Genomic DNA, 115,343 nt, shown 5'->3' on the forward strand with positions numbered 1-115,343 from the left:
AGAGCTTGAAAGGTTACTAGTTTGTCCAGGAATACCTACGCCAGCGCCCCAACCCCAATCTTTGGCAGTAGCAGGATCTGAAGCAATGGTTAATACGCCAGTGGCGTCATCTACGCCAGCCCAAGCGGTAGCAGGGCTGTCCCAACCATAGGCAACAGCACCTTCGTATAAGGCGGTATTCAATACTACAAACTCTCCCTCTTCAGGTGGGGTAACAACGGGAGCGTATGGAGGAGGTAAAATGGTTGCCATTAAAGTATCAAAGTCACCACCAAAGCTAGCTGTAAACGACGATACATCACCACGGGTTAAACCAGCGCTGTTTAAGGCATCTACTTTATCCCAGGCCAAGTACTTAACGTTGCCATCTATATCAATTAATCCAAAGTGTTTCTCTGAGTGGCCAGGGTTACTTTCATCACCCTTCCACGGCTCATCAAAAGCTTGGAAGAAAAACAGCGACGCTCCAAATTCGTTAGTAAAAGTACGCATTGCATCGTAAAAAGCTTTTTGCTTGTACTCATCAGCAGCTTGAGTGCCACCAGCGCCAAAGTTTTCATTGGAAACTGTAGACCAGCCCGTTTCACCAATATGGATTTGCTTGCTCGAATCAATACCATTTATGAAGGTTTGCGCCACTGTGATTTGCGATAAGGTATGCTGGTAAGCTTTTTCCATTGCTGAATCAACTTGCTCTTGCACGCTCAGGTCTTGCTCGCTAGCTGGCACTTTCCAATCGGCAGAAAAAGTAGGGTCGTAAAGCGTGTCGTGGTGAGCATAGGTATGTAAAGACACATAGTCTACTGCTTCAATCAATGCGATAAGATCTGCTTGTTCGCCAATATTGGCGCTATCGTCGATACCTGCCCATACCGCGTGGTTATCAGAGCTGGTAATCCAAATATTGGTTACCGATGGATTCTCTGATTTCCATTGCTGTAAGTCGTTAACGTGACCAAGGATAATACCAGGCACCACATGGTATTCAGCCCAATTAACCATTGCTTCATTACCTACCGCAATCACCTTAATGATTTCAGGGTAAGCTAAAGCAAGCTCTTTGGCTTTAGCCATTTCTAAAGCGTTTTCAGGGTTCTCTTGGTCGTGAATCACTTGCTGATCGGTCCATGAGTTTAGGGCATCAATCCATACCCCTAACTGCACGTACATTTCAAAATTTTCGTCGTCGGCCATTAGCTCTGCAATGGCTTGTAATAAATTCTCAGTATTGCTTTTACCGTCAAGACCAATGAAGCCTTGGGTATTGTAGGTGCGGAGCACTTTTATACCCATGGCCGATAAGATTTGCATGTCTTCTTTATGCATATCAACCGTAGGTACATTAGCACCAGATTCTCTTACCGTTGAGCGCCAAGCACCATATGAAATGGCCAAGTAATCTGGGTTACCCAAAATAACATCGCCGTTTTTGGCGGTTGGATAAGCACCATTAGGGCTAGGCTGCGGAGCTAGCTCGGTACCAGTACCTGGGCCAGTGCCGGGGTCTCCCGACTCACTGATTGGCTCATCGGCACACGCCACCATAAATACCGACATGGCAGCCAGTAAAATTGATTTCAAACTACATATTTTCATCTTTTTCCACCAGTTAAATTGCAACAATTAACCTTGTATTTCCTTGTGTTTGAGAATTCATTAAGCGCATTCTCAGTAACGCCTTAAAGCGAAGCCACTGATCACAGTGACTTCACTACGTTAAGTTACGGTTGAGCACTAAAACTGATGTTATCGAAGTACATGACTGTATCAGCAGGGCGAACCTCTACGATGGGGTCATCAAAGTCTGGGAATACAACAACTTCAATCATATTTCCTTGGGCAGCTGCGGCGGCAAACTCTGGGTGCTGACTAAAGTCAAAAGTGAGTTCTTCCCATTCGCCTACCTTTGTATTGGTGGCAATCATTTCTGCTCCCCATTGATTAGCGGCAGCAAGCTTGAGTCGTACAGCGCTGATTTTGTCTTTAAAGACCATTATTTTCACAGTACTGTTACTAGTATTCAGTTCAAAACCTTCTACTGATCTAGTCACTGTACCAGCCCATGGAGCACCAGCAGCACGCGCAGTGATTTTTGCGACGGTAGCAGAGCCGTTAAGCCCTGAGGTATCAGGATTAGCAACAAATTCAAGTACAGGGTTATCATCATTCTCAAACACTTCCCAACTCAGTGTCTTCGTTTCAAAATCTATCCCCTCATCAATGGTTACGGTGTTGTCATCACCAGCGATTGGTGCTTCTGTACCGCCAGTTGAAGACACTTGAACATTGTCGACTAAATATTTAGAACCTATGCCAGTTCCCCATGCTGGGAACATCATCACAACATCAATAGCACTTGGATCTAGGCCTGCAGTTTGTAATTCGTTTAAGTTAAAACTGTAGTGCTTCCAGGTATCTAGCTCCGGTAGCTCCGCAAGGCTCAATTCCGCAAAGTTAGTTCCGCCGTTTGATTCAATTTTGAACTTCCAATCAGTAGCACCACCTTCGGCAGTCAATTTCAAATCAAAAGAGATAGACCCACCGTTTGCCCAAGCACTCGCATCAATAGGAGTGCCATCGGTAGCACCGTGGTCGGCACGACTACTAAAGCCATTAACCTGCTCTCCAACTACCTCAAACTCTGTTGCTGCGCCATAGGTATCATCGCTGTCGGTGACCACTGGAGGGGTGGTTCCGCCACAACAATCCCATGCTATCCAGCTTGGATTTGCTGCATCGCTAAAGATAACCACCGACTCACCCGTTGGAGGGTCTACTGGGTCTACCGGGTCTACTGGGTCTACTGGGTCAGTAGTGTCTTCTTGCTCTACAAAGGTCACGTCATCCCAGTAGAAAACTTTATCTTCACTGGCGTCCACTAAGAAATCGAAGAAGATTGATTTTTTATTAAAAGTAAATTCTGGGTTAAGTTGCTGGGTACCTTCTGCAACATTGGTGAAGTCAAAGCTAAGTTTTTCCCAAGCCTCTGCGACCGTGGTGTAGACACGAACCTCAGCAGTTTGAGTATCGTCATCTGCATTTTCTACTTTAAACAGTACAGGTACACCAGATTCTGGTGAGTACACCCAAACACTAATGATGCTTCGTTCTTGAGTAATAGCTAGGGTAGATGTATCGCCCAGTGTGGTGCCAGCCCAATCTTCAGCAGCCGCGGCTTTGGTAGTTTGAATTACGGTGGCGCTAGTGCTGTAGACGGTTATATCATTTAACGCAGGATTAGCCGCTGATAACTCAGTTACGGCGCCGCCAAAATCCGTCATTGGTAGGTCGAGTGATAGTTTTGTACCGGTGTCAGCCTCTGGGTTAGTTGGCTCCACAGGGTCTACGGGATCGGTAGTATTACCATCCGCCACAAACTCCACGTTGTCTACACGATATAAGGCCCCCTCACCTTCCCCCCAAGCTGGGTAGATTAAGATGTTATCAATGCTGCTTAGGTCTAGGCCTTGGGTCGCTAAGTCGGCTAGGTTCACACTAACGTGTTGCCAAGTATCTAACACCGGGGCGGTGATCATTATTTCTACTTCTTCACCACCAGCGTCATTTTGAATACCGCCATTACTTTCTAATTTTACCGCCCAGTTAACATCGCCTGGACTGGCGGTCATTTTGAGGTCAAATTCCAAAGTACCAGTGCTTTCCATCGAACTCGCATCCAGAGCCCCACGCTCACTGTCGCGAACAAAACCTAAAACAGCAGGCTGAGCGTTAACAGCAAACTCGGTCACCATACCGTAGTCACTAAGCTCTATTGGGTTAGTCGGCGTTGTACCACCACAACAGTCCCAAGCTGGCCAATAAGGGTTTAACGCATCATTAAATACCTGTAGGTCGTTACCGACGGGATCAGTAGGTTCTACTGGATCGGTAGGTTCTACTGGGTTCGCAGGTGTTTCGTTATTCACCACTTCATCTGCACAACCACTTAAGGCGATAGCCAAGGCAGCAGCTAATACCGCGTTGGCTAGTTTGAATTTGTTGCTTGTCACTCTCATTCCATGTGTCCCTTATAGTTATTAACGTCTTGTATTAACTAAAAAACTGTTATTTGGGGCGAGCCCTCAAAAAAGAAAGCGCTTACTTTATTTAGCTAAAAAAATGACTTTTCCATTAGCCATTTTTGTTTCACCTAGTCTTGTAAACAGACGCCCATCGTCCAGCACAGTAACAAAATAACAACAAAAATCGGAACCTGTACAGACAAATAGGCTGGTCAGATATAAAAAATAGAGCGGCGTCACGAAAGTAAGCGTTTTCTAAATAACCGCCCAAGAAAAGCCTTTCAACCAACCGGTGGCAACCAAATAAGAGAAGCTGAATATTAAAAAAAGTAAGTAAAGCCCCTTAATATCGGTAAATAAAACCAAATAACCCAAAAAAACCAAACATAATTGTGACGAAGGTAGAAATTCACGCTGACTTCAATTGCTCAGCGTCACCGGTTCCATTACCGTTAGAAAAGAAAGCGCTTTCTTTCGGGTTTTACCTTAAGTTGTGTAAGCGATTTTGGAATCTAACTATAGGGTGCGAACCTCAAGCACCAATAAATAAGGATTATCTAATGCAGAGTAAAACAGTTTTATCTTCTATCGTATGCGGCTTGTTGCTGTCATCGGGAAGTGTGTTGGCAGAAGACATCAAGCAAGGTGGAACCTTAACCGTGCCAATTATCGGTACTGGTTTTGTAGAGAACTTTAACCCATACACCTCAAAAGATTTATTCCACGGTGTCATGTTCGAACCGCTTATGATCTTTAACAACATGACTGGAAAAACCGAATGGCGTTTAGCTAAATCTGCTGAATACTCAGATGATTTGAAATCAATTGTACTTACTTTGCGTGAAGGCCTTACTTGGTCAGATGGTAGCCCACTAACAGCTAAAGATGTGGCTTACAGCTTCACCATGACAAAAGAAACCAGTGCTTTTGATCAACGTGGTATTTGGACAGATGGCAATTTAACCAGTGTTGAGGTAAAAGACGACACTACCGTGGTATTCAATCTAAACGAAGCTGACTCAACCTTTATTTGGAACTTAGAGAAATACCACATTGTTCCAGAAGCGATTTGGAGCAAAGCTAAAGATCTCACCACCTTTACTAACCCGAACCCTATCGGTAGTGGCCCAATGACCACGGTGAAGTACGTAAAAACTCAGCAAATTGAATTATGTCGTAACCCTAATTACTACCTAGCAGGTTTACCGCATCTAGATTGCATTACTTACCGTTCTTACAACGATAACTCTCAGATCCAACCGGCATTGATGAAAGGTGAGATTGATTGGGGCTCAAACTTCATTGCTGATATCGACAATACCTTTGTTGCCGCAAACCCAGAAGATCATCATTACTGGTACCCAGCCAATGATGCCATTCACCTTTACGTAAACACTAAAGAAGAACCATTTAGTCACTTAGACGTGCGTAAAGCGTTATCAATGGCATTAGATCGTGCCGAGATTGTTGATATTGCAGCCTATGGCTACCCTACTGCCAACTTTAATGTAGGGGGTATCGGTGAGTTATACGGCCCATTTATTGATAGTGAAGTGACAGCCAAATACCAAGATATTACTCAATACAACCCAGAAAAAGCGAATCAGTTACTCGATGCCGCTGGTTATAAAGATACCAATGGTGATGGTTTCCGTCAGATGAAAGACGGCAAACGCATTGAGTTTGACATTGAAGTAGTAAATGGTTGGACCGATTGGATTCAAGTCGTTCAAATGGTGACAGAGTATTACGAAGAAGTGGGCATTAAAGCTAACGTTAAAACGGTTGATTGGGCCGTTTATGATTCAGCGCTAAAAGATGCAACTTACAAAATGTCTATCAACTGGTCTTTGGTTGCTACTCACCCTATTCTGGCTTACCAAGAATACTTCTCAACCTCGCGAATTGGTAAAACATGGCACGCAGGGCATGGTATCCACACGCCTGAAATTGATGCCTTAATTGACAGCTTCGGTGATACTAACGATGCGGCAGCACAAGCCAAAATAATCAAAGAGTTACAGGTATTTACTGCGGAAAATCTTCCGTTTATCCCACTGTTTTCTAACCCAACTTGGTTCCAATACAACAGTTCTAAAATTGTTGGTTGGCCAAATGCCGAAAACCCTTATGTACAACCCGTATGGTATGACGGTGGTAAACGTATATTGGTGCTAAATAACCTTCACCTTAAGTAACAAACCGTAAAGAGCCACTTTGTGGCTCTTTAATCTTTGGAAGAAATTATGAGTTTTTTATTACGCCGACTGGGCTTTTATTTTACCGCTTTTCTCATCGCTATCTCCTTTAACTTCTTATTACCGAGGTTAATGCCAGGAAGATCCAGTTGACGCACTATTTGCTGCAGCTCAAGGAAGAATGGACCCCGCCCAAATGGACGCGGTTCGAGAAATGTACGGTTTCATGGATGGCTCTGTATTTGAACAATACCTTGCCTATCTGAAAAGTGTTTTCACCTTAGACTTGGGGCCGTCTGTATTGATGTTCCCGGTAAGCGTGACAGAAGTCATTGCCATGGCTCTGCCTTGGACAATGTTCTTAGCGCTAGGCTCACTAATCGTTGCACTGATCATTGGTGTATCAATTGGTACTTATGCCTCTTATCGACGAGAAGGCCTATTTGGCCAGATTTTTCCACCAGTGTTAGCCTTTATCAGTAACTTCCCTTATATCGTTACTGCACTATTACTGTTCTACTTTTTTGGCTTAAAAATGGAGCTGTTGCCGCTTGCATATACCTACGACCCAACCTTAGACCCAGCTTTTAGCTTAGAGTTTATCGGTAGTGTACTCAAACATGCCATTTTGCCGATGGGTTCTATGGTCGTTGTAGGCATCGCCACTTGGGTATTCAACATGCGTAATGCGATGATTAATATCTTAGGTGAAGACTACGTCACCATGGGAGAGGCCAAAGGCTTAAGTAGCTTTAGGGTTATGTACCGTTACGCCGGTCGTAATGCAATTTTACCCGTAGCAACCGCGATTGCGATGGCCATTGGCTTTTCGTTTGCAGGTTCAATCATGACTGAAGTGGTATTTAACTACCAAGGTTTAGGTAACATTTTGCTAAAAGGCATCGTTGCTCGTGACTACCCGCTTATTCAAGCTATTTTGCTCATCTTGGTTACCGCGGTGCTAACCGCTAATTTCATCGCCGACCTCTTATATGTTTGGCTAGATCCACGAATTTCTAAGTAGGCTCACTATGGAACACTTAACTACTTCAGCCAAGTTTAAACAGTTTTTTGTTAAAGCTCGCGCATTTTTTCATGGTAACCCACCGGCAATTATCGGCGGCTTACTGGTTAGTATTATTTTAATTGGTGCACTATTTGCGCCGGTGATTGCATCGCATGATCCACAAAAACGTGTTTCTCGACCACATGTTGCACCCAACGCAGAACACATTATGGGTACCACCCGTAACGGCCGAGACGTATTTAGCCAAGTACTGTATGGCGCAAGAAAATCACTCACTGTAGCCATTACCGCTGGCATCATTGCCATGACTATTGCGGTGGCCGTGGGCGTAAGCTCTGGTTACTTAGGTGGCAAGGTAGATGAATGGTTAAACTTCGTCACTAACGTGTTTTTGGTTTTTCCGCAGCTTCCCTTGTTGATTGTGTTAGCGGCTTTTCTGGGGCAAGTGGGGTCATTGGTGATTACTGTGCTGTTAGGGGTAACATCCTGGCCATGGGGCGCCAGGGTAATTCGCGCACAAACCTTAGCAATACGTAATAAAGAATTCATCATTTCTGCTGAAGTCATGGGCGAATCAAAAATACGCATTATCTTAGTAGAGATTTTGCCAAATCTGGTATCGATTGTATTTGGTGGCTTCTTAGGTACGGTTATTTACGCCATGGGTTCTGAAGCAGGATTAGGCATTCTAGGCTTAGGTGACGCTACCGAAGTGAGTTGGGGTTCAATGCTGTATTGGGCGCAAGTATCTTCATCACTCTATACCGGAGCATGGTGGGAAATGTTAGTCCCAGCAATCGCATTGGCTATCACTGGCGGTGCATTAGCACTCATTAACATGTCTATTGACCAAGTCAGTAACCCGAAACTGAAAACCGGACCACACCTTAAAGTGTGGAAGAAACTTCAAAAAGCTGCAGATCAACGCCGAGGTTTAGCATGAGCCAGCCACTATTAGAAATTAACAACTTAAGCGTTGATTACGTATCACCCAACGGTATTGCTCGCGCGGTAAACAATGTGAGCCTTAGCATCGCACCGGGCGAAACCGTAGGGATAGCCGGCGAATCGGGCTGTGGTAAAAGTACCCTCGCCTTCGCGATTTCTCGTTTGCACAAAGCACCCGCGCTGATCCCTGAAGGTGAAATACTTTATAAGGGGCGTGATGTACTGAAAATGTCTGACAAAGAGTTACGTGCTTTTCGTTGGAATGATGTCTCGATTGTATTTCAGAGTGCGATGAATTCGCTCAACCCTGTTATTACCATTGGTGAGCAGTTAATTGACGTCATTCTTGCTCATAAAGATGTGAGCAAGAAACAAGCGGTAGCTAAAGCAAAAGAGCTATTAGGCATTGTCGGTATTCATGGCGATCGCATGACAAGCTTCCCTCACCAATTAAGTGGCGGCATGCGTCAACGCGTCGTGATTGCTATTGCGCTCGCGCTTGAGCCCAAGCTGATTATCATGGATGAGCCAACCACCGCTCTAGACGTGGTAGTAGAGCGAGAAATTTTAAATGAGTTGTACGATCTAAAAGAAAAATTTGGATTCTCAATTTTGTTTATTAGCCATGATTTAAGCCTTATGGGCGAGATTGCAGACCGCATTGGCGTCATGTACGCAGGTAACCTGATTGAACTCGGCGATGCGAAAACTGTATTTACCCAACCGACCCACCCCTACACCAAAGGTTTAGTGTCATCGTTCCCAACTATTCATGGCCCTAAAGAGCGTTTGTATGGCATTCCGGGAGATCCGGTTAACTTACTCAAATTGCCCACTGGCTGTAATTTCCAAGAGCGTTGTAAAAGCTGCATAGACGTTTGTAAAACCAATGAGCCGATCCTTCGTGCTCAAGCCAATAATACCCACGCGGCTTGCCACATACTGGAGATATAGAGATGAGTTCAAACACTCCTAAAGAAGCCGTTTTATCGGTTAGAAACTTAATTAAAGATTTCCCTATGGGCCACTCTTCAAGTAAAGATAACTTGATGAGAGCGGTCAATGATGTGTCATTTGATCTATGTAAAGGTGAGGCCTTAGCCATTGTGGGTGAATCAGGCTCAGGTAAGAGTACTGGCGCCCGAGTGCTTACGCGTATTTACGAAAAAAATGGCGGCGACATCATCTTTAAAGGACAACCCTTAGATGAGTTTGTAAAACAACACGGTAGCCTAGAATACGCTAGACAAGTGCAAATGATTTTCCAAGACCCATTTGGCTCTCTTAACCCAGTGCACTCTATCTACCATCATATTGCCCGCCCATTGCAGATTCATAAGCGCGCAGATAAAAATACAGTCACAAAGTTAGTTCATGAACTCCTTGATTTGGTCGGCCTTTCACCAGTAGTAGAAACTGCGGCTAAATATCCTCATGAGCTAAGTGGCGGACAACGACAACGTGTCGCCATCGCCAGAGCATTAGCGGTAGACCCTGAGGTAATTTTGGCTGATGAGCCAATCTCTATGCTAGATGTATCGGTCCGTTTAGGTATTTTGAACCTGATGGCCGATTTAAAAGACAAACATGGCATTTCTTTCATGTACATCACTCATGATATTGCGACAGCGCGCTACTTTGCGGAAAAAACTGCTGTGATGTATGTAGGCCACATGGTGGAATGGGGCAACAGTGATAAGGTAACGCAAACTCCGCAACACCCTTATACCAAACTGTTACTTTCAGCTGTGCCTGAAGCGACTAAAAGCGGTCGTCGTGAACTTGGAGCTAAAAAAGGAGACATCCCTATGTGGCACCCCACTTCAGTAGGTTGTCCGTTTGCCGCTCGTTGCCCTCAAGCGCAAGAGCGATGCAGCACTAGCTTCCCAGAAGTCACACAACTTGCTGACGACCATTTCATTCGTTGTTTTAACATTTAACGTAGATAAGTTTTTTTAGCAGCTTACAAGTAAGCGCTTACATAGGTTTAAAAATTATGATTGTAGAGAACATGGACACACAAACAAAAGAAGTAACAGGGACGTTTGTTTCTATTGATGGAGATAAATACTATCAAATAAAAAATGTTGATCAGATGAATCCATTTTTTATCAGTGTGGTATCAGCCAGTGACCACTGGCTATTTATCTCTTCTACAGGTTGTTTGTCGGCAGGCAGGATCCGCCCCGAAAACGCTTTGTTTCCCTATAAGTCGGTAGATTATATTCACGAAAGCGCTGAAAATACGGGCAGCAAAACCATTGTTAAAATCACCGACGATAGCGGCTGTCAATTCTGGGAACCGTTTAACCTACAGCATAACAGCCTTTACCAATTACGCCGCAACATCTACAAAAATGTGGCTGGCGATAAAATCATCTTTGAAGAGCTAAACTTTGATTTAGGCCTAAGTTTTAAATATCAGTGGAGCACCAGTGATAAATTTGGTTTTATCCGCAGCGCAACCATCAGCAATACCACAGCCAATACACGTAACATTGAATTAATCGACGGTTTGCAAAACCTGCTACCTGCCAATACTCCGTTTGCGATTATGCAAGGCAGCAGTGCCCTACTTGACGCCTATAAATGGAATGAGCGCCCAGCTGACTCTAGTTTAGCGACATTTAGCTTATACGCTAAACTTAGCGACCGCGCTGAGCCTGCTGAGTCACTGTTAGCCACCAGCGTTTTCTCTATCAGTGAACACGACCAATCAATTTTACTTTCTAGTAAACAAGTTAATGCCTTCCGTAAGGGCCAAGCGATTGAAAACGAAGAGCTGACTCGCGGTTTACGTGGCGCTTATTTTGTTCACAAAATCTGTCAACTGGAGCCAGGTCAGCAAGAAAACTGGACAATTGTTGCCGATATTGATCAGTCACACAGTGATTTAGCCCAATTGAAACAGCTGATAGCTAAGCCACAACAGCTTACCGCTGAGCTTGAGCAATCAGTGGAAGATAATCACCAAGAGTTGATTAAATTAATGGCTGGTAGCGATGCCTACCAAAAAACGGCTGAAGATGAGACGTCGGTTCACCATTATGCCAATGTGTTATTTAATAACATGCGTGGTGGTGTTGTGGTTGACCAGTACTGGGTAGATACCAGTGATTTTATCCGTACATTAAAAGGTGCCAATACCCAAGTTGCGCTGCAACAAGAGGCGTTTTTAGAGCGATTACCTGAGCAGATTAACTATGACCAATTGTTGATGTTGGCCGCCAAACAAAACGACCCTCAGCTGTTGCGCCTTTGCCATGAATATTTGCCACTAACCTTTGGCCGTCGCCATGGTGACCCAAGCCGTCCATGGAACCACTTTGAAATTAAATTAAAAGACGAAAATGGTGACCGCTTGCTGTCTTACCAAGGCAACTGGCGCGACATTTTCCAAAACTGGGAAGCACTAGGTCTGAGCTACCCGAGTTTCATTAAGTCGTTTATCTCTAAGTTTGTTAATGCCTCAACGATTGATGGTTACAACCCTTACCGTATCACCAAAGCGGGGGTTGATTGGGAACTACTTGAAGATGACGATATCTGGAGCAACATTGGTTACTGGGGTGATCACCAGATCATCTACCTACTGAAATTTTTAGAGTTATCTAAAAAATATCAACCCACTGAACTTAATGAACTATTAAGCAGCAGCATCTTTAGTTATGCCAACGTACCTTATGAAATTGAAGGCGCTGACAAGCTATTTGCCGACGCCAAAAACACCGTCGTATTTAACGATAATAAACAAAGCATTATTGAAGCTAGAGAAAGCCTCATCGGCAGTGATGCCCGCTTAGTCTTAGATAAAGACCAAGAGGTCTATTTAGTTAATCTAAGCGAAAAGCTGTTGGTACCACTACTCGCTAAACTGGGCAACTTAGTCTTAGATGGTGGTATCTGGTTGAATACCCAAAGACCTGAATGGAACGATGCGAACAACGCCATTGTGGGTACCGGCCTGTCAATGGTGACGCTGTATTACATGCGTCGTTACGTTAGTTTCATGCAACAACTATTTACCGATCAACAAGGCCAACTAGATTTATCGTTGGAAGTGGCAGAATGGTTAAAAGCGACCTCTTCAATTCTGACCGAAGCCAGTCAGTTAGCTAAGTCTGGTGTAGTAGATAGCCAAAGCCGCAATAAAGTACTGAGACAACTTACCCAAGCGGCTGCTACATATCGCGCCAAAGTATACGCTAATGGGTTTGCCGGCAAAGTAAGTATCGACGCTGTAGAGCTCCAACAGATGCTTACAGCAAGCTTAACTGTCATCGATCAAAGCATTGCAACCAACCTACGTAAAGACGGTTTATATAATGCTTATAACATTATTAACTATTCAGAAAGCACTGTAGATGTAGATTTACTCTACCCAATGCTTGAAGGCCAAGTCGCGGTGTTATCAGCGGGTGTATTAACCCCTGAAGAAGCAGTACAGCTACTAGAAAAACTCTATGGCAGTGAAATGTTCCGGGCAGATCAAAATACCTTCATGCTTTACCCTGACAGAGATTTGTCTAAATTTGCGGATAAAAACTCTATCAGCAAAACCCGTGTAGAAGGCAATGCCTTGCTCAATGCTATGGTAGCTAAGGGCGACCGTCGAGTAATAGAAATGGATATAGATGGCCTATATCACTTCAATCAAAACTTCGACAACGCGGGTCCGCTTTCTGAGGTATTGGCATCGATAAAACAAGAATACAAAGGTGTTGATAAAGCCTGCTGGGATGATGTGTTAGCCTGCTATGAAGAAGTATTTAATCACCAAGCATTTACTGGTCGTTCGGGTACCATGTTTGGTTATGAAGGTTTAGGCTCCATCTATTGGCACATGGTGTCGAAACTGTTGCTGGCCGTTCAAGAAAACTACTTTAGTGCCAGAGAGATTGATCCAAACTCTGCGGCTACCCAGCAATTAGCGGAATACTACTACCGCGTACGTGAAGGAATTGGTTTCAACAAAACACCACAAGTTTATGGTGCCTTCCCAACCGACCCATACTCGCATACGCCTAAGCAAGCTGGTGCTCAGCAACCAGGCATGACCGGCCAAGTGAAAGAAGAGATTCTTACCCGCTTTGGTGAGTTAGGTTTATTGGTTGATAAGGGTGAAATATCGATTCAGCCCTCACTTCTGCGCAATAGAGAGTTCTTAAGCGAAGCCGACAGCTATCAGTTTATCGGTCTTGACGGCGAGACTCAGTCGATTGAGTTGGCCGCGGGCAGTTTGGCATTTACTTATTGCCAAATCCCATTCATTTACCAACTTGAGGCTGATGATACCGCTAAGATCGAAATAACCACGAGCGATAACGCACTAATCACTGTGAATACCCTGGCGCTTAACGCCGAGTTAAGCCGTGATATCTTTGAGCGTAACGGTAAATTGAAGCAGATTGTAGTGTCAATTCCTAACAACCTGCTATTAGATTAAAGCAGGAGAAGATAGTGAATAGTCACCTTTTAGAGGTGTCTGAATTTAACGCGGCGGGATACTCTCCCGTCGTTGATTTTCAGACCTGGCGGGTTGCTCTACTTAACTATATCGACGAGCTAGAAACAGAGCAAATAGACAACTTTCAATGTCATTTAGAGACTGACGAAGTATTTGTGTTGTTAGAAGGCAAGTGCATTCTATTCTGCGCTGAAGTCAGTAATGATGACATTGCAGAAATTGTTGCTTATGACATGCTTCCGAATAAAATCTACACCATCAAACAAGGTGTTTATCACACCCATACTTTAAGCCTTGATGCCAAAGTATTGATTGTAGAAAACCGTGATACAGATGAGCATAACTCCCCCAAAATCTTAGTAGGTGAAGAAATTCAATCTCGGTTAAGCCAGTTTAAAACTGAACTATGGCGAAGTTAGCGTATCGCTAGCGCGACACAAAAAAGGCTTAGTTATTAACTAAGCCTTTTCTTTTACCGGTGATTTTTTAAGGATTTATTGGCTTCACAGAGTCTCGAACAATCAACTTCGGCTCTAATCTACCGGCAATCGGATATTTTTGATCGTTCATCAGAGCAATCACTCCGTGGGCGGCATCATTGCTCATTTTTTCAATCGGAAAGCTTACCGTGGTCAGCCTAGGGCGGATATGTTGGCTATAGGTATCGTTATCAAAACCGACAATTGAAATATCTTCGCCCACTGTCAGCTTCATATCGCTAGCCACGTTGTATACCGCTAAGGCTATGTTATCGTTTTGACAGAAAATGGCGGTGAAACCACTGTCTCTTGCCATTAGTCTATGAACAGTTTCATGATTACCTTCGTGATCAAACCGACCTTCAATCACTAAGTTCGTATCATAAGGGATGCCATACTCAGCTAAGGCATTTCGATAGCCTTGCAAGCGGTCACGGCTTTCCACTTTGCTCATTTGGCCAGTAATACAGGCCACTTTAACATGGCCGTTTTCAATTAAATGCTTGGTGGCCAAATAGCCGCCTAACTCGTTATCGATCCAAATACAGTGGTCGGCGAGCTCTGGGATATTCCGATTAAGGATAATTGACGCAGGGGTATCCTCAGTAATCTTAATCAGTTCATTATCAGAAAGCTTATCTGCGTGAATAATTAGCCCATCCACTTTTTTTGAGGACAAAAACTCGATGGAATCTACTTCTTTAGTTTTCGATTCTTGGCCACTCGCAACAATGAGGTGTAGTTTTTGCTCGCGAATAATATTCTCGGTGTTATACATCAATGGGCCAAAATACGGACCATCTAAGCTTCCCACTAACATACCGATACTATTCGAACGATTAGACGCCAAAGCCTGAGCAAAGGTATTAGGTTTATAGCCTAGTTGCTCAATGGCATCAAACACCTTAACTCGGTTCTTTTCTTTAACTGAGGAATGCCCGTTAATAGCTCTTGATACTGTAGCCTGAGAGACTTTAGCCAACTCAGAAACTTCCTTGATTGTAATCAACTCACTTACCTTACTGTTTCTATCAAACTCTACTGAACGAAAACCTAGATGACAGACATTCACTGACTTTAGCAAATGCTCTGAACGCCAACCCTTTTGTGTATTATTATAATACTAACAATAATCGACTTCTTACGAAAAAATCATCTTATTACAAAGCCAACATTGTTTTTGCGATAATAGCACAGCTTTTTAGCATTAATTCATTTTGCCATATATCACATCGCAAACCACGTGGTCACTGCCCTCCACTTAATAAAATGGTTAGCTTATAGCCACCCTCACAAAGAAAGCGCTTGCTAAAATACAGGGTAAAAACCCGTCGGTAAATCATTTTAAAGCGAATAAAACGATAACGTAAGCACGCTATACAAATCCGTAATGCTGACCTACGGTTTCAAGGCTGGTGTGAGTTGAATCGCAAATGCTAACAACAATTGACGTGATTAAAGCGGTAATATTCAAAGACTCCTTGATAAGTGCTATAAAAGAAAGCGCTTACAAAATAATTTCGCATTATAGGGAAGATAGATGATGAAAAATTGGTCAAAACCGCTGATGACCATTACCGCATTAGCAGTGACAGCGACAATGAGCGGTTGTGGTTCAACGCCTGCAGATAGTGGCGAACACCAACTGGTTATTACAAAAGAAGCATTGGTACTCACAGCCGAGCCGGTAGAGCCAAGTGATTCATGGAAACTCATCTGGAGTGATGAATTTGATGGTGACGAGATTGACACCAGAAAATGGGGTTGGGAGCAGAACTGTTGGGGCGGCGGTAATAACGAGCAACAGTGTTACACCAAACGCAAAGCAAACTCGTTTGTAGAAGACGGTAAACTGCACATTGTCGCCAAAAGAGGTAACTTTACTGGGCCAGACAATCCTGATGGTAAGAAGGGTTTAAATAAAACCTTGCCTTATACCTCTGCCCGTTTACGTACCTTAAACAAAGGTGATTGGAAATACGGTCGCTTTGAAGTAAGAGCAAAGCTACCTGAAGGACAGGGAACATGGCCAGCCATTTGGATGCTACCTACTGATTGGGTATATGGTGGTTGGGCAGCATCGGGGGAAATTGACATTATGGAAGCGGTTAACCTAAAAACCTCTTCTGATGAAAAAGGTTCAATTGGTCAACCTGAAAGCCGAGTTCATGGCACCTTACACTTTGGTAAAAAGTGGCCTGATAACGCCCACACAGGCCAAGGCGCCAAACTACCTAACGGCATTAACCCAGCCGATGACTACCACACCTACGCCATTGAATGGGAAGAAGGCGAGATACGCTGGTATGTCGACAATATTCATTTTGCCACTCAGAAAGATAATGGTTGGTATAGTCAATACGAAAAAGACGGGGAGTTAATCACTGCTACTGAACCCGGCGCGCCGTTTAACCAAAAATTTCACTTACTTCTAAACCTAGCGGTAGGCGGAAACTGGGCGGCTAAAGCCAATGAACACGGGATTGATGAATCGGTGTTCCCGCAAGCCTTGTCAGTTGACTATGTGCGCGTATATCGCTGTAGAGTGGACCGCTGGAAAGGTAAAGGTTGTGCGTCAGTGTCAGAAGATGCGGTGTTAGTGCCTGGTGTAGAGCCTCCTGCTATTTTAGCTGCGGATGATAGTTATGCCGATGGCCCGCTATTGGATATCTATACCGATAACCTAAATAGCAACCTAGCCTTTGAAAGCTACAATCCGGTTGATGCGGTTGAATACGCGGAAGTTGAAGAAGCAGGTCGCGGCAAAGTTATTCAAGTCACGAAGCAAGATGGGGCTGGTAACATCTATTTCCGCGCGCCAAAGACCGATTTAACACATTGGTTAGAGACCGGCCATTTAGTGCTAGACGTGAAAGTAGAGAGCCAAGCAAGCGCCGCCGAACTGCTAGTTAAATTGGATAGTGGCTGGCCGAACACCAGTGATTACACCGTAGAGTTACCTCCTGTTGGTAGCTGGGGTGAAGTGAAAATTAGTATTGCTGACATCCTAGCTGGCGGTAATCGCTTTGCTGGAGGCGCTGCCAATATCGCAGAAATTAGAAACTTGTTGGTATTTGAACAGTCGCCTAACACTGTAATAAAGCTAGATAACATTCGTTTCGAAAAGTAGCGAATTTGGTGTTAAATAGGGGGTGAACAGCCCCTCTACATAAGGGTTAAGCAGATAAGTGCTTAGCCCTTTTTTTAGGCTATTCCCCATCGCTCCAACCCATCATTCCACCCCTTCAAGCTAGATTCACAGCGTTAGTTTCAGCCCCCTTAAATCAATACCTTTGATAAGGCTACACATCACTGACCTAGACCTAAAGCAAGCTCAAGTCATTACGTTCACAGGACGCTAAGCACTGAGTCGTTTGAACTATCGCTATCTGATCGCTAAGACATCGAGGGCACTAGCTTTGCTAATGGGCGGCCTCTGTAGTTGAAACGCCCTCAAAGGGAGTCTGGGCCTATCTAGCTGGAAAGAAAAAAGCATCCGTAGATGCTTTTGTTAATCAATATCTAGAACTCGAAGAGAGCGTCATCAGTTCAGGTTTCTGGCCTACTGTTATTTAAGGTGCTACCTTCAACTCATCCCAGTAGAACACTTTTGGTCCGACATCTTCACCGCGTACACCAAAATTAAAAAACACCGTCACTTTGTTATAGTTCCAACGGCTATTCAGGCTAGGATTCGCTGTAGAGAAATCGAAGTTCAACCGCTCCCATTGGTTAGCGCTGCGTGTTTTAACTTCTACCTCAGCGAAGTGCTGTCCTTCTTTGCTATCAGCAATTTTAAGCCTTACCGGGACACCAGCCTCAGAAGAATATACCCAAAGGCTTAACGTAGGTTTATCACCCTTCATCACCAAGGGACTGGCAAAACCATCGACCCCGCCAACCGTTGTACCGGCCCATATTGCGGCATTTTCTGACTTAACGGTGGCGGCAACACGCCCTTTTTGGCCTTTAGGGTCATCAATGATCTCGGTTTGATTACCGCCAAAATCCACTAACTGATAATTAGCCTCTACTTTATCAAAATTGATTGGCATATCGGCTTCAGGGTACTCAAAGCGAATATTATCCAATTTAAAGGTCATCTTGCCGGTGGGTTCTATCACAAATAAATTTGTCACTTGCGTCATATCAACAAACTTACCCGACACCAAGCTATTACCATTTGCCACGAGATCAGCAACGTTCACTCTAATCTGGGCCCATTCACCTTTTTTAGGTAAATTTACCTTAAAGTCACTAGCATCAGGCCAACCACTGTCCATTTTCACCAACAGTGCCGCACTTTTATCCATAGATTGAATGTTTAAATCAAATATCAGCTCTCCACCTTTTAACCAGTGGCTCATATTGGTCGGTGGCGCGGTAAAATAGACATTGCCCGCCTTACCTGATTTACTGATCTTCACAACCTTACCGCGGCCAAGCTCATCAAGCTCTTGATAGATAATATTATTTTCTGGGTCATAACTGTTGGCGGTAAGACGACCGTCTAAACTGTCTTCAAATAACCCAAATACCGGGCCGGTTGCAAAACTACGGTCGGCTACCGATAACTCTGGAGCAAGGTAACCCTCGACCAACGCCGCATCATTAGAAATAGTGGCACAGCCCCTACCCGTTGAACGATCCACTGAACATTGATACACCCTGACATAATCAATACTTAGATTTTGCGGGAAAACAGAACTGTCGACTCCTGTATCGTTGGTATTTTCCGCCCAAGAACCTCCTACCGCTAAGTTAAGTAGTAAGTGGAAATTTTCATCAAAGGGCGCTGCGCCTTTACCATTAATCAACACACCATTCTCTTTGAATTGGCTGTACCACTCGTCTTGACGCTGTGTTGCATAGTGCAGATTATCTACGTACCAGCGGATCTCGCCTTCCTCCCACTCGATAGCATAGGTATGAAAGTTGTCTGCGGGGTTTTTCCCGTAAGGTAAGCTGTAGGCTTGGCCGGAGCGCACATTTTCGGGGAAAGCTCGGCCGTAATGTAACCCACCATAAACGCGCGATTCTCGTTGGGTGCTGGGTGCATCTTGCAGGTCAGTTTTAGTTTTTAGATTTACCGCTTCTACAATGTCAATTTCCCCCGACGCAGGCCATTTACCGTAAACCGAGTTTGAGGGTAGCATCCAAATTGTCGACCAAGTGCCCTGCCCTTGCGGCATTTTAGCGCGGACTTCAAATCGTCCGTACTTCCAATCAACTTTGCCTTTGGTGTGTAGCTTGGCGGAGGTAAATGGAAGGGTCTTCTTCACACGTTTATCACCGCCGGGTAAAGAAGCGCCGCTATAGTTTCCGCGTTTGGCCGCTATATGCAGTGCGCCATTTTCAATAAAGGCATTGGCTTTTCTCTTTGTATAACATTGCTGTTCATTGTTCCCTCCTCCCCAGCAATGTTCTTCAAAGCTCCATTTAGCAACATCTATGTCGGCCGCATTAAATTCATCACTCCAAACCAATTGCCATAGCGCGTTAGGTCGACCAGTGGGATCAGTAGCATCGACACTCACTGCGGCTGGGGGAGCATCGGTTGAGCCACAAGCATTAAGCAATAAAACTAGACATGGTGCAGCCACCACTAAAAGTTGTTTAACTCTCATTATTTGTCATCCTTGTCACAGTTATTTTGAAAGCGCTTTCTTTTATACCATTGGTGGTTTAGGCTTAAAACCTTAGCGTGGACAGTTAATGATATTGACCTCACAAATGGGATTAAACTCACACATAGCAGCAACTTAGAGAGATAAAAACAATCAAACAAAAGCCTCTAATGACGAAGTAAATGTCGATGCATTAGCGTTTCTAAGCACACATAAATAGAAAGCGCTTACTAAACTAATGTTATGGAAACAGAATTAACTATTTGAAGCAGATTGATTAAATGAACTCAAAGCCAATGCAGCTATGTTCAAACGTTTAGATGATTTCGACGATTGATTGTTTGGATTTATAGGCGAAAGTGGCTTTGCCATCATATTGAAAGGGAATATGTATGAAAAGGACCTCTACTTACTTGTTATTGTTGTGCTGCTTAAGTGGCATCAGCAAAGCTGCCAATGTGAATACTCACTGCGGCTCATTAAAATGTAATCCAGGCGATCGCTCAAGTTCGGCGACCATGAGCATTCACTTTAAGCCATTAGGCAATAAGAAGGATAATTGGGGTTTACATATTTGGCCTAGTAATGACACCAATGCCTCGCAAAACACACCAGCCAAAGCTGATTTCAGGCTTCGTCAGGCGACTAGCTTAACGTCTTTGTTAACCCCTAGCGCTACCGATGCCTTTGGCCTTACGTTTACTATCCCACTTAGGCGCAATGCTAAACAGTTCTCTTACGTGCTAAGCGATGGAAAAAAATTTCATGCCGATGTCAAAGAATGGAAGTGGGTCAAAGATAAACAAGGCTTAGAAATATGGGTGATTGAAAACGACCCAGCCATTTATACCAGCCAACCTTCGGTAGCCATTGTTCAAGCGGCGCTAACTCACTTTAACAAAACCTCTACAGTTAGTCGCTCCGCCAAATCAGAAGAGCCAGTAAAAGCCACCGCTAAAGCCACCAATAAAGCGAAATCGACCAACACCTCAAACGCTTTGATCAGTGGTCAATTAAAACAGCTGGAACAACAACTGGTTAATCGAACCAATAGTATCTCGGCTCTACAATCTAGTTTAAATTCAGCCCAGAAAACCACACGACAACTTAATAGCCAGCTGAGCAATAAGCATAAAGAGTATTTAGCCCTAGCAGAGCGAAATGAAAAAATTAGGCAAGACAGTAGCAACCTTACCCAATCTAACAAGAACTTGAGTAATCAGATCAATAAGCAATTCACCAGCGAAGATAAGCAACGATTACAAACCCGCAATAATGAACTGGAAGAACACATTATCCGCTTGGCAGCGCAAATTGCAGGACTGAAAAAAACACTCACGAATACTCCAGCAGGCCCCGAGCGAAATAAACAAATCCAGCAGCAACTCGACAGCCTTGTAGAGCAACGCGAGCAATTACGCGCAGAAGGGAATAAGCTTAGTGCACAAATTTTAGCGTTGGTTCAGCAACCTATTGAACAGCAGCCCTTCAGCTTAAAGCTACTACCTGTATGGGCGCTTGTAGCAATAGTCGTCATTTTGATATGCCTAATTATTGGCCTATTTATACTGACGAACCGACACTACCGAACATTAAAACTGTCAATGACTGAAGCCCTAAAAAAGAAACAACAAGAGCTAGAACAAGAGAAAAACTACGCCAGCACTGCTAATGCAAAACTAAGAAAAGTATTACATGGCCAAGTAAAAGAATCGAGTTGGTCAGACAACACAACATCCATAGGTATTCATAAAGAAACCGTTTAGTCGATAACGAGGTGGCTAATTCCTCGTGCTTGGGCTCAACGAGTCCAACACCGCTGTAGATAAGGTTTGCCCATTCAAACCTTATCTATCATTTTGGCTAACGCCGCTCTGCCCTTTACTCGCCTTAGCTTATTGGCGCGAAGGCTAGAAATTCACTTATTCTGGTCTATTATTTAACCATGACAGAGATAACAGAACCGAGCCAAACCAATAAAGCTCGTCGCTCATAGGCCGATACACTTCTATGCCTCAGTCAAGGCTAAGGTTAACCACTAATGGCTAGTGACAGCTTCATTTTAAGCCCAATAAGGTAATCTAGACATCGAGAGTAATACACTAAAGCACCGTATCCAGCGAGATGCCGCTAACCTGCTTTATGGCAATGCTTTGTCAGGGATCTTAATCTCTATTATTGCCTCTAGTTTTCTAGTGTTCGCCTTTAGTTCGCCTGAAATAGCACAATTTAAACACGCGTGGTGGCTATTGATGACCAGCCTATTGCTGATTAGGCTACTCGATTTATGGTGGTGGACAAGCCAGCAAAAAAACACCCTGTTCAATGGCCGCAAAGCGATTGCTCGCTTTATCACCGGCGCTAATATCACCGCCGTAATGTGGTCGTTATATGTGCTGTTCATTGTGAGCAATGAATTTACCAGTGATATTGATTTAAGTACCCATATCATCATCATTTCCGCCATGGCAGGAGGATCCGCAACGGTATTGGCTGGACACAAACATACCGCCATGTTTTATGCTTTTATTTTACTCGCGCCTCCTTCAACAGCGCTATTACTCTCCGGTGAGCACAACAAACAAATGCTTGGGATTCTGGGTCTACTGTTCAGCATTGTTATGCTGGTCATAGCTAAGAAAAACGCCCTATTTACCGAACAAGCCATGCTCCTAAAAAATGAAAATGCCGTGTTGGTTCACCAAATGGAAGAGCAAGTAGAGCAACGCACCAATACTATTTATGAATTATCAAATCTAGACCCCTTAACTAACTTATTTAATCGCACTGCTTTTTTAAGACACTTAAGACAAGAGCTAACCCAGTCGCAAAAAGCCCATCAGCAACTCGCAGTGTTGTTTATAGACTTAGATGGTTTTAAAAAAATAAATGACGCGATTGGCCACGATACAGGTGACCAAGTATTAAAAAACACCGCGGATCGCCTGCAACAGCAATGCGCCAATCCAAAGCTATTATGTCGCTGGGGAGGCGACGAATTCCTAATCGCGTTAAACAACACCAATCAATCATCCGCCATTACCTATGCGAAGAAAATCATCGAAAACTTATCTACTGCCTATTCTTTCGAAAACAATCGCCTATCAGTGGGAGCAACCGTAGGCATTGCCTTTTATCCCGAGCATGCTGATAACGAACATAGTTTAATTAGGCTTGCTGATACCGCAATGTATGCTCAAAAAAAACGAATCCCTTGCTCTGTGGGGGTATTTTCAGAGCAACTAGAAAAACAAATACACCGAGAATTGCGACTCAAGGATGGGCTAAGCCAAGCCATAAATAAGCAACAGTTTAGTTTAGTCTTTCAGCCTATATTGCGTTCGTCAGATAAAAGCATTGTCGCCTTTGAGGCCCTATTACGCTGGCAGCTTGAGCAAGAGTTTATTCCTCCTGACGAGTTCATTAGCATAGCCGAACAATACGGTTTAATTAGGCAAATTGGGGCCTGGGTGCTGCAACAAGCCTGCGAGGTAGCGAGTCGCTGGCCAGCTGAGCAAAAGCTGGCAGTATGTGTCAACGTATCGGTAATTCAACTCGAGGACTCTGACTTCATTGATATCGTCGCTGCCGCGCTGATACAGAGTCAACTGCCTGCAGAACAACTGCATATTGAGATTACCGAATCAGTATTTACCTCAGATACGGCCTTATTATCCACGCAGATTAGAGCGCTGCAAAAGAAAGGGATTACGGTATCAATCGATGATTTTGGTACGGGTTATTCATCATTATCCTTGATGCAAGATCTGGCCGTAAACATTGTCAAGATTGACCGCTCTTTTGTTGACCGCATTGATACCAATGGCTACGCAATCATCAATGCCGTTATGAATATCGCCGATTCACTGAAATATGAAGTAGTGGCCGAAGGCATTGAAACTAAAGAGCAAATGCATACATTAACGGATTTAGGTGTCGACTACTTACAAGGCTACTATTTTTCCAAACCTTTAAGTATTGAACATACCAAACAGTTCATAGCGCAAGCAGAAGCTTGCCCTGTTACCAATAAAAAAAGCCAACAGCTTTAACACTCGCTCTCCTTTGAGCGTGCCGCTATAAACGATTATCTGTTATTGCAGCGCTTAAACTTGATGAGTAGTAATCTGCTGCTTACTTAGGACCGTAGCGCTGATCATAACCGCCACAGACTTAGACGTAGGGGTATCACTATAATCACCCTTGCTAGCCAGTGGCACCAAAGGATTAGCTTCTGGAAAATAGGCCGCTGCATTACCCCTCGGTATATCGTAACTCACCAACTTAAAGGCCAATACTTTACGCTCAATGTCATCTGGCCATAAGGTTTCAATATCCACTAGGTCGCCATCATTAAAGCCAAGTTCACTAATATCTTGTGGATTTAACAGCAAAATTTTACGTTCGTTATAGATCCCACGATAACGGTCTTCAAAGCCGTAAATAGTCGTATTATATTGATCATGAGAGCGCAATGTTTGCAGCACAAATATACGATTATCCGTTAATGCTCTTACCGAAGCGCTGACAATGTCTTCAGGTAAAGAGCATGTGGTTATTAAGGCTTTGCCAATAGCAGTATTCCATTGTCGGTTGCGAGCACTGTTGCCAAGGTAAAATCCACCTGGTTGTTCTATACGTTGGTTAAACTGCTGAAAGCCGGGAATCGTTTTTTCTATCAAATCTCTAATTCGAGCGTAATCGTCCACCACGGATAACCAGTCTATTGGCGATTGTCCTAAGGTGGCATGCGCGATGCCCGCCACAATGGCCGGCTCTGAGCGCATATGCTCTGTATTTTCATCTACAACTCCCGCAGAGCCATGCACCATTGAAAAAGAATCTTCCACGGTGACTTGCTGGGGCCCGCTCAATTGACTGTCGACATCAGTTCGACCCAAGCAGGGCAAGATCAGCGCTTGTTTTCCCGGAGTCACATGGGTTCTATTTAGCTTAGTAGCAATACTAACCGTGAGCTCACAGTTAGCTAGGGCCTGCTCACTCAATTGGGTATCTGGGGCCGCAGCAACCAGATTCCCCCCGAGACCAATAAACACCTTACTACGCCCATTTAACATGGCTTCAATGGCTTGAACCACGTTATGTCCCGGTTTATGTGGCGGCGTAAAGCCAAATACTTGTTCAATGCTTTGTAAAAAGGCCGCATTAGGTTTCTCGTTGATTCCCATAGTACGATCACCTTGAACATTAGAATGCCCCCTTACCGGACAAACCCCCGCGCCTTGTCTACCGATTTGCCCAAATAATAACTGCAGGTTGGTCATCTCGTGGATCGTGGCCACAGAATGTTTGTGCTGAGTAATCCCCATTGCCCAAGCAATGATCACTCTGTCAGACTGTTGATAAAGATCTGCCGCCGCCTCAATTTGCACTTGGCTTAAACCTGATTGCTCAACAATTTTACCCCAAGGTGTTTGTTCTACCTCTACCAGGTAAGTCTCTAAGCCTTGGGTGTGTTTGTCGATAAATGCCATATCAAATACCGCTTGCCCTTGTAACTGGGCTTGCTGATGTCTCGACAATAACACCTTTACCATCCCACGCACGGCAGCCATATCGCCACCCAGTTTGGGCGTGAAATAATGACTAGTCGTAGGACTAGAGCCTCCACTCAACATTTCTACCGGCTTTTGCGGGTTAGCAAAGCGCTCTAAACCACGCTCCTTTAAATTGTTGAACGCCACCACTTTTGCCCCTCGGTGCGTAGCATGAGCCAGCGTTTCTAACATTCTAGGGTGATTAGTGCCGGGGTTTTGACCGAACAAAAATATTGCATCAGCAAGCTCAAAATCTTCAATAGTCACGGTACCTTTACCAATACCAATGCTGGAGATTAAGGCATGGCCACTGGCTTCATGACACATGTTCGAACAATCGGGGAAGTTATTGGTACCGAAGCGACGAGCGAATAATTGGTATAAAAATGCCGCTTCGTTACTGGCTCGGCCTGAGGTATAGAATTCTGCTTGGTTGGGGCTGTCGAGCTGATGTAAATGCTGAGCAATTAACGCAAAAGCCTGATCCCAAGAAATGGCTTGATAATGATCGCTTTGTTGATTGTAGACGACGGGTTCAGCCAAGCGCCCTTGATACTCTAGAAAGTAGTCACTTTGTTTCGCTAACCAACTGACCGAATGCTCGGCGAAAAAATCTGCGTTAACACGCTTAGATGACGCTTCCCAATTAACCGCCTTCGCGCCGTTTTCACAAAAACGAAAGGTAGCCCGTTGGCCTTTTTCACCCCACGCACAACCGGGGCAGTCAAAGCCATGGTCTTGATTAGTTTTCAATAAACGTTTTACATTCTTGGCAACATTTTCACTTTTAACTAAATGTTTAGCGGTACTTGCTAACGCACCCCAGCCACCAGCGGCTCCAGTATAAGGTTTATGACTCATTAACTATTCCTTTTGGTGTTACGGATCCGCCACGGGGCGTGATAAACATTAAATTGTTCGGCTTTGGTAAAGCCGATTAAGCTTATGTCGAACTGCTTAGCGACCGCTATAGCAAGGCTTGAAGGCGCGCCCACCGCGACCACTACTGGGATATTGGCCTGCACTGCCTTTTGCATTAATTCAAAACTGACTCTGCCAGTTAACACTAATATTGTCTGACACGCTGTAATATTTTTTAACAACAACTGCCCAAGTACTTTATCCACGGCATTGTGCCTACCGATATCCTCTTCTATAGACAACCATTGGCCTGCTGAATATAAACCCGCTCCATGCACCGCCCCCGTTTCTGGATAAAGTACTTGTTGAGCCCTTAATAAATTAGGAAGTTGGTACACCCGTTTTTCGTCAAGCCAACCACTCGCTTTATCGATATTTGCTTGATGACGAAGCGCTAACGCTTTGACACTGCTTTTACCACATAAGCCACAGCTAGAATAACTGGCAAAATTACGCTGCAATTGGCTCCAATCTAATTCCACTCCCTTGGCCAATTTTATCTCTATGTGGTTGTGCGCAAACATTGAATCATCATCAGCAACAGCTTGATATTGAATATCATCAACATCAGAGATGGCACTAATAATATTTTGGCTAAACAGAAAGCCGAGAGTAAGTGCCAAGTCTTGTCCAGGGGTGCGCATGGTTAAACTCAACTCGCGCTGCTGATAGGCTTGCAAGGTCGAGCTGAACCAAGCAATCGACAACTGCAGCGGTTCTTCAATTGCCAGTGAATCGTTGTCTAATTCTTTAGAACCTAAGGTCGCCGCTGAAAATTTACACACCGCTAATCGAGAATGTCCGTTTATCGAAACAGGCTCTGCCGGGGAAGTGTTGCCACGCGCAGAGTTTGCCGATAACCAGGTCAGCGGTTTTGTCTGTACATGATCGCTTGGTAACGTCAATGGAATGGGCATTAGGCTCCTGCTTTGGTATTAACGAAAACAGCATTTACCGCTGTAACTACCATGCTCCCAGACTAATCAAAAGCCTAGGTCAAGGCCAGTAATATACTGCGCAATTAACCACGCTGTGATGCTGATTCCAATCCCCATCATATCGGGTTTGCATCACGCTTCATCTTTACTCAAAGACTGAGATGTTTAGCATAATCGCTATGATGCAACCGATTGCCCATCAGCCACTGCGGCGCGATTACTGTAAAAGCGCTTCTCAATATCTCGCACTTCTACCGAAATCATGTCGACTTGAGGAAGTAACTCACATACTGCTTTAGCCACTGCATCTGCTAGGGCTTTTTTCTGCAGTTCACTGCGCCCACTAAGCAGCTGCACAGAGGTGTGAACATAAGGCGCTCGTTTGCCCCCCACTCGATAATGATTGGCTAAGACTAAACGGGCTTTTACATCACCTTTATTAAATAAACCACTTGCCTCAGCTGCATCGTGTACAGCCTCGACCAGCACATCAAAATTGACTATACGGGCTAAATCTGCAGGGCACTCAATTATACAATGGGGCATACACTTTCCTTAGTTTGGTTAATCGTGATTTTCGGTTCAAGATCGCACATTTGCTCAGTATGGTTGTATCGTTAATGCTTCTTCCATAAAGTGGTGAACGCTTTGTGGATAATACCATTGCTTTTGGAAAAGCAATGATGGTTCACCTCGACACTATTTAAAAGGAAAATTATGACAGTAGAAACCATTCACAAGATTATTCTTCACCCGTTCATCCAAGAATCGTTACAGAGTCTTAAAACAATGACGGGCTTAGAAGGTCGCGCAGATGAGCCATTTGTCGATAAAGTCGAGGATTTTCGATTCAAAGGTTACGCTGTTTGTTCTGACATGCATGGCCAGCTAGATGGTGTGGTATTGATGCATCACTACCAAGAAACCGCCATCGCTATCGGTCAAGCGGTACAGCAGTCCTTAGTGGGTGAAAGCAGTATTAGTGATTCGTTAAACGACGAGTTAATTGCCGCCCTAGAAGAATGGGGAAATACCATTGTAGGTAGAGCAACTCATCAGCTACAACAACACAATTTAGGTTTTGAGTTCGCCAGCCCACATGTGGCATTAGATCTCAACGATATGAGTCGTTACCTACAGGGCGTACAACAAATTGTCACCGTGCCTGTGCACGTTGAAGGCGTAGGACGTTACTACTTCAATTTGTTAGTTCGTGAACTCAATACCGCCGATGTTTATCAAGACGCTATCACCAATAGCGAAGCTTGCATTATTCCTCCACCTATAGAAGGCGCCCCTTTAGCAAAGGATGCGCTCATTATGACAGTAGATGATAGCCCTATTATTCGTAAGGCCATGATCAAGCTGCTGGCTGGTTTAGGCTATAACAATGTGATTGAAGCAGAAGACGGTGACATTGCGCTTGAAAAATTAAGCTGCGAACAGCCTGACTTTGTCTTTATGGATGTAGTCATGAACAGGCTCAATGGAGACAAGGCATTAGCAGAGATGCGTAAGCTTAACCAGCATACTCCCATTGTTATGCTCTCATCGGTGACCGATTCCACCGTGGTAGATCAGTGTCAGGAGCTTGGCGTGCAAGGTTTTATCTTTAAACCTTTAAATGCCGAAACCGGTGGCCAAATATTACAAGCCTACCTAAAGAAATAACACGGCAATCATAAAGCCAACGTGCGTTTACGCGCGTTGGCGCTTTACAAACACGATAGCTAACCAAGCCAATAGTAACAAACCAAAGCTTGTTGGTTCATTGACGCTTGCATTTTGTACTGCAAACGCAGCTAGCTGAGGTGCCTCGCCGACATAGACGTGATCAATCAGGTTACCGGTTGATCCTGGGGTTAATGATGTAAAACTAATTCTACTGGTGTTATCCCTTGCTACAAACGTTGCGCTGAATGCCAACCAGTCATTTTTGTTATGATCGTTAAGCACCCTTGATACTAGGCTTTTGCCTTGGCCATCCACAATACTGACCTCGAAAGATTCGTTCAAATTGGCACGGGCTCGATAGTCAAAACCAAAGCGATATTGCTGACCCGCTGCAGTGGCGAAGTCTTGAAAAATTGAATAGTTTCCCGCTTGGCATGCCCTTGGCCCCTTACCTAAACAATGGGCGTTTAGCTCGATAAACTGTTCACCATCGGTGGCCGCAATACCAAATAAACTGTCCCATATTTCGATGTTATGTCCCAGCCACCCCGTGACTTGTTCACTGGCAAAAAAATTCCATGAACCGGTTCGCACATTATTATCTTCAAAACTACCATTGCTAATGATTCCGGCATTGGCGAACAATGGAAATAGGCAAACTAACCTTAATAGTAACGTCATTATATGCTCCCTTGCATTTTGCAAACTAAGTGCTGAATAAACCCTTGGGAGCAAACATCACACCAACTTCATGGTAAGCATTTAACATAATGATTTATTTGATTTTATAACTATTAAGTCCTTGAGCGAATTGCCTTTGTTATACGGTGTAGCAACGCGAATGTCGCTGAGGAGGAGATCGAAACCACCGCTGTAAGCGTAATGATAAGTGTCTACTAACTTGATTCACCCGGTGCCAACAAGGAGGCTCCAATTATCAATCGCGATAACAAAAGCAAGCCATCTAAAGTACCTAGCGGCCGCTTGGCTCGTTTAACCAGCTTAGGCTCGTTGGCATCTCGAGTCGCCGGCGGTATGCTGGCGGAAGGAGCGTCACAGCTAGCAGCAGGAAAGCGTCCAAAAATCAATCAAATGTTGCTCACTCCCAGTAATGTAAAAAGAGTGGCCGACCAGTTAGCTAAACTTCGTGGTGCAGCCATGAAGGTCGGTCAACTCATGTCGATGGATACCGGGGAAATGCTCCCTAAAGAACTCAGTGAGTTGTTAGCCAGACTTCGGGCCGAAGCCGACCCTATGCCTATCGGTCAATTGAGCCAAGTATTGTTAGCTGAATGGGGGGATAACTGGCAACAACAGTTCAAACAGTTTTCTTTAACGCCTATCGCTGCGGCTTCTATTGGTCAAGTACATAGTGCTTACTTAGACTCACAACAACGTTTAGCCATAAAAGTGCAATATCCGGGAGTTAAAGGTAGCATCGATAGCGATGTCGACAATGTGATCAGCCTACTTAACCTCAGCGGCTTGCTGCCAAAACAGTTTGCTTACCAAGAGATCCTCCAAGCAGCAAAAATCCAGTTACATAACGAAGCCGATTACCTCAAAGAATCCCAGTTTCTACTGCAATACACCGCCCAACTTGAGCAGCACCCCGAATTCGCGATACCTAAGCTTTACCCATCACTCACCACCAGCAATATTCTGAGTATGAGCCATGTAGATGGGGTGGCTATCGATCAGCTTAGCAACGCGCCACAGACACTAAAAAATCGTGTTATGCACTCCTTATTTAAACTATTGATGATGGAGTTGTTCGAATTTGGCCTTATGCAAACTGACCCCAATTTTGCTAATTACCTTTACTGCAGTGCTTCTGAAAAAATCGTGTTATTGGACTTTGGCGCCACCAGAGAGATTGCTCCCCAAATATCAGCAAACTACCAAAAACTGATTAGCTCTGCGCTAGACAGTAATTTTAGTTTAAATACTGAAGCACTTATGCAACTAGGCTTTATTGATGAGACAAGCACCGATAGGCAGCTAGAGACTTTAGCGACGCTGTTAAAACTGGTCATTAGCCCGCTACAATTCGATGGGCCATACCCGTTTGCTAGTTCGCCGCTAGCCAAGCAAATGCGAGAGGCCAGCTTACGCTTAAGTTATGAAGAAGATTATTGGAACACCCCAGCCATTGATATCTTACTGATTCATCGAAAAATTGGCGGCATGTATTTACTCGCTACAAAATTAGGGGCTTCGGTGAATCTAAAGCAACTTTTTGCGCCCTACCTGTTAACCCATCAGCAATAATGGTCACTTAGTCTCTGACTCGCAGTTCTACCATTACCGCTGCGTGATCACTGGCTTGGCTATCAATTGCATAGTCGGCATGGGTGAGGTGCCTATCAAAGCACTGATAGTTAACTACTTCTGCCATCTGCTGCTCATAATCGTCAGAAAACTCTCCAGACAGTAAGATGTAGTCGAGAATATTGCCCTGCCCGCCCCAATAATGCGTGGCAGCGCGGGGCGATTGTTGTTTACTTAAGATATAAGCATCGTGGATCCGCCAACAACTTTCTATCTCTGAATGATGCGGCTGAGGCACATCAAAGATATGCGCTAAAGCACCTTGAGATACGTCATCGTTAAAATCTCCCGCTATTATCACCGGCTCCAATTGGCTACGCCGACAACTCAGAATATCTTTCATCAACAACGCTATTTCATGGGTACGCAAATTATCAGACTGCCAACGGCCCAAATATTCATCAATATCGGAAGGCTGACCAACAATAGACTCATCTAAGATAGGCCGCTTAGACTTGAGGTGAACCACATAAATCCGCACCCAAGCGAAACCGGGTAATTTAACCTTGGCGATAAGTGGCGCGCGGCTAAACTCATCAGCCATTGTGGCATTGAACAAAGAGGCAGTACGCAATGGATACTTGCTAGCCAAAGCCTGACCGGGTTTGTGGTAAACATAACTATCTTCATCTAGCTGACTGCTGCTCGCTAAGAAGTGGGGATAACCTAATGATTTACACTGCGCGGCTAAAGCATCAGCACTAAAAACCTCTTGAAACGCCATTACGTCAGGCTGGGCTTGATTAACCATACGGGCTAACCAGTCTTGTTTTTGTTGCCACTGATGAGCATCTAAAATATTGTCAAACTCATAGGCCGCAAAAGGAGGCGCTAGATAGTTAAGCAAATTTAAACTGAGTAGTTTGATAATGATGTCCTAAGCTAAGTGTTTGTTTAACTGATTTTTATATCGAAGAAAGTCCAAGATGTCTGTTCCAGCTTGTGATTTCAAGTATATACCCATTATTCAGCCTTCAAACGATTTGTAAGCAAGATCTCACTTAGTACTTTAAAGCCAATTAGTCGCTTTAGGATGGCTGAGATAAGCAAAAATTTGTTGTAAGATGACTTAATAAAAGCAACAGCGCGGTCACCCGACCGAGAAGGTATAGATGTTAAAAGCGATTACCGCAGAGTTTGTAATAAAAGTTGAAGGTCGCAATGTTGAGGTAAAAAAGGGCCGTGTGCCTGAGTATTTTATTCAAGAAATAAAAGATGTACAACGCAGTGGCCAAGCCATCACAGGAAAAATTTACGGTATGCGGCGAGGCAGGCAAATAAATCTAGAATGCTCGAAAAGCATCCCAGATTTCATGTTACAGCGGCTGCGAAATGTTTGGAAACCGACACCAACGCCAATTAATATCGGCAACCGTAAACGTCACTAAGTACCAATCTAAACACCCCTACAAGCTAGCCATATAGTTACTTATTCATGGGTTTAATTCTAAAGCGATCAAAACGTCCTACGCCACCTTTTCTGTGAATAGCGAAAATGGTCACCTTGTCACTCTCACCACTGTTAAAATCTACACTAATACTTTCCCATTCAGGGTGATAATCATCTTCTGTGTAAGTTAACAACTTTAAGGTCTGAAATTTATTGACCACTTTTTCGTTTTCGCCAATTTTCCCCACCGTTGTCACGCCGACTTTTCCAGACCCTTTCATAAACAAGGTTAAGGTATAGTCGGTATTTGGCTGTACCGTTATGTCTTGTTCTATACGGCCATTAATATCAGTGATTTTTGCCGATGATTCATCATCTCTACCTTTATCTGAGATCGCTGATTCACCGGAATGTCTCCATCCATACCACCCTTGCTCAAAATCTGGATTAATCACCTTCACGCTTTTAGCTTGGGCACTATAACTAACAGCCGATATAGATATACCGCAAATTATCGCTAAAAAAACTTTCAGCATTTTTAATATCCTTATCATTAAACGAATAATCAATCCGCCGCTACCGCTTGCTTTACAGCTTCCAACAAACAACCAAAACGACATAGCGCTAACTAGAATCCCCGCTATATACCATCGAAACTGTCGGTAAGCTTTACTCTTTTCAGGGCTGCTTGTACGTCGATAACAGACAGCCAAAGAGCTTATTATATTATAAAAGTACTTATATCATAGGATCACAATGACACTCTGAACAAAGCGAAGTAAACCACAATTTATGTGATGAAGATCAACAAGATAAGTAAGAAGGTGATACAAAGAAACACGATATGAATAGTTAGTCGATGCACAGACAACGCAACAATGATCATTGTCGCGTTGCTAATCCACTCAGCCTTAAGGCACTAAATCCTTAATTGTGGCTGATGCTCAGTTGGCTAAAACTAAGGTCAAATATCTGTCCATCATAATCTTCGTCGGCAGTGAACTGAGGGTAAATACCCGCCTTAAAATAATAAGCGACGTCAGGGTCGGTCCATTGTTCACTGATCACAACACTGCCGTCGTTGGTATCTGAATACACTTCACCCCAAGGCAAGGTGCGAGACACTTTATTTGAACCATCGGCATATTCTGTTGCTAGACTAATCCCCGCTTCATCAACTTGAATCACGTATGACCACTCTTGCTCCGCTTGATAAGTGCCCATGTCGACACTAAATGACCATTCATCACAGTTTGGATCTGCAATGACATCTTCTTCTGAGCCACACTTCTCATTGTTTTTGTAGAAGTCTTGATTCAAGATCACCCTAACTGGCGTATCACTACCTTCCCAAAGCAACTTAACCAATGCCTGTTTCACTTCCCAGCCGTGCACCTGCCCAACCACGACTTTGGGCTTTTGACCGTCAATCGTCGGGTAATCGTCAATACGCAAAGTAGCGCTGAGACGGTGCGTTTTGCTATTGGTGTCACTGTCAACAATTGACCAACTTGTGGCATTAGAACTGGTACTACACGAGCCTACGCTTTGAGCATTAAATAACTCACGTAGCTCCGAGCGAATATAGTTGGTATTTGCTGTTGTCGTGCCATAAGCCATATTGGCTCTAAAATGCATCCGCCCATCAATGACATTGAAGTAAGCAAGCTCGGCGAGGTCATGATATATATTGGAATCATTATTCAGAACATCCTTAGATGAATCACAATGCTCAGGCTCTAGTTCAGCAGCGCTACTCCCCCCCTCGCCATACCAAGTATCTTTACTGGCGGGAATCGTGATTTTCCAACTATCGATATCCCATGAGCTTGTCTCAAGTTCATCAATAAATTCATTTTCATAGTATTGCAGCGTAGCAAATTGTACTTCACTCCCCCCATCGTAAAATTGGTTATACACACCCGCCTTAAAGTAACTGAGCAGCGCATCCCAATAGCTAATATCGTAGTTAAGCTTGGTTTCACCGTTCACCTTAAGTACCAAGGCGCTATTACCAACAATAATCTCAAAGTGAGTGGCTGCGTCCGCCGTATAGTGGGTCAATGGGAAGTAACGATAAGAATTGTCACATTCATCCTTACCATAATAGCTATCTTCATTGCCCTCTCCACACTCGTAAGCGTTCGTTTTAACTACCGCCCAGTAATGACTTGAGTAATCAGTACCATCTACGCTGCGCGATTGCTCCCACACTACGCGTAATAAGGGGTGGGAAATGATGCCATCAGTACCACCACTAATCACAGTGCCTTTATTGTGAACTTGTAGCAGGGTGAAAGCATCTTTAGACGCAGTACTAGCGGCCACCGATTTTTCGGGTTCAATGGGTAATACGCTAGCCACCAAGCGTTGTTGGTATTGCTCACTGGCACTTGAAAAGTTGTTGAGAATGCGTAATTCAGAACGGTTGCTATAACCTTGCATGGTAAAAGTGAGGTCGCCGCTTTCTCCATCTATGTAAAAATACTCATCGTGGTATTCATCTAATTCGCTGATGGTAACTTTATTACCTGCTGAGCCTTCAGGATCGGATACCTGCAAGGAAGAGGCATCTATAACCCCTTGATAACGCTCCAGCGAATAAGGGATGCTATCTTCTGGGTACACGGGATCGACCGGGTCAATAGGGTCTATGGGATCTACGGGGCCTGCACAGTCTTGATTACATATCGGGTCGTAAGATGAATCTGAACCACCGCCTCCACATCCAAATAAACTCGCAGTGATAAGGAAAGCCAATACCTTTGGGTACATTGTTGTTGTCATTATACTTTTAGCCTAAGTCCGTTTGTCTCTAGCAGATTATAAAAAATACAATAATACAATACAACGTGATAGCTCTCACTTTTGCTAGGGTCAGAGACTGTAAGATGTGTAAACCGCCTATCAACACGCATCTCAGTGTTGTCTAAACGCCACCATCAGGCGAAAATAACAGGATAAAACTGCGTGGCTTCCAACAAACTTCACATTTCAGCTATACTAGCCAGCGCCAATATTCAGCCATAAACACTGTAGAACATGTCATTTAGCGCCTTAGGCTTACACCCTCAAATACTCAGCAATCTAAAACATGCGGGTTATCAACACAGCACGCCAGTTCAACAACGTGCGATTCCTGAAATTTTAGCTGGGCATGATGTCTTAGCAGTAGCTCAAACGGGTACCGGTAAGACTGCCGCGTTTACTTTGCCTTTGATCCACCAGTTAAGCCAACATGGACAAGCAGGTACGATCAGCGGTATTCGAGCGCTAGTATTAACGCCAACCCGAGAATTAGCCCAACAAGTTCAAGCTAGCGTGCAAAAATACGCACATGGCTGCGATCTTACATCGATAACCATTTATGGCGGTGCCAGCATTCAGCAGCAACAACAGCAACTCGCAGCAGGGGTGGCAGTCGTCATCGCAACACCAGGCAGATTATTAGATCACTTAAGGCGAGGTTCACTATCACTCAGCTCGCTGCAATATTTAGTATTTGATGAAGCTGATCGCATGCTAGATATGGGCTTCAAAGATGAACTAAAAGCCTTGCTTAGCTTCGTGCCAAAGGTTCGCCAAACCTTGATGTTCTCAGCGACCTTAGATGACAGTATTTTCCGCTTTGCCAAGCCCTTGCTAAGCAAGCCAAAATTATTAGAGATTGCCAAAGCGAACACTATCGCGACAAAAATTGAAGAGCGTGTATACGCGGTCGACAAGCAACAAAAAGCAGCCTTACTCAGCCACCTTATGATTCAACAAGCATGGCAACAAGTACTGATTTTCAGCCGTAGTAAACAAGCTGCCGACGAGCTAATCACCAAGCTAGCAGCAAAAAATATTGAAGCTGCCGCTTTTCATGGCGATTTATCTCAAGCAGCCCGTGAGCAAGTACTAGCAGCATTTAAGCAAGGAGAGATACAAGCCTTAGTAGCAACAGATGTAGCCGCGCGAGGTTTAGATATTGAAGAACTAAAATATGTGGTCAACGTTGAATTGCCCTTTAAAGCTGAAGATTACATTCACCGTATTGGCCGAACCGGTCGTGCAGGGAAAGCGGGTATCGCCATCACTTTGCTCAGTGTCGATGACGAACACCTATTAACAGAGCTAGAGATATTATTAGATCGTCGACTTCCCCAGCAATGGTTGGAAGGTTTTGAGCCTGATTTAACCAAAGCGCCACCGGTTAACAAAAAAAATTCACGCTCAGCACAAAAAAGAAAAGCTCGGCAACGAGCATTAGGCAGCTCAGCAAAAAGTCGAAAACGTTAATCATCTGCGTTCAGATGATGTACCCATCACCAACCTACAAGGCTTAAAATAATGCCGCTTTCTGCGCCCTTGAAAAGAAACCTTCGCAGTGTATTAATCCTCTGCGCCATCATGATTTTTGTGCAATTTATTAACACCTTAACCCTAGGCTCGGTCTCTTCTTTAGGCATTTACCCGCGAAGTTTAGCCGGGTTACTAGGTATTCCATTAGCCCCATTTATTCATCATAGCTGGGTACACCTTATTTCCAACTTAGTGCCATTTGCCATCTTGATGATGTTAGTGGCCCAATTAGGGCAAAAGGTCCTTTGGTTAGGGAGCGGCGGTATTATACTGATTGGCGGAATACTGGTGTGGCTATTTGGCAGCAGCGGTATGCATGCCGGTGCCAGTGGACTGATATTTGGTTATTGGGGCTTATTGTTGGCTTATGCATGGTTTAATCGCAGCCTAAAAAGTCTGCTAATAGCAGCATTGGTGCTACTTATTTATGGTGGTATGTTCTTTGGTTTATTCAGTTTACGAGCCAATGTGAGCTGGTCTTCTCACATATTTGGCGCCTTGTCCGGTGTGTTCATGGCGTGGTGGCTAACAAATGCTAGGCAAAGTAAATAAGCTCTCGCTTTAATCGCAGATTTACTTAGCTATTTTCGCTTATTGATCAGACAATATCAGCCGTTAATATTAGTGGGTTGTGTTAGCCATCATGCGACGAGTTTCGCTAGCAGGTATTGCAACCCTCGACCAACACTATTGGAGTTACACATGTCCACAGCAGAAACCAACCTTTCAGCCTTTAGCAAAGCGGTTATTAAAGCCGGCGAACTTTGGGTACTGAGTGCCGACGACGAGTTTGTCGTGGTTGATTCTATCGAGTTTGAAAATACCGATGTTATGCCGCTGTTCTCTAATCAGGCTGCCGCAACAGCGCTGTGTGTTGAAGACTGGGCAGACTACCAACCAGTCACAGTAAAAATAGACGACTTTTTTGATGAATGGCTACCCAACCTAGATGCAGACAAAGTCTTGGTTGCCATCGACTTAGATGAAAACTTAGTTGGCGAAGAAATTGAAGCCTTCACCTTAGCCAAACAACTGGCTGAAGATAACGCTTAAATTTTCACTAAAAAAGCCGCCAATACTTAAACAACAAGGCGGCTTTTAAATGCCTTAACAACGCTCGTTGATTCGATTTATTAAGATGATTCAACGCCCCGTAAACGAGGCCCTTTCACTTGGCGTAAGCGTGCACATTCGGCACTGTTCAATGCTGGTAAACAAAACCTCCATATAGATATTTAGTGGCTTCTGCGCCTAATACCAATACCTGATCGCCAGGCTCCAGCGGTTTAGTTTGCAATAAACGCGCGAAGCTCAACCAAATAGCTGCCGACCCTAAATTACCGAAATGTTTGGCGTCGTTTATAATTTGCTGCTGCGGATAAGCAAGGGCTTTGCTTAATAACTTGTCAATATGGCCATTGGCTTGGTGTGGCAGAATATAACGAAAATCACTGAGTTGATAACCTCGCTCTAATACGGCTTTTAACCCTAATTCAAACAATTGAGAGCCCGTTTCTCTTACGGCATTACTATTGTGATGAAAGCGAGCCATTTGCGCCTCTCCCACCGTATCGGCCCCGGCATCTAAATAAAACCCTGGTTCTTTCTGATGGCCAATTTGCCCCAGGTAAATGTCTTTAATTAGTCCTCTAGCCTGCTTAGCTGGCGCAACAATGACCCCACCGCATCCATCTCCCATTTGAACAAAATTAACTAACTGTTGCTGGTCTACAAAGTGGGGGGCTAAATCAAAATATACCGATCCGGTTTCACTGCCAACAATGGCCACTGGCTGCTGGTCGGCGGCGCACAGCGCACTCGCCATTTGCAAGCCATTAGCAAAGCCGGTACAGGCTTGGCGTAATTCTAAGTAGGCTCCATGATAGGCCAACTGATCAGCTAACCAAGCAGCATTAGGGGGGACTTGGGTATGTGGCGTACAGGTATGAGTGAGCAAATACGATAGCTGATTAGGCTCAAGACCCGCTTCACTTAAACATTGCTCTATGACTTGTTTAGCCATAGATACGCCATTAGGCGATGCTTGGCTGCGGGGCTGTGCGAAGTTACGGCTAAAATATCGCTGTTCAACCCCCAAACGCTTGGCAAAAATGTGGGCTTTACGGGCCATTCGCCAACCACAGCGGTCGGACAGTTGTGCTAACAATTGTTGGTTACTCACCGCTTGATTCGGCACACACCAGTTAGCGGCCAGTAGATTTAACGAATGCCTTGCAAACTTTACAGCCATTTTAACTCCAGCTTCTTTTGTAATACCTCAAGATCGACACCCAGAACCTCAAACTGATTGGCTTGGCGGCCTAATAATGTCATTAGCTGTTGTAATATCAACAGCCGCTCTTCAGCGATGTCTGCCACGCTAGCGCCCAAATGTTTAGCAAAGTATTTGCTCACATATACGTGTTTAGCTTCGTCTTTCTTAATCAAACCACACAACAATGAAAAGGGATGTTGGCTGCCAATAGCGCCCCGTTCCATCATCTGCATCAGTTGTGTCACGCAGGCATCTAAACTCGCGATACGAATAAATTGCTGTTGAAGGCTCTCACTGCGTCCCAAACCAGAATAAAAACGCTGGGCCGCACGGCGTATTTGATGCTGCTCTGTCAGTACCGGCAATTGGGCAAATACCCATTGTAGTGCTTCGTCGTGCCAAGCCTCATCGGCTTCAACTTCATTTAACGCATTAATCGACGATTTACACACTTGCGGCGCTAAGACCTTAGCCTGTTGCTGAAAAACCAATTGGGCAGATTGCTCACCACATAACAATAAGGGCATTAACAATGCCAGAGCTTCACTATGTGTATCGTTAAAATGTACACCTTGTTTGGCATAGTGCTGAGCCCACTTAGCAATTGCATGCTCAGTGTTAAGCTTGCCAGGATGGCTACTAAAGCAGCCCCCCATAGGATGACGAGTCATATGCTCTCTCCTATTGATAAGGAGGGCGACGTATCACGCAACGGTAAACATAACGGGAGTAATAACAGATCAAACACCAAGGCGATCACCAAGCTTAAGCTCGACAATAAGCTCATTTGTTGAATAGGTAAGAAGTCCGATAACGCCCCTAAAGAAAAACCAATAACTAATGCTCCTGAGGTCAGTAACAAAGCTGGAATAATATCGTTCATCCCTTGCTGGAGATTAGCGACACTGCTAGCCGGGTGCACGTTGAGTAAAATATGCAAACTATCGTCAACAATGATGCCAAGCATCATCCCCATTACAACCGCGCTGCCTAAACTTAAATGCTGCCCACTCCATTGCCATAGAGCAAACACCCACAGTAATGGTAAACCATTAGCCAATAAGGCTAACACCATTAAGTACACACTGCGACGTAACAGCAGCACCACTAAGGCCACCAATAGAAGGGCCGCTGCAAAAGATAACAGCATCGCCTGACCGTTCGCCTGGCTGAATTTGGCAAACAGCAAATTGTTGCTATATGCCGGTGATAAATTGATCTGTTGCGAGCCAGCCCAATCTGCTACTCGCTGCTCAAAGGCGATGAGCTGACGACTAGTTAAAGGCTGCAGCCACACAGTCAATAATTGTTCTTGTTTAAGCCATTCAACATCAGCTTGTTGTAGCGCAAATACCTTAGCCTTAGCACTTGGATCTTGCTCAAGCCAGTCTAACCAATCGTTACGACTCGTTAGCTGGCGGACTTCCGGTTGCTTATTTAAAAAACCTAATAGGGATTCAAGAGCTGACACATCAGCAAATGATCGTTGGCTTTGATCTTTTTCAAGCAATAGATAGCGCAGACTATGCATACCCAAAAACTGCTGCTGAACAAGATTTCGGCTTTGCGAAAAGGGGTTATCATCAGGAAAGTAACCTAAGGAGTCGTCATCAAAACGTAGGTTTTTCACTGACATCACTGCTACAACACTTAGCCCAAACACCAGTATCAATAGGCTTTTTCGCGCTTTAATCAAGCCAGAAAATTTAATAGAATCTGCCTCAGGCCGCACATCTATGGTCGTGCTTGTCACGTCAATACCCTTTACCCAAAGTGGCAGTATTGAGTAACAAGCCACCGCATTAATCACCACAGCCATCGCCACCATTAAACCAAAATCTGCAATCGGAGGAGATGGGCTTAAATACAGCAACAAAAAACCAAGTGCTGTGGTCAATGCCCCCCAAAATAGCGGTAACAACTTACTCTCTAAGGCTAAGTGCATCGCCTGTGCGCTAGAAAGTGGTAACTGGTTGGCTTTTGTTCGTAATAAGCGACGCCAAGCAAAATAAAGATGGCTGGAGTAGGCCATGGCTAAACTCACCAGCACCAGCGGTAAAAAGGCACTAATTGCGGCCAGTTTTAAGCTCATCCAAGCACTTAAACCTAAGGTAATAAGCAGACTGATTAACGCGCAGCTAGCCATCCCCAGTAGCCAACGAGGCTGGCGAATAACCCAGCTAAATAAAAGAGCAAAACTGAGTAATAAAGCCGGAGCAAACCAGCTTAAATCATGGCGCAACACCGCTAAGTATTGGCGACTTAAGGCCAGTTCCCCCCCATAACGATATGAAAAACCGACCGTTTTGCTAAACACATCGAAACGACTATCTAAGTGTTCAAACAATTGCTTTAAGGCACTCGCTTGCGCTGCTATTTCAGGGGAGATATTTAAGCCCAAGCTGATGTTTAAGCTGTCTTCACTAACAAACTGTTTAGCAATATTGGGGGGCAGTGCCTGTTCTAGCGCTAATAAGGTGTAAGGGCTAACCGCGTCTACCCCTGAGAGCTGACCAAGTTGCTCTATAAAATCCTTAAGACTTTTTTGCTGTGAGGAACCACGCCATGAAACATCACTAGTCAATAACAACAATAAATTGGGTGCAGCCGTGTACTGCTGTTGAAAACGTTCAAGCGCTATAACTTGAGGGTCATCTTTGGAAAAATAAGCTTGAATGCTTGGCTGAACCTGCAACTTGGGTAATCCGACTACCGCCAATAACACCAGCAACAACCACCCTATTTGCACCCAAGCTTGCTGCATACTCACGATAAATCTTGAGATCCCCCGACTCTCCATTTAAGCCTTACCCTTAACTAAGCTGATTAATGACCATAATTGAGTAGACCCTAAGGAGGTGCATTTACGTTCAAAATAAACGGTAATAGTTTGGAACTGAAATATAGCCTATCAATCGTTAGCGAAGACACTCGATGTCATTCACTTGCACCTAAAGACAATAGAGAGGCGATATAACTAAAGATAGTCTTTAATATCATTAAGTTAACATGAAAAAACAAATTCTAAGGAAATCTAAATTAAATCTAGAAAATAAAAAAAAAACCCTTATCAGCAGTTATTATTTGACACTCCACCAGCGCGAGAACTACATTTGCGGTTTCCAGTGACCTAATATTGGACTGTAGTCTACAAGGTCGTGACCATCACTTACTCATTAATGAGGATTATTTATGCCAAGAGCAAGCGCACGCCATATTCTGGTAGACACCGAACAACAGTGTCTAGATTTAAAAACACAGATCGAAAATGGCGCAGCCTTTACCGAGATTGCCAAACAGCACTCTAACTGCCCGTCTGGCGCAAGTGGTGGCGAACTAGGTGAGTTTAACAAAGGTGATATGGTGCCAGAATTTGACACGGTGGTATTTAACGAAGCCCTAAACACCGTACATGGCCCGGTAAAAACCCAATTTGGCTACCACTTACTAGAAGTAACTAGCCGTAGCTAAACCTCTACGATGCCAATAGGCGCTGTAAGTTCAGCGCCTATTTATTTACAGCTACGTCCACCCTTGCCGCCATAGCGTGCTGTTTTTAAGCTCTCGCCAATTGATTTCAAAATCTTGCTGATTGTAAACCGCCTGAATAACGCAGCGCTGCACTCGCTGATCGTCATCAATCTCTAACTCGATGACTTCAAAATGCTTCATCTTGTTTACTACTTGCCGTTTAGTCCATTTACTACGTAATAACTGTTTAGGGTTTATTTGATTACTCACTGACTTAAGCACCTGTTACCACTACTCATTAACAATAACTACCTAAACCATATCAAAAACGATCACTAGCAAGCTAAATAGCAATGCGATTAGCCTTGCTGCTAAGCTGCCATTTCCTGATATACTTAGGCTAATTACGTTTTAAAATTGAGATCCCATTATGTTAGAAAATATCAATATACCTGAAGGTATCGAGCAAGAGCCTGAGCTGCCCATTCCTAGCATGGAAGAACAAAAGGCCGTGGTTGCAGAGTTAAAACGGCTAGAAGAAGCGGGTGAACTCACCCCAGAAATTTTAGAAGCGTTTATGACCGGCAAACGTAAGCCTTAATAAACAATGCTTAAAGAAGGTAGAGTCTCTAAACACACTCTACCTTGCTGATCGTTTACTAGCGGCGTAATTTTCCAAGCGGCACACTAAAACCTGCAGTAGTGATCCATTGGTCTTTGGTGTACATCACGTCGGCAGTCAGCGCAAAGCCCACATATTTACTGTTAAAGTACTTAGCGAAGCGCACTGGAATACCCAAATAATCAGTGTGGACAGTTTGGTTACCCATTGAATCACCATTATCATAAGATACTTGCTCAGGAAACCTTACTTTCGCTACCCCAGCTTCCAATAAAAATTCATATTTCCCTAGATAAAAGTATTTCCCAACCATAATCCGAAACGTATCTATATCAAGATTTTCGTTATCAGTGTTACTAATCCCCCGCTCTAAATCGTCTCCGGTTCCTGCACCCAAAACGATGGTGTAATCAGAAATGCTGTAGCGAGCATCCAATTTAATATCAACTGCAGGTTTACCGTAAGAAATTCCCGGCTCTAACCAAAAATAGTGCTGTTCGGTTGGGCTTTGTTGCTCTGCCGCTGTTAAAGGCCTTACGACTGCAAATAACAGTAAAGCCCAAAAACTAAATCTATTCATCTCTTTCCTTAGCTGTATAGTTAATCCATTAGTGAATTTTTATAATTAAACTTGCCGGAGAATTAAAACACATTAAAAACAATAAGATAAACACTTAATGATGTATTTGTGATTTAGTTGGAAAATACTGAAGAGACTAAAACTAAGGCGTATCGCTTAAGACCTCTGATTACTAATCCGTGCAACGCTTCTGTAAACATCGCTAATTCAAAACACCACCATCAAGCTAACCAGTTGATTTTATGGAAAAACATCATCAACCCGATGTCAGCAGCGGCTTGTGTGTGGCCGAGTCCAATTTATACGTCTGAATGAAGTGCTGAAGGTAGCCACTTTTCTATTCAACAAAACAAACGCTTATTTAACTGGCTGTATTATAATGAATATTAGTAAGTTATTGATCTAAGCTGTATTACTTTTATTGAGCAACAAGCGCGATGGGAGTTTGCTAAGAGAGCGCAAGTGCCGACGATTCAATTAAAGCAAGAAGATAAAATGGTGGTTAAACTCCACCACCAAATGGAAATGCATACTCAACGGCGTATCGATGTGTATTTTTCTCTGCCCAAAGAGATGGGCATAGGCCCTAAAACACTTAAAGAAAACACCTATTTTAACAGCGGCATCACCGGTAAACACAGCTACTTCAGCGCGGGTTTACACCTTCCTTTACTGCAAAGCCGTTTTGCCAGCATGAACAACCTCGCGCTGGAAGAGTACCGCGTAAATCTCAATTTATTTGCTTATCAGTATGTTGTTGCATTAGAGGTTGATGTAAACCTCACCCTCAAAGAGAAAGATCCCGAACAGTTTTACCTACTGGCTGCAGGCTTAGTCGAACAAAGCGCCAGCTTGTTAAAGAAGCTCCGCCGCAATATACCAACTGGCAGTGCCCAGCTTGCTCATTTTGAAAATGCTGACAATTATTTATCTTGGCATACCGAGCAGTTATTAATGCGAATGATGGCGAAGCGGCCACGTTCTAGTGAACTATTAGAGCAGCGAAACAGCATACTAGAGTACGCCAGAAGCGAAACCAACTACCGAGAAACGCGCGGTTATAACTCTGCAGCTACCGTGGCAGACCCTAACCGTATTGCCAATAAAATGCGCTTAATGCGTCGCTTAATTGAATATGGCGTAGTATTTCGCGAAAAAACCTATTCACTGGGCAACAACACTCGTCGCTTGGTGACTGGTTTAGCCACCGCTTTAATCATGATCGTGGTATTAAGCCTAATTATTAAAACCCAAGGTGCCTTAAGCGGTTTAACGGCCCTAATGGTACTGGTGTTAGCGGCTATTTACGGGGTGCGAGAAGTATTTAAAGAAGATTTAAAGAACGCCATGTGGCGGTTCATCAGTAAAGGCAAACCTAAATGGTCGAAAGATTTATATGACAGCGCTAATCAAACACTGATTGCCAAGCAAAAGATTTGGCTCGACTACATCAAAACCAAACATTTACCGGAATCTGTTGCTGATATTTTAGCGCACCGTCATCAACGTAATCGCCAATCAGCTGAATTACTGCACTATCGCGTAGAAAGCCGAGTTTTCGGGCGAAACTTTCGCGCCGGTTATAGCGCCATTCACGAATCAGTTTACTTAAATCTGCGCCCCTTTGCCCGTTATTTAGAAGGTGGTCGAGGGGTAGTGTTTAAAGAAGAGAAAGGCCGAGTATCACGAGAATCCATAGAGCGCCGTTATCAAATAAATTTGATACTTGCGATAGAAGATAATGGCGAAGCCCCTGTTTATCGACGCTACAAAATCACCCTCAATCGCAGTAAAATTACCGACATAGAATTAGTTTAAGCACGCTGACTATCAACCTCATAAACTCACTAGGAGGCCACAACCTCCTTATTTATAAGGCCTAAGGCGCTAGGCACCAACGGCTAAACAGGCGTTTACCAATTGTGGAATAGCATGCTTTGCTAAGCCAGCAATATTAATGCGCCCTCCTCCCACAATGTAAATGCCGTACTGTTCGCGCAGTTGCTCAGTTTGCGCAAGGCTAAAACCGGTTAAAGAAAACATCCCTTGGTGAGCGGTTAAATAGTCAAAACGGTCACTGTTCGACTGTAAGCGAAACTCTTCAGCCAAAGCTTGACGAAGGCCACGCATTCTCAAACTCATGGCATTTAACTCGTCCTGCCATTGCTGTTTTAGCAAGGGGTCATTTAAAATTTCAGCCACTATCGCCGCCCCCCAATTGGGCGGCATGGTGTAACTTCGCCTTGCCAACTCAAATAGCTTGCCGCGCGCATTGCTAGCATGCTGCAGGGTTTGCCCTATCACGATGGCAATCCCGGTGCGCTCTCGATACAAACCAAAACTTTTCGAGTTAGAGCAAGTAATCAGTAACTCAGGCAAGCTGTCTGCCAGCAAACGTAAACCACCAATATCTTGGTCTATGCCTTCACCAAAGCCTTGGTAAGCCAAATCTACAAAAGGTAAGAAGCCATTGTTCAAAGCTAACTGAGCAATTTGCTGCCAAGCCTCAATAGACATATCAGCACCAGTAGGATTATGACAACAGCCATGCAGTAGCAGCACGTCGTTAGGACCCAGTTTGCTTATTTGCGCTAACATCGCCGCTTCATCAACTTGCTTGGTAAGGGGATCAAAATATGGATAAAACGCCACCTCTAAACCAGCGGCTTGCATGATAGGTTGATGATTTACATAGCTAGGCGTCGATAACCACACCTTGGCATTAGGCTTAGCGCTAGCAATGAGATCGGCGAGCAAACGCAAAGCGCCACTAGCGCCAGGTGTTTGAATACCAATACAACGGCCGTGAGCTGGACTGTCCATTAACAACAAATCCAGCATTGCTTGGTTATAATCTATATTACCCGCCAAACCAAGATAAGCTTGAGTAGTTTGGGCGCAAAGCAAACGCTGAGCCGCCACCGACACCGCCTTCATCACCGGAGTATTGCCTTGCTCATTGCGATACACACCAATACCCAAATCGAGCTTATTGGCTCGAGTATCTTGCTGGTAGGCAATACCTAAAGACAAAATAGGATCATCTTTAGCTTTATCAATAGCTTCAAACATGAAGGCTCCTTCTAATCATGAATGCGATCACGATACGCCTAGCTGGCGCCAACAGCAATACCTTGCATCCCCCCAAAGTGGAGCAACAATAGTGTTCAAGAGAGTAAACTCAAAGATGGGAGAAACAGAAGACATAAGCGCATTACCCAAAGCCAGCGTTAAGCTAGTGATAGGCCAGCAGCGAATAAAAAAGCCGATGTAAAATGGCATCGGCTCTGAGCTTAATAGTTTAAAAGGGATCGCTAAAACTTTACTTAGCGCTTTACCACAAAGGTATTCATCGAGTTATTAGCCAAAGAAAGGTCTACGCCCTGTCCGTCTATCACTAAGGTGATTTTATGAATAGCACCTTCGTTTTGTACCACCACCACTAAATCACCGTTTGGATTTTCAAAGCTAACCGCATGCACTTGCTCACTGTTATTCATACTCATCACCCGTTTTGCGCCCACTTCAATATAACGAGAGAAATGGCCAATATAGTAATAAGAGTTATTGTAGATAAGCTCTTTAGTTTGGCGGTTGTACATTAACGGCGCTTCACAGTAGTTAGCCACATGATTTGGCCCCCCTTGCTCGTTAAGCAATAAATTCCAATCAATCCATCCTTCTGAATAATGATTAAAATCACCAATAATATTGCGACCGTAGCGCTCACCATTACCCCAAGCACCTAAGTAACCACTTTTTTCATCGGCATCCACTGAGGTTTCAGTTAATTCAACACAACCTTCGGTGAAAATAATATGTTTGCTAGGGTACAGGTGATGAACCATGGCAAGTTGTTCAAAATCTTCACTTACATACCAATGGTTGCCGACGCCCCAAACATATTTAGCCGCTTCAGGATCAGCTAACACCGTGGAAGCGCGCTCAACCATCACATCGCGGTTATGGTCCCAAATTAAAACGGCTTTATCTTGGTAACCGGCCTTATGCAAAGTAGGGCCTAAGTGGTTTTTTATAAAATCTCGTTCATCTTCTGCGGTGTAATGACACGAGTCCCAAATTTGATCGGCTTCAGGCTCATTTTGAATACTCACCCCCCAAATAGGCACACCGCGCAGTTCCATTTGCTCAATAAATTTTACGTAGTAGTTCGCCCAAGACTGTTGATACTCGGCCAATAATTTACCGCCGTAATTCATTTCGCCATTCGACTTCATAAATGCAGGAGGGCTCCAAGGAGACGCCAGCATAGTAATGCTTTGACCCGCTTGCTCAGCCGCCAGTTTAACCATTGGAATAACCCATTTTTCTTCATGAGATAAATCAAAGGTCTTTAACTCACTGTCTCCTTCATCTACGTAGGTATAATTTCCTAGCGCAAAATCACACGAATGAATCGCCACTCGCCCCAGCACATAACCCAAACCTTGCCGCTTATCAAAGTAGGCCTCAATAAATTCATCTTGTAACTGTTTCGGCATTTGGTAAAAAGTAGATGCTGCGGCCTCAGTAAAAGCACCGCCAAAACCGATATGAGTTTGAAATTTTTCTGTTGAATTAACCACAATCATTGGCTGCTTAGTGGGATAAGAGGGTTTAAATTCAACATCTTTTTTCACGGCCCAGCGCTCACCGGTTCTCTCAAGAGTTCTATAATGCGTTGCTTTCATAAGGTTAAGTCTCCAACAAATTTTTCTTAAGCCCAGATTACCATGAAAGCGCTTACCAAATAAGCTCTGAGAAAAACAATGAAACACAAGCCAAAAAAACCAAAAATCAGCATATTACGCTAAATTAAAAAACACCTTATTTTAGTACAAACCACAAACAGAGTATTAACAACAACATTTATAATATAATTAATTATTTAAAATCAACAACTTGTATTCTATCGCTTTATAACCCCTTTCCGATAAATAGAATAGCAATGAGAATAACCAACGAAACTTTACTTTGCACTAAGCCACTTAGCGACATTAAAAACCAAACCCAAGAAAAACCAAAAAGAAAGCGCTTTCTTTATTTGTGTGAGCTACATCAAAGCGTTTTCTCCCCATTTCAGCGTAACAGTTGCACTTTTAGCCTATGCTGACTGAGGGCGAGCGAATATGGCGATAAAAATATAAACCTTGAAAGGTTTTAATCCGTATAAATGGCCTGATATCTATATTAACTAGATGAATAAATCCTAAGGAAGTAGCATGGTAGAGCAGTACACCCCCCCCAATGTTTGGACAATGGATAGTGAAAGCGGCGGTAAATGGGCGAGTATTAATCGCCCCGATTCAGGCGCGAGGCATCAGCAGGCCTTGGCTGTAGGTTTACACCCCTTGCAGCTTTACTCAATGGGCACCCCAAATGGCCAAAAGGTCACCATTATGCTCGAAGAGTTACTCGCCGTTGGGGTAAAAGAAGCAGAGTACGACGCTCACCTCATTAACATCGGTGACGCAGACCAGTTTTCATCGGGTTTTGTCGACATTAACCCTAACTCAAAAATCCCAGCCTTGCAGGATCGCTCCACTGAAACGCCAATCTCTATTTTTGAATCTGGCTCAATTTTGTTTTATTTAGCAGAGAAATTTGGCCACTTTCTGCCAAAAGATTTTGCTGCTCGTACCGAAGTAATGAATTGGCTATTTTGGTTGCAAGGCTCTGCGCCCTATCTTGGCGGTGGTTTCGGGCACTTTTATAGCTATGCCCCTGAAAAATTTGAATACCCCATCAATCGCTTTTCCATGGAAACCAAACGTCAGCTAGATGTACTAGATAAACAACTAGCAAACCACCCGTTTATCGCTGGCAGCGAATACAGCATCGCTGATATCGCCATATGGCCTTGGTATGGCAATTTAGTGCTCGGCTCACTTTATGACGCAGCAGATTTTTTGGATGTAAAAAGCTACCCCAACCTGATGCGCTGGGCAACCCAGCTAGCAGAGCGCCAAGCGGTGAAACGCGGCCAAATAGTCAATAGAACCTGGGGAGAAGAATGGGAGCAAGTTGCCGAACGCCACAGCGCGAGCGACATTGACCAAGCCTTAGCCAAGCAGCCTGGCTAAGCAACATAGCTAACCGAGGCCTAGCGCTATTGGCTAATTACCCGCCAATAGCGCTGAGCCCAAATCTTAATTAACTCCGCGGCGTCGCTTAATCGTCGCCCTAAGCGCTGTTCACCCTCTTTCGGCCCCACTGAAAACGACCTAGCCCTTCCTCAAAGGTGCAATGGGCGGCAAAGGTTTATCGGTCTCGTTCATTGATACCGCTTACTTCACCACAAAATGGAACAATAGTTCCCATCAGTCCTACTTACTGCTGGTTAATGACCATGAGAATATCTCGCTCAGAAACGAATAACACCAAGGCCCACGGTTTTGTTCTCCAGATTACGTGAATCGCACCTAATCAATCAGATGACATAAACACGGCAGCCTATTTACAAAAATTAAGCTAACAACTAAATAACCAATAGTGCTTTCGCCGAGCACCCTGAGGAACCTAAAATGAGAATATTGTTTAACCTGTATGCACTCACCTTAGCCTGCATCGCTATTTTCTGCGCTGTACTAATGACAGAACCAGGACAAGTTATCGGAGTACCAAGAGATTGGTTACTGAACTACTTCCACTATATGCCGTTATTTTGGACCTTGCAGATCCTCGCTCTGGCTATTTTGTGGCTAGCCAATATACGTGGCAAATACTGGAAGCCCATTTGGATGGTGTTGGCCTCAATAGGAGTGGGTGTTACTTTTTGGGCGCAATCTTATGCCATGCCAACAGCCTTCCCCACCGAGCAATTTAGCGCTCAGTATTACTCGGTAGATGATGCTGATATGTTTATACCTGAAGAGGATTCACGGGTTTATGTTGTCGAACTCGATGGTGAAGCCCTTATTTTCCCTCGCTACCACCTACAAGTTCCTCATGTTGCCGGTTTTGAACAAAATGGCACCCAGTATGCGGTCACTTATTGTGGTTTATCTAACTTAGCCATGGTGGTAGAAACTGACTATGGGCTGGGTGAATCTAACTTACAGGTCTTAGGCCAAGCCCATAACAACCTCATCTTTAAAGATGTGAATAATGGTACAGCAATTCAACAAATTACCATGCAGTCTGAATTTACTGACCACACAACCACAGTACACCCCAACACACAGATGGAGTGGGAAACAGCTAAAGCAAACTACCCAAATGCCAAAGTATTCATATATGGTATGGATCGTATGATTGATGAGATATTACTGGGTTTGTTTGAGCAACCGCTTAAAGACCAGCGTAACATTGATAACCCAGACTTTATCTTCGATACACTGAACCTTGAGGATACCCGCCTTAATCCCAAACTAGAGGTTTTCGGCTACAGCAATGGCACTCATCAAATCGCTATATCACCAGACTTTGCTCACGCTAACGACGGCTATACCTTTCACTTAAACGGCGAACAATTACAAATATCTAGCGACGGTGAAATAGTTCAACTGTTGAATGCAGAAGGCGAGCAAGTCGCCACCCACAACGGTGTACACTATGGTATCTGGAGTCAGTTTTTCCCCAATACTAAAGTGCTAGGGTAAGTTTTTAAACGCCCCACTTCGCATGAAAATCAGCTATACCAATAGCTGATTTTTTGGGTTAAGCAACCTGTATTATGACCACAGCTCGACAGAACTACGCTAGCCAAGTAACTATACTTAAGACTATATTTCAATCTAAACAAACATGACATGTCGACGTGTTTATTGTTTATCAGCCAAAGCACCCGCCCGTGGCTTAGATAACTTAATATACACAATCAATGACAAAAGAATGACTCCACCGCCAATCAGCTTTTGTAGCTCAAGCTGCTCCCCAAGAATAGCGATGCTTAGTAGCAGCGTCCAAATCGGTTCCAAAATCATGATCAACGAGGCGGTTTCCATTTTTATCGCCGATTGACCGATAGTTTGTAGTAAATAGCGAATAGCCGTGGCGGCAACAATAGACACCACAAACCAAGCCAATACCTGATGGCTCAACGCCAGCGGTTCTGTGGAGCTGAAAAATGCGCTGATTGCGCCAACTACACCCACCACAAATAACTGTAAACAAATAGATGTTAAAGGCTTAATACGAGTGATCAGCTTTTTATTGAGTACAAAATGCAAAGAAAGCAGCATAGCCGCAAGCAAAAAGTACCACTGGCTCTGCTCTATCTGCCAACCATTAGTTAGGGTCAGTAGCATCATGCCGATAACAGCAAGGGGTAAGGCCCTCCAAAAAGCACGATTGGGGGTTTTCTTAAATAACAGCCAAGCGGTAAAAGGAGCAAAAATCATCGCTAAACTCATGATAAAGGCCCCTTCAGATAAGCTGCTAGACACAGCGACCGCGGCTATCCATACCTGCATTGAGACAGCCAACATTAGCCCCACCCCGCAAATATAAGCAAACTCTTTAACCTTTAGTCGCCGCAACTGCTGATAACAAAATGGCAGTAAAATAGCACTCGCCAGTAAGAATCGAGAAGCAATGAAAACATCCCCCGGCATGCCTGAAATAACCCGTTTAGAGGCTATCCAACCAAGCGCTGCCAGCAAGGTGGCCAAGGTTAATAATAACTCGCCGCGCATCGTTAATCGTTTCATTAGGGTTTCTTATTGCTGAGTGAGTAGCTAATTTACTGAGAGCCAAAACGGCTAAAGCCCACAGCAACTTTTAGAAGAAAAAGCAGCGTGGGCATATACTAGCACTTAGTGATAAAGCAGGGTGCTGATACCGAGAGGCTACACCTAGCTAGCGCTATACTCAGGGTAATCGGTTAAGCCTTGCTCTGCACCACCAAACAATGTTTCAGGCTTATGCGACGCCAATGGATAACCATTTTTTATTCGATTGGGGAGATCAGGATTAGCCACAAATGGACGACCAAAGCCAACCATGTCGGTTACGCCAGCCTCAATAGCTTGCGCCCCTTTTTCTCCGTTGTAACGTCCGGCGTAAATTAACACCCCTTGGTAGGCTTCACGTACAGCCGGTTTAAATGATTGTGGGGTTTCAGGCGCGTCGTCCCAATCTACTTCAGCAATATGAATATATACCACCTTGTGACGATTAAGCAGCGCTGCAGCGGCAACATAGGTGTCTTCAGGTGTTGCGTCTACCGTACCGTTTAACGATGTGAACGGTGCAAGGCGAACTCCTACGCGCTCTGCGCCAATCGCATCGACCATGGCAGCGACGACTTCACTAAGAAAGCGCAGGCGGTTTTCAATAGAGCCACCGTATTCATCACTGCGCAGGTTTGCTTCAGAGTCAATAAACTGGTTAATTAAGTAACCATTTGCCGCGTGTAACTCGATGCCGTCAAACCCCGCTTCTATGGCATTTAATGCCGCTTGGCGATACTCTGCAACGACCTGCTGAATATCGGTTTTCGTCATTTCTCGTGGCTCAACCACATCAACAAAGCCAGGTTCATCGCTACCGTTATCAATGAATACTTTAACGTTTTGTGCCGTTAACGCCGAAGATGAAATAGGCTGCTCACCACCAATATTGTCAGGATGAGTCACTCGGCCTACATGCCACAACTGAGCGAAGATAGCGCCGCCTTTTGCGTGCACTGCATCGGTCACGGCTTTCCAACCGGCGATTTGCTCTGCTGAGTAAATACCTGGTGTCCAAGCGTAACCTTGCCCCATTGCAGAAATTTGCGTGCCCTCTGCCACAATCAGCCCAGCTGAAGCACGTTGTGCATAATACTCAGCCATCATTTGGTTGGCTACATTGCCTGGTTGGCTAGCACGCGAACGTGTCATTGGAGGCATCACAATGCGGTTTTTTAGCGATAAATTACCAAGTTGTATAGGTTGAAATAATGCGTTTGTCATTGGGAAATCCTCTTTACTGGCTAACTGGAGTCTGTTCAAGTTGAATCAGTTCTATCTGGTAATTATCAGGGTCGGTAATAAAGGCAATGTGAGTTTCCCCCCCTTTTACTGGGCCTGGCTCACGAGTGACGACACCTCCACGCGCTTTAATCTGATCGCAAGCTGCATAAATATCTTCTACACCCAGTGCTAGGTGGCCAAAGGCATTCCCCATATCGTACTGCCTAGTATCCCAGTTATAGGTCAACTCAACGGTAGTTCCACCAGCTTCATAACCAACAAATACCAAGGTGTAACGGTATTCACTATTCTCACTGCGTTGCAGCTCTTGCATACCCAGAACGTTAGTATAAAACTCGATAGATTTATCTAAGTCGGTAACACGTAACATGGTGTGTAAAAATTTCATCATTTGCCCTTTTAAATGGCTTCGCGAAGCGTAAACCATCAAGCTGTTAAACGCCGCTTGATGGTCGCTAATTCTCAATGCAGAAAATTTACAGCAATCTGCAGCCAATATGAAATTATCAAACTTTATTATATTAATAACGCTGAGTTATAACCCTCAATGTAAACTATCAAACCTAAAGGCATTGCACGGGTATATAGACTCGCGCCAAGACTGGCATTGTCATTCAGCCGTGTTTTGTTGCTTTCTATCGAGTTTGCTAAACTCGCAGGCTTTATCCTAAGGGGGACTCTGCTTGAAACCTATAATCATCTCTGGTGGTCCAGGTGCGGGTAAAACCAGCATCATTGGTGAGCTTAAAAATCAAGGCTATCGGGTGTTTAACGAAAGCTCGCGCACCCTGATAGAGCAACAATCCGCGATTAAGGGGGGTGTATTACCATGGACTGACTTAGCGGCATTTGCGCACTTATGTATTGAGTTGATGCAGCAACAAAAAGAGCAGGCCTTAAGGGGCTCGATGCCGGCATTTTTGGACCGCGCTGCGCCAGACATATGCGCCTATCTTAAGCTTGGCAAACAAGCAATAGACCCCATCTTTGAAAACGCCTGTGCTGGCTATTTCCCGACAGTATTTTTGTGCCGCCCTAATAAAACCATCTACCAGCAAGATGAGATACGCCCGCATAGTTTTGCCGAAGCCAAGCAGATCCATCAATTGTTGATTGAGACTTATCAGCAGCATTCGTATCACATTGTTGATGTGCCATGGGGCAGCATTGAGCAAAGGGCTCAGTTTATTCTAGCGGCTCTGCCTTCCAACTAAGCGCCCAGCCATTGCAGACTGGGCTTAATACCATTAGGAAGTTTAAGATTATTAAACGGGCTCTGGCAAAGTGCCACTCTTGCTAGCAACCAACAGCATATAAACACTGGTAGTGACAAAAATGGCTGCCAAATACATCGGCAGCGCCTGACTGGACTGCGTGCCTAAACCGGCAAATAAAGGCCCAATAATCGAGCCTAAGCTATAACTAAGTAACATCAGCTCTGTAATCGCCACAATACTCGTTGCACTTGCCTTGTAACAAGCCTGACAGATAGCAATCGGATATAGTGCAAACGCCGCAGCTCCTAGTGCAAACAAACACAGCGATAAACCTAAGACACTCTTCACCAACACAATCCCTATGGCTGCTAACAACCCTAAGGCGCTAATCAGCGCTTGCAACAAGGTTTTGTTAAAGCGAGCCGACAAATAACTACAAATGGGCTGAACTAACATTCCCCCTAAGATCAAAATGGCCATTAAGCTACCAATATTGTTGCGCCATAGCGCATCACTATTTAAATAAGCGGGCATCAATCCGTATATAGGCCCCAAGATTAAGCCCGATACCAAACACCCCATCACCGCCGGTTTACTCAAAGTCGCAATGGTTTTCAACGACAGCGCTTGGTGTTGAGTATGCTGTGGCGCACTGTTTTGGCTTAACAGGGGAGCCACTATGGCCAAGCCCAATAAAGCAATAATGCATAAAAATGGCAAGCCACCACCGGTTCCCAAATATTCTATTAACAATTGTCCCAAGGCATTGCCCGCATATAAGGTAACCATATAAAAGCCCAAACGTGACGCGCGTTGTTTATCGCAATCAACAAACAATAACCACGACTCAACAACCACAAATATGCCTGCAGTGGCCGCGCCTGCAACGGCCCTAAGCACCAACCAACTCAGCGAATTTGGCAGCAATAGCATAAACACTACGCTGACTAAAAGGCTTAGCAAAAACACCACAAAAGCCACTCTATGACCTAGCGCCGATATTATGGCTTGTGCCTTAAAAGCCCCAAATAATAACCCCGTGTAATAAACACTGGCTAGCCAAGGGCCTAAATGAACAGGTAGTGAATAATGACCTAAGGCTAAAGGTAACAGGCTCATTAAGTAGCCGCTGGCAATGGCAAAAAACGCTAAGCCCATTAAGGGAGCAAATAGCTTGTTTGACGTGCTGTTTACAACTGTGTTTGGCATGATTCAGTTAGCAATAATAGGGCCATAAAACATGGCGGGGTTAAAAATCCGCGCGATAGTGGCAGCAATCTAGCCCTAGGTAAAACAAAGCGTATTTGTCGTGACGATTACGATAATTTGATCAACTTAAAAACAAGCAAAAACCAACCATAAACCATTAATTTAAAAAGACTTAATGAATAAACCCTTCACTTGAATAATTATTTTATTGTTTGACCAACGCCCGCTTATGTAGCAGATTTGACGTGTAGGAGAAACGTCAATTTTACGCTTAGCCTCCTGCTTTAAAGACCTGTAATATTTATAGACACATAGGTTAACGTGTATGAAATACTCTAAGTTCGATGACAGTGATGAATGGGATGATGAAGACAAAGTCCATCGTGTTAAACAACATAACAAAGAGAAGAATGCCGCTCGCACTCGCAGAAGAATTGACGAATACAACGAACGAAAAAAACTAGAAAATGACTTGTTCGATTACGTTAGCTAATCAAGCTGAAAAGCCAAAGACAAGCGCTAATCGATGATATGCAGGCTATTCGCCGTAACATTTTCAGCGAATCGACCATAAATATAACTAAAGCCTATTAAGGCTTTAGTTATTATTTGCCAACGGCCGGCCAACAACCGTTTACGTTTCTACCTTTAGTGGCCATTTTCAATCTACAGACAACACATCACCATCAAGCTGACAAACAACATCCTCGACGCTAGGCTTTCCATCCAGCGTAAACTGAAGTGATTTGAAGCTAGCATGCAGTTTTTATGCATCACCCCAAAAGCCTACGAGCCCCTCAGCGTAATCGATAAAAGCTGCCTGCCGGATATGTTTAAAACAATCTAAGGTCTCGAATTTTCAGTTTCTCGTAAAGTCAGCACTTCAAAGCCATTCGCTGTCACCAAAACTGTATGTTCAGACTGAGCAGACAATTTTTTGTCTTTTGTAATGACAGTCCAGCCATCTTTTTTGGTTTTCACTTTAGCTTTGCCCTGGTTCACCATCGGTTCAATGGTAAAAATCATCCCCTCTGCGAGTTTTAGCCCGGTATTTGAAGAGCCATAATGCAGCACTTGTGGATCTTCATGCATTTCTCGGCCAATACCATGCCCACAATATTCTCTTACAATGCTGTAGCCATAACTCTCCGCACACTGTTGAATGGCATGGCCAATATCACCAAGCCTTGAGCCGGGTTTAACTTGCTTAATGCCCGCCCACATTGCTTGGTAGGTGACGTCTACTAATTTTTTAGCGTCAAGGGAGGCCTCCGGCATCACATACATTTTGCTAGAGTCTGTTATAAACCCATCCTTCTCTAAAGTAATATCTAAATTAATAATATCGCGACTTTTCAGCAATTGATTGGCGCTAGGCACACCATGACATACCACTTCATTAATAGAGGAATTTAAGACAAACTGATAACCGTATTGCCCCTTACTGGCAGGTCTGCTATTTAGGTCATTAATAATAAAGTCTTCAACTCTATTATTAATATCCATGGTTGATATTCCTGGCTTTACATAGGTATCCAACATACCGAATACTTGCGCCAATAACGTGCCTGAATGACGCATCAATTCAATGTCAGTGGCTGACTTTATCTTCACGGCTCTATTCATTGATAGTGGCTTCCACCACGGAAGCTTTAGCCAACGAAACATCGGCAGATTTCATCAGTTCAGCAACAATTTGGCTGAAAGAACGTTGCGGATGTAGCTCTGCCAGCATCCCCATTTTTATCCAGAATTCTGCTTGTGAATTGATAGAGCGAGACATTACAGAACTGGCTTTTCTTACTTCTTCATGTAGCTCTTCAGAAATTTTCACGATACCCATAGATATACAAACCATATATAAAACGTATACAAATGGTATTATCAGCTCGCTATCGAGTCAAGCACTAAGCAAGAGCCTTGCGGCTTATCTACCACTACTTGTCTTTGCCTAGCAGGGTATATGCCGTTAGTTACAATAGCCTCAGCCCTTTTCATTCCAAATACCCTCATAGCCAGTTATATTACCGTCATGATTAACACGCTTAAGGAATACCAATGAGTAATAATTCAGCCAATAAGCAATCCAACCAGCAAGATACTTTAATGCTTTATCATTTTGTCGGCTGCCCTTTTTGCAGTATTGCTACGGCAGCGATCAATAGGCTTGGGCTAAATGTTGAATTAAGAGACACCATGAAAAACCCACAATATAGAGACGAACTGGTCAAGCAATTAGGCCGTGGCACCGTACCGGTATTGCGTATCATCGCCCAAGATGGAAGCGAAACCTGGATGCCAGAATCAAGAGACATTGAAAGGTACCTAGAGCAAACCTATGGCTGAGGGGTCGATAGAGCAATAAAAGCAACATGGTTAGCCAAGAAACAACCATTAGAAGAAGGCCTCGTTGAACCTCAACCCCCTGTCAGTAAATGTAGCCTTCACGATGTCATCAACGCCGCCGATGCACTGACTAGCAAAGAGAAAGAGCACCGACTTTACCAGCATACACTAGCGCAATATCAGCAACTTGCATCGGTGATAAAAAAGCTATAAAAGAGTAACGATATCGAGTGTGACAGTTGTGGTATTTAAATACTAGAACGCTTAGCGCTGGTCCCTACCGCACAACTCTGCGTTAGTTGCCAAAATGACATTGAAACAAAAAGATAACTGCAGTTCTTGTCTTCCCCCTTAGATTGACCAGTTACCATTACAAGGAGGGTATTCGACTTCGGTCTCTTTCCCTCGCTCGTAATTTCTAGTACGTCGAACCATTAATTATATGGTTTAGTCTCTCCTAGCGACGCCAAATCATCTGCAAATGCTATCGCTTTGTGCCCTCACAGAACCGTTGCCTTATTATCATTACAGAATATTGGGTATTCATTATGTTGCTGTTTTTACGTAAGCCTTGATCCCTAGATCATTCCACCTCCTAATTTAGCTCTAACACAGTGAATATTTCCACAGGCCCACGACAACCGTAAAACAAAGCTTGAGTTATTTAGAGGCTGGCAAACAACAGAGCCTTCAAACTCAATTTATTTTTAATAAAATCAACATAGAGCAATAAATCAATATAAAACATGTATTTATTAAAATACACATTCAACGTACAATCTTTTTTGACGCTCAAAATACTCGATTAATCATGGAATAAGATAATGCCGTTATTGGATGACGTAGCTAAATTAAAAGCTGAGCTAGCCTTAATCAAATCACAACAAGGCACTTATCAAAGTCACTTAGACAATCAACTCGCGTCTTTTAGCCGCCAACTTGATCACCTTGCTCAGCAAATTCAATCTCAGCCTGACAGTGAGCAGCAATCGTTAGCAACAACAGTCGCCTCAGCTGAAAATGCGTCATCCAACAGCGAGCCGTCAATTGGTCATGTGGCTAAATCGACCGAACCAGTCCAACAACAAACGAGTCATTCCCCCAACGGACAATTTGAGAATACGGCCCCTTCACCGCACCCTTTACAAGCTTTGCCTGCGAATCAGCAAACCAGCAAGCCCAGTGCACTAAATTCGCTGATGGCTCAACTTGGTGATTCTATAGCTGAGCTTAGCGCTATGGTATTTGGCCCTATCTCAGGATTAACACAGCAAGCCAAAGGCTTTTATCAACATTACCGTAGCAAAGGCTTAGGTGCCGTATTTTTAATGACTGTTGCTGGCATTATTGCCCTAACTCTGGGTTTTGGTTATTTACTGCAGTTCTCGATTAACAATTGGTTTTCAGCGCTAGGCAAAGCTTTGCTCGGATTAGGCGCCGCCAATACGATTATCGCGGGGGGCGTATTCATCAACAATAGACGCCCAGGCATGGAAGATTTTGGCTCTGGCTTGGTAGGCCTTGGCTTAATTCTCAACTATTTATGTTTATACTTCCTTGGCCCCTATTTTAATATTTTGCCAGCAAGCATCAGCTTTGCTTTGTTATTGGCCAACACTATTTTTGGTTATCAGTTATCGCTAAAACTTGATACTAAAGTTGTTGCTGTAGTGGCGCTATTAGGTGGCTCGCTAGCACCATTAATGCTGCTAGACGACAGCCATAATGCGTTTTTGTATTTGCCTTATTTGCTCATAGTAGGCCTATGCTCCTTAGTACAAAGCCATAAATTAGCTTGGCCAGTATTGATAGAAGTAACCGCCATACTGCACATTGCCTGCGTAGGAATAGTGAGTCAGTTCATCCCCTTGCCTTTTGGTAGCCTTAACTGGCAAAGCATAGTTGCGCTCATTACCATTATTGGCATGTTCTACCTCTATAGTATTGCCAGCTTATTATTGTTACTTAAGTCGTCACTCACACCTCGCTTGTTAGCCGTGCCGATTAGCCTATTAGCTTTCACTCTTTACACCTTAAGTGAGTTCAGTATTTATGCTGGCGAGCTATTTGTCGTCAATGCTTTAATCTGTATTGGCCTGTATAAATTAATAAAAAGAGATAAACAGATTTCAGCGCTGGCACTGGCTTTTGCTGGCAGCTTTGCTGGGTTTGGCGGGTTGTATTTGCTCACCCCTGACTTACTTGGCTTAGTATTACTGTTAGAGGGACTGTTGCTATTATGGGTCGGCTGTAAGGAGCAATTCAGCGCGATTCGAGCAGAAGCGTATGTGCTGCTTGCAGTAGGTATAATTAGTAGCTTAGTGCATACCGTTAACACCCTAACATCACATCAATATACCGCTTTGTCGACGTGGCAAGATCAGGCCACTCTTTGTTTATTACTAATGCTAAGCTGTGCAATAAGCTATCTCGCCAAGAAGCTATTAAGCCAATATAAGCGTTATCTAATCGCTGCTGAAAGACACTGCGTATATATCGTACATGAGTTACTCAGCGTACTTTACTCGGCCACCTTATTATTAGTGGCATATTTTATTAGCAACCAATACTTCTTGCTCATCTTGCCTCTTATCGGTCTATTGCTGCTGCACCTTAGCGCACAAAATTCGCTCCGTATTTCTGAAGTCTTGGCTTGGCTGTTGCAACTCCCGCTGCTGGGCTTAGTGATATTTGGTGTAATAGATGCAGCTAGCACTAGCTTTTCAGACCAAGCACTTAATGCCAAGCTGGCTAGAGTAGAACTGTTTATTTCCTTGCTTCTGGTTTACTACTGGTACAAAAAACACTATGCCAGCTCGCCGCTCATAAAGCTTGCCTATGTTTATCAAATCATTTGCTATGCAGCATTACCCCTGCTATTCCTACCAAAAGTTATGCGCAGCTTCCCAGATTATTTGGCCATCGCCTTATGGCTTAGCACTTCTATAAGTTTAATATTGGCTTACTTTATAAATAACAAAAACCTACGCTACGAAGCGCAGTTATTAAGCATATTGGCCATATTGGTTACGGCAGTAATGTGTTTAGGGAAACAATGGCAAGGGTTGGTGGCGTTAGCGCTAGGCATAGTTTTAATTGGCTTTATTATGCTGCGCTACACGCAACTATCCACTAAATGGCAGCAAGTGGTTAAATTACAATGGCATTTAAGTCCCTATTATTTTGCATTGGTATTGATTGTGGCTAGCCAAACTATTAGTAACTTATTGCTACCTAATTGGAGCCTTAGTGCAGTCTTGATTTGTGGCTATTTTTACTTAATTACTGAGCGTTCCAACCGACTAGGAAAAGCATTATCTAAGGCTTTAAAACCTAGCTATACTGTGGCCTACTTAGCGATGTTCGTCGCAGCATTAATCCCCTTTATTATCCACCTAGCTGCGCAACTCAACCCAAGCTTACATGCCAACAAACTATTGCTAAGCATTGCCGAACTCACCCTGTTGGCCTTACTAGCTCGTTATTTGTTAGCCCCTCGTTTAGGTATTAATACTCATGAAAGAATGCTTCCGCGCAAGGGTTTGAAATGGGCTTGGCACCTACTACTCTCTGCTAGCTACTTACTATGCAGCTACCAACTAGATCCCAGTATTTCAGCACCGCTCACAGCCATATTATTGATCAGCCATGCAAGTGTATTAATGTTTATTAGCTTGCGTCCACAGCAGGCAGATATGGTGCGCTTGGCGGCTATTATCTTTGCTACAGCATGCGTAAAGGTGATGTTTGTTGATATAGCGGCCTTTGAATTAATACAAAAAATTGTAGCGTTTATGGTAATAGGTATCATTTTATTAAGCGTTTCTTACTTCTACCAAAAAGCCAAGAATAGGATTAATTCTGCTGAGTCGGCACTGGCTCAATAAACGGTGTCGTCGATCAGTGATGAAAGAACAGGGTGTTTCGCCTTCCCTAGATGTCAATGTAGCAAATACAGAAAAGGCGGTGCATTGCTGCTCCGCCTTTGTCGCTATGGCTTAAACCACCAAGCGCGTTTTTCGCTACACATCTATCATGCAGATGCGGGTACTTCTTCCAAGGCTGGCGCCTCTTCGGTTTGCTCGGTCACGGTTAACGCGTCTTGAATAACGCTTGATTGCCCCGTGAGTAAATCTTCCAAGCTACCATTGTGTTTATCGACTAAACCCACTTCTCTTAGCATGGCATCTACCAAAGGTGCATTAGCACGGTAACCTAAGGCAGCTTGAGTCACTTGCTCTGCCAACCCTTGATTGCCGCCCGATTCACCATTTTGCGCACCGCCACTTGCAGCGCCATAACCTTGCAAGATTTTGATACCTTCAATGTTTTCTAAAGGCTTAACTGCGTTAGCCACAAGCTCTGGCAGTATTTTTAGAATCGCTAAGGATTTTTGTAGCTCTATCTGTTCGTCACGCAGAGTGTTTTCTGCGTCATACATCGCTTGTTTACCCGCCGCTTCTACTGCATACACCTTCTCATCGGCTTCGGCGCGCAGTTTTTTGGCGTCAGCTTCAGCCTTCGCTTCAATCAAAATGGCGGTTGATTTATCTTGTGCTACTTTCTTCTCGGCTTCAGCTTGTACAGTAATGCCTACTGCATCACGCTCCGCTTCTTTAAGCGCGTCAATCACTTCAATTTCTTTACGACGATTAGCTTCGGCGACTTGGCGTGCTGTTGTTACCGCTTCACTCTTCTGTACCATCAGTTTTTCAGCTTCGGCGGCGTTTGCTTGAGCGGCAGATTCTTCTTCAGATTTCTTAGCAATAGCAATTTGCTTGTCTTGCTCTGCCACTTCTAAGTCACGTTGGCGCTGAATGCTGGCTTGCTCTAAGGTTTTACTTTTTTCAATTTCGCGGGTTTCAATATCTCGTGATTTTTCAATCTCGGCCGCTTCTAGTGCGCGCTCTTTGGCAATTTCTGCTTCGCGCTCTTCCTGTTGTTTCTGTTCGCGGTTTTTAGCAATTTCCGCTTTTTGCTCAGCACGTTTAAACGCCAGTACTTGCTCTTGGGTTAACTTGGCTTCTTCTTCTTGTTTGTTTACTTCCAGCGATTGTTTTTCAGCTTCTAGATTACGCTGCTCAATCTTAATCCGGTTTTCTTGCTGAATATCGTTGGTTTCTTTTCGTTTTTCTTCAATGATTTTAGTTAACCTAGCGCGACCTTCGGCGTCAAAGGCGTTGTTTTCATTAAAAAACTGCAAGTCTGTTTGGTCAAAACCGGTTAATGAAACTGATTCAAGCTCCAAGCCGTTTTTCTCTAAATCGTTCATCACGTTTTGCTGCACTTTTTGTACAAAGTCAGAACGCTGCTCGTGCATTTCAGTCATCGACATTTCTGCCGCTACCGAGCGCAACACATCAACAAACTTAGACTCCATCAGCTTTTTCAACTCTTCCACGCGCATGGTACGCGTACCCAAAGTTTGCGCCGCCATAGAGATCCCTTCGCTATTAGGGGCCACTCTTAAGTAAAAGTCGGCCTTAACATCAACCCGCATTCTATCTTTGGTAATTAAGGCATCTTTCTGGGTTTTCTCTACTTCGATGCGCAGCGTATTCATGTTCACAGGAATAGTTTCATGCACAACTGGCAGCACGATAGCCCCCCCATCTTTAACCACTTTTTCGCCACCTAAACCGGTACGAACAAACGCCGTTTCTTTAGTGGCGCGGGTGTACAACTTAGCCAAAATCAAACCAATAGTGAAAAAGGCAATCAGCCCTACACCAACCCAAATTAAATAAAACATGATGTTATTACTACTTCCTAAAAAATCCACAATCTATCCTTTATGATCGTTTAATAATTCGCTGAGTTTGCTAGCGGTCCAGTACTTACGGTGCCGCTCTAGCAGTACAATTTCAGTTCCCATAGGGAAGCTGTCATTGCTAGCCAGTGGCTGCACCATTAAATAGTGTTTTTGGCCATGTTGGTCGGTGCACACGGCTTCGGCGGGGCTACCAACTGTTGCGGTGCCCACCGTGACTCTGGCTTGTAAGCCCTTAAAGCCATGCTTAGAAACAGCGCTAGATTGGCTCTTAGGGAAAACCTTAGCGATAGCTCGCCCTAAAAAGCGCGCGTTAAGCAGGGCAAATACCACAGCCCCAAGGTGAGTCACAGAAGAAGGGAGTAACCACTCTCCATTAGACAGACTGATATAATTGAGGGTGAGTCCAGCAAGGCCAAAGCTGCTTAAAAATAGAATGATCCACACCAATAAGGGTAATTGATGCAAGTATAACCAGCCTAATACCCCAGATAGAGTCCCTCCGCTAACATCGGCGTCTACATCCACATCGATATCAATGGGAAGAATATCATCCAGAGTATTTAACAAGCTTAAACCCACTAACGAGCCCAATATCTCGACTAAAGCTAGCCCTAGTACAAAAACCAAAGCCAAGGTAAAACTGCTATTTATATCTGCCAGTAAAAATTGGTACATTCAGCATCCTTTCTGCCGTAAAACAGCCTGAAGGCATGCCAAGCCAGTGCTTGATATGGCCTACAAGCTCACAAATATCCGTTACTTGTTTATGCTTATATCTAATGCTCGGTGTTCCACAATGCCTTCGAACGATAGGCATAGCGAAATGGTGGAACCAACGTAAGCGGGCAAAGCAATAAAATAAGCACCGACCCCAGCAGTTTGAGCGAGAAACCGCCATCGCCAGCCAAATAAGACACTTGGCCAATCAGCGCAAAAAACAAAATGAACGCCAACAATATTGCCTGCAGCCAAAACAACACCTTCCACAGCACCAAATTCGCCACGACTTTTTGGTAGGCATAGCCGTAATAAGGGACCAGTAGTACCCCGGTAATTAGCGTGGACACCGCAATGGCAATAATCGGTTTGCCTTCATACAAACCTACCATCACGTTGGCGATTGTTGCTACAACCCCAAGCCAAAAGAAGACCTTCCATTTAAGCAAAGCGCTTACCTCTAAACCACATTTAAGCTGCAGCTATTCTACACCTTAATAGCCGTGTGTTATGACTGTTAATGCGACGTGACAGCACCTGTCACTGTGTCGAAGAGTGCCAATACAGCCCGATTACAAGGTCAATACATTAGCATTAATTATCATCAAAAACAGCCCATTAGCAGGAAAGCTGATAATTGCATCAAAAAAATAACGATGGCGGTAAGCGACACAACAAAAGAACAGACAACGACGGGCTGAAATGGCTAGATAGAGCGTTAGAATAATGGGTTAAGATTATTTACATAATCATCAATTAATGTAGAGTATTGTTAACTCATGTCTAAATAAGCGCCACATTAATATAGGTTAGCCGATGTCTTTACCAAGCAAATGAGTGATATCACATTAGCATCCAAAATTGCCATTCTTTTGTTTATATCCGGGAGCTTGGGTATTTTTGTTTGGATTGGAGTCGTTCTTTACTTAAAGAAAAAGTGGTTACTCTTTTTAGAAGATGTACTTGATGATGGAGTTAGATTTTACTCGTTAAACTTTTTCTTTTCTGGACAAGGGGTTCTACAATACGCCACTGTTTTCTTAAGCTCTTTTCACGCCAAACGCTACCGAATGTTAGAAAAAAGAAAAAAGGTACCCCAAGATATTCAAAAAGCTTTTATATATGCTTTTTGCTGGTTCATGCTGAGCGTAGCTTTAATGGTAGCGAGTTACGTAATAATGAATGTGCATGATATATCGAGCTAATTCGTATTTAAGTAACCAACAATCTAAAGGTTCGCCTGATATACAGCTAATTCTCCTATTGCCACTGGCTATAGGCAGTCACCACCATCACTTTTAGCAACATCAACGCTGATAATTTGGATAGAGCCTGAATCGGCGAGTCGTGGATCCTGCAATCAAGGTGTTTCAATCCATCAGGGTTTTGCTTTACATATTCGCTTTGGCTATTTGGTACTTAAGCTGAGTAAAGCCGCTTACTTTAGCGTTTTTGTTTTTTAGCCTATCCCTGACTAAAAAATCACCTTTTCATATAAAGTACAGTTAGAATAAGGCCTTACGCTATATCTTAAGTTGCATGGACGCTTAGGTTTAACGATGAAAGGAACTTCATGAGTATATTTACCCGTCTGCTTCGCTCGGCATTACTGTTAGTGTTATTTACCGCCTCATCTACAGCGTTGGCGGTTGATTATGTGGGCACTGAAACCTGTATACGTTGTCACCAAGATGCTTATGAAGCATGGCAGGGCTCGCATCATCAATTGGCAATGCAACATGCCAGTGAAGACGCTATATTAGGTGACTTTAACAATGCTCAGTTCACTTTTAATGACAAGGTCAATCGCTTTTACACTAAGGGCGAGCAGTTCTGGGTAAATATTGAAGGGCCTGATGGCCAGTTCCACGACTATCAAATCAAATACACTTTTGGAGTCACCCCACTTCAGCAATACATGGTTGAGTTTGATGATGGTCGGGTGCAACTGATCCCGTTTACTTGGGATGCCAGACCAAAGCAAGAGGGCGGCCAGCGTTGGTACCACCTTTACCCAGAGATGGCGAAAACTGATGAATTTTATTGGACAAATACCGGACAAAATTGGAACTTCATGTGTGCCGATTGTCACTCCACCGATCTAAAAAAGAACTACAACGCCGAGACCAATCAATACAACACCACTTGGGCTGAAATCAGCGTGGGTTGTGAGGCCTGCCATGGCCCAGCGAGTGAACATTTAGCATTGGCAAACCTTAAGCAAGACGGTGGCGAATGGAATAACAAACACTTTGGCTTTGACCGTGATTTATCAAAAGCGGTAAAAGAATGGGTTTATCAACAAGACAATAGCACCCTACAGCCCAAAGCGATTGAACACACCCAGCAAGTACCAGTGTGTGCGCAATGTCATAGCCGTAGAATTCAGCTTTCTGAAAAAAATGACCATGTTAACGGAGCGTTTCAAGATCGCTATTTATTAAGCATGATCACCCCACAGTTATATCACCATGACGGGCAAATCTATGATGAAGACTATGTCTATGGCTCTTACTTGCAAACCAAAATGGCTGAAAAAGGCGTAAGCTGTACTAATTGTCATGATCCACATAGCGCACAGTTAAAAGTACCAGAGCAAGCAGTATGCGCGCAGTGCCATGTAGCAGCAGAGTACTTGCCCGACAATCACACCTTTCATCAAGCCGATAGCGAAGCGTCTAAATGCACAACTTGCCACATGCCAGAAACCACCTATATGCAGGTTGACCCTAGGCGAGACCATAGCTGGCAGATCCCAAGACCAGATTTGAGCAAGCATATCAATACCCCCAACGTCTGCACCCGTTGTCATACCGATCAAAGCAATCAGTGGGCAGAAGACGCACTGATAAAATGGTTCCCTGATTCACGCTATCGAAACCCTCAGCATTTCAGTATTGCCTTTTATGCGAGCAGTGTTAATCACCCTAGCGCTGGGCAGATGTTGTCATACATCGCTCAAGACCAAGCCCAAAGTAATATTATTCGTGCTTCCGCGATACAACGATTGGCCAATCATCCCAATAAAGATGCTATAAACGTATTAGCCAGTGCGGTTAAAGATAACAATGACATGATTCGCTTAGGCGCGGTAAAAGGTAGCAGCGCTTATCCCTTAGCCGACCGCTGGAAGTTAATTTCCCCGCTACTTAATGACCCGGTTTATGCAGTGCGTACTGAAGCAGCGGGTGCATTAGTCGCATACTGGAAAGAGCTAAGCGCACAGCAGCGTAGTGCTTTAGCACCAGCCCTCGCTGAGTATATTGAGATCCAAACATTTAGCAGTGACCGCGGCGCGAGCCGTACCAATTTGGGCAATATCCACCGTGCTCAAGGTCACTATCAGCTTGCTATTGAGGCTTATCAACAGGCAATTAAGGTTGAACCCAATTTTGCTAATAGCTACATCAACCTCGCTGATTTATACCGTGCTCAAAATAATGAACCATTAGCGTTTAACACCCTAATGCAAGGGATTAAGGCGCAACCAAAAGCGGCAATATTAAGCTATTCAGCGGGGTTGTCTTTATTGAGGCAAAACCAGCCAAAGCAGGCGTTAGATTTATTCAAAAAAGCCACTACCGTACAACCTAATAACCCTCAATACTGGCTAGTTTATGGTTTGTCATTAGAGAAATTTGATTTACTTAAAGCAGATGAGGCTCTTCAGCAAGCCTTCGATATCAGCGGTAACCCAGACCATTTATATGCACGCTGTGAAATCTTAGTGAAGTATAAATCAGCCGGCGCCCCGGCCTGTATTGAAGCACTCAAAGCCTACGCCCCAGACACGCTTATTCAGCAGTTAAATAGCCGCTTAAAGTAAGCGTATTTCGCAATCGTGATACAAGGTTTACCCATAAAAAAGCCCACTGTTGTGGGCTTTTGTCGCAAAGGCATAGGTTAACTAGTTACCCACTCCGCCATTATTTACTGCTTGTGATTCAGGGGTTACCGGAGGCCATTCTTCAAATGATGCAAGATGCTGAGCAACCGCCGCTTGCGCAGGACCAAAGGCCCACATTTTTTCGCCCATCCATTTTAAGTACATGCCTGATTCTTCGGCCGCTCGCTCATAAGGATCGCGACGCAAGTTAAATAGTAATGGTGCGTTTAGCTCTTCTTTAGGGCCACTCCAACCTTCGTTTTGTACCACAAAGTGGGCTTTCCAATCACCAACACGCACAGCTTGTAAGTTATCGCGCTCGTAATAGTAAATAACCTCACGCTTAGACTCGCCATCATTGGTTAACATCTCAACTTGGTTGTAACCATCAAGGTGCGCTTTAAAGCCATCGTAACCTGTTAGCATTTTCTCTTTTAAGTCTGCTGGGCCACCCGCGGCAGCCACTAAAGTGGGTAACCAATCCATGCCATCAAACATGCCATTATTTACCGCCCCTGCAGGGATTTTACCAGGCCAGCTAATCAGCAATGGTGCTCTCACTCCTCCTTCCCAAGTTGTGCCTTTCTCGCCTTTAAATGGGGTCATGCCGCCATCGGGCCAAGTCATTATTTCAGGGCCGTTATCTGCCGTGAAAATAATAATGGTGTTATCTGCAATGCCTAGCTCTTCCATTTTGGCTAGCATTTCTCCTACATGGTCATCGAGATCCTTCATCACCACTTCTTGAAGGCCCCAGCCGTTTTCACCTAACATCGCTTCATATTTAGGGGATAAATGGGTCCAAACGTGGCCACGAGACGGGCAATACCAAGTGAAGAAAGGTTTATCGGCTTTTACCGCTCGCTCAATGAAATCAATGGTGTGTTTATTCACTTCATCATCGAGTGTACGCATCCGTTCTTTATGCAGCGGGCCATCATCAACAATGGTTTGCTTACCATTACCGTCTGATTTTGCGTGGATCACATTACGGGGAGCAAACTTTTGAAAGTCAGGGTCTTTTGGCCAATCTGGATCTTCGGTGTATTCCATGGCATTTAGGTGGTAAAGCCATCCCCAATATTCATCAAAACCATGCATAGTAGGTAAGAACTCATCTCTATCGCCAAGGTGATTTTTACCAAACTGGCCGGTCATATAACCCATAGATTTAAGCACTTCAGGCAATGTAGGCGTATCGCCACTTAAGCCAACTGGGCCACCCGGTAAACCCACTGAATGCATTCCCGTTCGCACCGGTAATTGACCGGTTAAAAACGCCGAACGCCCCGCCGTACAAGAGGGTTGTGCGTAATAGTCGGTGAGTAACATGCCTTTTTCAGCAATGCTATCAATGTTAGGCGTATGACTGCTCATCACACCATTGTGATAAGCACTTAGATTAGAGATACCAATGTCATCAGTGAAAATAACAAAAATATTGGGTTGCTCTTGCGCTGAGTGCGCAGTGAAAGGCAGTACGGCTAATACCCCTAAAATCAGGGAGCGAAACATCCTATTCATTCTTTCTCCTTAACTGATTACTCAGCTTTTTTAATGATTGTTCATCCAACAAGGCCGAACTCAAGTAATACCAGAGCGCTAACGCTTAGATACATAACAAGCTTAGAAAGCGGTAAAACCGTAAGACAAGCTAGGCAGTATTAGCCCCACCAAAGCGGTCTCTTTAAGTGCTGCATTGCGCAAATAACTATGACTAGTATCAATAAAGCGTAGATCAAATCTTGCGTGACACAAGCTATCCTCGGTATTTACCAACAAAAATATAACAATCAGAACAAGTGCTTATATCAGTTTTTAGAAGAAGGATTTAGCCTGAGAATTACTGTAGCCAATGGGTTGGGGTTACGTGCTCTCCGAGCGATAGCGATGGTTATGCTGAAGTGTCTGCCGAGGTTTCTCACCAAACAAGCGCATATAATCCTGACTGAATTGGCTAAGATGAAAAAAACCATAATCAAATGCTATCTCTGAAATCGTTCTGGCGCTGTCACAATTTAGCAGCCTACGTCTCACTTGGTTAAGCCGAATAATTTTAATATATTGCTTAGGTGACATGCCAAGACACTCACTAAAAGTGTACTGCAAGGTGCGGCGACTAACATGCACTGCCGCGCATATCTCGCTTATAGTGACAGGGGTCTTTAAGCGCGAGTCGCTTAAATAGTGTTTAACCCGCTTCATAATACGTAGCCGCTGATGAGAACCAACATGTGAAGCGGATACCTGCTGAGCTTGGCTAAGTAGTTCTTGCACCGCATCCTGAAGGATTATCTCCTGGGTGATACTACTCCAGCGATGACCTTGCGGTTGCAATAGCAGCGACAAGTATTGCCGAAATACCATTTGCGCCCCCGCGCCACTTCCTTCTATGCAAAGGCCTCTAGGCGTTTGGCTTATCTGAGCTTCTTCATTTTGTTCTGCGAATTGAGTTAACAAGCTTTTAGGCAGCACCAGACCAAAGATAGAAAAGTTATCTGGCGTCAACAGTTCAAAATCTAAGCCACCAGGCATGCATAAAAATTGGTCATGACTGGTCCGCTGATGATTAATGCGACAGCTTTTATTATTTGCGCTAACCCCTAACCATAGCCCACCGTCTTCTACTCGACACTGTTGCCGCAACTCATGGCTAGTATCTTCTCGAAACACATGAATATGCGGCAAGCTAACTTCATTTATTACACCAAGAAACTGGCCTTGGCTGAGTTGGTCAAACTCTTGCTGCCAGTTGATCAGGTTTGCCGCCTGATGATTTGCATCATTCGAGTGAAGTGTGCACAACAATGATTCATTGTTCGTTACAGTGCGTTTCTCCATATTTCCTATCCTTGGCTCGCCCAATGTATCAAAACAGGGCAAGGCTAACTTATCACATTGTTATATATACACTTTTCCTCATTGCCACTTTTCGATAATCGTTCGGAATAAACATTGCAGCCTGAGTAGCAAGGCCTTTTAGTCTTATAAGTGAGCAAAAAATGGTCCAAATAAACGTGTCACCATATTGAAATGTTATAAAGCCATCTCGTCGCAGTGAGTAAAACTCAATTAGCGAATCAGACGGCATAGCAGCAACCATTTTAGACGCGCCACTCAATGGCACAACGCTGTACCTAACATCAACTTGGTCAACACCCCTGTGTTTTAAAGGATTAGAACAACAGCGCTGATGAGCAAAGGCTTAAGCCGTTAAGCCCGTTTACAGCGCCAAATTAGCAAGCTTAGTTGCCATGCTTTTGCGATAAGGAAATCTAATGCCCGGTTTTATTGTTGCCTACGTCAATTACGTTGATAGATTTAATCGTCTTATAGGCCGCTTTATGATGTACGGAATCTTCCTGATAATAGGCGTACTGATGTGGTCGTCTATATCCAAAACCTTTTTCTTGCCATCTCTATGGACCCTCGAGTCTGCCCAATTCATGATGGTTGGCTACTACATCCTTGGTGGCGCCTATGCCATCCAGCTAAACGCGAATGTTCGAATGGACTTGTTCTACGGTGAATGGTCGATAAAAAAGCGCGCTTGGGTAGATGCCTTTACCGTCTTCTTTCTGATTTTTTATCTGTTTGTACTTCTCTATGGAGGCCTAGAAAGCACACTTTATTCGCTTGAATATGGTCAGCGTAGCCGTAGCGCTTGGCGGCCCTATTTATGGCCAATTAAGGCCGTAATGTGCACCGGATTTTTAATGATGATCCTGCAGGCGGTCTCACAGTTAATAAAAGATATCGCGATTATTCGGGGAGTAGAAATCAAATGAGTTATGGCATGATCGCAACAATGATGTTCTCGTTGATGATGTTGCTAATGGCAACGGGTCAACGAGTGTTTGCTGCAATAGGCGCGGTTGCTTCCATCGCCGCTATTTTTCTGTGGGGAACAGGGGGAATAGAGATCCCTTTCACCGCCACCTTAAAGCTGATGAATTGGTATCCCTTGCTTACCCTCCCCATGTTTATCTTTATGGGCTACATCCTTTCTGAATCCAAAATCGCCGATGACCTTTACAAAATGTTTCATGTTTGGATGGGGCCAATGCCCGGCGGGCTAGCCATCGGTACTATCGGCCTTATGGTACTTATCTCAGCCATGAACGGGCTGTCTGTTGCAGGTATGGCAATCGGTGCCACTATTGCCCTGCCAGAGCTACTAAAACGTAACTATGACAAAAGAATGGTCACCGGGGTGATTCAAGCGGGATCCTCACTGGGTATTCTGGTGCCTCCTTCGGTGGTGCTGGTTCTGTACGCCATGATTGCTCGCCAACCAGTAGGGCAACTCTGGCTAGCGGGTATTATTCCGGGCCTCATTATGGCGGCGCTATTTATCATTTACATCGCTATACGCTGTCGAATGAACCCCAGCCTAGGGCCAACTCTTAGCGCTGAAGAGCGCAATGTTCCTATGGCAGAGAAAATCCGCCTGCTTGGTGCAGGGGCACTGCCATTAGGTATATTTGCAGTAATGATGGTTCCTTTTGTTAACGGCTGGACCAGTCTAGTAGAAAGCTCCGCCATTGGTGCAATGGCTGCACTGTTAGCGGCTATTTTTAAAAAACGCATGACCAAACTCGTATTCGAGAAGTCGCTGCGTAACACCTTAGCGATATCTTGCATGTTTATGTGGATCATCCTTGCAGCGCTGGGCTTTGGTGCCGTATTTGATGGGCTAGGCGCGGTAAAATCAATAGAAAACCTATTTACCGAGCAGTTAGGGCTAAGCCCTTGGATGATTCTTATCCTGATGCAACTGTCGTTTCTGATCATGGGATCCTTCCTTGACGATACGGCAATGTTGGTTATTGTGGCTCCCCTTTATGTGCCACTGGTCAATGCGCTTGGCTTTGACCTTATTTGGTACGGTGTGCTCTACACCATTACCTCTCAAATCGCTTACATGACGCCACCATTTGGCTACAACTTATTTCTGATGCGCGCCATGGCGCCGCCTGAAATCACTCTGCGCGATATCTACGGCTCCATCGGCCCCTTTGTCGCCATAATGATTGCCTCACTGATTCTAATTATGATCTTTCCTCAGCTGGCTTTGTGGCTGCCGGAATACGTATATGGAAAGTAGCGAGGCTCCCTTTGCACACTAACACCGAAATGCAAATACACGGCGGGCAACTGGCCCACTGAGACAATATCCATTGGAGGGATAACCATGACTTCTAGACGTAAGTTTTTAACCGGTGCGGCCGCTTTAACCGCGGGTACTTTATTGGCTCCGGCCAAAACGTTTGCAGCAAACCCAAAAATTAAGTGGCGTATGCAAACCTACGCAGGCCCGGCTTTAGCCGAACATGTAATTAAGCCCGCTATTGAAGCATTTAACCGGATCGCTGGTGACGAAATGCAGATTGAGCTGTACTTTGCCGATCAATTAGTGCCAACCGGTGAGCTATTTCGCGCCATGCAAAAAGGAATTATCGATGCTGTTCAATCTGATGATGATTCAATGGCATCCCCTACCGAGGTAACCACCTTCGGGGGCTACTTCCCGTTTGGTAGCCGCTATTCTTTAGATGTGCCGGTGCTTTTCAACCAATACGGTTTGGGAGAAATTTGGGCAGAAGAGTACGCTAAAGTCGGGGTCAAACACATCTCTGCAGGTGCATGGGATCCCTGTCACTTTGCCACCAAAAAGCCCATCAATAGCCTTGAAGACCTAAAAGGCTTAAGAGTATTTACCTTTCCAACGGCTGGTCGCTTCCTCGCTAAATTTGGCGTAGTGCCGGTGTCTATTCCTTGGGAAGATGTAGAAGTAGCCCTTCAAACCGGCGAGTTAGATGGTATTGCTTGGTCAGGTATCACCGAAGACTATACTGTTGGCTGGTCAAAAGTGACCGATTATTTCCTTACTAACAATATTTCTGGTGCCTGGATTGGTTCTTTCTTTGCCAATATGGATCGTTATAACGCACTACCAGACCACCTTAAAGAGCTACTTAGCTTATGTTTAGACACCTCTCATTACTATCGCCAATGGTGGTATTGGGGTGGAGAAGCCAAGCTACGTGTTGAAGGCAGTGATATGAAGTTAACCACCATTCCCGATGAAGAATGGGCAACGGTAGAAGCAGAAGCGCACCAATTTTGGGAAGAAATAGCCAAAGAATCGCCCACTAAAGCCAAGGTTGTCGAAATATTTAAAAAGTACAACGCCGATATGGTGAAAGCGGGTAGACCTTACCGGTACAACTAACAGTGACGAACAACAGCGACCGCGGTCGCTGTTGTTATCATCGGCATTAATCACTAAAGGGAACGCTATGGCCGCAACATATCGCTGGCAACAAGGAGACAAGGTATACCAGTTCCATTCACTGGCCGATTTAATGGCAAAAGCCACACCCGCTCGCTCTGGTGATGCATTAGCCGGTATATGTGCTGAAACAGCAGAGCAGAGAGTCATCGCACAAATGGCCCTAGCCGAAGTGCCCTTAAAAACCTTTCTCAATGAGGCGCTTGTTCCCTATGAATCTGATGAAATAACCCGCCTCATCCTCGATAGCCACAATACCAGCGCTTTTGCTCCCATCTCTCATATGACAGTAGGCGATCTGCGCAACTGGCTGCTTGGTAGTCAGGCAGATGGAGAAAGCTTAGTTAAATTACGCCTTGGGCTTACTCCCGAAATGGTTGCCGCGGTAAGCAAAATAATGCGTAATCAAGACCTCATTCTGGTGGCCCAAAAATGCAATGTGGTGAGCGCGTTCCGCAATACTATTGGTTTACAAGGAAGGCTCTCTACACGTTTACAACCCAATCACCCTACCGACTCTCTTAATGGCATTGCCGCATGCATTTTCGACGGCCTAATGTACGGTAACGGCGATGCTGTAATAGGGATAAATCCCGCTACCGATAATGTAGCGCAAACGATCAAGCTGCTATCACTCATGGATGAGGTGATCCAGCGCTATCAAATTCCCACTCAATCTTGCGTGCTTACTCATGTCACCAATACCATAGAGGCCATAGAGAAAGGCGCTCCGGTTGATTTAGTCTTTCAGTCTATTGGCGGAACTCAAGGCACCAATGACACCTTTGGGGTAAACCTTAACCTATTAAAAGAAGCGCAAGAGGCAGCACTGTCACTAAACCGAGGAACCGTTGGCAACAACGTCATGTATTTTGAAACAGGGCAAGGCACCGCGCTTTCGGCCGATGCCTATTTCGGCGTTGATCAGCAAACCTGCGAAGCAAGGGCTTATGCGGTTGCCCGCCACTTCGATCCCTTACTGGTTAACACCGTGGTGGGATTTATCGGTCCTGAATACCTGTTTGATGGTAAACAAATTATTCGCGCCGGGTTAGAAGACCACTTCTGCGGTAAGCTATTGGGGCTGCCAATGGGCTGTGATATTTGCTATACCAATCACGCCTATGCCGATCAAAATGATATGGACAACCTGCTAACCTTGTTGGGTGTGGCAGGCTGCACGTTTATTATGGGGATCCCCGGCTCAGACGACATAATGCTTAACTATCAAACCACCTCATTTCACGATGCGCTATATGCACGTAAAGCGCTAGGCCTGAAACCGGCACCTGAGTTTGAATCCTGGTTGACGCAGATGGAAATATTTAGTGATGTTGAGCAGGTCCAGCTCAATCAAAATCTCGCTTCGCCCTTCAGGTCCTCACTCTCCCGATTAGAAGATGAAAGCGTATGAGTAAACCTTCAAATAAACCATGCATCAAGGCTGAGCCACTGGTGACAGCAACGCCCTGGCAATCGCTAAAACAGTTTACCTCCGCCCGCATCGCTCTGGGCCGAGCGGGCAATAGTATTCCCAGCAATGAGTTACTGGCTTTTCAGCTCGATCACGCCCGCGCGATAGATGCGGTGCACAAAGCACTAGATGTAGAAACCTTATGCAAGCAACTCGCCTGTTCACCTGTATTGCTTAGCGTTACGCAAGAGCCACCCATGGTGCTCGCGAGTAAAGCCACTGACAGGATGACTTATCTGCAAAGGCCAGACCTAGGGCGGCAGCTCAATCAGAACTCATGGCAAACACTCATCGAGCGGCGCGCAACAAATAACACAGAGTATGACCTCGCTATCGTAGTGGCCGATGGGCTTTCTTCCATCGCGATTCAACGGCACGCTCTGTCCGTCATAGAAAGGCTAGTGTCCACCTTAGCGCTCGATAAAAAACATCGTTGGTCACTTGCCCCGCTAACCATTGTCACTCAAGGTAGAGTCGCGGTGGGCGATGATGTAGGTGAGTGTTTGAAGGCAAAAATAACCATGATACTCATTGGAGAACGGCCGGGGCTAAGTTCGCCTGACAGCATGGGGATCTACATCAGCTGGGCTCCCAAACGCGGTATTAAAGATGCTAGCCGAAACTGTATCTCTAATATTCGGCCAGAAGGCCTAAACTATGATGAAGCAAGCCACAAAGCCTTTTACCTGCTAAGTGAATCTATCAGGCTACAGCTCTCTGGTATTGGCCTAAAAGACCGCTCAACTAACCTTGAAGACAATGAGGTAATAGAGGCACCTGCAAGCTCTAACTTTCTTCTATCCTAGTTAAGCTTGGGGCATCAACCTTGGCTTACAAGAAAGCGAGAAAGGGAAAAGCATACCGACTACATTTAGAAGCTCTCCCCTTTTATATTTTTAAGGTGAGTCTTCAATACAGAACACTCTCGCGTGTTGATTGCGTAACCTTTTGTCAAAGACAAACAGGTCGGCCTCATAGTTGTCACCTGACAGCGCTGGGTCTAATCGTACTCCAATAGCGCAATGCTTAGGCATAGGGAACGCGGTTTGTAGTTGGTCAACAATCTGATTATATCGACTAATTGAAAATGTCATTGATGTACTCAGCGCCAATATAACAACCACCGGGGTGTTAATCTCACAGTGGGACAAAACACTATCAATACTGCGCTTATTAAACCTGTGATATTGAGCTCTGCTTCCATCAATACTGCCAATGTTAAAATCTTCTATGTCAAGGTTGATCAGCGATGGCTTGGTGAGAATGTCATAGACCGCTGTCGACATAGTGGCATTACCGGGTAATACCAACACCCTTTTTCCATACTCACCCGCTAAAGCCTCTAAATCCGCTAACGCCCACTCCTTGTAACTATCATCCATACAAAAAAGCAGATTTTGCTGACCTCGCATTGCCACCAACATATCAGAATAAGTAGTGATGATAGTATTCGTAGTCGCCAATGTTTCTTTTATTCTCAACATAGACAGCCCTCTTGGTTGCAGTGATCTTTGGTGTAAATCATCGCTCAAAAGTAGCCCCTATTTCTTTGCTCCCAGCGATGATAATAATCGCTGTACAGCTCGTCCCTACCTCCTGTTTCTGTAATCCAGTCCTCGTACTCTGGCGAATCTTCAAAACCGTTACCCGAAAAACCCTGCAGTGGGTTAACGTTTGTCTTTAGTGATTGGGTCATCGTTTGGCTTACGGTTTTAAGCGGATTTTGGGTCAATAAACCAATCGCATCTTCGGCATCGTTTTTTAGTTCAGACAAAGCAAATGATGGACCAAGGCAAATAGTGTCTGAAATAACTTTTAGAATTCCCATAATCTTTCTCCATGGTTATCGCTTGTGATTAGTCAGCCTCTAGGCAAAGACCCCTTAGCGATATTTGTTGTGACCCCAAATGGTCACAGCGGTATTAGCTAAATGAACTAGCCTACTGGTAGTCGAGGAAGCATCACTTTGTTGCTCCCCCATTTATGAGCATTTATCGCTTTTTTAAAACCTGCAATGACCTCCCTGCATTCGCCGCTAATTCATCAATAACTTGGTCTTTCTGCGCTAACAGTTCTCGCATTAGCTCTAGCTCATTTTCAACAGAATTTTGCTTTGCTTCGGTATCTTCAACACCATCGTCATAGCCCTCTCCGTAGCCATCCATCCAAGCCAAACGATAGGTTTCTTCAAGAACACTGGCTTGTTGGTCTTGTAGGTTTCGCTCTTTACTATTAAAGCCCATGTTTATTCCTCATCTGTTCACGCATTTGCTGTCTTAATCCATCATCAATTGTTGTCCTCAAATGTTGAGGTAACGACATCGCTTTCCCTGCTGGCTTACTGTTATCGCTTGTTTCAGCCCCCCCCTCTCGGTGCATATTCGTGTCGCGCTTATGGTTCGCAAACTCATAAACGTTATTGCCTTTAGTCATTGGTAAATCTCCTTATCTCATTGTTTATGCTGGCATCCTCTTGAGACAACTGAGGACACCGATCCATCATGTTTAATGCTCTTGCTGCGGCTAAGCGCTTCACTCCTAACGGCCCGCTATTGATAAGCTCACTCGGCATCATGAAGTGTTAATCAAGTACCTTTGCTTTGCTTACTATTCATATCCACAGTACTTATTTAAAAATTCATAAATCGACGCCTTAATCATTGTCTCATTCAAAATAACCAAGGACACACCACAAAGTCAACAGCAAAAAATAATATCAAACAAAACACACAAGCAAACGAAAAAAACACACTAACACACCCAAAACACAAGCTTAACGCTATACTTTAATTATTGAATCACAACAAAAACACACAAACGCAAAGCTGGTATCTTTTATTTATATTGATAGGTAAAGTAGCAACACTCAATGGGAAGTTGGTGTTTTATCTAGGTCAAATGTTATGATTGAAGCAGCCAAATTACTTTATTGTGTGGGTTCATGAAGACCGAATTAAAAAATCCTTTTACTAACGCTATAGACCTAATCACCAATGAAGTGCTTCAACTATTACTCGTCGTTGAGTATTTGAAGACAGATAAAAATCTTTATGCGAAATTGCGAAAACTAGCAGAGTTAAAACAAGAAATAGATTCATCACAACAAATTCAAGACTATGTTAAAGCCTCTAACCACGCCTCGCCGAAACAGTCATATGAATTTATTGCTAGAGTCTGTACAGCATTAGATCATGGCTGGAGTGCTAACCGATTTACTAGGGAGTGCTTAAAAGACGTTATTCGTATAGAAGATAGCCAATCAACTCGCCTTAGATATCAGCAAGAATTGTTGAAAAAAATTCTTGACGATACCCTCCCCTCCATCCTCGATAACATTAACTTCAAGTTTGAAGGCTTTCATGACGCGGCGAATAACTACCAGCACCTACATCTCCTCTTGGCATATATCAATGCACAAGAGTTACTGAGTGAAGTAGCGGCACTAAACACTCTTGATTACAGCAATATTGAGTTTTTGCTTCTCGGAAAGTTCAAACAAGAGCTAAGCAACTCAGTGCCGATGAGTTCAATAAACGAGTTATTGGAAAAAGCTGAAACATCGTTTCACTTAAATCGCAAAGTATATCGAATGGTTAACGACCTGTTTTATCAGGCGCTAAATCACCCTCTGGCGCGCATAGAAACGCTTCTATTGTGGGGCAAACAAACCAGCAAAATGCCACTGAATATTAAAACCGAAACAAAAACGGAACAGTGGGAAGAGTTGTTTTCAAGCTCTAACACTGAGGTGATCACAATAAAGATGAAAAAACAGGATGTAGAGCTCGAGTTCAAAGACAGTAATTGGGACGGCTTGTTCAACAGTTTTTATTATGCCCTAGATAAACAGCTTAGCGATGAAGAACAGCCTTGGGCTAGCGTACAGGCCTTTAACGCCGTTGAGGCATACCTACAGTATGATTTTTGGGCCTCTTTCCGACGCGATCAGTTCATTAGCAACTTAAGCTCGGAAGATATCAATAAGAAACCATCAGCGCTCGCAAGGCGAAGACTCATTTCTCTACCTGTTATAACTAGGGGGCTAGCCTTTTCTATCTATTTTGCTAAAACCGCTGTGAATACAGAAAAATTAACGACTAAAGCGGCGCTAACACAATACTGCCAAGCTGAAGGGTACAGTGAGAGCACCATAAAGCAGTCGTATGAAGCAGTAAGGCGACTCGCCAAAAGCAGTGCATTTAAGGCGCTACTCCAATACCAAAAAGAATGGTTGCTTAATAATGAGCTTCCAAACTCACGGTTCGTCTTCCGCTCGCTTTTAGTTAGTGCTGAACGGTAACACTAAAGAAAAGTGGTGTACTGAACGAGAGCCCAATTGTGGCCTGTCTTAAATATCAAGGCGGCAGTGAAAATACAGGTGCGTAAACGCTAACCTTAACCGTGCTTACTTCATATTTTTGAGAGGGTTAAATAACTGGGTGTTAGCTTGCTAGCGTAGTAGCACCCCGCTGGCGGAAGTAACCGAGATAAGCGCAAATGCTTTTCTCTATCAACGCTTAAGTAATGTACTAGCGCTTGCCAAAATTTAAATTGAATGTTGTTTCCATTTGCAACCACCTCTTTTAACAGGCCTGGAGTGTAAGGTTTGTACAGCTCAATTTGATCAATCACTACTGCCTGCGAGTCAACCAGGCTAATATAAAGTGTTTCTTCATAGGGAGAGTCATTGCTGGTAAACCAAAGGCTACCTAGTGCTGGCACATCAAAGCCATTTTCAACCACTAGGCCTGGCAAGTTAATCGCCAGCGTAGAGCCAGAAGGTATAACGTTTACGCTACCCTCGCCCTTTACCACTCGGTAGCCCTTTAGTTCTTTCATCTGTCTACTCATTCCTTTGGTTTACCAGACAATAGCGCTAGCAGCGGCAATTAATACCAAAGCAACTCTACTCTGAGCTAAATGGCTGTAGATTATTTGAAAAGACTATCACCAGTAACAAAACAATCAATTGACATAATTGACAGCTTGTTTTTTGTACCAATAGATTGTGGGGCCAAACTTTGGCTTAAAAACGCTAGCCAAGTTTTATTAGCTAGCACTCTATAAATTGATTTTATCTAGATAATACAGCAGTATAAACATCCTAATTGACTAAAAACGGCTTAAGGCTATGACGGTAAATTTCGCCAGCAAAATTTGTGGTTCTCGGCCTTATCCAGCCAAAGCAGATCTTAATGCCGACCTAAAGAAGTTTGAAAGCGACCGAGGCCGAATCATTAACAGCGCTGCGGTGCGCCGCTTACAACAAAAAACCCAAGTATTCCCGCTAGAGCGAAATGCCGCAGTACGCAGCCGCCTTACCCATTCTTTAGAAGTACAGCAAGTGGGCCGTTATATTTCGCAGCTCATCTGCGAAGCCTTAGTTGATGAACAAAACAGCTACCAACTTAAGGGGCTTGAGCGCCAGTTAGAAAGCATTGTTGAAATGTCCTGTTTAATGCACGACATTGGCAACCCACCCTTTGGTCACTTTGGTGAAGCCGCCTTAATTGACTGGCTAAGCAAAAACCTAAATAGCTTGTATCAAGCTAGCCAGGCAACCGAGCTAGATGAAAACAAAGAACAAACACCCAAGCTGCCAGAAGCCATTCATCGAGATTTAGTCAGCTTCGAGGGTAACGCCCAAGGCATTCGGCTTATTCACTCGCTGCTAAAGCTAAACCTTACCTACTCGCAAGCCTCTGGCATACTCAAATACACCCGCTGCGGTACAGAAGCCAAGCCAGATAAAAGCGCTCCGTTTAGTTACTTAAAAAAGAAGGTGGGTTACTACCTTAGCGAGCAACGCTACATAGAAGACATTCGCGAACACCTAGACATAGACAAATACTGCCGCTCGCCGTTTTCTTACATAATGGAAGCCGCCGATGATGTGTCTTATGGTATCGCCGACTTAGAAGACGCCATAGAAAAAGGCGTGCTGAGCATTAAAGAACTAAAGCACGCCCTATTAGCCACCTTTGCCAAGCTAAGCAGTGAACATGGCTGCAGCAAACCAAAAGAAATGGACACCATTCTCGACTTTGCTCACCAAAGTAAAAAAACACAGCTGAGTGATGAAGAAAGAGACTCGATGTTTTTTGTTTATCTGCGCGTAGCAGTAAACCAACGCTTGCCTGAACATGCCAAAAACCAATTTGTAGAAAACTTAGAAGCGGTTTATCAAGGCAGCTTAAACCGCGCACTAATTGAAGATGGCAGCGTAAACCACCTCATAGTTGAAACCTTTAAAAGCGTCGCACTAGAGCGTTGCTTTTGCCACCCAGAGGTAGAAGCCCGCGAGCTGCAAGGCTACCAAATCATCTCAGGCTTAATGGCTTGCTACCAACCGCTGTTAGCACTAAGCCAAGGCCAATTTGAATACTTGGCGGGAAAAAACCAAAGTGAAGAAAATGAAAGCTCTGCTTACATACAACGCCTCTACAAAAAACTGCCGTCTAAACACTTGGCGGCGTATCAAAAAGCCATGAGCGACGCACCAGTAAGCGATGAGTTTGGCAACGAGCAGTGTCGTGAGTTTTACTACCGCACTCGACTCATCATCGACTACATCAGCGGCATGACCGATCAATACGCCTACGATGAGTTTAGAGCGTTTAATGTGATAAGTGATTTTTAGGTAAGGAAGTTAAAGGGAGCAGGTATTTAAAGTTACTCTGATCCCTTTTATTCGTCGATAGTCATGGAGGACTCCCGAAAAAGGGAGTATATGATCACAGCAAGAACGTTAGGTCAAATTGCTCATGCGCGCTCAAAAAACGTTCGCGATCTCACCCTGCCTCTGACCCCTTTTATTATAGATTTAGAGCAGATGAAATTTGTTGGAATTTCGCATACAGATGAATTCTCCCCTAGATCTTAAGCCGATTAAATGTGAGATAGTGTTGGGCTTTGAAATTCTTTGATTTACTTAAAATAATATAAAATGGGTCAGAGTCTGAGGGATCCCCACGAATAACTTACCTCCTTCGTATAAGAAAAGACCAACACATTAACCCGACCAAAAAAAATGGCAAAAGATATAGGGAAAACCATAAGAATTTGGAATAGGTTGATGTTTCACCAAAAAAAGAAGGATAGAAAAAAATATACTTACCCAAGATGTATAAAAGAGCACTAACAAGAAGAAGTGAAAGGCACCTGTAGTTGATCCGATTCAGTAGACACTTCACTCAAACAAGATGAGGTGTTTATGCCAGCTTATAAAACAGGTAAAAAAACTCAGCAATACACAACTGAATTCAAAGCAACCGCCGTCAAATTAACCCACTTGGCAGGTGCTACAGTTAAAGGAGTTGCAGAGTCACTCGACATTCATCCGTTCATGTTATCTCGGTGGCGAAAGGATTATCGCGAGGGGAAAATCATGTCTGATAGAAGACGGAAAAAACTAAGCAAACCCATGAATCTTTCTGAAAATGAAAAAATTGCTGAACTTCAAAAGAAAGTAAAACAACTTGAACTGGAGAATGATTTGCTAAAAAAGTGGCAACGATTCGTCGCGGAGGAAAGTCGACGAGATTCCGATTCATAAGCCATTATAAGCAACGCTTTCCCATCACCATGATGTGCCGATTTCTTAAGGTGTCTCGCTCTGGTTACTATGCCTTCTGTAAACGAAAAGTGAGCCGCCATAAGCTCATTGATGACCAGTTGGCCTATCGTATTGAGCAGATATTCACCAAGAGTAGAGAGACTTACGGTAGCCCTCGTGTACATGCGGAGTTAAAGTGTAGCGGAATTTACACCAGTCGAAAACGGGTGGCTAGGTTGATGAGAGAGCATGGCTTGAAAGCACGCTGTTCTAGGGTTTACATTAAAATGGCTAAACTACATCGATTCTATCAATCGATTAAAAACATACGTAAAGATATGCCAAAACCTACCGCAGTTAATGAACAATGGGCGGGTGATTTAACCTATATACGACAGGGAAACCGCTGGTTATATCTTGCAGTAGTCATAGACCTATATTCACGAAAAGTGATTGGTTGGTCGATGAATCACCGTAAAACAACAGCAGTAACGATGGCGTCGTTACAAATGGCCTTTAGAAATAGAAAGCCACAGGCTGGATTGGTGTTTCACACTGACAGAGGAGCAGAATATCGCGCTCATGAAGTTCAAGCACTGTTGAGTAAGTACGGCGTAACACCGAGTATGAATCGACCAGGGCATTGTACAGACAACGCAGAAATGGAATCGTTTTTTCATACCTTAAAAGGAGAACTCATTAAATCGAATCACTTTACAAGTGAATGGGATTTGAGAGATAAAGTAGCAGGATATGTACAACATTTTTATAATCGATTTCGACTGCACTCAAGTTTAAAATACTTAAGTCCAGTAGAATACGAAGGCAGAGCAAAGGAAGCGTAACCCGTGTCTACTTTATCGGGGGAAGATCACCCATTTACTTTTAACTCTTACTAATATTTCAACAGATAGAACGTAAAGAAATAGACTTATCGAATAAAGCCACCATTTCTCTCCATTGTTATTAAAATAATCATATGACAAAAACAAAAAGAACAGCTGGGCCAATCTAATCATATAAATCATGTATTTAGCACCCTGAATTTATCTTCGCATCACATTATAAAAGGGTAAGAGTAACTTTAAATTCGACTACTTTAAACTCTCTAACTGCACACCAAAAAAGTGAAGTGTACTTGATCTCGCCATACGATTCTGGCTTGGTAGGCGAAATCAAAATATTAACTTACCAATGGCGTAACTTTCCGAATGGAACTCTAAAACCGAAGGATGCTAACCAATCATCAGTGGTAACTAAAGCCTCACCGGTAACAGCAAAACCTATGTACTTGAGGTTGAAGTATTTGGAAAATCGAATAGGGATACCATAACTATCACTCTCGAACGTTTGCCAAGTTTCCCCATCGAAATGATCTGTAGCCACAGAGAGTTTGGCTATTCCTGTTTCTACCAAAAACTCATACTCTCCAGGATAGAAGTACTTACCAACCATCAATCTTGTAGAACTATAATTATCCTTCCCATCTTCATACTCACATATCAATTGGCACCCATCATCATTCCCTCCTAGCACTCCTAAAGAAATACTATAATCTGAGTAACTATAATAAAGGTCTAGAGCGATACTCGTTCCGGGCCGACCAAAAGAAAGCCCAGGTTCTAACCAAAGATAATGCTGTTGCTCTGTTACGCTCTGCTCCTCTGCTTGCAGAGGGCTTATTACCGCGCAAAGTAATAAAGCCGATAAGCTTATATTTCTCATGTCTTTCCTTAGCTGTAAAAAAATCCTTTATTAAATTTTATTTATAAAAACTTGCGGGCGCATTAAAACATTTAAAAACATAGAGGCAAAAGTTATTTTTAGACTTTGTGACTCAGCTATTAATAAATAACTGCATAGTATATGTAAATGATTCAGTTTGATAAAATGTGAATATTGTTGCGTCACAAAGCAACTCTTAGGCAACGCGCATAGAATGATATAAAAGGCGATATATATTGAGTCAGATAGCTTTAAATTCAACTGCTTGAACTCTACAACTACACGCACAAAAAAAGCGAAGCATCGCTGCTTCGCCTATCCTCTTAATCCATATCTTTGAACGTGCAAACAGGCTCACCAATCGTGGTTTCGGTAAGTGGAATACGGCAATCCAAGTAATAAGAGATTAAATTTAAGGTCACTTCAAAACCCTGAGCTGTAAATTTGGGAGAAAGGTAACCTACAGCCGCAACGTCTGTTCTTACATCTACAGTATTACCTTGTTGATCGGTGTAATGACATAGCGTTTTAGCAACGCCTGCACTTTCTAGCTGTAAAGTGATACATGGTTGCTCTTCGGTGTTGTATCTCATGTAAGTTACGGTTTCGCTCCTTACAATGCCAACAACTTCGTCCCTTGCTTGCAAAGGCTTATTGTCTTGGGTAAAAGCCGCGCCAGAAAGTAATACTAAGCTAAGCGTTATAGTGTTAAGTGGGCGCTGCATAACGTAACCTAATTTGTAGCTCTATGAGTGAAATACAAACAGCGCAATGAAATCAAACTAACCTAGTAAGTAACCTGAATAGCGTAGTAAATACGAGGAGAACGGAAGTACCAAGACAAATCATTGTAAACAACCAAAACTGAAAAGGCTCTTTCTCTCGAGTTAATTCATCAGTTGAGCTAAGCAGCTCTATACGACCAACTTCAATGCCCTTTAAGCAATAAGACACCATAAAACAGCTTCCACTCAACCACATGCCATCCATTGCAATGGCAGTTCTATTAGGAAGCTCAATTATTCCACCAATGACAAGAGCGAGGCCAAAAAGCGCAGCACTTAGCCAACAAACTACATTGTGTATCTTAAGAAATGTCACTTATACAGCTTCTCTCTCATATACCACCTAATCCAAACAACAAACCTACCGCTCCCCTTTATGAAAACACTTAGTACAAAGGCACGCAAACCTGTTCTTCCTGCAAGGTGTAACAAATATCCGTTTCCGAGAGTGTTGGCGCTTCGCCTGTGTAAGGGTTTTTGTATTCATCTAAATCTATAGCCTCGGCTATAAAGCCAGTATCTTGATTAATCAGCAAATCCAACAACAAGATCCTAAGATCAAATTTAAGCTTTTCGGGATAAAAGGATAGAAAACGAGGGCGCGCTGTCATCTCTAAAATTGATCCAACAATATTCCGATAGTTGTTAAGCCCAAACCAAAACCATTTATCGGCAGCCCATCTTACCTCTTCAAGCTGCTCATCTAGGTTAGCATTATATAACTTTACTATTTCGATGAGTTCACCCTTCTTTACCTCCTCAGAAATCATCAGCTTTTGTCTAATTTTGATTGCACTGTTTAGCGTCATGTTTTCTTTAAATTTAAGTTTTGCTGCAAAAACATGAATGTGGTCCCCTCGCTTACCTCTTATCCGCTTCCCTGCATACTTGGTATTCTTTGCAAAATTAGAAAACTCACTTTGCCATACGCGGTTGAAGGATATTTCTTCAATAGATAAAGGCACAAACGCTGGAGCCAATAAATCCCAATTAGAAAACCCCTTCCTCTTCAACTCTATAATCAAAGGTTGATAAAAACTCTCATAATTGACGATGGCCAAGGCATGAAACGCCACATCAGATGAGTTAATTAAAAACTTCCTATCTATAACAATTAACTGCGAAAGCTGCTGTGCTGCCAATTCGAGTTTGTTATCTAATATATAAAAATACACCTCTAACAAAGCTAGCCTTTGTAGCGAAGCCAAAGAATCCCAATTAGGTTCTGTAGCATAAGTATTAATTGGTACAAAATTACTTAGCTTCGAAAGACTTAAATATCGATGAATTACGCTCTCAAATTGAAGCGTGTGTGCTTCTAACTCTATTCTGTTACGCGCTGTTTTCAATAAACAGTTTTCTTTATCGAAATAACAAAAGCTTGTTTCATCAAACACATTAGGCAAGCCATTAACATTTGGATACTGTAGCTCTTGAAAGTCAGATAGCGGAACAGTATTTATCTCGTGGAGTTTAGATTGATAACTATTGATAGCCTGCTTTGTAGAACACTCGCCCACCGAAGACAGCGCAATTAACTCAATGTAAGCATTGTCTTTTAAATCAACAGGTTTTGAGTAATGTTCAATCCACTCCTTGGCTTCTGGGTGTAACTCGTCATCAGTGATGAGGTGGAAGATACCTGCAACAACGGCGATTAAAACCAAAAAACCTATTATTGGTATACACAGATATCCTTTCACCTTAAGCCTTATCCTTGTGCTTAAAAATTGAATCAGTTTTAGTTAAAGGGGCAAAGTAACATTATTCTTACCCCACTTATCCGCTGCACTACTCTGATTGTTTTTCAATCCAGACAGCCAATAGATTAAGAGCAATCCAGAAGATCGAAAGGTATCCGAGGTAGTAAGTAACACTTCTAAGCCAACCATCAAGCTCTTCTCCCCAAGTTAAAATTAAACTAAACACCAACAATGGAAGAAACGCAGATAGCAATATACTCAAAAACAAGTATTTGCGGATTAAGCTCTTAATTAATTCGTACACTACAACACCTCTGTTGTGCAATATTGGTAACCAGCATTTATCATTCCATCAAACAATACTTCAGTTTCACGGAAACCAAACCTGAACGAAACAATGTACAAGGAGCCTGAGTAGCTTTAGCCCCTCCAGCTACTTTGAACTCACTAAGCGACAAAAAAAGCGAAGCACCACTGCTTCGCTTTCTATCATAACACACTGAAAAGGTTTTAATTTTTACTCTTGATACGCTTCCATCGGAAGGCATGCGCAGAATAAATTTCTATCTCCAAACACGTCATCAATACGGTTTACGGTAGGCCAGAATTTGTTTTGCTTAACCGCTGCACATGGGAACACCGCTAGCTCGCGGCTGTAGTTGTGGGTCCACTGGGCGTCGGTAATATCGTCTAGGGTATGCGGGGCAAACACGAGCGGGTTGTCTTGCAGGGTCCACTCGCCGGTTTCTACTTTGGCAATTTCGGCACGTATCGACAACATGGCGTCGATAAAGCGGTCTATTTCGCCGAGCGATTCCGACTCGGTAGGCTCTACCATTAGCGTGCCCGCTACCGGGAAGCTCATGGTAGGTGCGTGAAAGCCGTAGTCGTTTAAGCGCTTGGCTACGTCCATTTCGCTAATGCCAGTGGCTTCTTTCAGTGGGCGCATATCAATAATACACTCGTGCGCTACACGGCCATTTTTACCGCTATACAAAATAGGGAAGGCTTGGCTTAAACGGCTAGCCAGGTAGTTGGCGTTGAGTATGGCAATCTCTGATGATTGGCGTAGCCCTTCGTTGCCTAACATGGCTACGTACATCCAACTAATAGGCAAGATAGAGGCACTGCCGTAAGGCGCTGCCGATACTGCCGCGTTAGCATGGCTGGCTTTGCCATTGCTTACTACGCTGTGGCCTGCCACAAACGGCGCTAAGTGGGCTTTAACCCCAATTGGCCCCATGCCTGGGCCACCACCGCCGTGCGGAATAGCAAAGGTTTTATGTAGGTTTAAGTGGCTTACGTCTGAGCCAATAGAGCCCGGCGAGGTAATACCTACTTGAGCGTTCATGTTAGCGCCGTCCATGTACACTTGGCCGCCGTTGTCATGAACAATGTCGCAAATCTCTTTAATGGTTTCTTCGTATACGCCGTGAGTACTTGGGTAGGTAATCATCACACATGAAAGCTGCTTAGCTAGCTCTTCGGCTTTGCTGCGCATGTCGTCCATGTCTACGTTGCCCTCTTTATCACAGGCTACAACCACCACTTTTAAGTTAGCCATTTGTGCAGAAGCAGGGTTAGTTCCGTGCGCCGAGCTAGGAATTAAACAAATGTTACGGTGATGGTCGCCGCGGCTAGCGTGGTATTTTTGAATCGCCAATAAGCCCGCATACTCACCCTGCGCGCCGGAGTTAGGCTGCATACAAATTGAATCGTAACCGGTAATGTTTACTAGCCAATCTTCTAGCTGGCTAATCATAGCGTGGTAACCCTGCGCTTGGTCACTTGGGCAGAAGGGGTGCATGCTGGAAAACTCTGGCCAAGTGACTGGGATCATCTCGGCGGTGGCGTTTAGCTTCATGGTGCACGAGCCTAGCGAAATCATCGAGTGGTTAAGCGCTAAGTCTTTACCTTCTAGCTTGCGAATGTAACGCAGTACATCGGTTTCGCTGCGGTAGCGGTTAAATACTTCGTGCTCTAAAATGGGTGTATCACGTAATAGCGTGGCTGGTATACAGGTTTCGCCCTGCACGACGGCGTCTAAGCGTGCCGCGTCTAAGCCGTGGTCTTCGCCTAGTAATACCGTGAATAGGTCGTTTACATCAGCTGCGGTGGTGGTTTCATCCAGGCTAAGCGCCACTGCGCCGTCTAGGTCCATACGTAGATTAATGCCTAGCGCTTCGCTACGTGCTTTGATCGCCTCTTTATCGCTTACTTTGATGCTTAGGGTATCAAAGTATTGGGCATGCTCTGGGCTTAGGCCTTTGGCTTCTAGGCCGTGGGCTAAAATAGCCGTTAAGCGGTGAATACGCTGGGCAATAATACGTAGGCCGTCAGGGCCATGAAATACCGCGTAAAACGAGGCCATGTTGGCCAGTAATACTTGAGCAGTACAAATGTTTGAGTTAGCTTTTTCACGGCGAATATGTTGCTCGCGGGTTTGCAAGGCCATGCGCAAAGCTGGCTTGCCACGGCGGTCTTTAGAGACGCCAATAATACGCCCCGGTAGCGAGCGCTTGTAAGCGTCGCGAGTCGCAAAAAATGCCGCATGTGGGCCGCCGTACCCCATAGGTACACCAAAACGTTGCGCACAACCTAGCACTACGTCGGCGCCCATTGCGCCCGGTGATTTAAGCATTACCAAGGCCATAATATCGGCCGCTACTGCCACAATGCCTTTGTTGCTATGTACCTGTTCAATTAGCTCGCTTAAATCACGTACTCGGCCAGTGGTGCCAGGGTATTGCAGTAAAGCGCCAAATACATTGTGTTCTACTACGCTCTCGGCTGGGCCTACTTCTACGTCGAAACCAAAGAAGTCGGCACGCTCTTTTACTACGTCGATGGTTTGTGGGTGTACATCGTCGGCAATAAAAAACAGGTTACATTTTTTGTTTTTAGAGACGCGCTTAGCCAGTGCCATGGCTTCTGCCGCGGCGGTGGCTTCGTCTAGCAGTGATGCACTGGCTAACTCTAGCCCGGTGAGGTCTAGGCTTAACTGCTGAAAATTAAGCAGTGCTTCTAAGCGGCCTTGGGCTATCTCTGGCTGGTAAGGCGTGTAAGCGGTGTACCAACCGGGGTTTTCAAATACGTTACGCAAAATGACATGCGGTACATGGGTGTTGTTATAACCCATGCCTATGTAACTGCGGTACACCTTGTTTTGCTTAGCAAGCGTACGGAGCGCGGCTAAGGCTTGTTGCTCAGTAAGGCTATCACCAATGTTTAAACCTTGGCTTAAGCGAATTTGCTCGGGCACCGTTTGCTCGATAAGTTGCTCTACCGAGTTAAGGCCCAGCTGCTTGAGCATGGTACTAACTTCGGCTTGATCGGGGCCAACATGGCGGCGAATAAAGTCTTGGTTTTGCTCTAGTTCGTTTAAAGGCAAAGAGGGGTTCATTGAACAATTCCTGTATTACTGAAACAAAGTGCGTTGCGTTAGTTTGCTGAGTATTTTCTTTTTATAGATAAAAAAAGCGCCCCGACTAGCGGAGCGCATTTTTTGTTAAAGCTTATTCGTCTTCTTCGATGGTAGCGGCGTAGTCTTCGGCAGACAGCAGGTTTTCTACTTCTGTTTCGTCGCTCACTTTAACTTTGAACATCCAGCCGTCGCCGTAAGCATCGCTGTTTACTAGCTCTGGCGAATCTTCTAAGTCTTCGTTAATTTCTAACACTTCGCCACTTAAAGGAGCGTAGATGTCTGAAGCCGCTTTCACTGATTCAGCTACTGCGCAATCATCACCGGCATCGATGTCGTCACCAACGTCTGGCAGATCAATAAACACCATATCACCCAATAGCTCTTGAGCATGTTCACTAATGCCAACGGTGTAAACGCCGTCGCCTTCAGAGCGTACCCATTCATGAGTACTGGCATAACGCAGTTCGGCAGGGATATTAGCCATAATTCTATTCCTTTAAGTTCTAATTTTAAGGGTTAATTCAAATCTACATAATCGAGTAACTAAATGGCTTACACTTTGGCGCCATTACGCACAAAAACAGGTTTTACTACTTTCACTTTAACCTGTTTTTTGCGCATTTCCACTAAGGCTTCATCTACGTCGCAATCAGCGATGCGAGCAAGGGCAATACTTTGGCCTAAAGTGGGAGAAAAAGTGCCGCTAGTAACGATGCCAGGAAGGGCCTCGCCAAACTCATTCACTACCGTAACCGCTTGGCCTGCACGCATTACGCCTTTGGTTTCCATGATTAAACCCACCAGCTTGTCGGTGCCTTCAGCTTTTTGTGCTGCTAGGGCTTGGCGGCCAATAAAGTCACGGTCTTCTGGAGCCCATGCAATGGTCCAGCCCATGTTAGCCGCTAATGGTGATATGGTTTCGTCCATATCTTGGCCATAAAGGTTCATACCGGCTTCTAAGCGTAGGGTATCGCGCGCGCCCAAGCCGCAAGGTTGTACGCCTTGCGCTTCAAGGGCTTTCCATAATTCAACCGCTTTATCTTGCGGCACTACAATCTCGTAGCCTTGCTCACCGGTGTAACCGGTAGTGGCGATAAATAAATCACCCGCTTGCACCCCAAAAAATGGCTTCATACCTTCAATAGCAAGATTTTGGTCGTTATCTAATACCGCAGCAGTGAGGGTTTTAGCTTTAGGGCCTTGCACGGCGATCATCGCCAGCTCTGGGCGCTCTATAATTTCTACCTGATAAGCACTGGATTGTTGATTGATCCAAGCGAGATCTTTATCGCGGGTGGCCGAGTTAACCACTAAGCGATATTCGGTTTCGCTAAAATAGTAGGTAATCAAATCATCGATTACGCCACCGTCATGGTTAAGCATACCGCCATATAGCGCTTTGCCTTTAACTGTTAGCTTGGCTACATCGTTCGCCAGCAGCTTACGCAGGAAGGCTTGGGCTTGTTCGCCCTGCACATCAACAATGGTCATGTGGGATACATCAAACATGCCAGCCGCTTGACGAACCGCGTGGTGTTCTTCGATTTGAGAACCATAGTTGATCGGCATTTCCCAGCCGTGAAAATCAACTAATTTTGCGCCTGCATCTAAGTGTGCTTGATGAAGTACCGTTTGCTGTGTCATGTGCTGTTCCCTTTATTATGAGGACACGAAGGATAAACTCCCCCTGCCAATGCTGAACGATTATAGCTACAAGCGCGCCACTGTAAAACGTTAATCACAAATTGAGCTAATCTATAGCGCGTCCATTCTGCTTACATTCACTTAACAGCCTTGTGACAAGCTTTAGCCTAAAATCGGATAAAGCAGCGCTAAACACTAATAAAACCGCCTATAAACTGGCTTTATCACTAATTTATTCTCGTAAACTTGAATTTAACCACTATATCTAAGCCTAAGCTAACCGTAACAAGCATTAGTTAATCTAATCCACAGCAAAAAATTCAATAAAAATAAATCACCTGTAAAGCGACTCGCTTAGCCGCGTTAGTTTACCCCAAAAAGTGTTCACTAATTAAACAGGCCTTATTCACTTTACGCCATCTATTCGTTTATGCTGCTGCAAAGTTCTCATTAATGCATGCAGTAACTCTATATCTTCTGTGGGCATGCCCATCATTTCATCCATTAGCTTTAATACACTGGCTGGCACCGCTAACTGCCCGCCTTGCTGCCTGTCTATCTCGTCTACTGGGAAAAACTGCAAAATACTTACGTCTAACACTTTGCCCATTCTAAATAAGTCAGACACCGTAAACTGGCTCCCTTGGGCTTTATCCATTTTACTGTAAAAGGCGGTTTTACCTATGCCGGCTTTGTCGGCCAAAGCGCTTTTAGTGATGTTATTGTGCACCATGTAGGCCTCTACTCGCTCTATTAGCATCATTCTAAAACGTTGCTCGTCTTCACCAAAAAACTCAAAACCTTGGGTATTTAACTCGGCCATTGCTATCACTACCGTTTGCATAATATGTAATACAGCTTAGTTGTTTGTTCATATTTCGGAAACAGCTTTGTTTACTGTTTGCTCTGTAATTAACAGCACACAGCAGAGAGACAAGCTTAATGAGTAACAACAACTCGCTATTGAAAACAAAAACCGGCTTCCAAAAAATGAGACCGTTAGTGGCGAGTCTTAGTTTTGTCGCCCTTAGCCTGCCGGTTGTCGCCGGACAGCTAAATATTGGCTTGGGTTATGGGCCGCAAGTAGGGGCTAATGTAGACAGACAAAATAATGCTGTTTTCGATATTAACTACACGTTTTTACAGCAACGATTTGGAGAGTCTAAACGCTGGGAGATTCTGCTAGGTGCTGGATATAGCCGTTTAACTACTGATGTAGACGTACACAGCAAGGTTGATGTTTATTCAGTATTGCCAACTGTTCGCTACTATTTAGACAGTAGAGAAGGCTTTGATCCTTACTTAGGTTTTACCGCGGGCCCTTCAATAATGTCATCCAATAGGTTAGGTTATCAAGAACAGGGCTCTACATTTTTGTTCAACGATTTTATTACCTTTGGAGCCTACTTTGGCGAGAACAGAGATTGGGAGCTAAGCTTCTCTTGGCGCCACCTTTCTAATGCTGATTTACTGCCACCCAACCCCGGCTTTGATGTTCCCTTTAGCGTAAGTGTAGGTCGCAGGTTTTAGTTAGCGAGCCACCAGCAGATTTGCCACTTAACAAGCAAATAGTTTAGTCGCTACCACCTCTGTACAAATTATCTAGTTAACACGCCTTATTAAGTTCAAACTTCGAGCAAGATTAAAGGAGTGTGATTCTTTACCCGCTATCTTATCCCTACCTGTTTCTTGGTCATTTTAACTACAGCATCCCTCGTTTTGTTAAACATCAGTGTTAAGCAAGCTTTTCCCTTTTGCTGTTCTTTTTACTGCTCTCTTCGCTGACCCCTTCACTGTTCATAAAATGGAATTTACCTCTAACCCAATTCATATTACGAAATAAGTATCCTTTATAGTGGCTTTATTGAAACGCAACAGCGAACAGATACAGCTTGAGGATCAAGTTGTTAGCATTAGGCAGGAGTCGCCTAAACCAATAGGTGGAACGACCATGAACAACAAAAAGAAACTAAAAACACAACTCATAGCAGCAATCACTACAGTGATAATTGGCACTAGCAACGTAAGTGCAGCGCCTTCTAACCAAACCCCTTTAAACATTGATACCTGGCAGCAACAGCGCGCCCAGGGCTTAGTTAATTTGCCATCTATTACCCCAAACATTATGGCAGTGAATGCGCAAAACAGTTTTCCTCTTAACCACCAAATGCGCAATTACGATTTACATGAAATTGACTCTGTAGCCCGCTTAATTAACCATCCAGCCGTGGCGAGCATTGTAGTCATGAACAAACAGGGCGACGTCATGTTAGAGCACTATCGAGATAGCGACCGCTCTACCATTTATTCTGACCAGTCATCAACTAAATCGATGGGTTATGTTCTGCTAAGCCGAGCGCTTAAAGCCGGTCAAATACAGTTAGATGACAAAGTAGAAAGCTACCTTCCCGATATTGGCGCTGGCTTTAGAGGCCGCACCGTGGGCGACGTAGCCAACATGGCGGTAAATCATAGTATCTCTGAGTTGGCCGCCTACACAGGCGACCCACAAGCCTTAGAGATGTTTGATAACGACGAACGTGTGATTGGTTTACAGCGTAACGATAAGCGCCAAACCCTGCGTGAATTTGCCTCTGACATTGATGCCATGGGCGCGAGTAACCAATGGCAAGGTGAAATAGCCAATTACGCCACCATTAATACCAATGTATTAATGCTGATTCTTGAAGCCGCGACTGAAACACCTGCCGCTCAATTGGTACGCGAGCTAATGCACGATATCGGCGGAGAAAAAACCGTGTTTATGGGTACCGATTTTGAAGGTGTACCGATGATTGGTGCCTCTATGATGAGTGCCAGCTTAGACTTTGCCCGCTACGGTCGTTTATTAATTGAAGATACAAACGCAGTAAAACAAGACATTAAACACGCACAAAAAGAGGGCGAAGTTGTTCCTGCCGAACTCACCAATATTGAATCTCGCTATTACAAATCGGCAATTATGAACGACTACGGAGTGGGCCATAGTGGTTGGGGCGGCCAGCTTATTTGGGCTGACCCAGATTCAGGCACCATTATCGCCATTAACAGCCGTATCGCCAGTGAGTTACCGGCACCTTATGAGCACTTCAATAAGCTCTATCAAGCGGCCTACGACATTATTGATTTACTACGCAAACCTTAATAGAAAGAGACATTTTATAATGAATCCCCAAACACTGAATAGAAACATCCGTAAACGCACTGCGATAGTACAAGGCATGCTAGCTTCTATTGTTTTAATGTTACTGCTAAGCGTAACGGTAGAAGCAAGTGAAGCTGCCACTCAGCCCAGCGAAGAGTACGCAATGGTGATGGCCAGCGGTAAGTTACTCAGCTTAACCAAATGGAAAGTAGCGGTAGATTTTGGCCAAGAGCTTAAAATAGGGCTGCGTAACAACGATCTATTACGCGATGAGAATGGCAGCGTTATTTCTTTCAACTCGCCGATTGATGCCGTAAACCATTTACACCAACACGGCTGGTTATTGGTATCCGCAAATAGCAGTGGTGACCAGTTTTCGGCCATTATGAAGCGATCGATAAAACACGCACAATTATAGCGGCGTCTCAAGGCGCACCTAAGCGAGCATATTTTGCTACAAAAAACTACCGTATCGGTAGTTTTTTTGTTCAAGAGTACAGCCAATACTGGTTTGCTGTCGGCGATGGCATAAACAAAAGCCGCTTTAATTAGCATCCTCAAGAGTTAGCCCTTCAATCCCCTCAAATAAGAATTCAATTAACGCCTTGGCAGCCATAGAAAGACTCGCTTTAGTGGGGTACACCAACCAACCCGTTGTGGTTAGTGCGTCCATCTCTGGTAACAAGTGAACCAATTGCCCTTGTTGAACGGCTTGTTGGGTTATGTGAGCAGGTACGTATGAAACACCTTGGTGCTCCAAACATGCATGCAGCAACAACGCTTCATGATTAACCACCAGCCTGCCTTTTGCTTCAAAGCTATGACCCTTAGATAAAGGCAGTTGCTTAGCCAACTTCCCGTTCGGTAAGCGGCTTATAATAAAGCGGTGCTGAGTAAGCTCTTGCTCGGTTTGAGGCAAACCACCCTGCTTGGCTAAATATTCAGGGCTAGCATAGTAACCAAAGGGAACCGTTTTTAGTGGCCGAGCAATCAGATTAGAATCGTCTAAACGCTTGCCAATTCTAAAGGCAACATCAATGTTGTGTTCAATGAGGTCGCGCTCATCTGCACTGGTAATAATTTCAATATGTACCTTGGGGTGCAGCGCCATAAACCTAAAAATTATATCCTCAAACTTATGGTTGCCAGGCAGCGGTAAAAGCTGAATACGCAGGTAGCCACTCAGTTCTGGCGACTCGGTAGTCATCTCTTCAATGGTTGTTTCTAATTCGAAGATTAAAGGTTTGGTACGTTGGTAAAATTGCCGACCATTCTCAGACAAGGTCATGGTTCGCTGATGCCGATGAAACAGATCCACGGTTAACTCATCTTCGAGATTTTTAAGCCGACGACTAAGGTTAGATTTAGGCAGATCAAGCCGTTCTGAAGCCTTAGTTAAATTGCCAGAGTCCACAATAAAGTGAAATAACTTAATGTCTTCCGTTTTCATGGCAATGCTGGTCCTTTAGGGTTATTGCTCAGCTAAAGCTTAACATTTCAATCCCATAATTCAGAACATAAAGTTTCGAACTGTTATGTTTTTGCAAACTTTAAAGCTACCTATACTAAGCGCTTCTTATAATACTAAGAGCAAGGTAAGTATGCTTATTCCCACTCAATATCAGATTGCACTCGTAGTGCTTGTATCAACATTCATCTCTGGATGTGACTTGTCGGCCAACGCCGCTGCCACTCCAATAGTGAAACCTAGACCGGTTAAGTTGATCGATATTGATCAATCTGTACCGTCTCTAGAGCGGACGTTTCCGGCTAAAATTTTTGCTAGTCAGCAGGCCGAACTCGCCTTTCGCATTAGCGGAGAGCTGGTGAAACTCGATTTGATTGAAGGGCAAAAAGTCGAGCGTGGACAAATTCTTACTCAGCTAGATAAACGCGATGCTGCAAACGCACTGTTAAATGCCGAAGCGAATTTTGAACTGGCTCAAGCAGACTTTGCTCGTATCCAAACGTTATTAAAGCGTAAGCTCATTTCCCCAGCCGATTTTGACAGCGCTAGCGCCACCTTAAAGTCGGCAGAGGCCACCTTACGCAGTAGCAAAGATCAATTGAGCTACACCACTATTTACGCGCCCTTTTCTGGTGTTGTAGCAAAGGTGCATACCGACAATTACCAAATGGTTCAGCCCCACCAAGCGATTGTGACCTTGCAAAATACCAAGGTTTTCGAGCTAAAAATTCAACTGCCAGAATCTATGCTTTTGAGTTTGCAAAATGACGCTTCTCTCGAGGATGTGGACGCTTTTGCTCAATTGAATAACCAAGCCTTAAAACTCACTTATAAAGAACATAGCAATCTTGCCGCCGAGGGAACCCAAACCTACGAGATGACGTTTAATTTAACGCCGCCTGAGCAATTACACTTGCTACCGGGTATGAGTACATCGGTGGTTATTAAGCTGCCGTCAGCCCATTCAAAGCAAACACCTATTGCCATACTGCCGCTTACCGCCATTGTTCGAGATAGCAACATCGAGGCCACCAACGGTACACCAATAGCCAGTGTTTGGGTATATCAAGCAAGCTCACAATCTCTGCAACTTACTCCCATTTCTTTGGGTAGGATTCATGCTAACGGAGTGGAAGTATTATCAGGCTTAGATAAAGGCGATAGGGTTGTAGCTAGCGGCGTTAATTCTCTCACCGGTAACGAACTGATCAAGCCGCTACATTGGGCGCGAGGAGTTTAACCATGAATGCTGCGCTGTATAGTATCAACCACAAAGTCATTAGCTGGATGGTCGTGATACTGATGTTAGTGGGGGGCGCCATATCATTTACTGGTTTGGGCCAATTAGAACAACCAGAATTTACGATTAAAACCGCGCTCGTTATTACCAACTACCCAGGAGCAAGTGCAGAACAAGTAGAAGAAGAGGTAACGCTGCAATTAGAAGATGCGCTGCAAAAGATGTCGCAAATAAAACATGTGTCTTCAATTAACAGTGCGGGCTTGTCGCAAATCGAAGTTGAGATGAGCGAGCAATATAATAAAGCAACCTTGCCACAAGTATGGGATGAGCTCAGACGAAAAATTAGCGACACACAAGGCCTGCTGCCACCGGGAGTGCAAACGCCATTAGTCATTGATGACTTCTCAGACGTATATGGCTACTTAGTGAATATTACCGGCGAAGGTTATAGCTACCGTGAACTGAAAAACTACAGTGATTTAGTTCGACGCGAATTAGTGCTTACACCAGGGGTTAAAAAGGTGTCGGTTGTCGGCGCCCCTCAAGAACAAATACTGATAGAAATTAGCCAACAAAAGCTGAATGCTTTGGGTCTCGATCCCGCTTACATATACGACTTACTGCAAACGCAAAATGTGGTATCTAATGCCGGTAAAGCGCTAGTAAACGGCAATAGAATTCGGATTCACCCTACTGGTGAATTTGTCGATGAATCTGAAATGAAAGACATTTTAGTCAGCCCTCCCAATAGCGATAACTTAGTTTACTTGGGCGATATAGCAGACATATACCGTACCACCACCGAGACCCCAAGCCAGATTTACCACGATAACGGCAATAACGCTTTATCGATGGGGATGTCATACGCCTCGGGTGTAAATGTTGTTGATATATCGAAACTAATAACCGCCAAGCTTGCTGAGCTGAAAACTGAAATGCCAATAGGTATGCAGATTAATGTGATTTACGACCAAGGCAAAATGGTAGAGCAATCAGTCAGCGGCTTCTTAACCAATTTGGCGCAATCTATCGCCATTGTAATTGTAGTGTTACTGGTATTTATGGGCGCTAGATCTGGCCTGCTCATGGGGGCCGTATTAGTTATTACTATTTTGGGCACCTTTATCGTAATGAACGCGCTCAACATTCAACTGCAAAACATCTCTTTAGGGGCGTTAATTATTGCCCTTGGTATGTTAGTTGATAATGCAATTGTGGTTACCGAAGGGATCATTATTGGGCTTAAACAAGGTTTAAGCCGTAAACAAGCAGCCGCCAAGGTGGTAAGCCAAACCCAATGGCCACTACTCGGTGCCACCGTCATTGCCATCATGGCGTTTGCCCCTATTGGGCTATCGTCGGATGCTACTGGTGAATTCTGTTTATCGCTATTCCAAGTATTGCTTATATCGCTTTCTATTAGCTGGATTACCGCGATCACCATTACGCCGTTTTTCTGCTACTTGTTGTTTAAAGACGGCGATCAAGACAGTGCCGAGCAAGAACCTTACAAAGGCGTAATATTTAGCATTTATCGCAGCATTTTAAATACGGCGATGCGTTATCGGATCATCACCGTTTTGATTGTTATTGCCATGCTAGGCTCTGCCATGTTTGGTATGAGCAAGGTGAAAAATGTATTTTTTGCAGCCTCAACCACGCCTATTTTTATGGTGGACATCTGGTTACCCGAGGGGACCGATATTTTAGCCACAGAAAAATTTGTCGGTGACATTGAGAAAACACTGCTTGCTAAGAAAGCCGATTCGGCCCATGGCATTGCCAATATCACCTCGGTAGTAGGCCAAGGTTCACAGCGTTTCGCGCTGCCTTATCAGCCTGAAAAAGCCTATCCGGCTTATGCGCAGCTTTTGATAGAAATGGAAGATTTAGCCAGCCTGAATGTGTTCTTGCCTTGGGTAGAAGCGACCTTACGCCAAGATTTCTCTGAGGCTGAATACCGCGTTAAATTGATTATTAATGGGCCCTCGCCAGCAGCCAAAATAGAAGCGCGCTTTTATGGCGACGACCCGCAAGTATTACGTCAGCTCGCCGATAGCGCGATAGCCATTCTTAGAGACGAGCCCACAGCCGATAACATTCGCCACGATTGGCGCAACCAAGTGATGCTAGTGCGACCGCAAATAGACTTAGCCCGAGCCCGTGAAATAGGCATCAGCAAGCAAGATCTTGATGCGGCATTACTACGACACTTTAACGGTGAAGAAATTGGCGTGTATCGTGATGGCTCACACTTGCTGCCTATTGTGGCGCGCGCTCCCGCTAGCGAACGCCAAGCTAACTTAAATGGCTTGCAGATATGGAGTTCAAAGTACTCAAGTTTTGTTCCGATTACCCAATTCGTATCTAATTTTGATACCGAGTGGGAAGATCCCATTATTATGCGCCGCGATAGAAAACGCTTAGTAACGGTGCTGGCTGACCCTGCCAATAACAGTGCAGAAACGGCGGATTCACTATTAAGAAAAGTGCGCCATAAAGTTGAAGCCATCAACTTACCAGAAGGCTATTCGCTGGAATGGGGTGGCGAGTACGAAACCTCAACCGAGGCGCAAAAAGGCATTGGCGGTTCTGTGCCGATGGGATATTTAGCCATGTTCCTGCTAACGGTGCTGCTATTTAACTCGATTAGGCAGCCGTTGGTGATTTGGCTAACGGTACCGCTATCCATTATTGGTGTGAGCTTTGGCTTGTTAGCGCTAGATGCCCCACTCAGCTTTATGGCCATTTTAGGCATGTTGAGTTTAAGCGGGATGATTATTAAAAACAGCATTGTACTGGTAGACCAGATAAACATTGAGCTAAAAGAAGGCCGGGCAGCTTACGATGCAGTTTACCACTCGTCAGTAAGCCGAGTTCGCCCGGTGGGTATGGCCGCACTTACTACCATGTTAGGTATGTTGCCGCTAATGTCTGATCCTTTCTTCCAATCAATGGCCGTTACCATTGTGTTTGGTTTAGGTTTTGCCACGGTATTAACGCTAGTAGTACTGCCGGTTATCTACACCTTAGTCTTTAGAATTAAAGTGCCTAAACCCATAGTGACCTAAACCCATAGCGACCTAAACCTTAATCAGCTTAGCAAACACGTTTGTTTGCTAAGTTTACGCGCTAACACATGCCCATTAGCCCAATATCTTTGAGTGTTTTGACACCCTTACTGGATGTATTAAATGAATTACAGAACCAATATGTTGTTGCTATCATTTAGCCTAGCGACATTGGCCTTGCCTACACAAGCAGATGATTTACTGCAAATATATCAACTTGCTCAAGAAAAAGATCCACAGATCTTACAAAGCAAAGCTCAACGAGATATCGCCTTTGAGAAAATTACCGAAAGCCGCGCTGCATTGCTGCCACAATTAGCCTTTAGTGCAGGCATCAATTATACCAGCACTAGCAATAGCCTTGTCGACAGCACCACTAATAACAGTGCCAACATCGGTTTAAGCCAATCGCTCTATTCGCAATCGTATTGGACCAAGCTAAGCATTACCGAAAAAAGTGCCACAAGGGCCGACGCGCTCTATATGAGTGACCAGCAAAGCCTCATCATTAGGGTGAGTAAGGCCTATTTCAAAGTACTGCGAGCAAACGACAACCTTAACTTTGTCGCCGCCAATAAAACAGCGGTAGAGCGACAGCTTGAGCAAACTAAGCAGCGCTTTAATGTAGGTTTAACCGCCATCACCGATGTACATGAAGCACAAGCTGAGTATGACCGAACCCTTGCCGAAGAAATTCAAGCCAATAACAATTTGGCGAATAGCTACGAAGCCTTACGCGAACTAACCGGCCTTAAACACCAGCAACTAAAGGTATTAAATACCCAACGTTTCCAGCCTAGTGAACTAGAGCAAAATGCCAGTTATTGGCTAGATTCTGCCACCGATGCAAACCTAACGCTAAATGCTCAACGGATTGCAAAAGAGATTGCCCAGCAGCAAATAAAACTAGCCCAAAGTGGCCATTTACCCACTTTAAATCTAACTGCAGGGATCGGTTACACAAATAACCAATATGGCAATGATAGTTACGATACCAACTATGGCGGCGAAACTAACACCGGCAATATAGGCTTGGAATTCAATTGGCCGATTTATTTAGGCGGCAGTATCAACTCACAGGTGGCACAAGCGCAATTTAGTTATGTTGCCTCATCTGAAGCACTTGAACAAAGCTATCGTGCGTTGCAAAGCACAGTAAATTCAGTAGTGAACAACGTGAGTGCCAGTGTCGGTTCAGTAAAAGCCTTTGAACAAACCGTTATCTCTTCTAACAGTGCGCTAGCGGCTACTGAGGCGGGCTTTGAAGTGGGTACCCGTACCATTGTTGACGTACAAGATGCGACCCGAAACTTATATTCAGCAATGAACGATTTAGCCAATGCTAGATACGATTACATCCTTAATATGCTGAGCCTAAAACAAGCGGCCGGTCGTTTAACTGAAGACGATGTGCGTTTAGTTAACGCGGGCTTAATTGACCCATTGTAACGAGAGAGCTTAAGCCAAGGAGCTCTTAGCTAGAGTTAATTAGCCGCGATAAACAAACAACTCTGTTTGAAGAATGAATATTTGCTTCGCTATCCAGTAGGTTCACTACTGGATTTTTTTTAGCGAAAAAACCGTGAGGGGCTCAGCTTATTCAATGCGGTTAAGCACCATTGGCTTTCGCCACTTGCGGTAAATCGCCCTCTAGGCCCAAAGCGCGACGCATGGCTTGCTGCTTTAGAGGTTCAGCTTTATCTACCAAGCTCATGCCTACACCACGCAGCAGTTTAAGCGCGGGGTTGTCATTACCAAACAGACGCTTAAAAAACTCCATAGAGGCGATCATTTGGCTGGCTTCACTTTTACGCCAGCGCTCAAAGTGGCGCAGGTTGGCATAATCGTTAATGCTTTTACCCGCTTGCTGCAGGGTGATTAGCTCTTGCGCTAAGGCTGCTGCATCCATTAAGCCCAGGTTGACACCTTGACCCGCTAGCGGGTGAATGGTGTGGGCGGCATCGCCAATAAGTGCAAAGCCCTTGCCGGCAAAGTCTCGTGCATAACGCATTCGCAATGGAAAGCCCGCGCAGTCCCCCACTCGCTCACACAAGCCTAAACGCCCATCAAAGGCCATGGTGAGCTGCTTATTAAACTCGGCCTCAGGCAGTGCTTGAAGCTCAGCCGCTCTATCGGGCGAGACCGACCAAACAATTGAGCAAGTGTTGGCTTCACTTAAGGGTAAAAAGGCTAACGGCCCTTCTGGGGTAAAAATTTGTCGAGCGCAATCTTGATGTGGCTCGGCAGTTTTAATGGTGGCGACAATCGCGGTGTGCTGATAATCCCAGTAAGTAAGCGGCACATCTAGCTGCTCACGTAGCCAAGAGTTAGCCCCATCGGCAGCCACCAGCAATTTACAGCTAACACCTTGGCCATCGGCAAAGCTTAACCATGATTCACTGTCGCCACGGTGCAGTTTATCAACTGGCTGTTCTACAAGGGTGACATTGCTTTGCTGACTCACTTGCTGCCACAGCGCATGGCGAATAATGTCGTTTTCTACAATGTGGCCAATTTGCGGCACTAACAGCTGCTCGGCTTGAAAGCGAATTTTAGCAAAACTGTCTTGCTCCCACACTTGCATGTCGTTGTAGGGCGCAACCCGTTGCTCAACAATAGCTTGCCAAACACCTAAAGACTGCAAAAATTGCTGCGAAGACAGGCTAATTGCACTCACCCGTAAACTGTATTGGTTTAGATCGGGTTGTTGCGAAGGCTTAGGCTCTACAATAGCAATGCGCAAGGGGCTATCAGCCAGCGCGCTAGCGAAAGCGAGTCCTACCATTCCACCACCAATAATGGCTATATCTACTGCTTGCATTGACCAGTCCTAAAGCGTGTTAACGAGAAAATAGACCTAAGCTTTGCTTCGCTAATAGCGATTTAAAGCGGGGTGACATTTGCATGGCCATAAGGCCTAGATTACGCGGTACTACCGAGCTTTTATCGCTGCTAGCAAATAGGCTAGCAAGGCTAGAAGTCATCGAAATAGTGCGTTCTATATCGTCTTGGCGTAGCTGTTGGTAGCGATCTAACAGGCTATGTGCGCCTAAGTCTTCAGTTTGCTGCCATTGGGCTAACACCAGCGAACTTAACGCCGCTACATCACGCAAACCAAGGTTAAAACCCTGCCCTGCTATAGGATGTAAACTATGCGCAGCATTGCCTAATACTAATAAGCGATGACTAAATAAACGTGGGTAATAACGCAAGACCAAAGGATAAGCATAGCGTTTACCTACATTTAAAAATTGCCCAGCTCGAAAGCCAAATGCTTGCTGTAAAGCGGCGACAAATTGATGCTCTTCTAGTGCTTGCAAACGTTTGGCTTCATCAGCCTTAACACTCCATACCACCGACCAACGGTTATCGGTCATAGGTAACAGCGCCAAGGGGCCATCTTCGGTAAAGCGCTCAAAGGCTCTACCGGCTAAATCTTGCTCGGCTTGCACATTGGCAATCAGCGCATACTTAGCAAAGTCATGCTGCTGTTGACTTAAGCCACCTTGCTTACCCACCACCGAATCAGCCCCATCGGCACCGATTAACAAACTCGCGCTAAGGCTTTGTTGGTTGTTGAGCTGAATAGTGACCTGCTGTTGCTGCTGCTCTATGTGTACCACTTTATTAGGGCAGAACAAACTAACGTTGTCACGCTGAGCTAATAACTGGTGAAACTCACGGCCGGCATGCTCAAGCTCGATCACTTGGCCCAAGGCATCAAGCTGGTATTCATGTGCATCTAAGGTGGTGCTGCCACAATGGCCACGATCAGAAACATGAATGTGCTCGATGGCACAAGCATGAGGCGCTAAAGGAGCCCAAAGATCTTGCTCGCGTAGCCAGCGCTCAGAGCCAGCCGATAAGGCAATAGCTCGACCATCAAAGCCTGGGTGCTGGCCAAAGTTGAGCTCGGCCGCTTCAACTAAGGCAATGCGAATGGCTTTGCCTTTAAGGCTGGGCTTTGACAGCGCCAAGGCTAAGCTGGCGCCGGCCATGCCAGCGCCAACAATAATCATGTCGAAGTGTTGCGAGTTTGGCGCGGTTTGCATGCAGTTAGCTCGCCATTAAGGCTTCAATATCGGCAACAGTTTTAGGCACATCAGCGGTGAGTACCTCACAACCATTGGCGGTAATCACCACATCGTCTTCGATGCGAATACCCACGCCTTGATACGCAGCTGGCACATCGGCATCTGCCGGAATATACAAACCCGGCTCAATGGTAATGGCCATGCCTTCAACCAACGGGCGCGTGCGTTTAACATCGTGGTAGTCACCGACATCATGTACATCTAGGCCGATCCAATGCCCTAGCCCATGCATGTAGTATTCTTTGTAGGCTTCTTCTTCAATCAGCGTGGCTACGTCACCTTGCATAATGCCTAGCTCAACCATGCCGCTAACCATAATGTTTAACACTTGTTGGTTAGCATCATATATAGACGCGCCGGGTTTTAGCATGTCAATGGCCGCTATTTGCGCTTCAAGCACGACGTTATATAACTTGGCTTGCTCGGGGCTAAACTTACCATTCACCGGGAAGGTTCGAGTAATGTCACCGGCGTACATTTGGTATTCAGCGCCAGCATCAATCAACACTAAATCACCGTCTTGCATCACGCTTTGGTTTTCGGTGTAGTGCAAAATACAAGCATTATCACCCGCACCTACAATGGTGCCGTATGCCGGAGCGCGTGCCCCCGCCATTAAGAGTTCATGATGGATCTCCGCCTCTAGTTGGTATTCAAACATACCTACTTTAGCGTTGCGCATGGCGCGGCAGTGCCCAGCGGCAGAAATCTCACCGGCTTTGCGCATTAAAGCGACTTCGTCGGCTGATTTAATTAACCGCATTTCATCGACCATTGGCCGCCAATCTTCGAGTTGAGTAGGCGCTTGCCAACCCGAACGTAGACCATTGCGTAAGCGCTCTATGGCCGCAAATATGTGCTGATCGTAGGCAGGATAGCGCCCTTGCGCTAAGTAAACTTTACTTAGGCCTTCTAACTCTAGGTGTAAATGCTCATTCAATTCTTCAATCGGTAAGGCTTTGTCTAGCGCTAGTTGATCAATAGCCTGCGTTTGGCCTAAGCGACGGCCTTGCCAAATCTCGGCGAGTTTATCTTTGCTTCTATTAAACAATACGCTGCGAGTTTCACCCGCTTTTTTTATTAGTAATAACAGCGCTTTGGGTTCACTAAACCCACAGAAATAGAAAAAGTCACTGTCTTGACGAAACGGAAATTCGGTATCACGACTACGCACTTGCTCTTCACTAGCGCAGAAAATCGCAACACTGTTGTCTGACATGGCAGTAAATAACTGCTGACGACGTTGTAAAAACACAGCAACTCCTTGGCGTTTATTTTTTAATGCAATGTAGCAGGTGGTTGATCACTGTCACTGGCGGTTTGGTGAGCAAAAATAGTGATGGCACCTATGCGCACATATTCCACCACTTGGAACAATGCTTGTTCGTTTTCTTCTTCATCATCTTCTAAGTCAGAAGATAATTGGCTAATTTCGGTAAAGTCTTTTACTAGCTCTTGCACATCTTCGGCAAGTTTAGATAAGTCACTTTGTACTACGCCAAAACCGACTAAAAAGCTTTGCACCCATTGAGCTAACGCTTCAGTGCGCTCTTCTACTGCCACGTCGTCCTCTGGCAACATAAGCTGAAAACCAAGTAAGCTATCGCTCATCGAACTATGAGTAGCTTCCATCAGGGGCTTCAATTGTTTTTTGAGATCAACGGGTAAACCTTGGCCATCGTTTATAAGCATATTCATTTGGCTTAACCAATCACCGTCGGCCGGTAAACCAGCAGCTAACATGCCGCTTAACAAGCCATGCACTTCGGCAGGACTAACAAATATTTTTGAACCGATGAGTAATTCGCCCAGATCTTCATAGTCTGGATACACAATTTTAGTCACTTGAAATACCTATATATAATTAATCAATTAATCCTACCACCTGATGCGCCGCGCAGCCATGTTATTGGCAGTGAAGCGCGCTAAAGCTATCTTGTTTGGGCTTCTTTAAGTTGCTTTCGACGCAGCCTAACTCGCTCAATATATTGATCTCGAAACAATTTAATTAAGATGCCTTCTTGCTGGCGAATAAACCGCGTAGAAATGTGGCTGGCTTTATTAAACTGCAGACATAGCTGCGGATAAGGGTCGCGCTTGTTTTCGATTTTTCGACAGATGCGCGCTTCAAACTGATGTTCGTAGCCTTCGCTATTATAGGCAACGCCTAAGTCTGCAAAATCGTCTTGAACATCTTTAGGTAGATATTCGACGATTCGACTAAGATCTTTATGGAAGATAATTCGGCCAATCAACGCTTTATGGCTGATAGGTAAAGGCTCAGCAGACGAGCGCCATTGAATTCGACAGCCGCCTTCTGATAGATCTAGCACCGGAAAGACATGGTCTCCAAGATGCATCATCGGCATAAATTGCGCTGCATAGGCATCTTTAATTTCCGATTTTTTACGCCCTCGAGGGTCAACATTGGCTATTTTTGTATTGACCATTTTTATCAGTAGCTGAATCAAACGCACTGGATAAACAATGCGATAAAATCTGCGACGTTCATCGGCAAAACTGCCTGGTTGCGCCATTAAGTTATCTTTCCTATTACCTATAAATCGCAGTTGTACCGCTATTGTAAGCGTTCACGCTATGGACGAAGAGCGTTATGGTCGCCAATAATTGCGTCTTATTCAAGCCTATAGGTTGTGTTTTATGAGCTTGATTCCGCAGATTTGTTTAGCAATACAGCAAACTGGTCGATATTGCCGCAGAGCAACCCCCAGCCACCTTACAATGGTTGCAAGTTATTGCGAGGCGCTATATATTCACTCGAGTAATTGGGTTTAGCTAAGGCGAATCATGGCTCAGGGCGTTGACATTATATTGTTAGGTAAGAACTATAGAGTTGCTTGCCCAGAAGGTGAAGAAGACAAACTTCGTCTTGCTGCTGACGAATTATCGCAACGCTTACAAGCACTAAAAGAAAAAAGTAGTGTAAGTAGCACCGAGCATTTAGCCATTATGGTTGGTTTGCATCTCTCTTACGAGTTGCATAACGAGCAAGCTAAAAACCAAAATTACGCTGACAATATGAATCAGCGCATTAAAGATTTGCAACACACCATCGAGCGCGCTTTGTTAGAACAAAGCCAGCCCGCTGGCGAAGAACTGGAGTAAATACGCTCGCGCTGCGCAGCATGTTTTACTACAGTGTATTAAAGAGTTTAGTTTCCTGGGGTGTTCGCCAGTTGGTGATGTCCCTGAGCCGATAATTGTATCTTTAGGGTGATTTTTTTCTACTATTGAGCATGCTCAGCCCGACTGAGAAGCCTACGGTATGAGATTTGTTACCCGCCTTGAACCTCATGGTTCAAGGGCTAAAATCAACAGCGGCACTCTGGGTACTTCTTTACTCTTATCATTTGTCATTAGTTACCCCCATCATTAGAACCTCACAACTCAAGGGCTAAAATCAACAGCGGCACTCTGGGACCTTCTTTACTCTTAATAACAGCGTTTCCCCTCTCCATACGAACCTCATAGCTCAAGGGCTAAAATCAACAGCGGCATCTTTACTCTTACCCTTTGTTACTCGTTACCCCCATCAAAAAGCAGTGCTAAGCGAGAAGTCTTAAGCTTCAAGTCGCTAACTAAAAGCAAAAGGCTAGAAGCTAGAAGCTAGAAGCTAGAAGCTAGAAAGCTTAAAATTTAAGCCCGTATTTTCTATACTGGCAGCTAAATACTGGTTGTTAATAACCACAGAACGTCTGCTCTTTGTTCGTCGCTAATTGTTGTGACTTAACGCTACACACTAAGGCTTATTGCTAATCGTTTACGCTTATCCCCGTTAAACCCCTTTTGTCCTTTCCTTATGCCCTTTATCGCACCAGCCAATAGCCGACTCGTGATTTTTTTATGCTAAGTCCCAATGGAACTTAAGATTTGGGCGGTACGTAAATTACCATGAACTATCACACTCAGCTGTTATCCACACTACTGGTCATTAGTTTTGCGAGCCACGCTAACTGGCAGCAGCAGTGGCAACTTGAGCTAGATAGCGGCTTTGCTACTGCTTCAGATAGTGAAATTTTTGCTGGCGAAGACCAATGGTTTGCAGATGCGGCGCTGCGTTGGTTCCCTCAGTATAAAAATTTACAGGGGCAATTGGTGGCGCTAAGCCAATACAAACAAAAACAGGCCAACCAGCACGATTTAATTTTGGCCGAGTTGTTTTGGAAAACCGAATGGGCAGGCCGTGACTTATTAATGGGTAAGCAGCGCATTGATTTAGGGGTGAGTTATGGCTTTCGCCCTTTAGACATGTTTCTTCCTTACCGCCGAAACCCGGTAGCGATTCAGGTGGAAGAAGGCGTGGGAGTTGTCAGCATTAGCCAATTTAGTGGTTATAGCGAGTACTCACTATTTTATAGTGACTCATATATCGCCACTGACACAGAAGGATTACAGCAGCGCGGTATTGGCATGCGTTGGTACCAATTAAGCGATGATAGCGAATGGCAAGGTCTGGCTTATTACGATAACAAACGTGCGCTTAACCTAGGAGGCTCGTGGGTAACCACCTTTGGCGATGCATGGGAAGTACATGCCGAAAGCCGTTATCAACAGCATTACCAACGCTATGTTAGCCAGCTAACTTATAGCAATATTGGCCAAATAGCCCCTGTCAGTGAGCAACAGTTCCAAGATGGTTTTCAAGCATTATTAGGCATGACCTGGGCAAATTTAAATGGTGATAACCTTATCCTAGAATATTGGTTTGATAACCGCGCGCTTAACCAAACACAATGGCAACAAGTCGCCGATATTAGTTATTACTTGCAGCAACAAAGTGGCGACATTAGCAACTTACGTTTCTCCCAAGGTGAAGTGTTTAATGGTCAAAATTTGCTGCAACACAATGTAATGCTGCATTGGCATCGTGACATAGAAGATTGGCAACCGGCATTTGATTTAATGCTAGCGCCAGAAGACGGTGGCGTGATCGCTACAGCAAGGCTGGATTACGAATTTAGCCAAGGATGGACGCTTGGCGCAACGCTGCGCTATCTTGGTGGAGCGAGTGATGCGGTATATAGCTTATTACCGGAAAATAAAGTTGGTTTAATAAAACTCGAGGGACTCTTTTGAACAATAAATGCCTTTTATCAGTGTGGCGCTCGTTGGCAATTTGCGCACTATTTTCCTTCCCCATTGCCTACCTCACCAATGCAATTTGGGGCGGTCCCTATTGGATGCATTTTGTTATTGCCTTAGGCTTTGGCACGGTAGGCACTTGCACCACCATGTTGATTGATACCATGTTTCCCAAAATGAGTAGCTTTTGGGCATTTGTGCTGAGCGCCCCACTCACCTTAAGCATTGGTAGCGCCCATACTTGGTATTGGATAAGCCCTTATTACGACGATTTTGATTGGCCCTTAATGCTTAAAGTAGTGATTATTGGCCTATTTTTCTGTGCCGTTATTTACTACTACTTTTTTAGCCGCGAGCAAAACCTAAGCATGGCTTCGGCGCTGCAACAAGCCGAGTTAGAAAAGCTAAAAGCGGAGCAAGCACTTACCTACAGCCAACTAAAATTACTGCAAAGCCAAATTGAGCCGCACTTTTTGTTTAATACTCTAGCCAATTTAAAAGCACTCATCGCAGTAGAGCCCAAGCAAGCAGAAATTCTGTTAGATAAATTCACCGAGCTATTAAGAGTTACCCTTAAAAAAAGCCGCCAAGAGAGCATTCGCCTAGAGGATGAGGTAGCAGGTATTAGTGCCTATTTAGCGATTCAACAAATCCGCTTAGGTGAGCGCCTGCAGTATTCAGTAACGCTTACTTCGCAAGAGCTTAACCAGCGCCAATTGCCACCAATGTTATTGCAGCCTTTAGTTGAGAATGCGGTTTTTCACGGCATTGAACCCAAGGCCGAAGGCGGCCATGTAAATGTGCGTATTAATGTGGCCAAGCAGCGCTGGAAAATAACTATCGAAGATAACGGCATTGGCTTTAAGCAAGCTGCCAAACAAGGCCATGGTTTGGCCTTAAGCAACATCCAAAAACGGCTAGCGAGCTTATTTCCCAATCAAGCTAGTTTACATATTCAAGCTTTAGAAACCGGCGGCACCTTGGCCAAATTGGAGTTTCCATGCGAGCAATAATTGTTGATGACGAACCCTTACTGCGTTTTCATTTAGACAAAATGCTGGGTGAATGCTGGCCAGAGTTAGAGATTGTAGATAAGGCCGGCGATGGCCCAAGCGCCTTAGCCGCTGCTGAGCAACTGGCCGCCGACGTGGTATTTCTAGATATTCGTATGCCCGGCATGACAGGCATTGAAGTGGCGCAAAAGCTCAACCAGCTAGCTAAACCACCACATATTGTATTCACTACCGCCTTTGATGAATATGCGATTCAAGCTTTTGAACAGCAAGCCGTTGATTATTTGCTTAAACCCATTGATGAGCAGCGCTTATTGCAAACCTGCCAACGTATTCAGCAGCGCCAAACAAGTGCTGAAGCTAGCCCCAGCTACGACCTTCAAGCATTAGTGCAAGCACTAGACGAAAAGCCCGAATACTTGCAGTGGATAAGAGCCAGTAAAGGAGAGACGGTAGAACTTATTGCCATCGATAACATTTTGGCATTTGTGGCTGAAGACAAGTACACCACGGTGCGCAGCCAGCAAGGAGACTACGTTATTCGAACGCCACTAAAAGAGCTGTTAGGCCAAATTGAACCGGGCTTGTTTTGGCAGATCCATCGCTCGACGCTGGTAAGGGTGAATGCGATAAAACGCGTTAACAAAAACATGCTAGGTAAGCTAACGGTTGCACTGGTAGATGGCAGTGAATATCCGGTAAGCCGCAGCGCCAACCACTTGTTTAAGGCGATGTAGCGCAACACTATTTTCAGCCTAACATCCCCTTACCCAAATAAAAAAGCCCAAACAAATGTTTGGGCTTTTTACATGCAGAGTAAAACTTAACTCACTTCTGCTGCGCTATTGAGTTTATTGCGCTTGATATGTCTAAAGAAGATACCCACCAACATAATCACTCCACAGAAACCGTAGGTTTGCATGATTGTTGGGTCGTCAGACATTAGACCTACATCAGAGAATACGATGAACGCGCCTAGCACCATATATAAAACCACGGCTGAGGCTTCAAAACGGAATTCCCAAGGCGTCACATCCATGCTCTGGTTAATCGGCATAACGTAGTCGCTTTCACGCGGTTTAAGTGCGCCAATAACAAACATTAAGAGGGTACATACGACAAACAAAATGGCGAGTTGATGCAAGAAGTGCAATGGCGTTTCAAATACCAGTTGCATCGCTGCATAAGATGACACAAACACAACCAAAGACACTTTAGCTGCAATTGCAGGCACTCGTTTAGAAATGTAACCAACAAATACAATGGTGAAGATAGGCACACTAAAGAAGCCCGCAACCATTTGTAAGTATTGAAATAAGCCTTCAGGCGCAAACATAATGAACGGTGCGATACACACTGCGATAATCGCAATCAATACGCCAAATATGCGGCCTTTTGCTACTAACTCTTGGTCTGTTTTTCCTTCGCCAAATAAGGGCTTATATACGTTTAGAGCAAATAAGGTAGTCGAACTATTTAACACCCCATTAAAGGTACTAAGAATGGCGCCAAACATTACAGCTACAAAAAAACCAACCAGAGGCTTAGGTAATACTTCGTTTACCAAACGGGTATACATGGTATCTGGGTTGCCCGCATCGGCACCAAACATGTGGAAAGCAATAATTCCCGGAATAATCAAAAATAGTGGTGAAATAACCTTAATTGCACCGGCCAAAATCACCCCTTTTTGCCCTTCTTTTAAGTTTTTAGCACCTAAAGCACGCTGGATAATAGATTGATCGGTTCCCCAGTAATATAAATTAACCAGTAATAGACCGGTAAACAGGGTTGAGAATGGCAGTGGATCCGTTGATGTACCTACAGACTGTAGCTTCTCTGGGGCAACCGTAATGATTTGCTGTAAACCGTCGCCAAAGCTGCCGCCACCTAATACCATTAAGCCAAATACCGGAATCATCAAACCGCCAATAATAAGACCTACACCATTAATGGTATCGGCGATGACGACGGCTTTTAAGCCACCATAAATTGCATAGAAAAAACCTAAAATACCAATGGTGGCCGAAATAATGGCAATGGCGGTAAATTCAGACACACCTAACAAGCCTTGAACGTCGAAGATTTCACCTAATACCACGGCACCTGCATATAAGGTGGTAGGTAAGATGTTAATGACGTATTGGCATAAGAACAGCAGGGTGACAAACTTTTTCACTGACAGATCATAGCGACTTTCTAAGAAGTCAGGAATGGTAGTAATGCCCTGCTTTAAGTAACGCGGCACCAACAATAGCGCGATGATCACCAAGGTAACCCCCGAGGCAACTTCCCAGCCCATTACACTCATGTTGTGGGTGTAAGCCTGTGCGCTCATGCCAACAAAACTGGTGGCACTAAGGTTAGTTAAGATCAGCGAGCTAGCTATTAAGCCACCGGTTAAACTGCGGCCTCCCAGAAAGTAGCCATCTTGCGAGTCATGCTTGTTTTTTTTCACCTTGTTGTAGGTAAATACCCCAACAAAGCCAGTAAACAGCAAGAACGATAAGAACACTGTTATAGACATAATTAATCCTTCATTTTGGTTGGCGAGCAGCGATCACTGGCCACTCGATTGAAACAAATATTGCTAAATTCTTTTTAGATGCAGCATCAGCGCTGATTCGGGGTCTAAAATCGGCAAAGTTAAGCCTATCTCTCGCA

94 protein-coding genes, 1 other RNA gene and 1 pseudogene (2 of these 96 only partly in view) are annotated in these 115,343 nt (G+C 44.3%); 47 read left to right on the forward strand and 49 right to left on the reverse strand.

Annotation, left to right across the window (positions count from 1 at the left end; all coding sequences use genetic code 11):
- Positions 1–1,596 carry the 5' portion of a hypothetical protein gene (locus ACVFI8_RS05530; protein ID WP_457873295.1) on the reverse strand. Its footprint begins 297 nt before the window's first position, so the window shows 1,596 of its 1,893 coding nt (coding positions 1–1,596); its start codon is at positions 1,594–1,596; its stop codon lies off the left edge, out of view.
- Positions 1,597–1,721: 125 nt separating this feature from the next.
- Positions 1,722–4,010, reverse strand: coding sequence for a hypothetical protein (locus ACVFI8_RS05535; protein ID WP_457873296.1), 2,289 nt, complete (start codon positions 4,008–4,010; stop codon positions 1,722–1,724).
- 572 nt (positions 4,011–4,582) lie between these two features.
- On the opposite strand from ACVFI8_RS05535, the gene ACVFI8_RS05540 reads away from it, so the two are divergent.
- From ACVFI8_RS05540 to ACVFI8_RS05570, 7 genes and pseudogenes are all read left to right on the forward strand, one after another.
- On the forward strand, positions 4,583–6,220 hold the full coding sequence (locus tag ACVFI8_RS05540) for an ABC transporter substrate-binding protein (protein ID WP_457873297.1): 1,638 nt from the start codon (positions 4,583–4,585) through the stop codon (positions 6,218–6,220).
- 48 nt (positions 6,221–6,268) lie between these two features.
- Positions 6,269–7,244 (forward strand): annotated as a pseudogene (locus ACVFI8_RS05545) (ABC transporter permease).
- Between the two features lie 7 nt (positions 7,245–7,251).
- Entirely contained in the window at positions 7,252–8,190 is a 939-nt protein-coding gene (locus ACVFI8_RS05550) for an ABC transporter permease (protein ID WP_248714457.1), read from the forward strand.
- The gene (locus ACVFI8_RS05555) at positions 8,187–9,149 is read left to right on the forward strand and encodes an ABC transporter ATP-binding protein (protein WP_248714456.1); all 963 of its coding nucleotides are present in this window, start codon (positions 8,187–8,189) and stop codon (positions 9,147–9,149) included. The genes ACVFI8_RS05550 and ACVFI8_RS05555 overlap by 4 nt, the downstream gene beginning before the upstream one ends.
- 2 nt (positions 9,150–9,151) lie before the next feature.
- The gene (locus ACVFI8_RS05560; protein ID WP_248714455.1) at positions 9,152–10,135 is read left to right on the forward strand and encodes an ABC transporter ATP-binding protein; all 984 of its coding nucleotides are present in this window, start codon (positions 9,152–9,154) and stop codon (positions 10,133–10,135) included.
- A gap of 71 nt (positions 10,136–10,206) precedes the next feature.
- Positions 10,207–13,641: a hypothetical protein gene (locus tag ACVFI8_RS05565; RefSeq protein ID WP_457873298.1), complete on the forward strand. Its 3,435-nt coding sequence runs from the start codon at positions 10,207–10,209 to the stop codon at positions 13,639–13,641.
- A 14-nt stretch (positions 13,642–13,655) separates the two neighbouring features.
- Positions 13,656–14,081, forward strand: coding sequence for a hypothetical protein (locus ACVFI8_RS05570; protein WP_248714453.1), 426 nt, complete (start codon positions 13,656–13,658; stop codon positions 14,079–14,081).
- Between the two features lie 67 nt (positions 14,082–14,148).
- Here the strand turns inward: ACVFI8_RS05570 and ACVFI8_RS05575 are convergent, their stop codons facing one another.
- On the reverse strand, positions 14,149–15,150 hold the full coding sequence (locus ACVFI8_RS05575; protein ID WP_248714452.1) for a LacI family DNA-binding transcriptional regulator: 1,002 nt from the start codon (positions 15,148–15,150) through the stop codon (positions 14,149–14,151).
- Positions 15,151–15,681: 531 nt separating this feature from the next.
- On the opposite strand from ACVFI8_RS05575, the gene ACVFI8_RS05580 reads away from it, so the two are divergent.
- Positions 15,682–17,271 (forward strand): glycoside hydrolase family 16 protein, encoded by a 1,590-nt coding sequence (locus ACVFI8_RS05580; RefSeq protein WP_457873299.1) that lies wholly within the window; start codon positions 15,682–15,684, stop codon positions 17,269–17,271.
- A 442-nt stretch (positions 17,272–17,713) separates the two neighbouring features.
- On the opposite strand, the gene ACVFI8_RS05585 is transcribed toward ACVFI8_RS05580, so the two are convergent.
- The gene (locus ACVFI8_RS05585; RefSeq protein WP_457873300.1) at positions 17,714–19,768 is read right to left on the reverse strand and encodes a family 16 glycosylhydrolase; all 2,055 of its coding nucleotides are present in this window, start codon (positions 19,766–19,768) and stop codon (positions 17,714–17,716) included.
- Positions 19,769–20,160: 392 nt separating this feature from the next.
- On the opposite strand from ACVFI8_RS05585, the gene ACVFI8_RS05590 reads away from it, so the two are divergent.
- Positions 20,161–21,534 carry a pullulanase-associated domain-containing protein gene (locus tag ACVFI8_RS05590; RefSeq protein WP_457873301.1) on the forward strand — a complete coding sequence of 458 codons (1,374 nt, stop codon included), beginning with the start codon at positions 20,161–20,163 and terminating at the stop codon, positions 21,532–21,534.
- Between the two features lie 387 nt (positions 21,535–21,921).
- Complete coding sequence (locus ACVFI8_RS05595) at positions 21,922–23,820, forward strand: putative bifunctional diguanylate cyclase/phosphodiesterase (RefSeq protein WP_248714448.1); 1,899 nt, start codon at positions 21,922–21,924, stop codon at positions 23,818–23,820.
- Between the two features lie 54 nt (positions 23,821–23,874).
- On the opposite strand, the gene ACVFI8_RS05600 is transcribed toward ACVFI8_RS05595, so the two are convergent.
- From ACVFI8_RS05600 to ACVFI8_RS05610, 3 genes are all read right to left on the reverse strand, one after another.
- Entirely contained in the window at positions 23,875–26,187 is a 2,313-nt protein-coding gene (locus tag ACVFI8_RS05600; RefSeq protein ID WP_457873302.1) for an FdhF/YdeP family oxidoreductase, read from the reverse strand.
- The gene (locus ACVFI8_RS05605) at positions 26,187–27,164 is read right to left on the reverse strand and encodes a formate dehydrogenase accessory sulfurtransferase FdhD (RefSeq protein WP_457873303.1); all 978 of its coding nucleotides are present in this window, start codon (positions 27,162–27,164) and stop codon (positions 26,187–26,189) included. The genes ACVFI8_RS05600 and ACVFI8_RS05605 overlap by 1 nt, the downstream gene beginning before the upstream one ends.
- Positions 27,165–27,362: 198 nt before the next feature.
- Positions 27,363–27,731, reverse strand: a complete 369-nt coding sequence (locus ACVFI8_RS05610) for a 5-carboxymethyl-2-hydroxymuconate Delta-isomerase (protein WP_248714445.1) — start codon at positions 27,729–27,731, stop codon at positions 27,363–27,365.
- Between the two features lie 171 nt (positions 27,732–27,902).
- Here ACVFI8_RS05610 and ACVFI8_RS05615 point away from each other — a divergent pair, with 171 nt between their 5' ends.
- The gene (locus ACVFI8_RS05615) at positions 27,903–28,856 is read left to right on the forward strand and encodes a response regulator (RefSeq protein WP_457873304.1); all 954 of its coding nucleotides are present in this window, start codon (positions 27,903–27,905) and stop codon (positions 28,854–28,856) included.
- 27 nt (positions 28,857–28,883) lie between these two features.
- Here the strand turns inward: ACVFI8_RS05615 and ACVFI8_RS05620 are convergent, their stop codons facing one another.
- Positions 28,884–29,540, reverse strand: a complete 657-nt coding sequence (locus ACVFI8_RS05620; RefSeq protein ID WP_457873305.1) for a hypothetical protein — start codon at positions 29,538–29,540, stop codon at positions 28,884–28,886.
- A gap of 303 nt (positions 29,541–29,843) precedes the next feature.
- Between ACVFI8_RS05620 and ACVFI8_RS05625 the strand changes: the two genes are divergently transcribed.
- Positions 29,844–31,130, forward strand: coding sequence for an ABC1 kinase family protein (locus tag ACVFI8_RS05625; protein WP_371923117.1), 1,287 nt, complete (start codon positions 29,844–29,846; stop codon positions 31,128–31,130).
- Between the two features lie 7 nt (positions 31,131–31,137).
- Here ACVFI8_RS05625 and ACVFI8_RS05630 read toward each other — a convergent pair whose 3' ends face one another.
- Complete coding sequence (locus tag ACVFI8_RS05630; RefSeq protein WP_248714442.1) at positions 31,138–32,037, reverse strand: endonuclease/exonuclease/phosphatase family protein; 900 nt, start codon at positions 32,035–32,037, stop codon at positions 31,138–31,140.
- A 265-nt stretch (positions 32,038–32,302) separates the two neighbouring features.
- Between ACVFI8_RS05630 and ACVFI8_RS05635 the strand changes: the two genes are divergently transcribed.
- Positions 32,303–32,578, forward strand: a complete 276-nt coding sequence (locus tag ACVFI8_RS05635; protein ID WP_248714441.1) for a DUF3634 family protein — start codon at positions 32,303–32,305, stop codon at positions 32,576–32,578.
- Between the two features lie 37 nt (positions 32,579–32,615).
- Here ACVFI8_RS05635 and ACVFI8_RS05640 read toward each other — a convergent pair whose 3' ends face one another.
- Together ACVFI8_RS05640 and ACVFI8_RS05645 are read right to left on the reverse strand one after the other, a co-directional pair.
- Positions 32,616–33,116 (reverse strand): carbohydrate binding domain-containing protein, encoded by a 501-nt coding sequence (locus ACVFI8_RS05640; RefSeq protein WP_248714440.1) that lies wholly within the window; start codon positions 33,114–33,116, stop codon positions 32,616–32,618.
- A 391-nt stretch (positions 33,117–33,507) separates the two neighbouring features.
- Positions 33,508–35,367, reverse strand: a complete 1,860-nt coding sequence (locus tag ACVFI8_RS05645) for a polysaccharide lyase family 7 protein (protein WP_248714439.1) — start codon at positions 35,365–35,367, stop codon at positions 33,508–33,510.
- 255 nt (positions 35,368–35,622) lie between these two features.
- On the opposite strand from ACVFI8_RS05645, the gene ACVFI8_RS05650 reads away from it, so the two are divergent.
- The 3 genes from ACVFI8_RS05650 (at position 35,623) to ACVFI8_RS05660 (ending at position 37,977) form a co-directional block, all read left to right on the forward strand.
- Positions 35,623–36,861 (forward strand): DEAD/DEAH box helicase, encoded by a 1,239-nt coding sequence (locus ACVFI8_RS05650; protein ID WP_248714438.1) that lies wholly within the window; start codon positions 35,623–35,625, stop codon positions 36,859–36,861.
- A gap of 51 nt (positions 36,862–36,912) precedes the next feature.
- Complete coding sequence (locus ACVFI8_RS05655; RefSeq protein ID WP_248714437.1) at positions 36,913–37,476, forward strand: rhomboid family intramembrane serine protease; 564 nt, start codon at positions 36,913–36,915, stop codon at positions 37,474–37,476.
- Positions 37,477–37,626: 150 nt separating this feature from the next.
- Positions 37,627–37,977 carry a DUF2750 domain-containing protein gene (locus ACVFI8_RS05660; RefSeq protein ID WP_457873306.1) on the forward strand — a complete coding sequence of 117 codons (351 nt, stop codon included), beginning with the start codon at positions 37,627–37,629 and terminating at the stop codon, positions 37,975–37,977.
- Between the two features lie 148 nt (positions 37,978–38,125).
- Here ACVFI8_RS05660 and ACVFI8_RS05665 read toward each other — a convergent pair whose 3' ends face one another.
- The 3 genes from ACVFI8_RS05665 to ACVFI8_RS05675 are packed head-to-tail and all read right to left on the reverse strand — an operon-like array spanning position 38,126 to position 41,963.
- Positions 38,126–39,175 carry a 3-oxoacyl-ACP synthase III family protein gene (locus ACVFI8_RS05665; protein ID WP_457873307.1) on the reverse strand — a complete coding sequence of 350 codons (1,050 nt, stop codon included), beginning with the start codon at positions 39,173–39,175 and terminating at the stop codon, positions 38,126–38,128.
- The gene (locus tag ACVFI8_RS05670; protein WP_457873308.1) at positions 39,166–39,870 is read right to left on the reverse strand and encodes a hypothetical protein; all 705 of its coding nucleotides are present in this window, start codon (positions 39,868–39,870) and stop codon (positions 39,166–39,168) included. Before ACVFI8_RS05670 ends, ACVFI8_RS05665 begins: the two co-directional genes overlap by 10 nt.
- The gene (locus ACVFI8_RS05675; protein WP_457873810.1) at positions 39,867–41,963 is read right to left on the reverse strand and encodes an efflux RND transporter permease subunit; all 2,097 of its coding nucleotides are present in this window, start codon (positions 41,961–41,963) and stop codon (positions 39,867–39,869) included. Before ACVFI8_RS05675 ends, ACVFI8_RS05670 begins: the two co-directional genes overlap by 4 nt.
- A gap of 428 nt (positions 41,964–42,391) precedes the next feature.
- On the opposite strand from ACVFI8_RS05675, the gene ACVFI8_RS05680 reads away from it, so the two are divergent.
- Entirely contained in the window at positions 42,392–42,670 is a 279-nt protein-coding gene (locus ACVFI8_RS05680) for a peptidylprolyl isomerase (RefSeq protein WP_248714433.1), read from the forward strand.
- Between the two features lie 51 nt (positions 42,671–42,721).
- Here the strand turns inward: ACVFI8_RS05680 and ACVFI8_RS05685 are convergent, their stop codons facing one another.
- Positions 42,722–42,940 (reverse strand): TIGR02450 family Trp-rich protein, encoded by a 219-nt coding sequence (locus ACVFI8_RS05685; RefSeq protein WP_248714432.1) that lies wholly within the window; start codon positions 42,938–42,940, stop codon positions 42,722–42,724.
- 160 nt (positions 42,941–43,100) lie between these two features.
- Between ACVFI8_RS05685 and ACVFI8_RS05690 the strand changes: the two genes are divergently transcribed.
- Entirely contained in the window at positions 43,101–43,271 is a 171-nt protein-coding gene (locus tag ACVFI8_RS05690; RefSeq protein WP_457873309.1) for an ATPase, read from the forward strand.
- A gap of 58 nt (positions 43,272–43,329) precedes the next feature.
- On the opposite strand, the gene ACVFI8_RS05695 is transcribed toward ACVFI8_RS05690, so the two are convergent.
- The gene (locus ACVFI8_RS05695) at positions 43,330–43,872 is read right to left on the reverse strand and encodes a hypothetical protein (RefSeq protein ID WP_248714430.1); all 543 of its coding nucleotides are present in this window, start codon (positions 43,870–43,872) and stop codon (positions 43,330–43,332) included.
- Between the two features lie 462 nt (positions 43,873–44,334).
- Between ACVFI8_RS05695 and ACVFI8_RS05700 the strand changes: the two genes are divergently transcribed.
- On the forward strand, positions 44,335–45,690 hold the full coding sequence (locus ACVFI8_RS05700; protein WP_457873310.1) for a hypothetical protein: 1,356 nt from the start codon (positions 44,335–44,337) through the stop codon (positions 45,688–45,690).
- Positions 45,691–45,759: 69 nt separating this feature from the next.
- Here the strand turns inward: ACVFI8_RS05700 and ACVFI8_RS05705 are convergent, their stop codons facing one another.
- Positions 45,760–46,944, reverse strand: coding sequence for an amino acid aminotransferase (locus ACVFI8_RS05705; RefSeq protein WP_457873311.1), 1,185 nt, complete (start codon positions 46,942–46,944; stop codon positions 45,760–45,762).
- Between the two features lie 254 nt (positions 46,945–47,198).
- Positions 47,199–48,563 (reverse strand): glycoside hydrolase family 30 protein, encoded by a 1,365-nt coding sequence (locus tag ACVFI8_RS05710; RefSeq protein ID WP_457873312.1) that lies wholly within the window; start codon positions 48,561–48,563, stop codon positions 47,199–47,201.
- A gap of 531 nt (positions 48,564–49,094) precedes the next feature.
- On the opposite strand from ACVFI8_RS05710, the gene yghU reads away from it, so the two are divergent.
- Both yghU and ACVFI8_RS05720 read left to right on the forward strand, forming a co-directional pair.
- Positions 49,095–49,955, forward strand: coding sequence for a glutathione-dependent disulfide-bond oxidoreductase (yghU, locus tag ACVFI8_RS05715; RefSeq protein WP_457873313.1), 861 nt, complete (start codon positions 49,095–49,097; stop codon positions 49,953–49,955).
- A 441-nt stretch (positions 49,956–50,396) separates the two neighbouring features.
- Positions 50,397–51,473, forward strand: coding sequence for a DUF3179 domain-containing (seleno)protein (locus ACVFI8_RS05720; RefSeq protein ID WP_457873314.1), 1,077 nt, complete (start codon positions 50,397–50,399; stop codon positions 51,471–51,473).
- A gap of 162 nt (positions 51,474–51,635) precedes the next feature.
- Here ACVFI8_RS05720 and ACVFI8_RS05725 read toward each other — a convergent pair whose 3' ends face one another.
- From ACVFI8_RS05725 to gloA, 3 genes are all read right to left on the reverse strand, one after another.
- Complete coding sequence (locus tag ACVFI8_RS05725; RefSeq protein WP_248714424.1) at positions 51,636–52,523, reverse strand: DMT family transporter; 888 nt, start codon at positions 52,521–52,523, stop codon at positions 51,636–51,638.
- 144 nt (positions 52,524–52,667) lie between these two features.
- Positions 52,668–53,768 (reverse strand): alkene reductase, encoded by a 1,101-nt coding sequence (locus ACVFI8_RS05730; protein WP_248714423.1) that lies wholly within the window; start codon positions 53,766–53,768, stop codon positions 52,668–52,670.
- A 13-nt stretch (positions 53,769–53,781) separates the two neighbouring features.
- On the reverse strand, positions 53,782–54,177 hold the full coding sequence (gene gloA, locus ACVFI8_RS05735; RefSeq protein ID WP_248715592.1) for a lactoylglutathione lyase: 396 nt from the start codon (positions 54,175–54,177) through the stop codon (positions 53,782–53,784).
- A 295-nt stretch (positions 54,178–54,472) separates the two neighbouring features.
- Here gloA and ACVFI8_RS05740 point away from each other — a divergent pair, with 295 nt between their 5' ends.
- Complete coding sequence (locus tag ACVFI8_RS05740; protein WP_248714422.1) at positions 54,473–55,003, forward strand: AAA family ATPase; 531 nt, start codon at positions 54,473–54,475, stop codon at positions 55,001–55,003.
- Positions 55,004–55,054: 51 nt separating this feature from the next.
- Here ACVFI8_RS05740 and ACVFI8_RS05745 read toward each other — a convergent pair whose 3' ends face one another.
- A complete protein-coding gene (locus ACVFI8_RS05745; RefSeq protein ID WP_457873315.1) occupies positions 55,055–56,215 on the reverse strand; it encodes an MFS transporter in 1,161 nt (386 codons plus the stop codon).
- Between the two features lie 325 nt (positions 56,216–56,540).
- Between ACVFI8_RS05745 and ACVFI8_RS05750 the strand changes: the two genes are divergently transcribed.
- Entirely contained in the window at positions 56,541–56,708 is a 168-nt protein-coding gene (locus ACVFI8_RS05750; protein ID WP_248714421.1) for a PA3496 family putative envelope integrity protein, read from the forward strand.
- A gap of 350 nt (positions 56,709–57,058) precedes the next feature.
- Here ACVFI8_RS05750 and map read toward each other — a convergent pair whose 3' ends face one another.
- Both map and ACVFI8_RS05760 read right to left on the reverse strand, forming a co-directional pair.
- On the reverse strand, positions 57,059–57,841 hold the full coding sequence (gene map / locus ACVFI8_RS05755; protein WP_248714420.1) for a type I methionyl aminopeptidase: 783 nt from the start codon (positions 57,839–57,841) through the stop codon (positions 57,059–57,061).
- Entirely contained in the window at positions 57,834–58,058 is a 225-nt protein-coding gene (locus ACVFI8_RS05760) for a ParD-like family protein (RefSeq protein WP_248714419.1), read from the reverse strand. The genes map and ACVFI8_RS05760 overlap by 8 nt, the downstream gene beginning before the upstream one ends.
- Before the next feature lie 215 nt (positions 58,059–58,273).
- Between ACVFI8_RS05760 and ACVFI8_RS05765 the strand changes: the two genes are divergently transcribed.
- From ACVFI8_RS05765 to ACVFI8_RS05775, 3 genes are all read left to right on the forward strand, one after another.
- Positions 58,274–58,561: a glutathione S-transferase N-terminal domain-containing protein gene (locus ACVFI8_RS05765; RefSeq protein WP_248714418.1), complete on the forward strand. Its 288-nt coding sequence runs from the start codon at positions 58,274–58,276 to the stop codon at positions 58,559–58,561.
- Between the two features lie 252 nt (positions 58,562–58,813).
- A complete protein-coding gene (locus tag ACVFI8_RS05770) occupies positions 58,814–58,891 on the forward strand; it encodes a TraR/DksA C4-type zinc finger protein (RefSeq protein ID WP_371923127.1) in 78 nt (25 codons plus the stop codon).
- Between the two features lie 494 nt (positions 58,892–59,385).
- Positions 59,386–62,448 (forward strand): DUF2339 domain-containing protein, encoded by a 3,063-nt coding sequence (locus tag ACVFI8_RS05775; protein ID WP_457873316.1) that lies wholly within the window; start codon positions 59,386–59,388, stop codon positions 62,446–62,448.
- Positions 62,449–62,594: 146 nt separating this feature from the next.
- Here the strand turns inward: ACVFI8_RS05775 and ACVFI8_RS05780 are convergent, their stop codons facing one another.
- The 3 genes from ACVFI8_RS05780 to ACVFI8_RS05790 form a co-directional block, all read right to left on the reverse strand.
- The gene (locus ACVFI8_RS05780) at positions 62,595–64,313 is read right to left on the reverse strand and encodes a flotillin family protein (RefSeq protein WP_248715591.1); all 1,719 of its coding nucleotides are present in this window, start codon (positions 64,311–64,313) and stop codon (positions 62,595–62,597) included.
- Between the two features lie 33 nt (positions 64,314–64,346).
- Positions 64,347–65,009: an OB-fold-containig protein gene (locus ACVFI8_RS05785; RefSeq protein WP_457873317.1), complete on the reverse strand. Its 663-nt coding sequence runs from the start codon at positions 65,007–65,009 to the stop codon at positions 64,347–64,349.
- A gap of 101 nt (positions 65,010–65,110) precedes the next feature.
- The gene (locus ACVFI8_RS05790) at positions 65,111–65,500 is read right to left on the reverse strand and encodes a hypothetical protein (RefSeq protein WP_457873318.1); all 390 of its coding nucleotides are present in this window, start codon (positions 65,498–65,500) and stop codon (positions 65,111–65,113) included.
- Positions 65,501–65,884: 384 nt separating this feature from the next.
- On the opposite strand from ACVFI8_RS05790, the gene ACVFI8_RS05795 reads away from it, so the two are divergent.
- Positions 65,885–66,256: a hypothetical protein gene (locus ACVFI8_RS05795; RefSeq protein ID WP_457873319.1), complete on the forward strand. Its 372-nt coding sequence runs from the start codon at positions 65,885–65,887 to the stop codon at positions 66,254–66,256.
- A 368-nt stretch (positions 66,257–66,624) separates the two neighbouring features.
- On the forward strand, positions 66,625–68,877 hold the full coding sequence (locus tag ACVFI8_RS05800; RefSeq protein WP_457873320.1) for a tetratricopeptide repeat protein: 2,253 nt from the start codon (positions 66,625–66,627) through the stop codon (positions 68,875–68,877).
- A gap of 81 nt (positions 68,878–68,958) precedes the next feature.
- Here ACVFI8_RS05800 and ACVFI8_RS05805 read toward each other — a convergent pair whose 3' ends face one another.
- Together ACVFI8_RS05805 and ACVFI8_RS05810 are read right to left on the reverse strand one after the other, a co-directional pair.
- Entirely contained in the window at positions 68,959–70,461 is a 1,503-nt protein-coding gene (locus tag ACVFI8_RS05805) for an arylsulfatase (RefSeq protein WP_248714412.1), read from the reverse strand.
- Positions 70,462–70,803: 342 nt separating this feature from the next.
- Positions 70,804–71,778, reverse strand: a complete 975-nt coding sequence (locus ACVFI8_RS05810) for a helix-turn-helix domain-containing protein (protein ID WP_457873321.1) — start codon at positions 71,776–71,778, stop codon at positions 70,804–70,806.
- A 437-nt stretch (positions 71,779–72,215) separates the two neighbouring features.
- Here ACVFI8_RS05810 and ACVFI8_RS05815 point away from each other — a divergent pair, with 437 nt between their 5' ends.
- The 5 genes from ACVFI8_RS05815 to eutC all read left to right on the forward strand — a co-directional run bounded on the left by ACVFI8_RS05815 (position 72,216) and on the right by eutC (position 77,512).
- A complete protein-coding gene (locus ACVFI8_RS05815; RefSeq protein WP_457873322.1) occupies positions 72,216–72,725 on the forward strand; it encodes a TRAP transporter small permease subunit in 510 nt (169 codons plus the stop codon).
- On the forward strand, positions 72,722–74,044 hold the full coding sequence (locus ACVFI8_RS05820; protein ID WP_457873323.1) for a TRAP transporter large permease: 1,323 nt from the start codon (positions 72,722–72,724) through the stop codon (positions 74,042–74,044). The genes ACVFI8_RS05815 and ACVFI8_RS05820 overlap by 4 nt, the downstream gene beginning before the upstream one ends.
- An 87-nt stretch (positions 74,045–74,131) precedes the next feature.
- A complete protein-coding gene (gene dctP / locus ACVFI8_RS05825; protein ID WP_248714408.1) occupies positions 74,132–75,172 on the forward strand; it encodes a TRAP transporter substrate-binding protein DctP in 1,041 nt (346 codons plus the stop codon).
- A gap of 67 nt (positions 75,173–75,239) precedes the next feature.
- Complete coding sequence (locus ACVFI8_RS05830; protein ID WP_457873324.1) at positions 75,240–76,646, forward strand: ethanolamine ammonia-lyase subunit EutB; 1,407 nt, start codon at positions 75,240–75,242, stop codon at positions 76,644–76,646.
- Complete coding sequence (eutC, locus tag ACVFI8_RS05835) at positions 76,643–77,512, forward strand: ethanolamine ammonia-lyase subunit EutC (RefSeq protein ID WP_457873325.1); 870 nt, start codon at positions 76,643–76,645, stop codon at positions 77,510–77,512. The genes ACVFI8_RS05830 and eutC overlap by 4 nt, the downstream gene beginning before the upstream one ends.
- A gap of 90 nt (positions 77,513–77,602) precedes the next feature.
- Here the strand turns inward: eutC and ACVFI8_RS05840 are convergent, their stop codons facing one another.
- The 4 genes from ACVFI8_RS05840 to ACVFI8_RS05855 all read right to left on the reverse strand — a co-directional run bounded on the left by ACVFI8_RS05840 (position 77,603) and on the right by ACVFI8_RS05855 (position 79,139).
- On the reverse strand, positions 77,603–78,190 hold the full coding sequence (locus ACVFI8_RS05840; RefSeq protein ID WP_457873326.1) for a hypothetical protein: 588 nt from the start codon (positions 78,188–78,190) through the stop codon (positions 77,603–77,605).
- 44 nt (positions 78,191–78,234) lie between these two features.
- Positions 78,235–78,534, reverse strand: a complete 300-nt coding sequence (locus ACVFI8_RS05845; RefSeq protein ID WP_248714404.1) for a hypothetical protein — start codon at positions 78,532–78,534, stop codon at positions 78,235–78,237.
- 163 nt (positions 78,535–78,697) lie between these two features.
- Entirely contained in the window at positions 78,698–78,949 is a 252-nt protein-coding gene (locus ACVFI8_RS05850; RefSeq protein ID WP_457873327.1) for a hypothetical protein, read from the reverse strand.
- Positions 78,939–79,139 carry a hypothetical protein gene (locus tag ACVFI8_RS05855; RefSeq protein WP_248714402.1) on the reverse strand — a complete coding sequence of 67 codons (201 nt, stop codon included), beginning with the start codon at positions 79,137–79,139 and terminating at the stop codon, positions 78,939–78,941. The genes ACVFI8_RS05850 and ACVFI8_RS05855 overlap by 11 nt, the downstream gene beginning before the upstream one ends.
- A gap of 508 nt (positions 79,140–79,647) precedes the next feature.
- Here ACVFI8_RS05855 and ACVFI8_RS05860 point away from each other — a divergent pair.
- A complete protein-coding gene (locus ACVFI8_RS05860) occupies positions 79,648–81,006 on the forward strand; it encodes a hypothetical protein (RefSeq protein WP_457873328.1) in 1,359 nt (452 codons plus the stop codon).
- 110 nt (positions 81,007–81,116) lie between these two features.
- Here ACVFI8_RS05860 and ACVFI8_RS05865 read toward each other — a convergent pair whose 3' ends face one another.
- Entirely contained in the window at positions 81,117–81,545 is a 429-nt protein-coding gene (locus tag ACVFI8_RS05865) for a hypothetical protein (RefSeq protein WP_457873329.1), read from the reverse strand.
- A 292-nt stretch (positions 81,546–81,837) separates the two neighbouring features.
- On the opposite strand from ACVFI8_RS05865, the gene dgt reads away from it, so the two are divergent.
- Together dgt and ACVFI8_RS05875 are read left to right on the forward strand one after the other, a co-directional pair.
- On the forward strand, positions 81,838–83,346 hold the full coding sequence (gene dgt, locus ACVFI8_RS05870) for a dGTPase (RefSeq protein WP_457873330.1): 1,509 nt from the start codon (positions 81,838–81,840) through the stop codon (positions 83,344–83,346).
- Between the two features lie 573 nt (positions 83,347–83,919).
- A protein-coding gene (locus ACVFI8_RS05875) for an IS3 family transposase (protein WP_457871352.1) occupies positions 83,920–85,106 on the forward strand; the annotation gives its coding sequence in 2 pieces (ribosomal slippage) (positions 83,920–84,205 and positions 84,205–85,106; 1,188 coding nt in all).
- Between the two features lie 343 nt (positions 85,107–85,449).
- Here ACVFI8_RS05875 and ACVFI8_RS05880 read toward each other — a convergent pair.
- From ACVFI8_RS05880 to ACVFI8_RS05910, 7 genes are all read right to left on the reverse strand, one after another.
- Positions 85,450–85,986, reverse strand: a complete 537-nt coding sequence (locus ACVFI8_RS05880; RefSeq protein ID WP_457873331.1) for a hypothetical protein — start codon at positions 85,984–85,986, stop codon at positions 85,450–85,452.
- Positions 85,987–86,309: 323 nt separating this feature from the next.
- Positions 86,310–86,711: a hypothetical protein gene (locus ACVFI8_RS05885; protein ID WP_457873332.1), complete on the reverse strand. Its 402-nt coding sequence runs from the start codon at positions 86,709–86,711 to the stop codon at positions 86,310–86,312.
- A 446-nt stretch (positions 86,712–87,157) separates the two neighbouring features.
- Complete coding sequence (locus ACVFI8_RS05890) at positions 87,158–88,474, reverse strand: hypothetical protein (RefSeq protein ID WP_457873333.1); 1,317 nt, start codon at positions 88,472–88,474, stop codon at positions 87,158–87,160.
- Between the two features lie 517 nt (positions 88,475–88,991).
- The gene (gcvP, locus tag ACVFI8_RS05895) at positions 88,992–91,877 is read right to left on the reverse strand and encodes an aminomethyl-transferring glycine dehydrogenase (RefSeq protein ID WP_457873334.1); all 2,886 of its coding nucleotides are present in this window, start codon (positions 91,875–91,877) and stop codon (positions 88,992–88,994) included.
- A 112-nt stretch (positions 91,878–91,989) separates the two neighbouring features.
- Positions 91,990–92,382 carry a glycine cleavage system protein GcvH gene (gcvH, locus tag ACVFI8_RS05900; protein ID WP_457873335.1) on the reverse strand — a complete coding sequence of 131 codons (393 nt, stop codon included), beginning with the start codon at positions 92,380–92,382 and terminating at the stop codon, positions 91,990–91,992.
- Positions 92,383–92,450: 68 nt separating this feature from the next.
- Positions 92,451–93,542 (reverse strand): glycine cleavage system aminomethyltransferase GcvT, encoded by a 1,092-nt coding sequence (gene gcvT / locus ACVFI8_RS05905; protein ID WP_457873336.1) that lies wholly within the window; start codon positions 93,540–93,542, stop codon positions 92,451–92,453.
- 406 nt (positions 93,543–93,948) lie between these two features.
- The gene (locus ACVFI8_RS05910) at positions 93,949–94,386 is read right to left on the reverse strand and encodes an XRE family transcriptional regulator (RefSeq protein ID WP_248714388.1); all 438 of its coding nucleotides are present in this window, start codon (positions 94,384–94,386) and stop codon (positions 93,949–93,951) included.
- 158 nt (positions 94,387–94,544) lie between these two features.
- On the opposite strand from ACVFI8_RS05910, the gene ACVFI8_RS05915 reads away from it, so the two are divergent.
- From ACVFI8_RS05915 to ACVFI8_RS05925, 3 genes are all read left to right on the forward strand, one after another.
- Positions 94,545–95,072 carry an acyloxyacyl hydrolase gene (locus tag ACVFI8_RS05915; protein ID WP_457873337.1) on the forward strand — a complete coding sequence of 176 codons (528 nt, stop codon included), beginning with the start codon at positions 94,545–94,547 and terminating at the stop codon, positions 95,070–95,072.
- Between the two features lie 421 nt (positions 95,073–95,493).
- The gene (locus ACVFI8_RS05920; RefSeq protein ID WP_248714386.1) at positions 95,494–96,687 is read left to right on the forward strand and encodes a serine hydrolase domain-containing protein; all 1,194 of its coding nucleotides are present in this window, start codon (positions 95,494–95,496) and stop codon (positions 96,685–96,687) included.
- A gap of 19 nt (positions 96,688–96,706) precedes the next feature.
- On the forward strand, positions 96,707–97,105 hold the full coding sequence (locus tag ACVFI8_RS05925; RefSeq protein WP_248714385.1) for a hypothetical protein: 399 nt from the start codon (positions 96,707–96,709) through the stop codon (positions 97,103–97,105).
- 126 nt (positions 97,106–97,231) lie between these two features.
- Here the strand turns inward: ACVFI8_RS05925 and ACVFI8_RS05930 are convergent, their stop codons facing one another.
- On the reverse strand, positions 97,232–98,137 hold the full coding sequence (locus ACVFI8_RS05930) for a LysR family transcriptional regulator (protein ID WP_248714384.1): 906 nt from the start codon (positions 98,135–98,137) through the stop codon (positions 97,232–97,234).
- A 151-nt stretch (positions 98,138–98,288) separates the two neighbouring features.
- Between ACVFI8_RS05930 and ACVFI8_RS05935 the strand changes: the two genes are divergently transcribed.
- From ACVFI8_RS05935 to tolC, 3 genes are all read left to right on the forward strand, one after another.
- Positions 98,289–99,395: an efflux RND transporter periplasmic adaptor subunit gene (locus ACVFI8_RS05935; protein ID WP_457873338.1), complete on the forward strand. Its 1,107-nt coding sequence runs from the start codon at positions 98,289–98,291 to the stop codon at positions 99,393–99,395.
- 2 nt (positions 99,396–99,397) lie between these two features.
- Entirely contained in the window at positions 99,398–102,469 is a 3,072-nt protein-coding gene (locus ACVFI8_RS05940) for an efflux RND transporter permease subunit (RefSeq protein ID WP_457873339.1), read from the forward strand.
- A 123-nt stretch (positions 102,470–102,592) separates the two neighbouring features.
- Positions 102,593–103,918 (forward strand): outer membrane channel protein TolC, encoded by a 1,326-nt coding sequence (gene tolC, locus ACVFI8_RS05945; protein ID WP_457873340.1) that lies wholly within the window; start codon positions 102,593–102,595, stop codon positions 103,916–103,918.
- A gap of 160 nt (positions 103,919–104,078) precedes the next feature.
- Here tolC and ACVFI8_RS05950 read toward each other — a convergent pair whose 3' ends face one another.
- The 5 genes from ACVFI8_RS05950 to ACVFI8_RS05970 all read right to left on the reverse strand — a co-directional run bounded on the left by ACVFI8_RS05950 (position 104,079) and on the right by ACVFI8_RS05970 (position 109,100).
- Entirely contained in the window at positions 104,079–105,290 is a 1,212-nt protein-coding gene (locus ACVFI8_RS05950) for an FAD-dependent monooxygenase (protein ID WP_248714380.1), read from the reverse strand.
- 19 nt (positions 105,291–105,309) lie between these two features.
- A complete protein-coding gene (gene ubiH, locus ACVFI8_RS05955) occupies positions 105,310–106,521 on the reverse strand; it encodes a 2-octaprenyl-6-methoxyphenyl hydroxylase (RefSeq protein WP_457873341.1) in 1,212 nt (403 codons plus the stop codon).
- Between the two features lie 4 nt (positions 106,522–106,525).
- Positions 106,526–107,818 (reverse strand): Xaa-Pro aminopeptidase, encoded by a 1,293-nt coding sequence (gene pepP / locus ACVFI8_RS05960; protein WP_457873342.1) that lies wholly within the window; start codon positions 107,816–107,818, stop codon positions 106,526–106,528.
- 23 nt (positions 107,819–107,841) lie between these two features.
- Positions 107,842–108,408 carry a UPF0149 family protein gene (locus ACVFI8_RS05965; protein WP_248714377.1) on the reverse strand — a complete coding sequence of 189 codons (567 nt, stop codon included), beginning with the start codon at positions 108,406–108,408 and terminating at the stop codon, positions 107,842–107,844.
- Positions 108,409–108,494: 86 nt separating this feature from the next.
- Complete coding sequence (locus ACVFI8_RS05970) at positions 108,495–109,100, reverse strand: hypothetical protein (RefSeq protein ID WP_248714376.1); 606 nt, start codon at positions 109,098–109,100, stop codon at positions 108,495–108,497.
- A 271-nt stretch (positions 109,101–109,371) separates the two neighbouring features.
- On the opposite strand from ACVFI8_RS05970, the gene zapA reads away from it, so the two are divergent.
- The 5 genes from zapA to ACVFI8_RS05995 all read left to right on the forward strand — a co-directional run bounded on the left by zapA (position 109,372) and on the right by ACVFI8_RS05995 (position 113,416).
- The gene (gene zapA / locus ACVFI8_RS05975; RefSeq protein ID WP_248714375.1) at positions 109,372–109,689 is read left to right on the forward strand and encodes a cell division protein ZapA; all 318 of its coding nucleotides are present in this window, start codon (positions 109,372–109,374) and stop codon (positions 109,687–109,689) included.
- A 49-nt stretch (positions 109,690–109,738) separates the two neighbouring features.
- Positions 109,739–109,920, forward strand: a non-coding RNA gene (gene ssrS / locus ACVFI8_RS05980) — 6S RNA.
- A 555-nt stretch (positions 109,921–110,475) separates the two neighbouring features.
- The gene (locus tag ACVFI8_RS05985) at positions 110,476–111,660 is read left to right on the forward strand and encodes a hypothetical protein (RefSeq protein ID WP_457873343.1); all 1,185 of its coding nucleotides are present in this window, start codon (positions 110,476–110,478) and stop codon (positions 111,658–111,660) included.
- Positions 111,657–112,679, forward strand: coding sequence for a sensor histidine kinase (locus ACVFI8_RS05990; protein ID WP_457873344.1), 1,023 nt, complete (start codon positions 111,657–111,659; stop codon positions 112,677–112,679). Before ACVFI8_RS05985 ends, ACVFI8_RS05990 begins: the two co-directional genes overlap by 4 nt.
- On the forward strand, positions 112,667–113,416 hold the full coding sequence (locus ACVFI8_RS05995) for a LytR/AlgR family response regulator transcription factor (protein WP_457873345.1): 750 nt from the start codon (positions 112,667–112,669) through the stop codon (positions 113,414–113,416). Before ACVFI8_RS05990 ends, ACVFI8_RS05995 begins: the two co-directional genes overlap by 13 nt.
- Before the next feature lie 86 nt (positions 113,417–113,502).
- Here the strand turns inward: ACVFI8_RS05995 and ACVFI8_RS06000 are convergent, their stop codons facing one another.
- Positions 113,503–115,206, reverse strand: a complete 1,704-nt coding sequence (locus tag ACVFI8_RS06000; protein WP_248714367.1) for a solute:sodium symporter family transporter — start codon at positions 115,204–115,206, stop codon at positions 113,503–113,505.
- Between the two features lie 63 nt (positions 115,207–115,269).
- Positions 115,270–115,343, reverse strand: the 3' portion of a protein-coding gene (locus tag ACVFI8_RS06005; protein ID WP_457873346.1) for an alpha-galactosidase. Its footprint extends 2,029 nt past the window's final position; 74 of the gene's 2,103 nt are visible here — the last part of the coding sequence; its start codon lies beyond the right edge, outside the window — the gene reads right to left on this strand; its stop codon occupies positions 115,270–115,272.

Source organism: Agarivorans sp. MS3-6, from assembly GCF_054112545.1.

Coding starts and splice junctions, on each gene's coding strand:
- ACVFI8_RS05540 (WP_457873297.1), top strand. CDS start 4,583: ATGCAGAGTAAAACAGTTTTATCTTCTATCGTATGCGGCTTGTTGCTG.
- ACVFI8_RS05550 (WP_248714457.1), top strand. CDS start 7,252: ATGGAACACTTAACTACTTCAGCCAAGTTTAAACAGTTTTTTGTTAAA.
- ACVFI8_RS05555 (WP_248714456.1), top strand. CDS start 8,187: ATGAGCCAGCCACTATTAGAAATTAACAACTTAAGCGTTGATTACGTA.
- ACVFI8_RS05560 (WP_248714455.1), top strand. CDS start 9,152: ATGAGTTCAAACACTCCTAAAGAAGCCGTTTTATCGGTTAGAAACTTA.
- ACVFI8_RS05565 (WP_457873298.1), top strand. CDS start 10,207: ATGGACACACAAACAAAAGAAGTAACAGGGACGTTTGTTTCTATTGAT.
- ACVFI8_RS05580 (WP_457873299.1), top strand. CDS start 15,682: ATGATGAAAAATTGGTCAAAACCGCTGATGACCATTACCGCATTAGCA.
- ACVFI8_RS05585 (WP_457873300.1), bottom strand. CDS start 19,768: ATGAGAGTTAAACAACTTTTAGTGGTGGCTGCACCATGTCTAGTTTTA.
- ACVFI8_RS05590 (WP_457873301.1), top strand. CDS start 20,161: ATGAAAAGGACCTCTACTTACTTGTTATTGTTGTGCTGCTTAAGTGGC.
- ACVFI8_RS05600 (WP_457873302.1), bottom strand. CDS start 26,187: ATGAGTCATAAACCTTATACTGGAGCCGCTGGTGGCTGGGGTGCGTTA.
- ACVFI8_RS05605 (WP_457873303.1), bottom strand. CDS start 27,164: ATGCCCATTCCATTGACGTTACCAAGCGATCATGTACAGACAAAACCG.
- ACVFI8_RS05610 (WP_248714445.1), bottom strand. CDS start 27,731: ATGCCCCATTGTATAATTGAGTGCCCTGCAGATTTAGCCCGTATAGTC.
- ACVFI8_RS05615 (WP_457873304.1), top strand. CDS start 27,903: ATGACAGTAGAAACCATTCACAAGATTATTCTTCACCCGTTCATCCAA.
- ACVFI8_RS05620 (WP_457873305.1), bottom strand. CDS start 29,540: ATGACGTTACTATTAAGGTTAGTTTGCCTATTTCCATTGTTCGCCAAT.
- ACVFI8_RS05635 (WP_248714441.1), top strand. CDS start 32,303: ATGTTAAAAGCGATTACCGCAGAGTTTGTAATAAAAGTTGAAGGTCGC.
- ACVFI8_RS05640 (WP_248714440.1), bottom strand. CDS start 33,116: ATGCTGAAAGTTTTTTTAGCGATAATTTGCGGTATATCTATATCGGCT.
- ACVFI8_RS05645 (WP_248714439.1), bottom strand. CDS start 35,367: ATGACAACAACAATGTACCCAAAGGTATTGGCTTTCCTTATCACTGCG.
- ACVFI8_RS05650 (WP_248714438.1), top strand. CDS start 35,623: ATGTCATTTAGCGCCTTAGGCTTACACCCTCAAATACTCAGCAATCTA.
- ACVFI8_RS05655 (WP_248714437.1), top strand. CDS start 36,913: ATGCCGCTTTCTGCGCCCTTGAAAAGAAACCTTCGCAGTGTATTAATC.
- ACVFI8_RS05660 (WP_457873306.1), top strand. CDS start 37,627: ATGTCCACAGCAGAAACCAACCTTTCAGCCTTTAGCAAAGCGGTTATT.
- ACVFI8_RS05665 (WP_457873307.1), bottom strand. CDS start 39,175: ATGGCTGTAAAGTTTGCAAGGCATTCGTTAAATCTACTGGCCGCTAAC.
- ACVFI8_RS05670 (WP_457873308.1), bottom strand. CDS start 39,870: ATGACTCGTCATCCTATGGGGGGCTGCTTTAGTAGCCATCCTGGCAAG.
- ACVFI8_RS05675 (WP_457873810.1), bottom strand. CDS start 41,963: ATGCAGCAAGCTTGGGTGCAAATAGGGTGGTTGTTGCTGGTGTTATTG.
- ACVFI8_RS05680 (WP_248714433.1), top strand. CDS start 42,392: ATGCCAAGAGCAAGCGCACGCCATATTCTGGTAGACACCGAACAACAG.
- ACVFI8_RS05690 (WP_457873309.1), top strand. CDS start 43,101: ATGTTAGAAAATATCAATATACCTGAAGGTATCGAGCAAGAGCCTGAG.
- ACVFI8_RS05695 (WP_248714430.1), bottom strand. CDS start 43,872: ATGAATAGATTTAGTTTTTGGGCTTTACTGTTATTTGCAGTCGTAAGG.
- ACVFI8_RS05705 (WP_457873311.1), bottom strand. CDS start 46,944: ATGTTTGAAGCTATTGATAAAGCTAAAGATGATCCTATTTTGTCTTTA.
- ACVFI8_RS05710 (WP_457873312.1), bottom strand. CDS start 48,563: ATGAAAGCAACGCATTATAGAACTCTTGAGAGAACCGGTGAGCGCTGG.
- yghU (WP_457873313.1), top strand. CDS start 49,095: ATGGTAGAGCAGTACACCCCCCCCAATGTTTGGACAATGGATAGTGAA.
- ACVFI8_RS05720 (WP_457873314.1), top strand. CDS start 50,397: ATGAGAATATTGTTTAACCTGTATGCACTCACCTTAGCCTGCATCGCT.
- ACVFI8_RS05725 (WP_248714424.1), bottom strand. CDS start 52,523: ATGAAACGATTAACGATGCGCGGCGAGTTATTATTAACCTTGGCCACC.
- ACVFI8_RS05730 (WP_248714423.1), bottom strand. CDS start 53,768: ATGACAAACGCATTATTTCAACCTATACAACTTGGTAATTTATCGCTA.
- gloA (WP_248715592.1), bottom strand. CDS start 54,177: ATGAAATTTTTACACACCATGTTACGTGTTACCGACTTAGATAAATCT.
- ACVFI8_RS05745 (WP_457873315.1), bottom strand. CDS start 56,215: ATGCCAAACACAGTTGTAAACAGCACGTCAAACAAGCTATTTGCTCCC.
- ACVFI8_RS05750 (WP_248714421.1), top strand. CDS start 56,541: ATGAAATACTCTAAGTTCGATGACAGTGATGAATGGGATGATGAAGAC.
- map (WP_248714420.1), bottom strand. CDS start 57,841: ATGAATAGAGCCGTGAAGATAAAGTCAGCCACTGACATTGAATTGATG.
- ACVFI8_RS05760 (WP_248714419.1), bottom strand. CDS start 58,058: ATGGGTATCGTGAAAATTTCTGAAGAGCTACATGAAGAAGTAAGAAAA.
- ACVFI8_RS05765 (WP_248714418.1), top strand. CDS start 58,274: ATGAGTAATAATTCAGCCAATAAGCAATCCAACCAGCAAGATACTTTA.
- ACVFI8_RS05775 (WP_457873316.1), top strand. CDS start 59,386: ATGCCGTTATTGGATGACGTAGCTAAATTAAAAGCTGAGCTAGCCTTA.
- ACVFI8_RS05780 (WP_248715591.1), bottom strand. CDS start 64,313: ATGTTTTATTTAATTTGGGTTGGTGTAGGGCTGATTGCCTTTTTCACT.
- ACVFI8_RS05785 (WP_457873317.1), bottom strand. CDS start 65,009: ATGTACCAATTTTTACTGGCAGATATAAATAGCAGTTTTACCTTGGCT.
- ACVFI8_RS05795 (WP_457873319.1), top strand. CDS start 65,885: ATGAGTGATATCACATTAGCATCCAAAATTGCCATTCTTTTGTTTATA.
- ACVFI8_RS05800 (WP_457873320.1), top strand. CDS start 66,625: ATGAGTATATTTACCCGTCTGCTTCGCTCGGCATTACTGTTAGTGTTA.
- ACVFI8_RS05805 (WP_248714412.1), bottom strand. CDS start 70,461: ATGAATAGGATGTTTCGCTCCCTGATTTTAGGGGTATTAGCCGTACTG.
- ACVFI8_RS05810 (WP_457873321.1), bottom strand. CDS start 71,778: ATGGAGAAACGCACTGTAACGAACAATGAATCATTGTTGTGCACACTT.
- ACVFI8_RS05815 (WP_457873322.1), top strand. CDS start 72,216: ATGCCCGGTTTTATTGTTGCCTACGTCAATTACGTTGATAGATTTAAT.
- ACVFI8_RS05820 (WP_457873323.1), top strand. CDS start 72,722: ATGAGTTATGGCATGATCGCAACAATGATGTTCTCGTTGATGATGTTG.
- dctP (WP_248714408.1), top strand. CDS start 74,132: ATGACTTCTAGACGTAAGTTTTTAACCGGTGCGGCCGCTTTAACCGCG.
- ACVFI8_RS05830 (WP_457873324.1), top strand. CDS start 75,240: ATGGCCGCAACATATCGCTGGCAACAAGGAGACAAGGTATACCAGTTC.
- eutC (WP_457873325.1), top strand. CDS start 76,643: ATGAGTAAACCTTCAAATAAACCATGCATCAAGGCTGAGCCACTGGTG.
- ACVFI8_RS05840 (WP_457873326.1), bottom strand. CDS start 78,190: ATGTTGAGAATAAAAGAAACATTGGCGACTACGAATACTATCATCACT.
- ACVFI8_RS05845 (WP_248714404.1), bottom strand. CDS start 78,534: ATGGGAATTCTAAAAGTTATTTCAGACACTATTTGCCTTGGTCCATCA.
- ACVFI8_RS05850 (WP_457873327.1), bottom strand. CDS start 78,949: ATGGGCTTTAATAGTAAAGAGCGAAACCTACAAGACCAACAAGCCAGT.
- ACVFI8_RS05855 (WP_248714402.1), bottom strand. CDS start 79,139: ATGACTAAAGGCAATAACGTTTATGAGTTTGCGAACCATAAGCGCGAC.
- ACVFI8_RS05860 (WP_457873328.1), top strand. CDS start 79,648: ATGAAGACCGAATTAAAAAATCCTTTTACTAACGCTATAGACCTAATC.
- ACVFI8_RS05865 (WP_457873329.1), bottom strand. CDS start 81,545: ATGAAAGAACTAAAGGGCTACCGAGTGGTAAAGGGCGAGGGTAGCGTA.
- dgt (WP_457873330.1), top strand. CDS start 81,838: ATGACGGTAAATTTCGCCAGCAAAATTTGTGGTTCTCGGCCTTATCCA.
- ACVFI8_RS05880 (WP_457873331.1), bottom strand. CDS start 85,986: ATGAGAAATATAAGCTTATCGGCTTTATTACTTTGCGCGGTAATAAGC.
- ACVFI8_RS05885 (WP_457873332.1), bottom strand. CDS start 86,711: ATGCAGCGCCCACTTAACACTATAACGCTTAGCTTAGTATTACTTTCT.
- gcvP (WP_457873334.1), bottom strand. CDS start 91,877: ATGAACCCCTCTTTGCCTTTAAACGAACTAGAGCAAAACCAAGACTTT.
- gcvH (WP_457873335.1), bottom strand. CDS start 92,382: ATGGCTAATATCCCTGCCGAACTGCGTTATGCCAGTACTCATGAATGG.
- gcvT (WP_457873336.1), bottom strand. CDS start 93,542: ATGACACAGCAAACGGTACTTCATCAAGCACACTTAGATGCAGGCGCA.
- ACVFI8_RS05910 (WP_248714388.1), bottom strand. CDS start 94,386: ATGCAAACGGTAGTGATAGCAATGGCCGAGTTAAATACCCAAGGTTTT.
- ACVFI8_RS05920 (WP_248714386.1), top strand. CDS start 95,494: ATGAACAACAAAAAGAAACTAAAAACACAACTCATAGCAGCAATCACT.
- ACVFI8_RS05925 (WP_248714385.1), top strand. CDS start 96,707: ATGAATCCCCAAACACTGAATAGAAACATCCGTAAACGCACTGCGATA.
- ACVFI8_RS05930 (WP_248714384.1), bottom strand. CDS start 98,137: ATGAAAACGGAAGACATTAAGTTATTTCACTTTATTGTGGACTCTGGC.
- ACVFI8_RS05935 (WP_457873338.1), top strand. CDS start 98,289: ATGCTTATTCCCACTCAATATCAGATTGCACTCGTAGTGCTTGTATCA.
- ACVFI8_RS05940 (WP_457873339.1), top strand. CDS start 99,398: ATGAATGCTGCGCTGTATAGTATCAACCACAAAGTCATTAGCTGGATG.
- tolC (WP_457873340.1), top strand. CDS start 102,593: ATGAATTACAGAACCAATATGTTGTTGCTATCATTTAGCCTAGCGACA.
- ACVFI8_RS05950 (WP_248714380.1), bottom strand. CDS start 105,290: ATGCAAGCAGTAGATATAGCCATTATTGGTGGTGGAATGGTAGGACTC.
- ubiH (WP_457873341.1), bottom strand. CDS start 106,521: ATGCAAACCGCGCCAAACTCGCAACACTTCGACATGATTATTGTTGGC.
- ACVFI8_RS05970 (WP_248714376.1), bottom strand. CDS start 109,100: ATGGCGCAACCAGGCAGTTTTGCCGATGAACGTCGCAGATTTTATCGC.
- zapA (WP_248714375.1), top strand. CDS start 109,372: ATGGCTCAGGGCGTTGACATTATATTGTTAGGTAAGAACTATAGAGTT.
- ACVFI8_RS05985 (WP_457873343.1), top strand. CDS start 110,476: ATGAACTATCACACTCAGCTGTTATCCACACTACTGGTCATTAGTTTT.
- ACVFI8_RS05995 (WP_457873345.1), top strand. CDS start 112,667: ATGCGAGCAATAATTGTTGATGACGAACCCTTACTGCGTTTTCATTTA.
- ACVFI8_RS06000 (WP_248714367.1), bottom strand. CDS start 115,206: ATGTCTATAACAGTGTTCTTATCGTTCTTGCTGTTTACTGGCTTTGTT.